This is a genomic window from Pseudoalteromonas sp. MEBiC 03607 (assembly GCF_004792295.1).
In the GTDB taxonomy this organism is placed as follows: domain Bacteria; phylum Pseudomonadota; class Gammaproteobacteria; order Enterobacterales; family Alteromonadaceae; genus Pseudoalteromonas; species Pseudoalteromonas lipolytica_C.
This window is the reverse complement of record NZ_SRRY01000001.1, coordinates 1,326,888-1,442,230: the sequence shown is the minus strand read 5'-3', so window position 1 is coordinate 1,442,230 and position 115,343 is coordinate 1,326,888. Positions and strand designations below refer to the sequence as shown.

At 41.2% G+C, this 115,343-nt stretch carries 101 protein-coding genes, 4 rRNA genes and 1 riboswitch (2 of these 106 cut by a window edge); of the genes, 37 read left to right on the top strand and 68 right to left on the bottom strand.

The window, feature by feature from the left end:
• From fabV to E5N72_RS06550, 3 genes are all read right to left on the bottom strand, one after another.
• A protein-coding gene (gene fabV / locus E5N72_RS06560; protein WP_135923736.1) for an enoyl-ACP reductase FabV crosses the window boundary here: on the bottom strand, nucleotides 1-804 show its 5' portion. Its footprint begins 390 nt before the window's first position; only the first 804 of its 1,194 coding nucleotides appear in the window; it begins with the start codon at nucleotides 802-804; the stop codon falls past the left edge of the window.
• Between the two features lie 167 nt (nucleotides 805-971).
• Complete coding sequence (locus E5N72_RS06555) at nucleotides 972-1,283, bottom strand: BolA/IbaG family iron-sulfur metabolism protein (protein WP_135923735.1); 312 nt, start codon at nucleotides 1,281-1,283, stop codon at nucleotides 972-974.
• Nucleotides 1,284-1,356: 73 nt separating this feature from the next.
• Nucleotides 1,357-1,944 (bottom strand): alpha-ketoglutarate-dependent dioxygenase AlkB, encoded by a 588-nt coding sequence (locus E5N72_RS06550; RefSeq protein ID WP_135923734.1) that lies wholly within the window; start codon nucleotides 1,942-1,944, stop codon nucleotides 1,357-1,359.
• Nucleotides 1,945-1,986: 42 nt separating this feature from the next.
• Here E5N72_RS06550 and E5N72_RS06545 point away from each other — a divergent pair, with 42 nt between their 5' ends.
• Genes E5N72_RS06545 through E5N72_RS06530 form a run of 4 tightly spaced genes read left to right on the top strand, consistent with a single transcriptional unit; the run spans nucleotide 1,987 to nucleotide 5,723 of the window.
• Nucleotides 1,987-3,120 carry a methyltransferase gene (locus E5N72_RS06545; RefSeq protein WP_135926244.1) on the top strand — a complete coding sequence of 378 codons (1,134 nt, stop codon included), beginning with the start codon at nucleotides 1,987-1,989 and terminating at the stop codon, nucleotides 3,118-3,120.
• Nucleotides 3,121-3,133: 13 nt separating this feature from the next.
• Nucleotides 3,134-3,685 carry a YajG family lipoprotein gene (locus E5N72_RS06540; RefSeq protein ID WP_135923733.1) on the top strand — a complete coding sequence of 184 codons (552 nt, stop codon included), beginning with the start codon at nucleotides 3,134-3,136 and terminating at the stop codon, nucleotides 3,683-3,685.
• A gap of 2 nt (nucleotides 3,686-3,687) precedes the next feature.
• Complete coding sequence (locus tag E5N72_RS06535) at nucleotides 3,688-4,305, top strand: peptidylprolyl isomerase (RefSeq protein ID WP_135923732.1); 618 nt, start codon at nucleotides 3,688-3,690, stop codon at nucleotides 4,303-4,305.
• A 38-nt stretch (nucleotides 4,306-4,343) separates the two neighbouring features.
• Nucleotides 4,344-5,723, top strand: a complete 1,380-nt coding sequence (locus E5N72_RS06530) for an MFS transporter (RefSeq protein WP_135923731.1) — start codon at nucleotides 4,344-4,346, stop codon at nucleotides 5,721-5,723.
• 117 nt (nucleotides 5,724-5,840) lie between these two features.
• Here E5N72_RS06530 and E5N72_RS06525 read toward each other — a convergent pair whose 3' ends face one another.
• Together E5N72_RS06525 and erpA are read right to left on the bottom strand one after the other, a co-directional pair.
• Nucleotides 5,841-6,080 carry a helix-turn-helix transcriptional regulator gene (locus E5N72_RS06525; RefSeq protein ID WP_054562310.1) on the bottom strand — a complete coding sequence of 80 codons (240 nt, stop codon included), beginning with the start codon at nucleotides 6,078-6,080 and terminating at the stop codon, nucleotides 5,841-5,843.
• Between the two features lie 887 nt (nucleotides 6,081-6,967).
• Complete coding sequence (gene erpA / locus E5N72_RS06520) at nucleotides 6,968-7,306, bottom strand: iron-sulfur cluster insertion protein ErpA (RefSeq protein WP_135923730.1); 339 nt, start codon at nucleotides 7,304-7,306, stop codon at nucleotides 6,968-6,970.
• Nucleotides 7,307-7,540: 234 nt separating this feature from the next.
• Here erpA and E5N72_RS06515 point away from each other — a divergent pair, with 234 nt between their 5' ends.
• The 6 genes from E5N72_RS06515 (at nucleotide 7,541) to E5N72_RS06490 (ending at nucleotide 17,011) form a co-directional block, all read left to right on the top strand.
• Entirely contained in the window at nucleotides 7,541-8,881 is a 1,341-nt protein-coding gene (locus tag E5N72_RS06515) for a hypothetical protein (protein WP_135923729.1), read from the top strand.
• Between the two features lie 88 nt (nucleotides 8,882-8,969).
• Nucleotides 8,970-10,652, top strand: a complete 1,683-nt coding sequence (locus tag E5N72_RS06510; protein ID WP_135923728.1) for a chloride channel protein — start codon at nucleotides 8,970-8,972, stop codon at nucleotides 10,650-10,652.
• 20 nt (nucleotides 10,653-10,672) lie between these two features.
• Nucleotides 10,673-11,107, top strand: a complete 435-nt coding sequence (locus E5N72_RS06505; protein WP_135923727.1) for a CopD family protein — start codon at nucleotides 10,673-10,675, stop codon at nucleotides 11,105-11,107.
• Nucleotides 11,108-11,211: 104 nt separating this feature from the next.
• A complete protein-coding gene (locus tag E5N72_RS06500) occupies nucleotides 11,212-12,228 on the top strand; it encodes an aspartate carbamoyltransferase (RefSeq protein WP_135923726.1) in 1,017 nt (338 codons plus the stop codon).
• 72 nt (nucleotides 12,229-12,300) lie between these two features.
• Entirely contained in the window at nucleotides 12,301-13,581 is a 1,281-nt protein-coding gene (hemL, locus tag E5N72_RS06495) for a glutamate-1-semialdehyde 2,1-aminomutase (RefSeq protein WP_063706269.1), read from the top strand.
• 502 nt (nucleotides 13,582-14,083) lie between these two features.
• A complete protein-coding gene (locus E5N72_RS06490; RefSeq protein WP_135923725.1) occupies nucleotides 14,084-17,011 on the top strand; it encodes a TonB-dependent receptor in 2,928 nt (975 codons plus the stop codon).
• 413 nt (nucleotides 17,012-17,424) lie between these two features.
• Here E5N72_RS06490 and mrcB read toward each other — a convergent pair whose 3' ends face one another.
• Nucleotides 17,425-19,581 carry a penicillin-binding protein 1B gene (mrcB, locus tag E5N72_RS06485; RefSeq protein WP_240704541.1) on the bottom strand — a complete coding sequence of 719 codons (2,157 nt, stop codon included), beginning with the start codon at nucleotides 19,579-19,581 and terminating at the stop codon, nucleotides 17,425-17,427.
• Nucleotides 19,582-19,585: 4 nt separating this feature from the next.
• Here mrcB and E5N72_RS20710 point away from each other — a divergent pair, with 4 nt between their 5' ends.
• Nucleotides 19,586-19,876: a hypothetical protein gene (locus E5N72_RS20710; RefSeq protein WP_240704553.1), complete on the top strand. Its 291-nt coding sequence runs from the start codon at nucleotides 19,586-19,588 to the stop codon at nucleotides 19,874-19,876.
• On the opposite strand, the gene E5N72_RS06480 is transcribed toward E5N72_RS20710, so the two are convergent.
• The 4 genes from E5N72_RS06480 to E5N72_RS06465 form a co-directional block, all read right to left on the bottom strand.
• Complete coding sequence (locus E5N72_RS06480) at nucleotides 19,833-19,994, bottom strand: YqaE/Pmp3 family membrane protein (RefSeq protein ID WP_135923723.1); 162 nt, start codon at nucleotides 19,992-19,994, stop codon at nucleotides 19,833-19,835. The two genes, E5N72_RS20710 and E5N72_RS06480, sit on opposite strands and share 44 nt — an antisense overlap.
• Nucleotides 19,995-20,154: 160 nt before the next feature.
• Entirely contained in the window at nucleotides 20,155-21,384 is a 1,230-nt protein-coding gene (locus E5N72_RS06475) for an ammonium transporter (protein ID WP_135923722.1), read from the bottom strand.
• A gap of 9 nt (nucleotides 21,385-21,393) precedes the next feature.
• A complete protein-coding gene (locus tag E5N72_RS06470) occupies nucleotides 21,394-21,732 on the bottom strand; it encodes a P-II family nitrogen regulator (RefSeq protein ID WP_054554260.1) in 339 nt (112 codons plus the stop codon).
• Nucleotides 21,733-21,913: 181 nt separating this feature from the next.
• A complete protein-coding gene (locus E5N72_RS06465) occupies nucleotides 21,914-23,143 on the bottom strand; it encodes a response regulator (protein ID WP_135923721.1) in 1,230 nt (409 codons plus the stop codon).
• Nucleotides 23,144-23,387: 244 nt separating this feature from the next.
• Between E5N72_RS06465 and E5N72_RS06460 the strand changes: the two genes are divergently transcribed.
• From E5N72_RS06460 to E5N72_RS06435, 6 genes are all read left to right on the top strand, one after another.
• The gene (locus E5N72_RS06460; RefSeq protein ID WP_135923720.1) at nucleotides 23,388-24,905 is read left to right on the top strand and encodes a carboxypeptidase; all 1,518 of its coding nucleotides are present in this window, start codon (nucleotides 23,388-23,390) and stop codon (nucleotides 24,903-24,905) included.
• Between the two features lie 118 nt (nucleotides 24,906-25,023).
• The gene (locus tag E5N72_RS06455) at nucleotides 25,024-25,575 is read left to right on the top strand and encodes a hypothetical protein (RefSeq protein ID WP_135923719.1); all 552 of its coding nucleotides are present in this window, start codon (nucleotides 25,024-25,026) and stop codon (nucleotides 25,573-25,575) included.
• 13 nt (nucleotides 25,576-25,588) lie between these two features.
• Entirely contained in the window at nucleotides 25,589-26,185 is a 597-nt protein-coding gene (locus tag E5N72_RS06450) for a 5-formyltetrahydrofolate cyclo-ligase (protein ID WP_135923718.1), read from the top strand.
• Between the two features lie 53 nt (nucleotides 26,186-26,238).
• Nucleotides 26,239-26,892 carry a ribose-5-phosphate isomerase RpiA gene (rpiA, locus tag E5N72_RS06445; protein ID WP_135923717.1) on the top strand — a complete coding sequence of 218 codons (654 nt, stop codon included), beginning with the start codon at nucleotides 26,239-26,241 and terminating at the stop codon, nucleotides 26,890-26,892.
• A 14-nt stretch (nucleotides 26,893-26,906) separates the two neighbouring features.
• The gene (serA, locus tag E5N72_RS06440) at nucleotides 26,907-28,136 is read left to right on the top strand and encodes a phosphoglycerate dehydrogenase (RefSeq protein ID WP_135923716.1); all 1,230 of its coding nucleotides are present in this window, start codon (nucleotides 26,907-26,909) and stop codon (nucleotides 28,134-28,136) included.
• A gap of 340 nt (nucleotides 28,137-28,476) precedes the next feature.
• On the top strand, nucleotides 28,477-29,271 hold the full coding sequence (locus E5N72_RS06435; protein WP_135923715.1) for a DUF3800 domain-containing protein: 795 nt from the start codon (nucleotides 28,477-28,479) through the stop codon (nucleotides 29,269-29,271).
• An 87-nt stretch (nucleotides 29,272-29,358) separates the two neighbouring features.
• Here the strand turns inward: E5N72_RS06435 and E5N72_RS06430 are convergent, their stop codons facing one another.
• Nucleotides 29,359-30,294 carry a mechanosensitive ion channel family protein gene (locus E5N72_RS06430; protein WP_135923714.1) on the bottom strand — a complete coding sequence of 312 codons (936 nt, stop codon included), beginning with the start codon at nucleotides 30,292-30,294 and terminating at the stop codon, nucleotides 29,359-29,361.
• Nucleotides 30,295-30,423: 129 nt separating this feature from the next.
• The gene (yaaA, locus tag E5N72_RS06425; RefSeq protein ID WP_135923713.1) at nucleotides 30,424-31,203 is read right to left on the bottom strand and encodes a peroxide stress protein YaaA; all 780 of its coding nucleotides are present in this window, start codon (nucleotides 31,201-31,203) and stop codon (nucleotides 30,424-30,426) included.
• Nucleotides 31,204-31,424: 221 nt separating this feature from the next.
• Here yaaA and tal point away from each other — a divergent pair, with 221 nt between their 5' ends.
• Nucleotides 31,425-32,375, top strand: coding sequence for a transaldolase (gene tal, locus E5N72_RS06420; RefSeq protein ID WP_135923712.1), 951 nt, complete (start codon nucleotides 31,425-31,427; stop codon nucleotides 32,373-32,375).
• A 186-nt stretch (nucleotides 32,376-32,561) separates the two neighbouring features.
• A complete protein-coding gene (locus tag E5N72_RS06415; protein WP_135923711.1) occupies nucleotides 32,562-32,753 on the top strand; it encodes a DUF3545 family protein in 192 nt (63 codons plus the stop codon).
• Nucleotides 32,754-32,789: 36 nt separating this feature from the next.
• Here E5N72_RS06415 and ung read toward each other — a convergent pair whose 3' ends face one another.
• From ung to E5N72_RS06335, 16 genes are all read right to left on the bottom strand, one after another.
• The gene (gene ung / locus E5N72_RS06410; RefSeq protein WP_135923710.1) at nucleotides 32,790-33,464 is read right to left on the bottom strand and encodes a uracil-DNA glycosylase; all 675 of its coding nucleotides are present in this window, start codon (nucleotides 33,462-33,464) and stop codon (nucleotides 32,790-32,792) included.
• Nucleotides 33,461-34,318: a cobalamin-binding protein gene (locus E5N72_RS06405; protein WP_135923709.1), complete on the bottom strand. Its 858-nt coding sequence runs from the start codon at nucleotides 34,316-34,318 to the stop codon at nucleotides 33,461-33,463. Before E5N72_RS06405 ends, ung begins: the two co-directional genes overlap by 4 nt.
• A gap of 1 nt (nucleotide 34,319) precedes the next feature.
• Nucleotides 34,320-34,919, bottom strand: a complete 600-nt coding sequence (gene cobO / locus E5N72_RS06400) for a cob(I)yrinic acid a,c-diamide adenosyltransferase (RefSeq protein ID WP_135923708.1) — start codon at nucleotides 34,917-34,919, stop codon at nucleotides 34,320-34,322.
• Between the two features lie 9 nt (nucleotides 34,920-34,928).
• Entirely contained in the window at nucleotides 34,929-36,413 is a 1,485-nt protein-coding gene (locus tag E5N72_RS06395; protein WP_135926243.1) for a cobyric acid synthase, read from the bottom strand.
• A complete protein-coding gene (gene cobU, locus E5N72_RS06390; RefSeq protein ID WP_135923707.1) occupies nucleotides 36,413-36,940 on the bottom strand; it encodes a bifunctional adenosylcobinamide kinase/adenosylcobinamide-phosphate guanylyltransferase in 528 nt (175 codons plus the stop codon). The genes E5N72_RS06395 and cobU overlap by 1 nt, the downstream gene beginning before the upstream one ends.
• A complete protein-coding gene (locus tag E5N72_RS06385) occupies nucleotides 36,937-37,743 on the bottom strand; it encodes an adenosylcobinamide-GDP ribazoletransferase (protein WP_135923706.1) in 807 nt (268 codons plus the stop codon). Before E5N72_RS06385 ends, cobU begins: the two co-directional genes overlap by 4 nt.
• Before the next feature lies 1 nt (nucleotide 37,744).
• Nucleotides 37,745-38,806 carry a nicotinate-nucleotide--dimethylbenzimidazole phosphoribosyltransferase gene (gene cobT, locus E5N72_RS06380; protein WP_135923705.1) on the bottom strand — a complete coding sequence of 354 codons (1,062 nt, stop codon included), beginning with the start codon at nucleotides 38,804-38,806 and terminating at the stop codon, nucleotides 37,745-37,747.
• A gap of 3 nt (nucleotides 38,807-38,809) precedes the next feature.
• Nucleotides 38,810-39,799 carry an iron ABC transporter permease gene (locus E5N72_RS06375; RefSeq protein WP_240704503.1) on the bottom strand — a complete coding sequence of 330 codons (990 nt, stop codon included), beginning with the start codon at nucleotides 39,797-39,799 and terminating at the stop codon, nucleotides 38,810-38,812.
• On the bottom strand, nucleotides 39,792-40,622 hold the full coding sequence (locus E5N72_RS06370; protein ID WP_135923703.1) for an ABC transporter ATP-binding protein: 831 nt from the start codon (nucleotides 40,620-40,622) through the stop codon (nucleotides 39,792-39,794). The genes E5N72_RS06375 and E5N72_RS06370 overlap by 8 nt, the downstream gene beginning before the upstream one ends.
• 80 nt (nucleotides 40,623-40,702) lie before the next feature.
• Nucleotides 40,703-40,841: riboswitch (cobalamin riboswitch) on the bottom strand.
• Nucleotides 40,842-40,853: 12 nt separating this feature from the next.
• Nucleotides 40,854-41,471 (bottom strand): histidine phosphatase family protein, encoded by a 618-nt coding sequence (locus tag E5N72_RS06365; RefSeq protein ID WP_135923702.1) that lies wholly within the window; start codon nucleotides 41,469-41,471, stop codon nucleotides 40,854-40,856.
• An 83-nt stretch (nucleotides 41,472-41,554) separates the two neighbouring features.
• Nucleotides 41,555-41,983: an FKBP-type peptidyl-prolyl cis-trans isomerase gene (locus tag E5N72_RS06360; protein WP_135923701.1), complete on the bottom strand. Its 429-nt coding sequence runs from the start codon at nucleotides 41,981-41,983 to the stop codon at nucleotides 41,555-41,557.
• A 530-nt stretch (nucleotides 41,984-42,513) separates the two neighbouring features.
• Nucleotides 42,514-42,628 (bottom strand): 5S ribosomal RNA (rrf, locus tag E5N72_RS06355).
• A gap of 58 nt (nucleotides 42,629-42,686) precedes the next feature.
• A 5S ribosomal RNA gene (gene rrf, locus E5N72_RS06350) occupies nucleotides 42,687-42,801 on the bottom strand.
• Nucleotides 42,802-42,925: 124 nt separating this feature from the next.
• Nucleotides 42,926-45,810 (bottom strand): 23S ribosomal RNA (locus tag E5N72_RS06345).
• Nucleotides 45,811-46,090: 280 nt separating this feature from the next.
• Nucleotides 46,091-47,631, bottom strand: a 16S ribosomal RNA gene (locus E5N72_RS06340).
• The 16S, 23S and 5S rRNA genes sit together here, the layout of an rRNA operon.
• Nucleotides 47,632-48,257: 626 nt before the next feature.
• A complete protein-coding gene (locus E5N72_RS06335; RefSeq protein ID WP_135923700.1) occupies nucleotides 48,258-49,115 on the bottom strand; it encodes a tetratricopeptide repeat protein in 858 nt (285 codons plus the stop codon).
• An 83-nt stretch (nucleotides 49,116-49,198) separates the two neighbouring features.
• On the opposite strand from E5N72_RS06335, the gene E5N72_RS06330 reads away from it, so the two are divergent.
• Nucleotides 49,199-50,512: an amidohydrolase gene (locus E5N72_RS06330; protein ID WP_135923699.1), complete on the top strand. Its 1,314-nt coding sequence runs from the start codon at nucleotides 49,199-49,201 to the stop codon at nucleotides 50,510-50,512.
• Between the two features lies 1 nt (nucleotide 50,513).
• Here E5N72_RS06330 and E5N72_RS06325 read toward each other — a convergent pair whose 3' ends face one another.
• The 4 genes from E5N72_RS06325 to pomA form a co-directional block, all read right to left on the bottom strand.
• Entirely contained in the window at nucleotides 50,514-52,424 is a 1,911-nt protein-coding gene (locus tag E5N72_RS06325) for a DNA topoisomerase III (RefSeq protein ID WP_135923698.1), read from the bottom strand.
• Nucleotides 52,425-52,490: 66 nt separating this feature from the next.
• Complete coding sequence (locus E5N72_RS06320; protein WP_135923697.1) at nucleotides 52,491-52,967, bottom strand: hypothetical protein; 477 nt, start codon at nucleotides 52,965-52,967, stop codon at nucleotides 52,491-52,493.
• A gap of 129 nt (nucleotides 52,968-53,096) precedes the next feature.
• Nucleotides 53,097-54,020: a flagellar motor protein MotB gene (locus E5N72_RS06315; protein WP_135923696.1), complete on the bottom strand. Its 924-nt coding sequence runs from the start codon at nucleotides 54,018-54,020 to the stop codon at nucleotides 53,097-53,099.
• A 3-nt stretch (nucleotides 54,021-54,023) separates the two neighbouring features.
• Nucleotides 54,024-54,791, bottom strand: a complete 768-nt coding sequence (gene pomA, locus E5N72_RS06310; RefSeq protein WP_135923695.1) for a flagellar motor protein PomA — start codon at nucleotides 54,789-54,791, stop codon at nucleotides 54,024-54,026.
• Between the two features lie 271 nt (nucleotides 54,792-55,062).
• Here pomA and xseB point away from each other — a divergent pair, with 271 nt between their 5' ends.
• From xseB to dxs, 3 genes are all read left to right on the top strand, one after another.
• On the top strand, nucleotides 55,063-55,305 hold the full coding sequence (gene xseB, locus E5N72_RS06305) for an exodeoxyribonuclease VII small subunit (RefSeq protein ID WP_054552565.1): 243 nt from the start codon (nucleotides 55,063-55,065) through the stop codon (nucleotides 55,303-55,305).
• A gap of 4 nt (nucleotides 55,306-55,309) precedes the next feature.
• Complete coding sequence (gene ispA / locus E5N72_RS06300) at nucleotides 55,310-56,197, top strand: (2E,6E)-farnesyl diphosphate synthase (protein ID WP_135923694.1); 888 nt, start codon at nucleotides 55,310-55,312, stop codon at nucleotides 56,195-56,197.
• Between the two features lie 89 nt (nucleotides 56,198-56,286).
• Nucleotides 56,287-58,149, top strand: coding sequence for a 1-deoxy-D-xylulose-5-phosphate synthase (gene dxs / locus E5N72_RS06295; protein WP_135923693.1), 1,863 nt, complete (start codon nucleotides 56,287-56,289; stop codon nucleotides 58,147-58,149).
• A 59-nt stretch (nucleotides 58,150-58,208) separates the two neighbouring features.
• Here dxs and E5N72_RS06290 read toward each other — a convergent pair whose 3' ends face one another.
• From E5N72_RS06290 to glyA, 10 genes are all read right to left on the bottom strand, one after another.
• On the bottom strand, nucleotides 58,209-61,295 hold the full coding sequence (locus E5N72_RS06290) for a ligand-binding sensor domain-containing diguanylate cyclase (protein WP_135923692.1): 3,087 nt from the start codon (nucleotides 61,293-61,295) through the stop codon (nucleotides 58,209-58,211).
• Nucleotides 61,296-61,328: 33 nt separating this feature from the next.
• Nucleotides 61,329-61,814 (bottom strand): phosphatidylglycerophosphatase A, encoded by a 486-nt coding sequence (locus E5N72_RS06285; protein WP_135923691.1) that lies wholly within the window; start codon nucleotides 61,812-61,814, stop codon nucleotides 61,329-61,331.
• Complete coding sequence (thiL, locus tag E5N72_RS06280) at nucleotides 61,811-62,785, bottom strand: thiamine-phosphate kinase (protein ID WP_135923690.1); 975 nt, start codon at nucleotides 62,783-62,785, stop codon at nucleotides 61,811-61,813. Before thiL ends, E5N72_RS06285 begins: the two co-directional genes overlap by 4 nt.
• A 44-nt stretch (nucleotides 62,786-62,829) precedes the next feature.
• The gene (gene nusB / locus E5N72_RS06275; RefSeq protein WP_054552571.1) at nucleotides 62,830-63,240 is read right to left on the bottom strand and encodes a transcription antitermination factor NusB; all 411 of its coding nucleotides are present in this window, start codon (nucleotides 63,238-63,240) and stop codon (nucleotides 62,830-62,832) included.
• 15 nt (nucleotides 63,241-63,255) lie between these two features.
• Nucleotides 63,256-63,720: a 6,7-dimethyl-8-ribityllumazine synthase gene (gene ribE / locus E5N72_RS06270; protein WP_036966328.1), complete on the bottom strand. Its 465-nt coding sequence runs from the start codon at nucleotides 63,718-63,720 to the stop codon at nucleotides 63,256-63,258.
• A gap of 197 nt (nucleotides 63,721-63,917) precedes the next feature.
• Nucleotides 63,918-65,033, bottom strand: coding sequence for a bifunctional 3,4-dihydroxy-2-butanone-4-phosphate synthase/GTP cyclohydrolase II (gene ribBA / locus E5N72_RS06265; protein ID WP_135923689.1), 1,116 nt, complete (start codon nucleotides 65,031-65,033; stop codon nucleotides 63,918-63,920).
• Between the two features lie 42 nt (nucleotides 65,034-65,075).
• Nucleotides 65,076-65,729: a riboflavin synthase gene (locus E5N72_RS06260; RefSeq protein ID WP_135923688.1), complete on the bottom strand. Its 654-nt coding sequence runs from the start codon at nucleotides 65,727-65,729 to the stop codon at nucleotides 65,076-65,078.
• 4 nt (nucleotides 65,730-65,733) lie between these two features.
• Complete coding sequence (ribD, locus tag E5N72_RS06255; RefSeq protein WP_135923687.1) at nucleotides 65,734-66,873, bottom strand: bifunctional diaminohydroxyphosphoribosylaminopyrimidine deaminase/5-amino-6-(5-phosphoribosylamino)uracil reductase RibD; 1,140 nt, start codon at nucleotides 66,871-66,873, stop codon at nucleotides 65,734-65,736.
• A gap of 2 nt (nucleotides 66,874-66,875) precedes the next feature.
• Nucleotides 66,876-67,325 carry a transcriptional regulator NrdR gene (nrdR, locus tag E5N72_RS06250; protein WP_054552576.1) on the bottom strand — a complete coding sequence of 150 codons (450 nt, stop codon included), beginning with the start codon at nucleotides 67,323-67,325 and terminating at the stop codon, nucleotides 66,876-66,878.
• 107 nt (nucleotides 67,326-67,432) lie between these two features.
• Complete coding sequence (gene glyA / locus E5N72_RS06245) at nucleotides 67,433-68,689, bottom strand: serine hydroxymethyltransferase (protein WP_135923686.1); 1,257 nt, start codon at nucleotides 68,687-68,689, stop codon at nucleotides 67,433-67,435.
• A 291-nt stretch (nucleotides 68,690-68,980) separates the two neighbouring features.
• On the opposite strand from glyA, the gene E5N72_RS06240 reads away from it, so the two are divergent.
• The gene (locus E5N72_RS06240; protein ID WP_135923685.1) at nucleotides 68,981-69,349 is read left to right on the top strand and encodes a hypothetical protein; all 369 of its coding nucleotides are present in this window, start codon (nucleotides 68,981-68,983) and stop codon (nucleotides 69,347-69,349) included.
• 32 nt (nucleotides 69,350-69,381) lie between these two features.
• On the opposite strand, the gene thrC is transcribed toward E5N72_RS06240, so the two are convergent.
• From thrC to E5N72_RS06220, 4 genes are all read right to left on the bottom strand, one after another.
• Nucleotides 69,382-70,665, bottom strand: coding sequence for a threonine synthase (thrC, locus tag E5N72_RS06235; protein WP_135923684.1), 1,284 nt, complete (start codon nucleotides 70,663-70,665; stop codon nucleotides 69,382-69,384).
• Nucleotides 70,666-70,683: 18 nt separating this feature from the next.
• Nucleotides 70,684-71,610 (bottom strand): homoserine kinase, encoded by a 927-nt coding sequence (gene thrB, locus E5N72_RS06230; protein WP_135923683.1) that lies wholly within the window; start codon nucleotides 71,608-71,610, stop codon nucleotides 70,684-70,686.
• A gap of 9 nt (nucleotides 71,611-71,619) precedes the next feature.
• Entirely contained in the window at nucleotides 71,620-74,037 is a 2,418-nt protein-coding gene (thrA, locus tag E5N72_RS06225; RefSeq protein ID WP_135923682.1) for a bifunctional aspartate kinase/homoserine dehydrogenase I, read from the bottom strand.
• Between the two features lie 226 nt (nucleotides 74,038-74,263).
• Nucleotides 74,264-74,638 (bottom strand): response regulator, encoded by a 375-nt coding sequence (locus E5N72_RS06220; protein WP_135923681.1) that lies wholly within the window; start codon nucleotides 74,636-74,638, stop codon nucleotides 74,264-74,266.
• A 235-nt stretch (nucleotides 74,639-74,873) separates the two neighbouring features.
• On the opposite strand from E5N72_RS06220, the gene E5N72_RS06215 reads away from it, so the two are divergent.
• Entirely contained in the window at nucleotides 74,874-76,637 is a 1,764-nt protein-coding gene (locus tag E5N72_RS06215) for a HAMP domain-containing sensor histidine kinase (protein WP_135923680.1), read from the top strand.
• 90 nt (nucleotides 76,638-76,727) lie between these two features.
• Nucleotides 76,728-77,636, top strand: coding sequence for a recombination-associated protein RdgC (gene rdgC / locus E5N72_RS06210; RefSeq protein ID WP_135923679.1), 909 nt, complete (start codon nucleotides 76,728-76,730; stop codon nucleotides 77,634-77,636).
• Between the two features lie 60 nt (nucleotides 77,637-77,696).
• Here rdgC and E5N72_RS06205 read toward each other — a convergent pair whose 3' ends face one another.
• On the bottom strand, nucleotides 77,697-78,539 hold the full coding sequence (locus tag E5N72_RS06205) for an HDOD domain-containing protein (RefSeq protein ID WP_135923678.1): 843 nt from the start codon (nucleotides 78,537-78,539) through the stop codon (nucleotides 77,697-77,699).
• A gap of 270 nt (nucleotides 78,540-78,809) precedes the next feature.
• On the opposite strand from E5N72_RS06205, the gene E5N72_RS06200 reads away from it, so the two are divergent.
• Nucleotides 78,810-80,501 (top strand): Zn-dependent hydrolase, encoded by a 1,692-nt coding sequence (locus E5N72_RS06200; protein WP_135923677.1) that lies wholly within the window; start codon nucleotides 78,810-78,812, stop codon nucleotides 80,499-80,501.
• 75 nt (nucleotides 80,502-80,576) lie between these two features.
• Here the strand turns inward: E5N72_RS06200 and E5N72_RS06195 are convergent, their stop codons facing one another.
• Nucleotides 80,577-81,329 carry a transporter substrate-binding domain-containing protein gene (locus E5N72_RS06195; RefSeq protein ID WP_135923676.1) on the bottom strand — a complete coding sequence of 251 codons (753 nt, stop codon included), beginning with the start codon at nucleotides 81,327-81,329 and terminating at the stop codon, nucleotides 80,577-80,579.
• Nucleotides 81,330-81,392: 63 nt separating this feature from the next.
• Nucleotides 81,393-81,797, bottom strand: coding sequence for an HIT domain-containing protein (locus tag E5N72_RS06190; RefSeq protein WP_135923675.1), 405 nt, complete (start codon nucleotides 81,795-81,797; stop codon nucleotides 81,393-81,395).
• A 112-nt stretch (nucleotides 81,798-81,909) separates the two neighbouring features.
• On the opposite strand from E5N72_RS06190, the gene E5N72_RS06185 reads away from it, so the two are divergent.
• Both E5N72_RS06185 and E5N72_RS06180 read left to right on the top strand, forming a co-directional pair.
• Nucleotides 81,910-84,135, top strand: a complete 2,226-nt coding sequence (locus E5N72_RS06185; RefSeq protein WP_135923674.1) for a S9 family peptidase — start codon at nucleotides 81,910-81,912, stop codon at nucleotides 84,133-84,135.
• 149 nt (nucleotides 84,136-84,284) lie between these two features.
• Nucleotides 84,285-85,919, top strand: a complete 1,635-nt coding sequence (locus E5N72_RS06180; protein ID WP_135923673.1) for a methyl-accepting chemotaxis protein — start codon at nucleotides 84,285-84,287, stop codon at nucleotides 85,917-85,919.
• Nucleotides 85,920-86,003: 84 nt separating this feature from the next.
• Here E5N72_RS06180 and E5N72_RS06175 read toward each other — a convergent pair whose 3' ends face one another.
• From E5N72_RS06175 to E5N72_RS06145, 7 genes are all read right to left on the bottom strand, one after another.
• Nucleotides 86,004-86,585, bottom strand: a complete 582-nt coding sequence (locus tag E5N72_RS06175) for a hypothetical protein (protein WP_135923672.1) — start codon at nucleotides 86,583-86,585, stop codon at nucleotides 86,004-86,006.
• A 150-nt stretch (nucleotides 86,586-86,735) separates the two neighbouring features.
• Nucleotides 86,736-87,128 carry a hypothetical protein gene (locus E5N72_RS06170; protein WP_135923671.1) on the bottom strand — a complete coding sequence of 131 codons (393 nt, stop codon included), beginning with the start codon at nucleotides 87,126-87,128 and terminating at the stop codon, nucleotides 86,736-86,738.
• A gap of 196 nt (nucleotides 87,129-87,324) precedes the next feature.
• On the bottom strand, nucleotides 87,325-88,404 hold the full coding sequence (locus tag E5N72_RS06165) for a hypothetical protein (protein WP_135923670.1): 1,080 nt from the start codon (nucleotides 88,402-88,404) through the stop codon (nucleotides 87,325-87,327).
• Between the two features lie 359 nt (nucleotides 88,405-88,763).
• A complete protein-coding gene (locus tag E5N72_RS06160) occupies nucleotides 88,764-90,287 on the bottom strand; it encodes a leucyl aminopeptidase family protein (protein ID WP_135923669.1) in 1,524 nt (507 codons plus the stop codon).
• 103 nt (nucleotides 90,288-90,390) lie between these two features.
• Nucleotides 90,391-92,073, bottom strand: coding sequence for a carbon starvation protein A (locus E5N72_RS06155; protein ID WP_135923668.1), 1,683 nt, complete (start codon nucleotides 92,071-92,073; stop codon nucleotides 90,391-90,393).
• A gap of 106 nt (nucleotides 92,074-92,179) precedes the next feature.
• Nucleotides 92,180-93,232 carry a DNA polymerase IV gene (gene dinB, locus E5N72_RS06150; protein ID WP_135923667.1) on the bottom strand — a complete coding sequence of 351 codons (1,053 nt, stop codon included), beginning with the start codon at nucleotides 93,230-93,232 and terminating at the stop codon, nucleotides 92,180-92,182.
• Nucleotides 93,233-93,303: 71 nt separating this feature from the next.
• A complete protein-coding gene (locus E5N72_RS06145) occupies nucleotides 93,304-93,513 on the bottom strand; it encodes a hypothetical protein (protein WP_135923666.1) in 210 nt (69 codons plus the stop codon).
• Between the two features lie 153 nt (nucleotides 93,514-93,666).
• Between E5N72_RS06145 and E5N72_RS06140 the strand changes: the two genes are divergently transcribed.
• From E5N72_RS06140 to E5N72_RS06130, 3 genes are all read left to right on the top strand, one after another.
• A complete protein-coding gene (locus E5N72_RS06140) occupies nucleotides 93,667-94,095 on the top strand; it encodes a thioesterase family protein (RefSeq protein ID WP_135923665.1) in 429 nt (142 codons plus the stop codon).
• A gap of 12 nt (nucleotides 94,096-94,107) precedes the next feature.
• Nucleotides 94,108-95,160 (top strand): aldo/keto reductase, encoded by a 1,053-nt coding sequence (locus tag E5N72_RS06135; RefSeq protein ID WP_135923664.1) that lies wholly within the window; start codon nucleotides 94,108-94,110, stop codon nucleotides 95,158-95,160.
• A gap of 136 nt (nucleotides 95,161-95,296) precedes the next feature.
• Entirely contained in the window at nucleotides 95,297-96,235 is a 939-nt protein-coding gene (locus E5N72_RS06130) for an ABC transporter substrate-binding protein (protein WP_135923663.1), read from the top strand.
• On the opposite strand, the gene E5N72_RS06125 is transcribed toward E5N72_RS06130, so the two are convergent.
• The 3 genes from E5N72_RS06125 to E5N72_RS06115 all read right to left on the bottom strand — a co-directional run bounded on the left by E5N72_RS06125 (nucleotide 96,174) and on the right by E5N72_RS06115 (nucleotide 100,696).
• Entirely contained in the window at nucleotides 96,174-96,785 is a 612-nt protein-coding gene (locus E5N72_RS06125) for a fumarylacetoacetate hydrolase family protein (protein ID WP_135923662.1), read from the bottom strand. The genes E5N72_RS06130 and E5N72_RS06125 overlap by 62 nt on opposite strands.
• Before the next feature lie 174 nt (nucleotides 96,786-96,959).
• Nucleotides 96,960-99,476 (bottom strand): exo 1,3/1,4-beta-D-glucan glucohydrolase, encoded by a 2,517-nt coding sequence (locus E5N72_RS06120; protein ID WP_135923661.1) that lies wholly within the window; start codon nucleotides 99,474-99,476, stop codon nucleotides 96,960-96,962.
• A gap of 2 nt (nucleotides 99,477-99,478) precedes the next feature.
• Nucleotides 99,479-100,696: a sugar MFS transporter gene (locus E5N72_RS06115; RefSeq protein WP_235381846.1), complete on the bottom strand. Its 1,218-nt coding sequence runs from the start codon at nucleotides 100,694-100,696 to the stop codon at nucleotides 99,479-99,481.
• Nucleotides 100,697-100,971: 275 nt separating this feature from the next.
• Here E5N72_RS06115 and E5N72_RS06110 point away from each other — a divergent pair, with 275 nt between their 5' ends.
• Genes E5N72_RS06110 through E5N72_RS06100 form a run of 3 tightly spaced genes read left to right on the top strand, consistent with a single transcriptional unit; the run spans nucleotide 100,972 to nucleotide 104,678 of the window.
• Nucleotides 100,972-102,300 (top strand): GH1 family beta-glucosidase, encoded by a 1,329-nt coding sequence (locus E5N72_RS06110; protein WP_135923659.1) that lies wholly within the window; start codon nucleotides 100,972-100,974, stop codon nucleotides 102,298-102,300.
• A 24-nt stretch (nucleotides 102,301-102,324) separates the two neighbouring features.
• Complete coding sequence (locus E5N72_RS06105) at nucleotides 102,325-103,656, top strand: glycoside-pentoside-hexuronide (GPH):cation symporter (protein ID WP_135923658.1); 1,332 nt, start codon at nucleotides 102,325-102,327, stop codon at nucleotides 103,654-103,656.
• Nucleotides 103,657-103,679: 23 nt separating this feature from the next.
• Nucleotides 103,680-104,678: a LacI family DNA-binding transcriptional regulator gene (locus tag E5N72_RS06100; protein WP_135923657.1), complete on the top strand. Its 999-nt coding sequence runs from the start codon at nucleotides 103,680-103,682 to the stop codon at nucleotides 104,676-104,678.
• On the opposite strand, the gene E5N72_RS06095 is transcribed toward E5N72_RS06100, so the two are convergent.
• From E5N72_RS06095 to E5N72_RS06075, 5 genes are read right to left on the bottom strand one after another with little or no spacing between them, the layout of a single operon-like run.
• Nucleotides 104,665-106,632 (bottom strand): response regulator, encoded by a 1,968-nt coding sequence (locus tag E5N72_RS06095; protein ID WP_135923656.1) that lies wholly within the window; start codon nucleotides 106,630-106,632, stop codon nucleotides 104,665-104,667. The two genes, E5N72_RS06100 and E5N72_RS06095, sit on opposite strands and share 14 nt — an antisense overlap.
• Nucleotides 106,633-106,642: 10 nt before the next feature.
• Entirely contained in the window at nucleotides 106,643-107,104 is a 462-nt protein-coding gene (locus E5N72_RS06090; RefSeq protein ID WP_135923655.1) for a response regulator, read from the bottom strand.
• Nucleotides 107,104-108,588 carry a sensor histidine kinase gene (locus E5N72_RS06085; RefSeq protein ID WP_135923654.1) on the bottom strand — a complete coding sequence of 495 codons (1,485 nt, stop codon included), beginning with the start codon at nucleotides 108,586-108,588 and terminating at the stop codon, nucleotides 107,104-107,106. Before E5N72_RS06085 ends, E5N72_RS06090 begins: the two co-directional genes overlap by 1 nt.
• Nucleotides 108,589-108,598: 10 nt before the next feature.
• On the bottom strand, nucleotides 108,599-108,808 hold the full coding sequence (locus tag E5N72_RS06080; RefSeq protein ID WP_135923653.1) for a histidine kinase: 210 nt from the start codon (nucleotides 108,806-108,808) through the stop codon (nucleotides 108,599-108,601).
• Nucleotides 108,809-108,820: 12 nt separating this feature from the next.
• A complete protein-coding gene (locus E5N72_RS06075; protein ID WP_135923652.1) occupies nucleotides 108,821-110,161 on the bottom strand; it encodes a sigma-54 dependent transcriptional regulator in 1,341 nt (446 codons plus the stop codon).
• Nucleotides 110,162-110,379: 218 nt separating this feature from the next.
• Between E5N72_RS06075 and E5N72_RS06070 the strand changes: the two genes are divergently transcribed.
• Nucleotides 110,380-110,892, top strand: coding sequence for an NUDIX domain-containing protein (locus tag E5N72_RS06070; RefSeq protein WP_135923651.1), 513 nt, complete (start codon nucleotides 110,380-110,382; stop codon nucleotides 110,890-110,892).
• Nucleotides 110,893-110,952: 60 nt separating this feature from the next.
• Here E5N72_RS06070 and E5N72_RS06065 read toward each other — a convergent pair whose 3' ends face one another.
• The 3 genes from E5N72_RS06065 to E5N72_RS06055 are packed head-to-tail and all read right to left on the bottom strand — an operon-like array spanning nucleotide 110,953 to nucleotide 113,097.
• Nucleotides 110,953-111,447: a YgjV family protein gene (locus tag E5N72_RS06065; protein ID WP_135923650.1), complete on the bottom strand. Its 495-nt coding sequence runs from the start codon at nucleotides 111,445-111,447 to the stop codon at nucleotides 110,953-110,955.
• A 49-nt stretch (nucleotides 111,448-111,496) separates the two neighbouring features.
• Nucleotides 111,497-112,063, bottom strand: coding sequence for a Crp/Fnr family transcriptional regulator (locus E5N72_RS06060; RefSeq protein ID WP_135923649.1), 567 nt, complete (start codon nucleotides 112,061-112,063; stop codon nucleotides 111,497-111,499).
• Complete coding sequence (locus E5N72_RS06055) at nucleotides 112,060-113,097, bottom strand: nitronate monooxygenase (protein ID WP_135923648.1); 1,038 nt, start codon at nucleotides 113,095-113,097, stop codon at nucleotides 112,060-112,062. Before E5N72_RS06055 ends, E5N72_RS06060 begins: the two co-directional genes overlap by 4 nt.
• 165 nt (nucleotides 113,098-113,262) lie before the next feature.
• Here E5N72_RS06055 and E5N72_RS06050 point away from each other — a divergent pair, with 165 nt between their 5' ends.
• Nucleotides 113,263-114,639 carry an NAD-dependent succinate-semialdehyde dehydrogenase gene (locus tag E5N72_RS06050; protein WP_135923647.1) on the top strand — a complete coding sequence of 459 codons (1,377 nt, stop codon included), beginning with the start codon at nucleotides 113,263-113,265 and terminating at the stop codon, nucleotides 114,637-114,639.
• 46 nt (nucleotides 114,640-114,685) lie between these two features.
• Here the strand turns inward: E5N72_RS06050 and E5N72_RS06045 are convergent, their stop codons facing one another.
• Nucleotides 114,686-115,343, bottom strand: the 3' portion of a protein-coding gene (locus E5N72_RS06045; RefSeq protein WP_135923646.1) for an endonuclease/exonuclease/phosphatase family protein. The gene runs 416 nt beyond the window's last position; the window shows 658 of its 1,074 coding nt (coding positions 417-1,074); the start codon falls outside the window, past its right edge — the gene reads right to left on this strand; its stop codon occupies nucleotides 114,686-114,688.

Below are 115,343 nucleotides of genomic sequence, written 5' to 3'. Positions count from 1 at the left end.
AGACACATACGCTTCACCATTTAAGTCTTTCGTAGACTCTTTGATTGCTTGCGTTGCACGGTCAAGATCTTCTTTGGCTTTACCGATTGTCGCATGACCGTAAATTGGCCAGGTTAATTCTTTACCAATATATGTGTAGGCAGTCGTTTTGAAGTTATCAGCAAGAACATCCGCTTCTTTTAATGCGTCAATCCACATTTCCCAATCTTCACCGCCCATAACTTTAATTGTATTGTCGATGTCTTCTTGGCTTGCTGCTTCAACCGTTACTTCATCAATCACACGCTTTGAAGTGTTTAGATTCTTCGTTGTGATATCAGAACCAATTGGCTTAAGCGTTGACGAGTAAGTTTCGCCCGTATTTGGATCAGTACGACGAGGAGACGCAAGGCTGTAGATAACTAAATCAACTTTACCTAGATCAGCTTTGATAGTATCAATTGCTTTTTGCTTAATTTCGTTAGAAAACGCATCGCCATTGATATTCTTAGACCACAAACCTGCTTCTTCAGCTGCCGCTTGAAATGCTGCAGTATTATACCAACCTGCAGAGCCTGTTTTACGCTCGCTACCTTCTTTTTCAAAGAAAATACCTAACGTTTTCGCACCGCCACCAAACGCAGCAGTAATACGCGAGGCTAGGCCGTACCCAGTAGACGCACCAATAACGAGTACATTCTTTGGTGCGTTGCTCAGTGGTCCTTGCGCTTTCACATAGTTAATTTGTTCTTGTACATGCTCAGCACAGCCTACCGGGTGTGCGTTAGTGCAAATAAATCCACGAATTTTAGGCTTAATGACCATTGATCATCCTATATCTATCACAATAAAAATTAGCGCTAGTTTAAAGGCTAATAGTTAAAATACAGGTCTGATCAGTATAAAACTGTTCAGACCCACTGAAATCTTTCTGGGGTAAGCACCCATTTAGAGTGACTGTCCACTTAACTTTGGGTGACTGTCCTACTAATTTAGTCGAACTTTGAGCCCCCTAAGCATTTAGGTGATTCAGGTGCCTGTCCTTGTTGTTCACTAAACTCTTCAGGAGTAAATGTGTGGATCGCTAATGCATGAATGTGGTTTGCTAATTCATCTTTTAATAGCTCATTAATTTGACGATGTCGGGCAAGTAAGCGTTTACCTGCAAACTCTTCACTCACAACCACCACTTTAAAATGCGATTCGGTTCCACGGCTATGCATATGGCTTTCATTGACAACATTCAGGTGTTTACATTCGATACCCGCAGCGAGCTTTTCCTCAATTTGTTGTTGCATTGACATGTGTCATAGACCTTTAATTGCAAAATAATTGGCCGTTACTATATCAAGGGCGTAGCTCATTTTACCAATAATTTTATCGTATTGAGCGAAAGGTAAGATTAATTCGAGGATGTTTTAACCTTTGTTGTTTGGGCAAGCAATGCTGGTAATCACGCTGACTATGGCCATTCATAATTAAGCAGCTACCACTTTGTAAAATAAGATCGTGTTGCTCATTAGTATGTTTATGCTTTATTTTGAATTTCCGCTCAGCCCCCAGAGATATTGATGCGATAGTCGGCTGCTGGCCGAGCTCTTTTTCATCATCGCTGTGCCAGCCCATACAATCTTGACCATCACGGTATAAATTTACCAATAATGCATTAAAAGGTATCTGCAATTGCGCTGTTAAACGTTTACGCATGGCATCAAGCACCGCTGGCCAAGGTTCAACAATTAGCTGGGACCCTGAATAGCTATAATTAACATTCGGATCAGCAATAAAGCACTGCAAACGGGGGATCACATGACTTTTTCCATAAACTTTAATAGAAGGCTGCTGCCAATTAAGATGCTGCTGTAGGTAATAAAATAAATCGAGACTTTTTTGCGCACTTAAAGCCTTCGCTTGATAAGAAAACCCCTCAGGTAAATGATTAGGGTTGGCGTTTGGCTGTTGCATGTTAGAATTTACCTATACTTAAATACTTATCGTAAAATCATGATGACCACCCAAGCACAGCTCGGTGATAACACCTATACCCTAGAACGTTTTCCTTTAGATCAAAAAAATCGCAGTCTTCAAGCCTGGGATTCTGGTGATGAATACCTTGTCAATTATGTACAAGAACATCATCCTGACGCAAATTCAGTGCTCATTTTGAATGACAGCTTTGGCGCACTTGCTTGCGCATTCAGTTCATTAACAGTTTATTCAGTTAACGATTCGTATATTGGTCATCAAGCAACACGTTACAATTTAAAAGCCAATGAGTTAACGATTGATTCAGTTAAGCAGCTTCATTCATTACAAGCTTTACCAAGCCAGGTTGATTTAGTGATCTTAAAAGTGCCCCGCAATTTAGGCTATTTACAGCATCAGCTTGCAGCTATTAGCGCAGCTCTTCCTAAAGACATTGCAGTTATTGCCGCAGGTAAGACCAAAGATATCCATAATTCAACAATTAAAGCCTTTAATCAGTATATTGGTGATACCTCAACCAGCTTAGCAGTTAAAAAGTCTCGCTTAGTAATCAGTAAAACCAGTGGCTTTGATAAAAAAGCCCCCTTCCCTGTAAGTTGGCCACTTGAAGGCAGTGAATTTGAAATTCAAAACCATGCGAATGTATTTTCTAGAGATTCGTTAGACATTGGCGCACGTTTTTTCTTTAACTATTTACCACAAACTAGCAAAGCTCGTCGTATTATTGATTTAGGCTGTGGCAACGGCGTAGTTGGCTTGATGACTTTAAAACGCTGCCCTAAAGCCCATGTCACTTTTGTTGACGAATCGTATATGGCCGTTGAATCAGCAAAACTAAATGTTACCCACAATCTACCTGAACAACTTGAGCAATGTGAGTTTATACAAAACGATTGCTTAACCGGTTTTGAACCTGACAGTGCTGACCTTGTTTTATGTAACCCACCGTTTCACCAAGCACAAGCTGTGACTGATCACATCGCTTGGCAAATGTTTAAACAAGCCAAACATACTCTTAAACAAGGTGGTGAATTAAGGATTATCGGTAATCGCCACCTCGACTACCATGAAAAACTAAAGCGCATGTTCGGCAATTGCAAACTATTAGGTTCTAACAAAAAGTTTGTCGTACTTAGTGCAACTAAAAATCATTGATGGAGCAATCTAGATGAGAAAGTTACTTTCTTTATGTGCATTATTAGCGCTTGCTGGGTGTAGTAATCAGCCTAATCAGCTAATTTTAAACCCTGTTTATCAAAGTGGTAAAATCACCCATATAGATAGCAACGTAAGTACCAGTGTTATTGATTTAAGAGGTGATAATGTCACTCTAAAAATCATTGAATCCGGTAAAGTGAAGACTTTAGCCAGCCCAGGAATAGCAGATTCGCTCAAGAGTACCCTCGATAGCGCATTGAGTAGAAATGGAGCCAATATTTCTAACCTTGCAACAACTCGCTTTGAAGTTGACATTCATAAACTACAAGCCGTCGTAACTGAAAAACTGATAACACACACAAGTGTTGCCAGTATTGAGTTAGGTGTTCGTGTGATCAGAAATAACAGCAACTTTAGTAAGGTGTATCGAGGTGGTGCTAATTTAGAAGGGCCTTTAAGTCATGACCGTGCGAAAATTGAAAGTCAGCTTAATAAGTTGACTGAACAATTAATTACCCGCATTGTATCTGACCCAGAATTAATCGCTTATTTAGAGGGGTAACTATGAAGCGCATTCTCTTACTCAGTTTTATTTTATTATTTGCTCACAGTTCATTTGCAGCAACTGAAGGTAAGTTTATTCAAAAAGACAATATGTTTCCACGTGTTGAAATTGTCACGACACTTGGCAGCATCGTGGTTGAAATGGACCGCTCTCGTGCGCCGATTACCGTGAATAACTTTTTAACCTACGTTGCTGATGGCAGTTACCAAGGCAGTGTTTTTCACCGTGTAGAACGCGACGACGATAACGAACGCGATTTTGTGATCCAAGGCGGGGGTTATGACAAAGACTACGATGGCTTGCACGAATACGACCCTATTTTTAACGAAAGTGGTAATGGCTTAAAAAATGATATGTACAGTATCGCTATGGCGTACCAAGACCGTAAGCCGCACTCAGGCACTCGCCAATTCTTTTTTAACATGGACGACAATGACCATTTAAACCCGGGCCGCGATTGGGGCTTTGCCGTATTTGGTATGGTTATGGATGGCTATGAAACACTTGATAAAATTATGCGTACAGAAACCGCATACAACGAAAAAATTGGTTACAGCTTTGTACCAAAAACACCTATCGTTATTTTAAACGTTAAAGTGCTTGACGCTAATCAATAATAATTAGGGGCTTCTTAGCCCCATCAATTGGCAATACTATGACAAACCCGCTTTCAATTTCAGAGTACTTTTCGTATTTCAAAGACAAACGTTTAATCAACATTTTTATCTTTGGTATCAGCAGTGGCTTTCCATGGGTGTTGATTGGCTCTGTTTTGTCGGCATGGTTAAAAGATGAGGGCCTAAGCCGAAGCATGATCGGCTTATTTGGTATAGTTTTCGGTGCTTACAGTATTAACTTTTTATGGTCTCCATTAGTTGACCGCGTCAAGTTACCATTCTTATTCAATTGGCTTGGTCAGCGCCGCAGCTGGATTTTATTGTGCCAGTCAGTCATTTTTATTGGCACCTTTGCACTAGCAGGTTTAGATATTAAAGCTAACCTCTGGTTTGCAGCGGCAATTTGTTTAGTCATTGCTATTGCATCTGCGACCCAAGATATTGCTATTGATGCATTTCGTATTGATACCTTAGCCGAGAATGAAAGCCATAAAGCTACCGCTGCAGCAGCGATGGCAACATCAGGTTGGTGGAGTGGCTATGCTTTACTTGGTGCCTTGCCTTTTTATTTAGCTGACATTCCATCAATTGACTGGCCTGAAGTTTATTTTTTCTTATCTGTTGTCATGTTATTACTGATGAGCAGTGTTTTTTGGGCAAAAGAGCCTGATTCTAACCGCGAACTTGTGCAAGCTGAACTTGAACGCACTTACCAACAAAAGTTAGCTGGTGCCAAACAAAGCAAACTGACAAAAATAATCGCATGGCTTGCTGTAACTGTTATTGATCCATTCAAAACCTTCTTTGCGCGTAATGGTGTTAAAACAGCACTCGCATTATTAGCTTTTATCTTCTTATTTAAAATTGGTGAAGCCTTTTTAGGGCGAATGTCTATTGTGTTCTATAAAGAAGTAGGCTTTACGAATAGTGACATTGCCACCTTCTCGAAAGTGGGCACTGCAGTGCTTACCATCGCGTTCACATTCTTAGGGAGTCTATTTAATCAACGCTATGGCATTGTAAAGGGCTTGTTTATTAGTGGTATTGCGATGGCTGCTTCAAACTTAGCTTTTGCTTGGATTGCTATTGCGGGCCCTAAATTGAGTCTGTATGCCTTTGCCATTATCGTTGATGGCTTTACCCAAGCATGGTCTCTCGTTGCTATGGTGGCATTTATATCTATGCTCTGCGACAGAGCATTTAGTGCAACGCATTACGCGCTTCTTGCCTCATTAGGTAATTTAGGTAGAACTTTGCTTTCAAGTTACAGCGGCGTTGTAATTGATGATTGGTTAGATGGTAACTGGGCCATGTTTTTTGTGCTAACAGCACTTATGGTTATTCCATCATTGGTATTTTTGTTCTTAATTCGCCATAAGCTTTATGCGTTAGAAAACAACTACCACAAAAACAATTAACAAAATAAAAACATATGTAAATAAAGTATAGGGATTACAATAGCAGGGCTTAAATAGTGCATCCATGCACTATTCATACTATATGCTAGAAGTTAAAAACTTCTGGGTAGTCAACAATTATGCGTCTTTTAATAAGTTAAGACCTTCGTATGGGTCAACTTCTAGCGCATCACAATAACGCATAAACTCAATAACATCTAAACGACGCTCTTGGTTTTCAATTTTACCAATAAAAGAGTGAGGCGTACCTAACACTTGTGCAAGACTGCGCATTGTGTGACCTTTCTCATGGCGCTTCGTCTTAAGCCATTTCGTTAATTTTGAGTTTTCTTCAGAAGAAACTGTTTTACCCATCATAAAATACATCTCCTACTAGATGATTTAAATTAAAAATTTAGAGTGAAATTTTGCCCGTCTCACTCCTGAACACATTATATACTAATAACTTATGCTTTGGATGAATAATTATACAAATGTCCTTCTTTTAGGAATGGACCGCATAGTTAAACAAACTTAATTGTAGCTAAAATTAAAGCATGTGCTCTATTGCCAGTTGTTAACTGTACCAAAAAATTAATCAATTGAAACCTTATCACACTTAAATTATCGCTTTATAAACTGTAAATTTATGCTTAAAGTGTATGTAAATACTGAAAAAGGTTAAGAAATGTTTCGTATATTATTTTTGTTGCCAATTGTACTCTGTGTAGCGTGGTACCTGTTTCTTAGACACAATCGTGTACCAATTAAGCAGGGGAAAAAAGGATTTGTATATATATTAATCGCCTCTGTATTCGTTTTGGGCTTTTTTTTACTGATGATTAAAGTGACTCAACACTAGAGTCACTTATTATTAATCAAGGCGCAACGAAGTTACCTAAACGAGCTAACGATTTCGTTTTCTTAGCACTAATAAGCAAGGAGAACTGTGTCGTATGGTCTCGAATACCAATCTGCCAATTACTGCAATAACCTATTGCAGCAACGACGTTTACTGACTGAACCACAACACAATACCCTTATATAGATGCATGCCTAGAACCTCAAAATGAACCTATTCCTTTTATAAGTTCTTACTCAACAACCAAGCTTTCAAACTCAGCCCTTAACTTTGGCAATGCGATCTGAACAGGTTGATTGATGTGTATTTTCAGCTAGCTGCTGATGCGTGAGTGCATTAATGAAGGGATTAAGAGAGTATGAACAATAAAAAAGCCACATCAAGTGGCTTTTTCAAAAAAATTTTAAACGCTAAAGCTAGCTCCGCAACCACAAGTTGTTGTTGCGTTAGGGTTGTTAACGAAGAAACGTGCGCCCTCTAACCCTTCAGTATAATCTACCGTACCATCGACTAAGTATTGAATACTCATCGGGTCGACCACTAAGGTAACACCGTTTTTTTCAATCTCTAAATCGCCAGGGTTGGCTTTTTCATCAAAAGTAAAACCGTACTGAAACCCAGAACAACCACCACCTGTTACATAAACACGTAGCTTTAGATCCGGATTCTCTTCTTCTTCGATTAACTGTTTAACACGAACAGCTGCTGCATCGCTGAACTTAATTGGCAACTCATCAGACATACCAAGACCCTCAAAACCTATAATGTGGCGATTATCTAATACCCGAGTGTTTTAATCAAGTATCTCAAGGGAGCAATATCCGTACTTAATAACAGCACGGGTAGGCTATACACTTTAAACTCATCATCTTAGATAATAGGATTGCCCGCGTTTTAGCTAAAAAGACCAATAAAAATACAAAAAGGTTATAATTTAGGCGTATAATTACTGAACGATCAATGATGATATTGTTTTATGCGAACCTATTTGTTGCCACTCATCCTATTAATGCTGGGTTTGTCGGGTAGTGTCACTGCTGCTGATAATGAAACATGGAAAATTACATCTTTAGAAGTTCCTCCCTATGCCAGCAGTAAAATGGCAAATGGCGGTAATGCGATTGCTTCATTGAGAAACACACTTGCAAAACAAGGAATTGAGCTTAATGTTGAATACTTACCATGGCAAGATGCAATCGAAAAGGCCGAACAACCGGGGTATCTAGGTTACTACCCAGCTTGGCTCTCGGAAATAAAACCAGGCTTTATCGCTTCGCCTACTATTTTTAACTCACAACTTGCTGTGTTAACAAATCAACAGAATGAACAAGCATTTGATAATTTAGAAAAGCTCTTTAGTGATAATAAAGTGGCTGTAGTCGACTCTTATGTCTATCCTGGATATATTGAGAACATAATTCAAGCTTATGATGACAGCATCATTCGAGTCGCCACCGATGAGCAGTTATTCATCTTATTAACGACTAATCAGGTTAAGTTTGTCATTTCTGCTCCTGAGATTTTAGGTTATTTTGCTATTGAAAAGGGGTTACCTCAACCGAAAATAGTCAGACAATTTACAGATTTCCCACTCGTTATTGGTATTAAAAACACACTAGAGAATCAAAGCAAACTAGCTCAACTACAGAGCTTTTTTGATGACAATTCACAATCGACAACACACTATATAAAACCCAAAAAGTTATTATTTACCTATATAGATATCCCTCATATAGCGCCATTCAAACAGTTTATGGAAACTGTTTATGATGAATTAAATATCAAAACTCAACTTCAGGCCGTGCCCTCTCGCAGAGGAGTGCTATTACTTAATGCTGGGATAGTCGATGGGGATATAGTTCGTTCAAAAAGCAACCTAAGTAAGTTCGATGATATTATCGTCGTTGAACCAAGCTTAGGTACCGTAAATATTGTCTTAATATGTCGTAAATCTGAAACATGTAACCGTACTAACTTAGACGATAAAAACATTAGTATTATGAGCTCGATGGGAGACCTTGAATTGCTCAAGGAGTTTAATATTCAAGCGCGTGTAATTCTAAATGAAGATTTAAACCATATATTAAGAATGCTAAAGAAAGGCCGAGTTGACAATGTGCTCTACCCTGCACTTGAAATTGATATTCATAACTTGCGAAAAGAATTTGAAGTTGTTGTACTAAGACAAATGACAGTCAATACTGTTGTACATAAAAAACATGCTGGGCTTGTCCCCGAACTATCTCATGCAATTAAAGCACATTTGCCTTCTCTAACGGATCAGCTGAATAGTAACCGTACCGATAACATTCATTGAGTAAATTACTTATTAATTTCAAAATCACAAGGACTTAGTGAATTTGATTTGCTAAACTGCGGCTCAAAAGTGCTGTGAGGAAATATGCATGTGGCTTGAAAGACTAAGACGTCGTTTAGCAAAGCCTAAAACATCTGTGCAGTTGTGCTTACTTGGTGTAAGTGCAGGGTTAATTGCGGCAGTTTTAATCATTCTTTTTCGCCTCACTATCATGTTTTTCCAGAGTTTATTTCTTGAGAAGCCTGATGACTTCTCAACACTACCCACTCTTGAACGAGTTCTTCTTCCGGTCAGTGCCGCCTTATTAATTGCTCTATTCGCAGCTCTAACTGGCTTTAAGCATTATCGCCTTGGCATTCCATTTGTAATACACCGCATTAAAAAACACTATGGTCATATGCCGCTTTACAACACGGTGAACCAATTTGTCGGTGGTGCATTAGCCCTGATAAGTGGTTTTTCGGTAGGTCGAGAAGGCCCTTCGGTACATATGGGTGCAACGGGCGCCAGCTTACTGGCCGATAAATTACACCTTCCACACAATGCAATGCGTACCCTAACAGGGTGTGGTGTTGCAGCCGGTATCGCCGCCTCATTTAACACCCCGCTTGCAGCCGTTATTTTCGTAATGGAGGTGGTGCTTAGAGAATATAAAGTGCATATTTTCGTGCCCATCATGCTCGCTGCGGTAACCGGCGCATTAGCGACTCAATTTGTATTTGGTGACGCTTCTGAGCTTGCACTTATTACTATGAATCCATTGAGTGGTTGGCATTACCCATTTTTAATCATCTTTGGTATGGCACTTGGTGCTGTTGCTTATGCATTTAACCAAAACTTGATGCTTATAATCCGCACCTTTAAACCGTTAAGCATGTTCCCTCGCCTATTACTGGCAGGTTTAATCGCAAGCTTAATTGCTTATATGGTTCCCCATGCAATGGGCTCAGGTATGAGTGCAATCACTATTGCCATTGAGTCACCAGATGATGTGCAGTTTTTAACTACCATCTTGATTGCCAAATTACTCGCCACCTTATTTGCTATTGGCTTGGGTATTCCTGGCGGGATCATCGGTCCTGTAATTGGGCTTGGGGTATTAATGGGCACTTTAATGGCTTTTTTTGCTCAGTTTATTAGCCCGGGAGTTGATATTACTGGTACCTACAGCATGCTTGGCATGGCAGGATTATTGGCAGCTACATTGCACGCACCACTTGCTGCACTCACTACGGTTATGGAGTTAACCTCAAGTCCAGAGATTATTGTGCCAGCCATGCTGGTGATCTCAACGGCTTATGTCACGGCACTGCAGTTTTTTGGTAACCGCTCTATTTTTATGCAGCAACTTGATTTCCAAGGGCTTGAGTATCAAATATCGCCAGCCACCGAAGCGTTACAAAAAGTCGGAGTCATGGCTGAAATGGATGAACAATTCAAGTTACTCTACAGTGATGACAAACAGCAAATCAAAGAATCGCTTGATGCCCTTGATAGCCAAACGCCGCTTATTGTGCATGATGAAGAAAACGGCTATCGTCTTGCTGAATATGATTTAAGTCTAATGTCTGACCAAAACAGTAATATCAAATACGTCAACCTTACTGGGCTAAGTAGCCAAGCAACGTTAGCCGATGCCTTTGATTTACTGAAAGATAAACGCAGCGGTGCGGTGTATATATACAACCTACTTGATAACCAACAAATTATGGGTCTTTTGCGTTGGGATCAAATCAGGCATATCCTTACCATACGCAACAGTTTGTTATAACAATTAAAATGGATACTTAAATGACTGCGCTATTAGTTTATAAAACGTTTCATGTGTTCTTTATGATCGCTTGGTTTGCCGGTATTTTTTACCTGCCTCGGCTATTCGTTTACCACGCAATGAGTGAAGAAAAAGCCTGTAACTCAATGCTAAAAGTCATGGAGCGACGTTTACTTTATTTCGTTACGCCGTTTGCCGTATTAACACTCGTGTTTGGCGTATTAACGATTTTTGAATATGGTCGTGATTGGTTTAGATACAGCATGTGGCTGCACTACAAACTGGTATTAGTGATTATTCTTTATATCTATCATGGCTACTGCTTTAAATTACTGGCTGATTTTAAGCATGATCGCAATAAACGTAGCGATCGCTTTTACCGTATTTTTAATGAAGTTCCGGTACTCATCCTTTTAGCTATAGTGGCACTGGCAATTATTAAACCTAACTTATAATTTGCTGCTGTGTCCGCTAAAAATTTGCTATAGTATTGCGCAAATTTATGCGGCCTCCCATACCGAGTGCCAGCGCCCTATAAATGTGATTAGGAACAAACCCCATGCTAAGTTTCCAAGGTGAAAATATCCTGTCGGTCAATCAGCTTGATCGAGATTGTATTGAACGTATTTTTGCAGTTGCTAAGAAAATGGAGCCTTATGCTAAAAAGCAAAAGCGCACCAATGTTTTAGAGGGCGCAATTTTAGCGAACTTGTTCTTTGAACCAAGCACACGTACTCGCGTAAGTTTTGGTACCGCATTTAACTTACTAGGTGGCTTAGTCCGCGAAACAACAGGCATGCAAAGCTCTGCGCTAGCAAAAGGTGAATCGTTATATGACACCGCTCGTGTTATCTCTGCGTATGCAGATGCAGTCGCAATGCGCCACCCTGATGCAGGCTCCGTTGCTGAGTTTGCCACTGGGTGTGATGTACCAGTAATCAATGGCGGTGACGGCCCAAATGAGCACCCAACTCAAGCCCTACTTGACTTACTAACGATTGAACGTGAACTTGGCCGTTTTAACCAAAGTATCGACGGTATGCACATTGCCCTAGTGGGTGATTTAAAATACGGCCGTACTGTGCACTCTTTATCTAAGTTACTGTGTCATTATAAAGACGTTAAGTTCTCTATGGTGGCACCTGATGGCTTACAAATGCCAGACTACATTTTAGATGCTGTTGATAAGGCCGGTCATAAAATTCAACTAGTAGATAAAATGGAAGGCAACTTGGCGGCTGATATTGTATATCAAACCCGCATTCAAGAAGAGCGCTTCCCTTCACAAGAAGAAGCGAACAAATACCGTGGTGGTTTTCGTATCAGCCAAGCAATTTACAATGCACACTGTAAGCCAAACTCAGTACTGATGCACCCACTGCCTCGTGACAGCCGTTTAGAAGCAAACGAGCTTGATAACGATTTAAATAGCAACGACAACCTAGCAATTTTCCGCCAAGTTCAAAATGGCGTGTTAATCCGCATGGCGTTGTTTGCTCTAACCTTAGATGTTGCCGACAAAGTTGAGCAATATGAAGTCGACGTGCCTTGGTTTAGCCGTAAACGTAATAGTTAACTCGCTTCGTTTTGGGCTCTCTGAGCCCTTACAAACCAACTCATTTAACGTGACAACCCAATAGGACTATTCATGACAATTAGCCAAGATCTTTTTAATCGCGCGCAAGAATCAATCCCAGGCGGTGTAAACTCACCAGTTCGTGCCTTCAATGGCGTTGGCGGTACTCCTTTATTCATCACTAAAGCAGAAGGTCCTTTTACCTTTGATGCTGATGGTAACCGTTATATCGATTACGTTGGTTCATGGGGACCAATGATCATGGGTCATAACCACCCTGCTATTAAACAAGCGGTATTAGAAGCCGTTGAAAATGGCTTAAGCTATGGTGCGCCAACCGAAACTGAAATCTTAATGGCCGAGAAAGTAAAAGAGCTGGTACCATCAATCGAAAAAGTACGCATGGTAAGCTCAGGTACTGAAGCAACCATGAGTGCAATTCGCTTAGCGCGTGGCTTCACTGGCCGTGACAAAATCTTAAAGTTTGAAGGCTGTTACCATGGTCATGCTGACTCACTACTTGTAAAAGCAGGCTCAGGCGCGCTGACTATGGGTGTACCTAACTCACCAGGTATTCCTGAAGACTTCGCTAAGCACACATTAACGGTGTCGTTTAACAACCTTGATGAAGTAAAAGCCATTTTCGCAAAATACGCTGACGAAATCGCTTGTATCATCGTTGAGCCAGTTGCTGGCAACATGAACTGTATTCCACCTGTACCAGGCTTCTTAGAAGGTCTGCGTGAGGTGTGTGATGAATACAAATCTGTGCTTATTTTTGATGAAGTAATGACAGGTTTCCGTGTTGCTTTAGGTGGCGCACAAGCTTACTACAACATCAAACCAGACCTTACTTGTTTAGGTAAAGTGATCGGTGGCGGTATGCCAGTGGGTGCATTTGGCGGTAAAAAAGAAATCATGGATTTCATCGCACCTGTTGGCCCTGTTTATCAAGCGGGTACATTATCAGGCAACCCAATTGCCATGGCAGCAGGCTTAAAGTCACTTGAGCTATTATGTGCTGAAGGCCTACACGATGAACTAGAAGCTAAAAGTAAAGCTATTTGTGAAGGCTTTGAAGCCGCTGCGAAAAAAGCAGGCATTGCACTTACAACAAACTATGCAGGTGGTATGTACGGCTTCTTCTTTACTGATAAAGAAAAAGTAACTAGCTACCAACAAGCGACTGAGTGTGATTTAGAGCGTTTTAAGAAGTTCTTCCACTTAATGCTTGAAGAAGGCGTTTACCTAGCTCCTTCTGCTTTCGAAGCTGGCTTTGTGTGTGCTGAACACTCAGAAAAAGAAATCAACGATACTATTGCAGCCGCAGAGCGTGCATTCGCGAAGCTTTAAACCGAAAATAATATAGGTCACTTTTAATCGGTGGCCTATACTTCCAAACATTCCCCCCCTCAGAAAATAATAGATAAGATTATTTTCGAAAATTAAAAACCAAAAAATATTATAATTAAAACATCATTTATACAAACCAAATGATTTTTTCCTGCATTTATATTTTAAAATGTAACGAAAACGACATAAAATTCCCAACAAACTGTTTTATAAGAATTAAAAATAGAATTAAAATTTACTTAACGCAATTACATCAAATTACATCTGTGTATTTTTTGTATAAAAAAGCAAAAAATATCAACTTTAGATCGTTCCAAGGCGTTTTTTTGTAAGTTTATCGTATTTGTAATATAAAAAATTGATCTGTATGTCCCTAATATGTTACCAATTTGTTTCACGCTTTATTTAATGGTTAAAACCCCAAATAAATAAAAAACAAAGCGTGATAGTTATTAACAAACAATAACAAATCAAAAATCTAAAATTTCACAGGGAAAGCTCAATGAAAAACAACTTTTCAAAAACATTTAAGCGTTCATTCACAGCTGCAGCTGTTGCTATGACCTTAAGTGCAGCAATGCCTGCTATGGCTGACAATGTTAATGGTGCAATCAAAGGTAACATCATTACTCAGTCTGGTGTTTCTTTAGCTGGTGCAACAATCACCATTACCGATAAGTCAAAAGGTTATGAAAAAACTCTCATTGCAGATGCAAATGGCCAGTTTAATCTTAACCAAGTACCTGTTGGTAAATATAATGTAACAGTGTCACAAGCTGGTTTTGAAAAAGCACAGATTAACGATGTAATTATCGGTGTTGGTAAAACTGCACTACTCGAGATTCCATTGGTTGAAGGTAATATAGAACGTATTGCAGTTGTTGGTGGCGCAGTTCGTGCTGTTGACGTTTCGGTTACGGAATCATCATTGAACATTAGTTCAGAAGAACTTGAATTATTACCGGTTGCTCGTTCATTAACATCAGTTGCTTTACTAGCCCCTGGTGCAACTGAAGGTGATAGTCGCTTTGGTGATCAAGCATCATTCGGTGGCTCATCTGTCGCAGAAAACGCATATTACGTAAATGGTCTTAATATGACTAACTTCCGTAACGGTTTAGGTGGCGCAACCATTCCATTCTCAGCATATGATAGCTTCCAAATTAAGACTGGTGGTTATTCGTCTGAGTTTGGTCGAACAACTGGTGGCCTAATCTCTGCAGTAACAAAATCAGGTACGAATGACTTTCACTTTGGTGTTGAGTCAATTTACTCTCCTGATTCATTAAGAGAACAAGCACCAAATTCAGTTTACTTACAAAATGATCGTTGTGAGGCTGCTGATGGTCACTGTATTGGTGATTTATTTGTTAACAACCAAGATGACTATGTAAACTCATTTGAAACAAATATTTATGCTTCAGGTGCACTAATTGAAGATACGCTTTTCTTCTACGGAATTTATACATTCCGTGATATCGAAGAAGAGTACGGTAACGCTTCTCAAACCTCTCTAACAAAAGAAAAAGATGATGACCCTTACTATCTAGCACGTATTGACTGGAACATTAATGATGATCATCAATTAATGCTTTGGGGTTTTAGCGATGAACGCACATACTCAGAAAGCACAATCGAAGATCCTAATGGCGTTGGTAACTACACAGTAGATGGCGGTACAGCTTATCACAAACGCGGTGGTGAAAGTTTTGCAGTACGTTATACAGGTAACCTAACTGATGACTTAAGCATGTCAGCTATGTATGGTGAAGTTAAATTCTCAGAAACTGATTATTCTGACTTTGATGACTGCCCTACTGGCTATGACGCAGACTTAGGTGTTGATACTACCTGTTATGTAAACTTCACTGTAGGCGCCAATGAAGATAAGCGCGAGCAATTGCGCGTTGACTTTGATTGGTACTTAAATGATGAGCATACATTAAGATTTGGTTATGACTCAGAAACCAATACATCAGATGCAACTACGATTAACTCTGGTGGTATTTACTACTACTACAGAACATACGAAGAAGGTGCTCGCCTTCCAAACGGTTATATTCTTCCAGAAGAAATGAAAACAACTCGCGTACGTAACTATAAGAATGGTGGTGCATTTGAAGTTGAAAACTGGGCGATTTATATCGAAGATCAATGGGCTGTTACAGATAACTTAACGTTAACTTTAGGTCTACGTAATGACAGTTTCACAAACTACAATGCTGATGGTGATGAATTTGTATCTATTGATAACCAAATTGCGCCAAGATTAGGTGCATCTTGGGATATCAATGGTGACGGTGACAGTAAATTATTTATTACCGCAGGTCGATATTACTTACCTGTTGCTGCAAATACGAACATTCGCCTTGCAGGTGCCGAAACTTATATCCACACTTGGTATGAGTATGAGGGTCTTAATGCTGACGGTACTCCTGTAGGTTTGAGCAATCAATTAGGTGATATCGCAATTTCAAATGGTGGTGACGGAACTGCAAAACCTTCAAACACCCTAGCAGATAAAGACCTTGAGCCTATGTATAATGATGAAATCATTGTAGGTTATCAAGCAGCGATTAATGATGACTGGTCTTGGAGCATCAAAGGTACATACCGCACACTAGGCAATCAAATAGATGATGGCTCATACATCTTTAGAGATGAAAATGGTGAATATCTTGGTGAAAACTGGTTCTTATTCAACCCAGGTAATGGCGCAACATTTAATTTTGACTTAGATGGTGACGGTGTAACTGAAGAGTATAGTTTCACAGCTGAAGAGCTAGGTTATCCTGAAGCTAAACGTCGTTACGCTGCCGTTGACCTTTCAATTGAGAAAAGTTGGGATGAGGTTTGGTCTTTAAAAGCACTATACACTTGGTCACATAACTACGGTAACACAGAAGGTTTTGTTAAATCTGATAATGGTCAAGATGATGCTGGTTTAACACAAGACTGGGATTACCCTTATCTTATGGATGGTGCTAACGGTAACTTACCAGCAGACCGTCGTCACAATATTAAAGTTTACGGTGCATACGCAGTTACTGAAAACTTCTTAGTAGGCGCAAATCTAAATGTTGCTTCTGGTCGTCCTTGGACAGCATTAGGTGCGGGCTATACACCAAACCCAGACTTATATGATTATGGCGATACTTATTATGTTGGTGATAAACGCTACCCTCGCGGCAGCATGGGAACAACTCCCTGGACAGCGCGATTAGATCTTAACTTTACGTACAACCTGCATTTTAATGACCAAAAAGTACGCTTCGCATTAGATATTTTCAATGTATTTGATGCAGCTACAGCAACTCGTTATGACGAAGTTGCTGAAATAGCGGCTGGTGATGACAGTGCAACATTTGGTTTAGCGGAAAGTTATCAATCTCCTCGTCGAGTCCAACTATCTGCTTCTTATGACTTTTAATTTCGATTAAATTAGTAAGATAAGCAACGATTCTAAAAGCCTCATTATGAGGCTTTTATTTTTTAATATTTACAATTAATAGTGCTGCAATAATTAGTCGATATTTATCTGAAGTAAATCGAGTAACAATCAAGCAACCTTATAAAATACAAGTGAAAGCATGAGGAAGGAGCAAGACTTCAAAATAAAATCATACTAATGGTAGGTTAATAGCTTTCACAGCATCAATGTCTGATTTAGGCATACAAGAATAACTAATTATTCTACAAGTCATCCAATAAAGTACTGCAATTCAAACTCAATAAACGTCAGCTTGCTTGCCAGAAGCACTGAAGAAAGTGCATTCATGGCAATCTACAACATACAAAATTTAGCTCAATTATACATTGAGCTAAATAGTTTCAGGGCCAAGTTTAACGCTGACAATTAGGCCTTGGCTCAAACTCGCTGGCACGAATTGGAAGCTGTACAACCTTGCCGCATCCAGGAGGCGCTTGCAGGCCGGTTTCTTCGTTAATAAAGGCCCAACGAATAGAAGCTGGGCGTGTATCTGCTATAGCTTCAGGATTGAGTGGTTTAAGGTAGCGAATATAGGCTTCTAGTGCACCAACACTGCCTGTTAAACCAGTGCTCTTGTTATCGTCGCGACCAATCCATGCAACAGTAACTGTGTTTTGGTCAAAACCTGCAAACCAGCTATCGCGCAAGTCATTACTGGTACCTGTTTTACCAGCAAGCTGAATTGATGGAAAGTGGGCATTTAAACGCTTTGCTGTACCGTCTTTGGTCACTCGTTTCATTGCATATTTGGTCATGTAGATTGATGCATCGTCAAAGCGTTTTTGTGAGGTGACATCATGTTTATAAAGCACTTTACCTACTGAGTCTGTCAGTGCTGAAATAGACGTTAACTCGCGGTACTGACCATCTGCAGCAAGCGTTGTATAAAGCTGCGCGACTTCAAAGCTAGAAAGCTCAAGTGCACCTAAAAGTAATGATGGATATTGATCAATACGCCCTTCTACACCTAAACGCTTCAAGGTATCAGCCACTTTATCTACACCAACATCAAGACCCGTGTTAACCGCAGGAATATTTATACTGTTACTAAATGCTTTGTATAGTGGCATTGGTCCGCGGAACTGCTTATCGAAGTTCTCTGGTTGCCATACTTTGCCCTGTTCGTTAGTCACTTGCAGTGGTGAGTCATCCACTAAAGTGGCAACATTAAACTGACCACTTTCAAATGCCGTTAAATATACTGCTGGCTTAACTAATGAGCCAATATTACGTTTGGTATCTAGTACACGGTTAAAGCCAAAATAACGTACGTCACGGCCTGCAACTAGCGCCGACACTCCACCTTTTTCAACATTAACAGAGATCATCGCTGCCTCAAGATCTTCTGTTTTAGGGCGTCTTTCAAGATACGGCAAGCTTGCTTCAATCGACTCTTCCATAGCCGTTTGCTTTTGTAAGTCAAAATAGGTAAAGACACGTACTCCGGCATCTAACACTTGCTGATCTGGTAGTAGGCGCTTTAATTCTCGGTTAACTAATTCTAAGTAACCCGGATACGACTTTTGCAGGCTGTCTTTCATTGGTGCAATATCAATAGGACGTTTTAATGCCGCGCGATATTCACGTGTATCAATAAGCTTGTTTTCAACCATTAATCGCAGCACTAAATCACGGCGCTCCATTGCGCGCTCACTATAACGGCGCGGATTGTAATACGATGGCCCTTTTACCATAGCAACTAACAACGCAATTTGGTCGTATTCAAGTTCATCCACAGGTTTTGAGAAATAAAACTCAGCGGCTAGGCCCATACCATGAACACCTTGATTGTAAGACTGACCTAAATACACTTCATTGAGGTAGGCCTCTAAAATTTCATCTTTGCTGTAGCGGTAATCTAGAATTAAGGCAATTAGCGCCTCATTAAATTTACGTACCAAAGAGCGCTCACGAGTTAAGTAGATATTTTTTGCTAACTGCTGAGTTAAAGTACTGCCGCCCTGTACGGTACGCCCTGCTTTGATATTGCTATACAAAGCACGCATAATTGACCACACCGAAACGCCGTGATGGTCATAGAAATTACGGTCTTCAACCACCAGCAAGGTGTCTTTTAGCATTGGCGGAAATTTATCAAGCGGTACAAACTCACGATCTTGCTTTGAGTCATTGCCGATACGTGCAATTTGTACTGGCTCTAACCGTGCGCTATTCAAACGGCGACCAAATTTATCTTTAATGGTTGCTAACTTTTGTCCCGAAAAACGCAGCTCAATAACGTGTGCATCTTCAAGGCCGTCATAAAATTCAAATTCACGGCGATACACTTTAATGCTGTTAGCAGATTTAACATACTGACCTGTACGGCTGAGTTTATTTACTGAAGAGTAATTTAAGCGGTTTAACTCCCAAATAACTTCTTGCTGGGATAAATATTGTCCAGGATAAAAACTCATTGCACGCGCATAGACTTGGGCTGGTAACTGCCACTTATTCCCCTCAAATTGGCGGGTAATTTTGGCATCAAGGTAAATAAGGTACAGTGTCATAGCAATGACAACTGCTAAAGAAAGCTTCCAAAATATTGACCAAAGCTTTCTTAAAATCCCCGCTTTAGTAGCATTTTTAGGTGAATTTTTACGCTTAGAAGAAGAGCGTGAAGATGCCGCTTTAGTTTTTGATGACGACTTTTTTGCAGGTGTTTTTTTATCAGCCATTGAGTTCGCTATTGATCAGTTAATTTTACAGGACAAGCTAGGCAATATTAACACCTGTAAAATTAACAGTCACTTAAACTCGGTTAGCGTGTGCACAACCATAGCGAATGAATTACGGCAGGAATAAAAAAGATAAAACATAAAATAATGTTAATGATTAAATCTTTACCTGCTCCCGCTTTTAAAAATACCGCAACAGGCGGTAAAAATAGCGAGATAATAATAAGCAACAGTTTGTTATCCATAATTTTTCCTTGTTAGATTGGAACCTAAAGCATAGCTAATAATTGACTAAATCGCCTATCAGAAAAGACTTATTTAATTGCAAAAAAGCCCTACCTAAGTAGAGCTTTGATTTGAACACACAATGATTTGTTTTTGTGCGTGTAAAAACACGCACAAAGATTAGTTACTGCGAACTGATACAAACTCAGGGTACGCATCAATACCACAGTCATGTTGATCCATACCGTTTAGTTCTTCTTCTTCGGTAACGCGGATACCCATAGTATTTTTTAGAATTGCCCATACGATTGATGACGCGATGAACACAAATCCTAAGATACATACTAAGCCAATCAACTGATTAACGAAGGTTGCATCTGAGTTTGAAAGTGGTACTAACATAATACCTAAAGCACCACATACACCGTGTACAGAGATAGCACCTACAGGGTCATCGATTTTAGCTTTATCAAGTGCAACGATGCTAAATACAACCAAAGAACCACCAAGTAGACCCAGTAAACAAGCAAGTAATGGAGTTGGTGATGCAGGCTCAGCTGTAATAGTTACCAGACCAGCTAATGCACCATTAAGCACCATAGTTAGATCGGCTTTGCCCCAAAGTACTTTACACACCATAAGTGCAGCAATTGCACCACACGCAGCGGCAGCGTTAGTATTAACGAAGATTTTACCTACTGCTGTTGCATTTTCAGCGTCAGAGATAAGCAGTTGTGAACCACCGTTGAAGCCAAACCAACCCATCCAAAGGATTAATGTACCTAGTGTTGCTAACGGTAGGTTAGAACCAGGAATTGGGTAGATTTCACCGTTTTTGCCATATTTACCTTTACGAGCACCTAGGAAAAGCACACCTGCAAGAGCGGCTGCTGCACCTGCGCCATGAACAATTGCAGAACCAGCAAAGTCAACAAAGCCCATTTCAGATAAGAAGCCTGCGCCCCAAGTCCAGTAACCTTCGATTGGGTAAATGAAACCAGTTAAAACAACAGTGAAAATTAAGAATGCCCATAACTTCATACGCTCAGCAACCGCACCAGATACGATTGACATAGCCGTTGCTACGAACACAACTTGGAAGAAGAAATCAGACTCTAAAGAGTGATCTGCATCAGCAGCTTGAGTGCCAATTAATGCACCAAATGAAGGGATAAAACCACCTTCTGCGTTATCAACATACATGATGTTGTAACCCACTAATAAAAACATAGTGCAGGCAATAGAGAATAGTGCTACGTTTTTGGTTAGTATTTCTGTTGTATTTTTTGCACGCACTAAACCTGCTTCTAGCATAGCGAAACCAGCCGCCATCCACATTACTAAAACACCCGACATCAAAAAGTAAAATGTGTCGAGCGAGAACTTCAACTCTACAATCGTGTTTTCCATAATTCCCCCTTAAATTGCTTCTTCATCAAGTTCGCCTGTACGAATACGGACGATTTGGTCTAGGTCGTAAACAAAAATTTTGCCGTCACCAATTTTGCCTGTTGAAGCAATTTTTGTGATGGTTTCAACAACGCGTTGACAATTTTCGCTACGAGTTGCAATTTCAAGTTTGATTTTTGGAATAAAATCGACTTGGTATTCAGCTCCACGATATAGTTCAGTGTGACCACGTTGACGGCCAAAGCCTTTAACGTCGACAACTGTCATCCCCTCAATGCCTAAATCAGCCAGTGCTTCACGCACATCATCAAGTTTGAATGGCTTTATTATTGCACTAATCATTTTCATAGTGGCCCCCTTCGGACGCTTATTGTTATCCTGTTGGTGTATGTAATCCAACCTTTGTGCCACTATTTTTTATTATTAATATTCAATGATTTATATTTTAACATTGGTTTTTGAACAAAAAAAATGCACCCATATGGTGCATTTTATTAACAATTAACCTGAGCTGGTGCAATTTACTCAATTATTGAATAACTAAGCAATTTCGCTGGTGTTGCTTGGCTTGATATAGCGCTTTATCTGCAATACGCATAGCAGCTGTTAACGACACTTTTTGAAATGGAGTCATACCAATACTCATGGTCAATGAATAAGGCTCGCCATTAATAGAAAAGGCATGGCTGGCTAACTGCTCTCTAAATGTATTTAATCGCTGCTCAGCCTTTTTTAGATCCATATTATTGAGCACAACTGCAAATTCTTCACCACCAATACGTGCCACGGTAAAATCATCAAACTTTGCTTTTAAGAATGATGCGACTTGCTTAAGCGCCTGATCACCCGCTTCGTGACCAAATTGATCATTAACATTCTTGAAGTAATCAATATCAAGCAAGGCTAAAACATTCTCTTGTTCAACATTCTTTAATATTTTTTCGGCGTATTGATAAAAATAGCGTCTATTGTGTAAGCCTGTTAAATGGTCGCGATATGCACTTTCTTTAATATCGGCTATTAGAGCGAGTTGTTCCATGGTTTGCATAACACGGCAATGAAACTCTTCATTCATAAATGGCTTTGTTAAAAAGTCATTAGCGCCGTATTTAATAAAGCGCGCCGATAAACCATGCTTACCAGCCCCCGACAAACCAATAATGGCTAAGTCATCGCGGCCGCGGAAATTACGCACCGCTTTAACCAACTCAAAACCATCCATTGTTGGCATTGCATAGTCAGTAAGTAACAATTTAATTTCTGGGTCGTCTTTGAGCATTTGCAACGCTTGCTCACCGTCTTGGGCATCACTCACTGCAAATAATTGCTTTTCGAGCATTTGCTTCATTAAAGTGCGGCTCAATACTGAGTCATCGGCCACCAGCGCTTTACTACCATCGTTTCTGAGTAATTGTGCAACTAACTTTATTGCGTAATGGTACGAATCACGATTATCTTTAACGACATAATCAACCACACCAAGCTCTAACATTTGTTGGCGGATGTACTCATCAATTTTAGAGGTCAAGACAACGGTCGGAATATTCTTTGAAAGCGTGTACTTAGCCACTTCACCATTCATTGCATCTGGCAAGGTTAAATCGACCAATGCTAAAGTATAATCGTGTTCAGCAATTAAATTTATCCCTTCTTTTAGGGACCACGCAAAGTCGACAGCGACATCGAGATAGTGAGCAGCCAAGTGACGTAACACTTGCTGCACGACCTTACTGTCTTCAACAACTAACACTCTTTGCATTATAACTTCTCTTTTCTAAGCGCACGTGCACAGATTATAAACACGCTAAATATACGCCATTTTTCAATCTAGCTAAATAATTAAGCAAATTATCTTTAGTAAAAAAAAGGATTTTTTTGTTATTTGCTCATGATTTTCGGTTAATTTCCACTTCAACAGCGAATATTGGTTACTAGTCTCATTAGTTTGTCATCGAGTTAGCTTTAATTTTTAATAGCTATAAATCGAATAATAAGGAATCAACATGAAACTAGTTAGTTTTATTGGCTTATCGGTAACAGCACTGACACTGACCTTTAGCACTCCTAGCTTTGCAGATAACGCACGTCGCATTGATGTCGACAGCAAAGTAGTGACAGAGCATAAAGCACGCATTAACGGCGAGCGCTTTTCATATACCGCCGCCACTGGTACGCAACCCGTTTGGGATGAGCAAGGCAATGCCGTTGCAACGTTGCAATATACTTATTATACCCGTGACAAAGTAGACGATAGAACAAAACGCCCTCTGGTATTTTCGTTCAACGGTGGCCCAGGTTCTGCATCAGTGTGGATGCATCTTGCTTATACTGGACCACGTGTATTAAAAATTGATGACGAAGGCTACCCTGTTCAACCTTATGGCGTAAAAGATAACCCTTATTCAATTTTAGACGTAGCAGATATTGTTTATATCAACCCGGTTAATACCGGCTATTCACGTGTACTTGAAAACGAAAAGGGTGAGCTGCCTAGTAAATCAGATCAGCAAAAAATGTTTTTTGGTGTTAACGCTGACATCAAATACTTAGCAGAGTGGCTAAATACCTTTGTTTCTCGCAACGAGCGCTGGCGCTCACCTAAGTTTTTAATTGGTGAGAGCTATGGTACAACACGTGTATCAGGTCTTGCGCACGAATTACAAAACCGCCAATGGATGTATATCAACGGCGTTATTTTAGTTTCACCAACTGAGATTGGTATTAAACGTGAAGGCCCCGTAGAAGCAGCTAACCGCCTACCTTACTTTGCAGCAACAGCTTGGTACCACAAAGCCCTCAGCGCAGATTTACAAGCAAAAGACTTAGACGAGTTACTTCCTGAAGTAGAACAGTTCACCGTAAATAAGTTCTTACCTGCAATTGCTAAAGGAGGCTTTTTACCTGCAGATGAAAAGCGTGCAATTATCAAACAAGCAGCAAAATACGCAGGCTTATCTGAGAAGTTTGTTGAGCAAAACAACCTTGATATTCCAACTAATTTCTTTTGGAAAGAATTATTACGTGACCGCGGTCAAACTGTTGGTCGTTTAGACTCTCGTTATCTAGGTATTGATAAACGTGATGCTGGTGAGTCACCAGATTACTGGGCTGAGCTTACCTCATGGTTACACTCATTCACGCCAGCAATTAACTATTACCTACGTGAAGAGCTTAACTACAAAACAGATATCAAATATAACCTATTTGGTAATGTTCACCCGTGGGATCGCAGCGGCAACAATACCGGCGAAAACTTACGTTTAGCAATGGCGCAAAACCCTTACTTAAATGTAATGATTCAATCAGGTTACTATGATGGTGCAACTAACTACTTTGATGCTAAGTACACAATGTGGCAATTAGACCCAAGTGGTAAAATGAAAGATCGCCTAAGCTTTAAGGGTTATCGCAGCGGACACATGATGTATTTACGTCATGCAGATCTTGAGTCTTCAAATAATGATCTACGCGAGTTTATCCTTAACTCGTTGCCAGCTGAAGGCAAAGCAGCAAAATACTAAATAAATATTTTGTTCATTTATAAAGAAAAAGCCCGTTTTGTACGGGCTTTTGTTTATCCATTGATCTATTTAGGTTTATACTTTTGTTATCTACATTAAGGATTAGGATAACTAAAAGATGGCAGACAAATTTCGTGTGATGTTTGCAGGACTTGAGGCTGGTATTGATCAAACACATGCCACAGAGCAACTAGCTAGCAAGCTTAAAACCAGCACAAACAAAGTAGCTGGATTTTTCGAGCATAAGCCAATATTCGCTCCTTGCGAGCAAGAAAAGGCTCTTAAGCAAGCGAAGCTATTAGCCAGTGTAGGTATAAAAGCAAAGCTACAACCTCTTAGCCAATCGCAATCCACTAGCAGCCTAGATGCAAAGCAACGTGATGAACGTATATTTGATGCGCTTGATTACATCACTAGTAGTTTGATCCGCCTAGAAGAAAAGCTCGATGACTTAGAACAACGTTTACCTGATGTTGAAAAGAGCAGTAATAGCGATCAAGATGAAAGCTGGCAAGATGATGAGCTTCTACTTGATGAAGAACTCGCTGAACCTGTAAAAAAACGCTCAAATACCCTACTCTACTCTTTGATTGCGATGGTGATTGTTTTATTGATCATTCTTGGTATTGTGGAGTTATTCCCTGAGCTTTTCTCTTTCTTAGAAAGTTGATGTATATATTGACATGAGCAACACACGAACAGAAATTAGACAATCTATCCGAAAAAAGCGTAATTCACTGACCGAAGAGCAGCAAAAAAATTCAGCAATTACGCTTAAAATGAAATTTACTCAACACATAAAATCATTAGAAACTCCTCAAAAAGCGCGTATAGGCATCTATTTTAGCAATGATGGAGAGCTTGACACATCATTGTTAATTAAAGATTTATGGCAAAAAAAACACTCTTTATACCTACCTATTATTCATCCCTTCAACGGTACAACTTTATACTTTCAGAGGTATGAAGAAAATTCACCCATGACTGTTAATCGCTATGGTATCTTGGAGCCCAAGTTGAATTGCAGTCAAATATGTCCTTTAGACAAGCTTGATATTTTACTTATGCCATTAGTGGCATTTGACGATCAAGGTAACCGTTTAGGAATGGGCGGTGGGTTTTATGACAAAACGTTGGCTCGGTATTACCAAGAAAATTGGCAAAAACCGATATTAATCGGTCTTGCGCATCAATGTCAGCATGTAGCTGCATTACCTATTGAATCGTGGGATGTACCGTTAAAACACATTATAACCCCAGAGAAAATCTACCAATGGTAAGCAAACTCTTTGTATACTATAGACCTCTCTGATAGCTAACTGAGCACATAATTATGACGCAAGATGAATTAAAAAAAGCCGCTGCCTGGGCAGCACTCGAGTTTGTAAATGAAAACACCATTGTTGGTGTAGGTACAGGCTCTACAGTGAATCATTTTATTGATGCACTTGGTACAGTAAAAGACACCATTGTTGGTGCAGTTTCAAGCTCTGAAGCTTCTACTGAAAAGTTAAAAGCACTCGGTATTGAAGTGTTTGAGTTAAACGACGTATCAAGCCTTGATGTGTATGTTGATGGCGCAGACGAAATCAACCCACATAACGAAATGATCAAAGGCGGTGGTGCTGCGCTAACACGCGAGAAAATCGTTTCAGCGGTAGCAAAACAATTTGTTTGTATTGTTGATGAATCAAAAGAAGTTGCAACATTAGGCGCATTTCCACTTCCAGTTGAAGTGATCCCAATGGCACGCAGTTATGTAGCTCGCGAGCTTGTAAAACTAGGTGGAGATCCAGTTTACCGTGAAGGTGTTGTAACTGATAACGGCAACGTCATTTTAGATGTGCACAATTTAGACATCAGCAATGCCAAAGAATTAGAGCTAACAATCAACCAGATTGTTGGTGTAGTAACAAACGGCTTATTTGCCCATCGCGGTGCAGATAAAGTCATTATCGGCACCAAAAATGGGCCGCAAATAAAGTAAATAGGAATGAGGATATGAGTAAGGTATCGTTAGCAAAAGACAAAATTAAAATTCTCTTGCTGGAAGGCGTGCACCAAAGTGCTGTAGAAACGCTTAAACGTAATGGCTACAGTAATATTGATTACGTAAAAACTTCCTTACCTGAAGACGAGCTCATCGAGCGCATTAAAGATGTGCACTTTGTAGGCCTTCGTTCTCGCACTCATATTAGTGAAGCGGTATTAGAAGCAGCTGAAAAGCTAGTCGCTATCGGCTGCTTCTGTATCGGTACTAACCAAGTCGACCTGCAAGGTGCCCGTGAGCGTGGTATTGCGGTATTTAACGCACCATTCTCAAACACTCGTTCTGTTGCAGAATTAGTACTTGGTGAAATCTTATTATTACTTCGTGGTATTCCACAGCGTAATGCCCTAGCACACCGTGGCGGTTGGTTAAAATCAGCCAACGGTTCATTTGAAGCGCGTGGTAAAACCTTAGGTATTATTGGTTACGGCCACATTGGTACACAGCTAGGTATCATGGCAGAAAATATCGGTATGAACGTTGAGTTTTACGATATTGAAGACAAACTAACACTCGGTAACGCAACGCAAGTTCATAACCTAACTCAGTTATTACAGCGTGCTGATGTTATTAGCTTACACGTACCAGAAACACCGCAAACGAAGAATCTAATTGGTATGGCAGAGCTTGAAGTAATGAAGCAAGGCGCTATTCTAATTAACGCTTCTCGCGGAACAGTTGTTGATATTGATGCACTGGCTGAATCACTTCGTGAAAACAAGCTAAGCGGTGCTGCAATCGATGTATTCCCTGTAGAACCTAAGTCAAATGATGAAGAGTTTGTATCACCGTTACGCGAGTTCGATAACGTGATTTTGACGCCACATATTGGTGGTTCAACACAAGAAGCACAAGAAAATATCGGTATTGAAGTAGCGGGCAAACTTGCTAAATACTCAGATAATGGTTCAACCATTACTGCAGTTAACTTCCCTGAAGTATCACTGCCTGAACTTGCAAACCGCAGCCGTTTGTTACACGTACACCACAACCGCCCAGGTGTTCTAACGCAAATTAACCAAGCGTTCGCACAGCACGGTATCAACATTGCAGCCCAGTACTTACAAACTGACGAAGCGATTGGTTACGTTGTAATTGATGTCGATACAGACCAATCAGAAGTCGCTCTTAAAGAGCTAAGTGCTGTTGAAGGTACAATCAGAGCACGTATCCTTCACTAATCATTGGCATATCGAAAAAAAGCGCAAACAGTTAAACTGCTTGCGCTTTTTTTGTAGGACAAAACTTTAACAAAGGAGCTCGTAGGCTGGTTTGAACGCAGCGAAAACCAGCACAATGTTGGAGCTGTAAGCCTTGAGCTTTCAGCTATAAGCCGATTGTATACCCTTTGTTGTGGTGAAATGCTTTAGAGTAGGCGTGAAATTTATTTCGCGCGAACATTAGCTACTGAAGATAACTATCTGGTAGTAATTCCTTAGTTAATTTGTTAAAAGTGTTTTATTATTTATTTGTGCAATTTATAAACAACCAAATTATTGAGAGTCAAAAGGAATTTGAGTCATGGATGAAATATTTGCATTTGCCGATGAAAGTGGCACCTCAAAAGGCTGCCCCTGCTACACGATAGGTATAATTGCCATTCCCAAGAACTACTTCGCAGAATTCAATCAAAAGATTTCTGACATTTACGATAAAAGCGGCCTGCAAGGTGAAATAAAATGGGAAAAAGTTAGGAAAAGTGCGGGTCAGATAAATTTATGTATAGATATATTGAGATTCATATTAATTAGTCCTGTCTCATTTCATGCTATAGCAGTATTTAAACAACCTTATAGAAAGTGGCATAGCAATGAGGAGGCAGCTTTTTACACGACTTATGATTTCCTCATCCGTGAGAGTAGCCGTTCAAAAAATGCAAAAATAACTGTCTTTGCAGATCAAAAATCTAGTTCTTATTCAAAACAAAATGAAGTAATGCAGATAGTAACAAATCACATGTTAGCGAAGCTGCCAACATCTTCAAAAGTACATCATGTTGCAATGGAAGATTCTAAATATCACTGGGGCTTACAAACAGTAGACATATTAACTGGCGCAGTTAACAGCAGTTATCAATTGTTTTTTAATCCTTCGGCACAGATGCAGCTAGCTAAGAAAATAGCTATAAGTAAAATGGCGAGTCTTCTAGGTTGGGATTCTCTAGCCTACGATACAATGCCGAACAATGACTTTAATATTTGGCACTTCCCTTTGGAAACGAGAGCTATTCCAGCAACAAAGCAAGTTATACCGAACTTTTCAATAGCTAATATAAGTAGAGAGGAGTTTGAGTATTATATGAGAATTAACAAATGACTTTACTTTATTACTATCACTTTCTTTGTGAATAAGCCCCCTCAACCACACTTCCCTGTGTAAATCACGCCGATGAGTCAGTAAATTTTACTCACCAGCCGCTTGTGCTTCTGCGTCTTTATCTTGATGTTTTTCGCTTATCATGGCATTTAATTTCTCGCCGCCTTTGATACCAAAATCTAACGTGCGAATTGGGAATGGGATAGTCATGTCAGCTTCGCTTAGGGCGTTTCTAACTGCCACAACAGCCTTGTGGCGTACTGTCATGAAATCCGCTTCGCCGGGGTATTTAATCCAAAACCAAACTAGTAAGTTAACGCTACTATCACCAAAGCTTTCGGCGTAAACAGCGGTTTCTTCTTGCTTAATTACAAAATCAAACTCATTGATTTTTTTAACAATCACCTCTGCGGCTTGCTCGGGGTCATCGGCATAGGAAATACCAACAGGCACTTCGATACGACGCACACCTAAGGTACTGTAGTTACTTAGTATATTTCTAAATAAAATCTTGTTAGGGACTAAGATAAGTTGCCCATAAAAGTTCTCAATGAGGGTGTTTCTAAGGTTAATCGCCCGTACAGTACCAAACACGCTTTCGGTGCGAATAACATCGCCAGTTTTAAATGGTTTGCGAATACCCATAGCAATACCCGCTATCAGGTTCTCTGTCATGTCCTGAAAGGCAAAACCAATCGCAAGACCAACAATACCTGCACCAGCAAGTAAAGAGGTGACTGTGCCTCTAAGCCCCAAGAAATCAAGGGCTACAAATAAGCCTACACATAGCACAATAACCTTTGCTATTGATGACATTAAGTCCGCTATTTGCGAAGACTCTAATGAGCGACGTAATAGCTTTCTGAGCATTGAACCAACAAGACGCGCCAGCAATGAAAATACAATGGTTATAACTACTGCGACAATAAAGTTTGGAATATGGCTTATGATGATATCAATCCAACCACCGAGTTTTTCTTCTATTAGCTTTTCAGCTTCACTTACTGTCGGAATTTTTAACATTTTTATACCTTGATGAATTAATTACTCAACAGGTTTTTTTGCAAGATAAGCGCCATTTCTAATTGGGTGTATTAAAACCATAAAAAAAGCCGTGCTAAGCACGGCTTCTCTAATTCATTTTGCTAAAAATTAGTTCTGCTCTTCGCGTAAGAAAACAGGCTCTAATTCTTTTGCTGTTGCATCGCTACTAAAGTAATAACCTGCAACGGTGAAATCTTTTAAATCACTCAATTGGGTAATTTTATTTTCAATGATGTAACGCGCCATCATGCCGCGGGCTTTTTTCGCATAAAAGCTGATCACTTTATATTGGCCGTTTTTACAGTCTTTAAAATGCGGCGTAATGATTTGCGCATTTAACGCTTTTTTATCAACTGCTTTAAAATACTCGTTCGAAGCAAGGTTTACTAAATACTTACTACCTTGCTCAGCAAGTACCGTATTAAGCTTTTCGGCGATGACACTGCCCCAAAACTGATACAAGTTTTTACCACGTGGGTTTTCAAGTTTAGTACCCATCTCAAGACGGTAAGGCTGCATTAAATCTAACGGCTTCAGCACCCCGTAAAGGCCAGACAAGATACGTAAGTGTGACTGCGCGTAATCGAGGTCTGAACTGGTTAATGATTGTGCATCTAAACCACCGTACACATCGCCATTAAAAGCCAACACGGCTTGTTTTGCGTTATCTTGCGTAAATGGCTGCGACCACTCGGCGAATCGTGCTGCGTTTAAACCAGCTAATTTATCACTGATTTTCATTAGGCTACCAATTTGCGCTGGTGTTAAATCACGGCAAACTGACATTAACTCTTCGCTATGCTCGAGTAATTCAGGTTGAGTGAATTTATCGGTCGTGGCTGGGGTTTCGTAATCTAAATTCTTTGCAGGTGAAATAACAGTGATCATACTTAGCTATTGACTTGTAATTTATTTGATGTCAATTTCAACATTAATTGAATCAAAATGCACGTTTTGTTTCGTCCTACCTTTATCCGCTGCTCTTTCATACATAATGTTCTAGTTTTCTATATTAAGGACATTTGACCTATTAAACACTGTCATAGTGTTGCAGCATAAAGGCGGCTATAATGGATATTCTTTTAACTTGCTTGGAATGAGGAAAGCAAATGACTTCAGCACTACAAAGGCTTAAACAGCATTCATCTATTGTTGCAGATACAGGTGATATCGAAGCTATCAAAAAGCACCAACCAGAAGATGCGACAACTAATCCGTCTTTACTTTTAAAAGCCAGTGAAATTGAAGCGTACAAGCCTTATTTAGATAAAGCGTGGCAATATGCCAAAGAAACCGAGCAAGATGCAGCTAAACAACTTGAGCTAGCTTGTGATTACTTTGCTGTTTTAATTGGTAAAGAAATCAGTGAAATTGTTCCAGGTTATATCTCAACAGAAGTAGATGCGCGTTTATCATTTGATACGCAAGCGACAATCGATAAAGCCCACACTTTATTGAGCCTGTACGAAAAAGAAGGTGTGAGCAAAGATAAAATCCTGATCAAAGTTGCATCAACGTGGGAAGGCATCAAAGCCGCTGAGCAATTAGAGAAAGAAGGCACTAAGTGTAACTTAACGCTGTTATTCTCTGAAGCACAAGCTCGCGCATGTGCCGATGCTAACGTATTTTTAATTTCACCATTCGTTGGCCGTATCCTAGACTGGCATGTTGCTAACGGTATGGAAAAACCAACTGATCCACTGAACGATCCTGGTGTGCAATCGGTTCGTAGTATCTACGAATTCTACAAACGTCACGATTACAAAACAGTGGTAATGGGCGCAAGCTTCCGTAATACAGGCGAAATCATCGCGCTTACAGGTTGTGATAAGTTAACCATTAGCCCTGCACTTTTAGAAGAGCTAGGCCAACTAACTGATGCACAAGAATACCTGCTAGATAACGACTTTACTGTTGAAGAAAAACCAGCACCACTGACTGAAAGCCAGTTCCGTTGGTTACATAACCAAGATGCAATGGCAACAGAAAAGCTCGCTGAAGGTATTCGCTCGTTCGCAGAAGCACAAATTGAATTAGAAGCTCGTTTTAAAGCAATGTAATTCAAATTACAGCATTTTTTAAAACGCCACCGCCCGGTGGCGTTTTTGTTTCTGAAATAACTAATTCCTTGATCTATTCATCTATCAATCACAGTTCTGTAACATTATCGTCACTTTTTTGTTCTATTTTTACCTTGCCTATGGTATACGTATTTCCGAGGTTCAAAAAATAAATGGGAGAAGTTCATGGATAGCCTAGACGATATTTTAGAAATATTAGAAGGTCCTGGTAAAACAAAAAAGACCTCCACAAAAAATAAAAAAAGAAAATGGCGCGAAATCGAAGCGTTAAAAGATAAACACAGATTACGTAAAGAACTAAAGGAGCTTGATTACTTTACTGACAGTATTGACATAGACGAATTAGATTTTTTGTAAAATAAAGGCCCTTATTATGGGCCTTTTACGTTTCTGTTATAAAATTTGTGGTAATGACCAATTGATCGGTTTTTTGTTTTGATCAATAAGTATTTGGTTTGTCTTAGAAAAGTGCTGACAACCAAAAAAACCTCGATGAGCAGAAAGCGGTGACGGATGCGGACCTTGGATCACATGATGACGCGAGGTATCAATATGTTTACCTTTTTTCTGTGCATGCGCGCCCCATAAAATAAACACCACACCTTCACAGTGTTGATTAATAAGCGCAATCACTGCATCGGTAAATTGCTCCCAGCCAAGCTGCTTATGAGAATGAGCCTGCCCTTGTTCAACAGTAAGTACGGTATTAAGTAAAAACACTCCTTGCTCTGCCCAACTTTGCAAGTAACCATGGTGGGGTATTTCAAACCCATCAATATCTGTGGCTAGTTCCTTGTATATATTCTTTAATGATGACGGTAGTTTTTTAACCTGCGGCAATACCGAAAAACACAAACCATGGGCTTGGCCTTCTCCGTGATAAGGGTCTTGCCCTAAAATAACCACTTTGACTTCGCTCAGTGGTGTGGCATCAAAAGCTGAGAATACCTGCTCATCTTTTGGATAAACGGTCACACCTGCTGCGCGTCTATCAGCTACATATTGCAAGGTTTCTTGCATGTAGGGTTTAGCAAGCTCGGTATCTAGAAATGTTTGCCAATCGATCATTTTGAAGCCTGTATTTGCTGACGAGAAATGTCTATTTTACCACACATATCGCTTAAACCATCTAGCATACGGGTTGTAAAACGATGCAATAGATCTGCGTTCACACTAATAAACTGGTTATGCTGCACTGCCGGCAGTTCAGGCCATTGACGCCAGTCTATCTTCGGTTGCGGCTTTTTAGATTTTTCGTCTGGAATAATAATCGCCTCAGGTTTAGCAACCAATACATTTTCAATACTAATGCGCGGGTAATCAGTATCGCTATTAGCAAACACATTCTCAGCATGACAAATAGTTAAAAGCTGATTGATCCAGGTATTTCCACCAATTGTCATCATCGGCTCTGGCCATAATTGATAAAAAACAGGCACGGCTTTTTTACCTTGCTGAGAGGCACGAATTGCATTGAGTTTAGCTGCAAACTCATTGGCCACCTTATCTGCCTTAGTTTGTAAATGCGTAAGCGTGCCGAGCTTACGTAATTCATCAGCAACATTATCAACTTGATCCGGATTACTATAAGCAACAGGAATGCCTAGCTTTTCGATATAAGCGAGGTCATCAGCTTTATTTCCTGTCTTCCACGCTAAAACAAGATCTGGCTTAAGTGACAGTAACTTTTCCATATTGACGCCGTAATATCCACCAACACGTTCAATATCATTCGCTTGTGCAGGGTAATCAGCAAAATCAACCGTACCAACGATACGATCGCCAGCACCTATCGCAAACAGGTTTTCAACAATGTGCGGTGCTAAAGCAACAATACGCTGTGGCTCTTTAATTTCATGAGCGTGTGCAAGTGCGGGTAAATTTAATAAAAAACCTAAGAGTGCAAACTTGATGGTTTTCATGTTAATAATCGAACCCTTTTTGCGCTTTAATGCCAGCATCAAAAGCATGTTTTACGTTTCTAACTTCACTGACTGTGTCAGCCAAGTCGGTCAATTTACGGTGTGCACCACGTCCTGTAATAATCACCGATTGCATGGCTGGTCGAGAGCTTACTGCCTCTAGCACTTCGTCTAAGTCAATATAGCCGTAAGTGATCATATAGGTTATTTCGTCTAGCATAACGAGGTTAATCGACTCATCCTTGAGCATTCTTTTCGCTTCTTGCCATGTCACTTGGGCAGCTGCGGTGTCTGACTCTTTGTTTTGTGTCTCCCAGGTAAAACCGGTGTTCATAATAACAAATTCAACCCCTGCTTTTTCGAGTAGGTTACGCTCACCGCACTCCCAAGTCCCTTTAATAAACTGACACACAGCTGCTTTCATTCCGTGACCAACAGCGCGTGCGACAGTACCAAATCCAGAGGTAGATTTGCCCTTACCATTACCAGTTATGACCTGAAAAATACCTTGCTCTTTTTGCGCAGCAGCAATACGTTCATCGACTTTTTCTTTTACTTTTTGCTGGCGCTGTTGGTGCTTATCTTGATTCTGTTCGCTCATTGTTGTTCCTTATGACTCTAAGTTGAAGTTCTCATAAATATTGATGATTTGTTCAATATCGAGATTCTCTGCTACCACATTGGCTAAACGGCTTAACTGCTGTTCACGGTTTAAGTTAATATCAATCGGCTTAATTTGGCTATTTGGTGCAAGCCAAGTTATTAGCTCAGATACGCCTTCAGGGGTATCGAACAAGCCATGTAAGTAAGTACCTGCTACTTGGTTATCATCACTAATAAAACCATCTACTTTGAATCCACTTGGGTGTTCATTAAAACTCAAAAATGGCTTATCAAGTGCCGGCCCTTGACTAATCCCGGCGTGAATTTCATAACCTGAAATTGCTTTATCGCGATTGTTTAAGTGAAGAATGCCAGAGACTTGGCTTAATACTTTTTGTTGCCCTAATTGCGTTTCAAAGTCAGCAAGTCCGAGTCCTTCAGCGCTGCCTAAATTAGATTCCACAGCATGTGGATCAGCAAGATAGTTGCCTAACATTTGCAGCCCACCACATACTCCGAGCACTTTACCGCCATAGCGTAAATGACGTTTTATTTGTGTGTGCCAACCTTCATTTTTTAAAAACGCTAAGTCGCTAAGGACATTTTTACTGCCCGGAATAATAATCAGATCAACACTTGGAATAGCCTGGGTATGACGTACATACTGTAAATCAATTTCTGGTTGTAATCGCAGTGCATCAAAGTCAGTGTGATTACTAATATGAGGTAGCAATAGCACTGCTATGCGCAATTGTGGTTTATCTACCTGATTGCTTATAGCAACGGCATCTTCAGCATCTAGTGCTAAGTCATGTAAATAAGGTAACACCCCAAGCACAGGCTTATTGGTGTATTGCTCTAACCAATCAAGGCCGCCTTGTAATAGCGCAATATCGCCCCGAAAACGGTTAATCACAAAGCCTTTAACGCGCGCTTGCTCTGAGTCAGACAGTAACGCTAATGTTCCGACTAAATGAGCAAACACGCCGCCTTTGTCGATATCGGCGATAATGATCACCGGACAATCTACCGCCTCAGCGTAACCCATATTGGCAATGTCGTTTTCGCGCAGGTTTATTTCTGCAGGGCTCCCAGCACCTTCAACAACCAGTAATTCAAAACGTTCACTTAAACGCTGCTGCGAAGTAAGAACCGCATCCATCGCCACTTTTTTGTAGTCGTGATAACTGTCCGCTTCCATATTCGAAAGCGCTTTACCATGAACGATTACCTGCGCCCCAGTATCACTGTTAGGTTTTAATAAGATAGGGTTAAAATCGACTTCTGCGGGCACTTTTGCCGCTACAGCTTGCAAAGCTTGTGCTCGGCCTATCTCGCCACCATCTGCTGTTACGGCGCTATTTAACGCCATATTTTGTGGCTTAAAAGGTGCAACCTTTATGCCTCGCTCTGCAAAGATCCGACAAAGTGCTGCAACAAGGGTACTTTTGCCTGCATCTGAAGTTGTGCCTTGCACCATTATTGTTTTCATCATTGTTCTCTTTTTAAGGTTTGTGCAAGACCTGCAATCACAAACTCAACACGCGCAACTTGCTGTGCTAAGGCTTGATGCAACCAACCTGAATGATCAACAAACTGACGGCTTAATTCACCGAGCGGAACAATGCCATGACCCACTTCATTGCTGACAAAAATCACCTCACCCGGCAATTGCGATAGCACATCGAGTAAGGCCGCTTTTTGCTCAAGCCAAAATGCTTCACCCTGCTGGCATAAGCAATTACTCAACCACAAGGTTAAACAGTCCACTAAAATACAGTTTTCAGCTTGGCTATGTAGTTGTAGTGCTTTAGCCAAATACAAAGGCTCTTCGACAAGTTGCCAATGCTTAGCGCGCTCTGCTTGATGCCTATTAATTCGGGCTGTCATTTCTTCATCACCCGCATTTGCTGTGGCAATGTAGATAAGCGGCTTGTCTGAATTTATTGCCAGCTGCTCAGCAAAACGGCTTTTACCGCTGCGAGCACCGCCTAAAATTAAGGTGTGTGATTGGCTCATAACATACTCACTAGACATAAGTAGGTAACAAGCTCAGATACTTGTTGGGCAGCACCTAAGCAATCACCGGTGTAGCCAGATAACTGCTTTTCAAACCAGCGCTTCAATAGTAAACGAGTAACAAAAAGCACACTGACGAGTATTAATAATTGCCCTAGAGTGAAGCCAAAAAACAACCATGCTATTGCTAACACAGCAAAGCCAGTTGCTAGCAGTATTTGATAACTTTGCGTGCTTAAATACATCGCAATTGGTTTTACTTTAGATGTGGCGTCCTGACTTACATAGTCCATATCTGCAATTAAACTTGTTGCCACAACCCGGCTTAAGCTTTGTCCTAAAACAAGTGCAATAATCAGAGCACTGGTTACTTCGCTAAGTGCGACAAGTGTTTGGTACTTAACTAATAAAGCCATCACAAGCGCCGCAGCACCATAGGTGCCTAAGCGACTATCTTTCATAATGTTGAGCTTATCTGCAACTTGCCAACCGCCACCAAAGCCATCCCAGACATCAGCAAGCCCATCTTCATGAAATGCCCCTGTGATTATCAAGCTAAACGCCATAACTAACGCGACTGCAATGGCTGCGGTGAATAACCAACTTAGCAGCAAAAAGTTTAACGCTAAAATTGCGCCTAATAATACTCCGACCAATGCAAAATAACGGCTGGCCTGATTGAGCGCCTTATTCGATACTGCAAAGTTTAATTTAACGGGTATACGCGTTAAAAAGCTGAGCGCCAGTAAAAATAACTGAAGCTGACTTGGGGTCGTGTTTGAAGTGTGTTGTTCCGTGCTCATATCAAACTACTTGCTCAACATTGGCATCGGCAAAACTTGCCATGTCATTGTAAAACGCCAAAGATGCTTGCAGTAAAGGTAAGGCAAGCGCAGCACCTGTGCCTTCTCCTAAACGTAAATCTAGCTGTAATAAAGGTGATGCGTGCATGGCATTAAGCATTGTTTTGTGCCCTTGCTCATCAGAGGCATGGGCAAATAACATGTAATCGCGAGCGTTTGCATTAATGCGAGTTGCAACAAGCGCTGCTGCAGTACAAATAAAGCCATCCACGATCACCGCCATGCCGAGCTCCGCAGCAGCTAAAATGGCACCGGTGATCTGAACAATTTCAAAACCACCTAATGCAGCGAGTGTCATTAGTGGGTCGCTAAAATGAGCTTGATGCAATTGGAGGGCTTGCTCCACAACCTTGATTTTTTTAGCTATAACCTCATCACTCACACCTGTGCCTTTACCAACACATTGGTTGGCAGGTAAGGACAACAAAGCAGCCATTAATGCCGCAGCACTTGTAGTATTACCAATACCCATCTCTCCAAACGCAATAGTATTGCTGCCTTGCTCATAGAGTGAATGAACTCGCTGCTTTGCTAATTCAAACCCTTTTTCAACGTGACTACGAGACATGGCCATTTCAGTATTCAGTGGGGCAGTGATTTCACCTAAACGCTGGTTATGCACACTTTTATCATGTGCTGTAGTGAGTGTTCCGGCATCGACAACTTCGAGCTGCCAACCAAGCTGGCGACAAAATACATTGATTGCAGCGCCTCCAGCTGCAAAGTTTGCCACCATTTGTGATGTAACAGTGCTAGGAGCAATTGACACACCTTGACTTGCCACACCATGATCGCCTGCAAATACAACCAGAGAAGGCTTTGAAATAACTGGTTTAAAGGCAAGTAGCGCCTGCTCACTATCAAGCTGCTTTGAAAAAATAAGCGTTAATTGTTTAGCACAACTCTCAAGCTGACCTAAAGCACCAAGCGGCTTCGTTTTAAGGTCTATCTTTTGTTGTATTACAGCTGAAAACTGCTGGTTAATTGGCATGATATTAAACATTAGCTACCTGCTCTGTTTACGAAAATAAAGTAAGAATAAAAAGAACACGCTGCCGATAGCTGCAGTGATCACACCAACGGGTAATTCTTGGTTATTCAATAAGGTTCGGCATAACACATCTACCCACACCATAAAAATGCCACCGACCAAGGATGTCATGACTAAGTTATGACTGCTGCCTTGCGGCGAAAAGTAGCGCACAATATGCGGGATCATCAGACCTACAAAACCAACGCCTCCACATAGAGCAACAAGCACCGCTGTAATTAATGAACTTAGCAGCAGCATCATGATCCGAAAGCGTTGGACATGAATCCCCAAAGTCGCAGCACTTTCATCGCCAAGTAGCATTGCATTAAGCTGACGACGAAATGCAATCATCAAAGTCATACAGGCAATAATAACGGTAAACGGCAGCCAAAGAGTGCCCCACTGCGCCCGAGAAAAACTGCCCATTGTCCAAAATAAAATAGCTGTAATTGCTTGAGGATCACTAAAATAAAGCAGCAGGCTAGTCAGAGCGCTAAATAAGAAGGATAAAGCAACGCCGGCAAGTAACATGGCTTCAACTTGACCAACATGTCGACGCCCAGCAATAGCAATGAGCAACAGCATTGAGAGTAAGCTTCCGGCAAATGCAGCAACTGACATACTAAAGCCAAAACTCACACCAGTAAGGGCTATAAAGCACACCACACCAAATGAAGCCCCTGAAGAGATACCAAACAAGTAAGGATCAGCAAGCGGGTTTCGGGTTACGGTTTGCAAAATTAATCCCGCAAGAGCCAGTCCAGATCCTGCTAAAAATGCCAGCACCGTTCTTGGCATGCGTAACTGCCAAATAATCCGCTGCACGAATTCATCACCACCTTGGCTAAACAGGCCATTTAGTACCTCACTCAATGGTGTGTTTGCAGCACCAAAGCTCAGAGCGAAAAAACAACTAATAAGCCCAACAACAGCACAGATACTTAAACGCATTGCATCAGTCATTTTGATGCTCCTGTGTCTGATAGCCATAAAAATAAGTTATATGCGGGATAAACTTATCGGTGTTTGATTGCGGATGAGCAGACACCGCAGCGCAGACACCAAATACATCGCTCAACAGCTGCTCAGTAAGCACCGCTTTTGGTTGCCCCTGACAAACCAATTGCCCTTCGTCAATTACCAGTAATTCATCACACAAACTCGCTGCAAGATTTAAGTCATGAAAAGAGGCAAGCACAGTCACATCGAGGGACTTTGCTAATTCCATTATTTGAATTTGGTATTTAACATCAAGATGACTGGTAGGCTCATCCATGATCAAAAGCTTAGGTTGCTGTACGATAGAACGTGCAATGAGTGCTCTTTGCTTTTCACCACCAGAGAGCGAGTCGAATGCTTGCTCACTATGATGAGACAAACCAACCTGCTCAATCGCTTGATATATTCGCTGCTTATCGTTAATAGACGTGCCGCTGAAAAGTCGCTTATGAGGTGTTAGCCCTAAACTCACCACGTCGAACAGAGACAAATTAAACTGCGATGGAGACTCTTGTAAAACTACAGCAACCTGCTTTGCAAACTCATCAGCACTGATTTGCCAGATATCTTCACCGTTTAGCAACACAGCCCCTTGCTGAGGTTTCAAGTAACGATAAAGACAACGCAGTAAGCTTGATTTACCTGCACCATTAGGGCCAAGTAAACCTATAAACTGCCCAGCTTTTAACTCAAGGCTAATTGATTTAAGTATTGTTTTATTCGCAATACCCCAACTTAAATCAGAGACTGATATTAATGGCGCAGAGCCGTGGCTAGTTTGTTGCAAGCTTGTTCTCTCTTGGCGAGCAACCACAACGCACAAGAAAGCACTGATAAGTACCAGAAAATGACGTGAGTTTACCCGCTCGATGATTAATTGTTAGTGCTAAGTATCTGGCTGACCATACTTATGATGGATTACAGTTGCGGGAACAGCTGGAGAATTTCACTCCATTCCATAGCATATGTGTATTATGGCGGGCTAAGTAAATAATTCAATGAATATCACTCTAGATGGCTAAAAAACAATTTTTGGCCAAGTTTTTCCTTGTTCATCTATATATACATCGAGTGTAACAAGTCCCGCATAAGGGAGGTGAAAAACATTTAAATGCGTGGCTGACTGTTTTGGCATCTGGCAAACAATAGCAAGAATTTGTTTAATTACACCAGCGTGGCTGATTACCAATGACTGAGTATGTTTAGTTTCACTCAATGAGTTTAAAAACGTTTGCCACCAAGCTTCTACCCTTGCGTAAAAGTCAGCCATTGATTCACCATTGGGTACTTTTACCTGCCAAGGATGCTGCCAAAAATCACCGATATGAGGTTTACTGGTTTGCTGCCAAAGCTGCTGATAGTCTTGGCCATCCCAATCACCAAAATTAAACTCTTTCAGCGCATTGAAATACTGAACATTCAATGTGTGTTGATTTGCTAAAAAATCAGCATAGACTGAGCAACGCTTTAGCGGTGAGCTATATATAGCATTTAAATTCAACAGTTCAGCAGAGGCTTGGCGCATTTGTTCAAGACCATGCTTTGATAAATCAACATCGATTTGCCCAGAAAGAATACCCGGTGTGGCAATTTCGCCATGGCGAAGAAAATAAACTCGTGAAGTAAATGCGTCCATAATGTTCCTCAGTAACCAGTAGTGAACGTTAACGCGTTTCAAATACTCTGTCGAGTTATGCTAAAGGACTTATGCGAGAAGAATTAAGCTAAACGCATCAACCGAACGTCAAAATGCAGCACTGCGTTCGCACCAATTTTTCCGCCGTTACCTTTTTTACCCCAAGCAAGCTCTGGGGGGATCACAAATTCATAGCGAGAGCCGATATTCATTAATAACAAACCTTCTCGTAACCCTTCTATAGCTTCTGATAAAGCAAACACCTCTGGCATACCCGCTTTATAACTGTCGGCAATGACACTGCCATCAGCAAGCATAATACGTTGATTAATGACCACTGTATCGAACTCTGTCACGCGATCCCCTGCAACATCATCAATCACTTTATACATTAAACCCGATGGGCATAGATGCGTATCAGGATGAGATGAGAACTTAGCGATGAATGCTTCACTATTTTTACGATTTAACCCTGAAGAACCTTTTGACTTGGTTGTTTTCTTACGAGACACAGTAAACCCTAATTGTATTACAAATATAAACGCTTTATCGCATAACAACGTTAGGGAAGCAAGGGGCACTGTGGTTTGTAGTGAGTTAGCGAGAGTAAAGTTAGAAAGAGGAAAGTTTTAAAGCTCTGGCGTAGGTTGGGTAGAGCGCAGCGAAACCCAACACAGAGAGCTATCAGCTTTCAGCCGTCAGCGATCAGTCGCGCGGTGGGGTTGTTTGGTGCTGCGTCTCCCTCTGCCGGAGGCTCTAGGCTCTAGGCTCTAGGTTCTAGGTTCTAGGTTCTAGGTTCTAGGTAAAGTGTACTTGTAGGAATGGCTTTAGCCATGAATGTGTTTGTTATGGTCTGATTCGGCACTGAAGTGCCTCCTACGGGGTTTTGTTGCTGTTGGTGACTCAGTTACATAACAACTCTGACATCTAATCTCTAACCACTGATGTCTCTGTGTTTCAGCTGACGTCTGACGGCTGAAAGCTGACAGCTCCAGACGCAAAAAAGCCCGACTCTCTCGAATCGGGCTTTCTTTAATTAGGATCCTGGCGATGTCCTACTTTCACATGGCAAATGCCACACTATCATCGGCGCTGTTTCGTTTCACTACTGAGTTCGGCATGGGGTCAGGTGGGTCCAAAACGCTATTGTCACCAAGAAAATTCTGTTCAATTTTCTTATTATTTTTAATTTAAAGTCTTGCGACTGAATTAGGAGCCTGGCGATGTCCTACTTTCACATGGCAAATGCCACACTATCATCGGCGCTGTTTCGTTTCACTACTGAGTTCGGCATGGGGTCAGGTGGGTCCAAAACGCTATTGTCACCAAGCAAATTTGGTTTGTTAATCGCTTTTGCAATTAACTAAAATCTGGAATTCTGATATCAAGTAAATGTCTACTTTAGTGTCTTAACTTCTGTCTGTTACGCTGTCATAAAACGCGTTTGGCGTTGTATGGTTAAGCCTCACGGGTAATTAGTACAGGTTAGCTTAATGGCTCGCACCACTTCCACACCCTGCCTATCAACGTTGTAGTCTTCAACGGCCCTTCAGAGACTTTAAAAGTCTAGTGAGAACTCATCTCGAGGCCTGCTTCGCGCTTAGATGCTTTCAGCGCTTATCAGTTCCGAACGTAGCTACCGGGCAGTGCCATTGGCATGACAACCCGAACACCAGCGGTTCGTTCACTCCGGTCCTCTCGTACTAGGAGCAACCCCTCTCAATTCTCAAACGCCCACGGCAGATAGGGACCGAACTGTCTCACGACGTTCTAAACCCAGCTCGCGTACCACTTTAAATGGCGAACAGCCATACCCTTGGGACCGACTTCAGCCCCAGGATGTGATGAGCCGACATCGAGGTGCCAAACACCGCCGTCGATATGAACTCTTGGGCGGTATCAGCCTGTTATCCCCGGAGTACCTTTTATCCGTTGAGCGATGGCCCTTCCATTCAGAACCACCGGATCACTATGACCTACTTTCGTACCTGCTCGACGTGTCTGTCTCGCAGTTAAGCTGGCTTCTACCATTACACTAACCGTACGATGTCCGACCGTACTTAGCCAACCTTCGTGCTCCTCCGTTACTCTTTGGGAGGAGACCGCCCCAGTCAAACTACCCACCAGGCACTGTCCGTAACCCCGATTAGGGGCCAACGTTAGAACATCAACACTACAAGGGTGGTATTTCAAGGACGGCTCCACAAAGACTAGCGTCTCTGCTTCAAAGCCTCCCACCTATCCTACACATGTAGGGTCAATGTTCAGTGCCAAGCTGTAGTAAAGGTTCACGGGGTCTTTCCGTCTAGCCGCGGGTACACAGCATCTTCACTGCGATTTCAATTTCACTGAGTCTCGGGTGGAGACAGCGTGGCCATGGTTACACCATTCGTGCAGGTCGGAACTTACCCGACAAGGAATTTCGCTACCTTAGGACCGTTATAGTTACGGCCGCCGTTTACCGGGGCTTCGATCAAGAGCTTCGTCCGAAAACTAACCCCATCAATTAACCTTCCGGCACCGGGCAGGTGTCACACCGTATACGTCATCTTGCGATTTTGCACAGTGCTGTGTTTTTAATAAACAGTCCCAGCCACCTGGTCACTGCGGCTCCCGTCCGCTTAGAGAGCAAGTCTCATCACAGATAGGAGCGTACCTTCTCCCGAAGTTACGGTACGATTTTGCCTAGTTCCTTCACCCGAGTTCTCTCAAGCGCCTTAGTATTCTCTACCTGACCACCTGTGTCGGTTTGGGGTACGATTCGGTATAATCTGAAGCTTAGAGGCTTTTCCTGGAAGTATGGCATCAACAACTTCACCACCTTAGTGGCTCGTCTCGTGTCTCAGTCTTAGCAACCCGGATTTTCCTAAGTCACCAACCTACTCACTTTCACATGGACAACCAACGCCATGCTTGTTTAGCCTGCTCCGTCCCCCCATCGCAATTATACCAAGTACGGGAATATTAACCCGTTTCCCATCGACTACGCCTTTCGGCCTCGCCTTAGGGGTCGACTTACCCTACCCTGATTAACATGGGATAGGAACCCTTGGTCTTCCGGCGTGCGGGTTTTTCACCCGCATTATCGTTACTCATGTCAGCATTCGCACTTCTGATACCTCCAGCAACCCTCCCGGGTCACCTTCAACGGCTTACAGAACGCTCCCCTACCACTCATACATAGTATGAATCCGCAGCTTCGGTGCATAGTTTAGCCCCGTTACATCTTCCGCGCAGACCGACTCGACCAGTGAGCTATTACGCTTTCTTTAAAGGGTGGCTGCTTCTAAGCCAACCTCCTGGCTGTCTGGGCCTTTCCACATCGTTTCCCACTTAACTATGACTTTGGGACCTTAGCTGGCGGTCTGGGTTGTTTCCCTCTTCACGACGGACGTTAGCACCCGCCGTGTGTCTCCCGGATAGTACTTTACGGTATTCGGAGTTTGCAAAGGGTTGGTAAGTCGGGATGACCCCCTAGCCTTAACAGTGCTCTACCCCCGTAAGTATTCGTCCGAGGCTCTACCTAAATAGATTTCGGGGAGAACCAGCTATCTCCCGGTTTGATTAGCCTTTCACTCCTAGCCACAGGTCATCCCCTAACTTTTCAACGTTAGTGGGTTCGGTCCTCCAGTTGATGTTACTCAACCTTCAACCTGCCCATGGCTAGATCACCGGGTTTCGGGTCTATACCTTGCAACTATACGCCCAGTTAAGACTCGGTTTCCCTACGGCTACCCTAATCGGTTAACCTCGCTACAAAATATAAGTCGCTGACCCATTATACAAAAGGTACGCAGTCACCCAACAAGTGGGCTCCTACTGCTTGTACGTACACGGTTTCAGGTTCTATTTCACTCCCCTCACAGGGGTTCTTTTCGCCTTTCCCTCACGGTACTGGTTCACTATCGGTCAGTTGGGAGTATTTAGCCTTAGATGATGGTCCACCTATATTCAGTCAAAGTTTCACGTGCTCCGACCTACTCGATTTCACTTAAGATGCATTTTCGTGTACGGGACTATCACCCTGTATCGTCAAACTTTCCAGAATGTTCCACTAACACATAATAAGCTTAAGGGCTGGTCCGGTTTCGCTCGCCGCTACTTCCGGAATCTCGGTTGATTTCTGTTCCTACGGGTACTTAGATGTTTCAGTTCTCCGCGTTCGCCTCTTACACCTATGTATTCAGTGTAAGATACCTGCAAGCAGGTGGGTTTCCCCATTCGGAAATCCTAGTCTCAAGCGCTTTTTACTAGCTTGACTAGGCTTATCGCAAGTTAATACGTCCTTCATCGCCTCCAACTGCCAAGGCATCCACCGTGTACGCTTAGTCACTTAACCATACAACCCAAACGGGTCTTTGTTAGTGACAGCTGTTAACTTCGCCAGAAGTTAATTCATCAAATAATGATGAGAATACTAAAGTAGATACCGATTAATCATTGCTGATTAACTGGCATATTTTTACTTTTGAAAACTCTTTATAGATACAAGTATCTATAAGAATTTTAATATCAGCTTTCCAAATTTTTAAAGAGCATATTAATTAGTTAAACCAAAGGGTTTAGCTAACTAACAATCATCTGTGTGGACACTACGAACAAATAAGTTCTAAATCGTATAAGGAGGTGATCCAGCCCCAGGTTCCCCTAGGGCTACCTTGTTACGACTTCACCCCAGTCATGAATCACTCCGTGGTGAACGTCCTCCCGAAGGTTAGACTATCCACTTCTGGAGCAACCCACTCCCATGGTGTGACGGGCGGTGTGTACAAGGCCCGGGAACGTATTCACCGCATCATTCTGATATGCGATTACTAGCGATTCCGACTTCATGGAGTCGAGTTGCAGACTCCAATCCGGACTACGACGCACTTTAAGTGATTCGCTTACCCTCGCAGGTTCGCAGCACTCTGTATGCGCCATTGTAGCACGTGTGTAGCCCTACACGTAAGGGCCATGATGACTTGACGTCGTCCCCACCTTCCTCCGGTTTATCACCGGCAGTCTCCTTAGAGTTCCCGACCGAATCGCTGGCAACTAAGGATAGGGGTTGCGCTCGTTGCGGGACTTAACCCAACATCTCACAACACGAGCTGACGACAGCCATGCAGCACCTGTATCAGAGCTCCCGAAGGCACCAAACCATCTCTGGTAAGTTCTCTGTATGTCAAGTGTAGGTAAGGTTCTTCGCGTTGCATCGAATTAAACCACATGCTCCACCGCTTGTGCGGGCCCCCGTCAATTCATTTGAGTTTTAACCTTGCGGCCGTACTCCCCAGGCGGTCTACTTAATGCGTTAGCTTTGAAAAACAACTCCGAAGAGTCGAGCTTCTAGTAGACATCGTTTACGGCGTGGACTACCAGGGTATCTAATCCTGTTTGCTCCCCACGCTTTCGTACATGAGCGTCAGTGTTGACCCAGGTGGCTGCCTTCGCCATCGGTATTCCTTCAGATCTCTACGCATTTCACCGCTACACCTGAAATTCTACCACCCTCTATCACACTCTAGTTTGCCAGTTCGAAATGCAGTTCCCAGGTTGAGCCCGGGGCTTTCACATCTCGCTTAACAAACCGCCTGCGTACGCTTTACGCCCAGTAATTCCGATTAACGCTCGCACCCTCCGTATTACCGCGGCTGCTGGCACGGAGTTAGCCGGTGCTTCTTCTGTAAGTAACGTCACAGCTAAGTGCTATTAACACTTAACCTTTCCTCCTTACTGAAAGTGCTTTACAACCCGAAGGCCTTCTTCACACACGCGGCATGGCTGCATCAGGCTTGCGCCCATTGTGCAATATTCCCCACTGCTGCCTCCCGTAGGAGTCTGGGCCGTGTCTCAGTCCCAGTGTGGCTGATCATCCTCTCAAACCAGCTAGGGATCGTCGCCTTGGTGAGCCATTACCTCACCAACTAGCTAATCCCACTTGGGCTAATCTTATGGCGTGAGGCCCGAAGGTCCCCCACTTTGGTCCAAAGACATCATGCGGTATTAGCAGTCGTTTCCAACTGTTGTCCCCCACCATAAGGCATATTCCCAAGCATTACTCACCCGTCCGCCGCTCGTCAGCAAAGTAGCAAGCTACTCTCTGTTACCGCTCGACTTGCATGTGTTAGGCCTGCCGCCAGCGTTCAATCTGAGCCATGATCAAACTCTTCAATTAAAAGTTTTTTCTGTCCCGAAGGACATGCTCAATGAATTCTGAATTTTGATATCTTTCGATATCGAATTGACTGTGCTGAAACAAGTAAACTTGTTTCCGTTGGTCACTCAGTTCAATTGAGACTCTAAATTTGTTTGCGTCATCTAGCGAACTAGAATCTGCTGTTAGAACTCAACCTGTACGAGTGCCCACACAGATGATTGCTTTATATTGTTAAAGAACGTTTTGAGATACTTTTGCGTCTCGAGGGATGCGTATAATACATCCTTAGATTTTTGAGTCAACACTTAATTTTAAACTTTCTTTTTAGACCGTTTTAAACCGAAGTTTTACTTGACTCTCTGTCAGTTTGTTCAGCGCTTTTCATTGCTGCCCGCCGTGTCAGTGGATGCGCATTATAGGGATGCGAAGAATTAACGCAAGCACTTTTTGTAGAAAACTACTAAAAACTTACCTTTCGCGCAAAAAACAAGCTAAAGGCAGTAAAAAACATAGTTTACTGTATAAAATACAGCCAACTTTTCTCGAGAGGATCTTAAGTATTATCGAAATTAGGTAATACGCAAGTTTTTTTAAATAAAAAAGCGCCTGTATTTAAGTGGCGCTTTTATCAATCAACACTAGATTTAGTACAAGATACTATATAATTTACGGCGATACTTAGAAGCAAGTGCATCACCATCAGGTAAGGAGGCAATGATTTCTAGGTATGTTGGTTTTGCATCCGCGTAATTTAGATCTTTTTTAAGCACAGTAAATAACATCTCAAGTGCTTCTTCTTTGCGACCTGCAATGTTTAAGGCATTGCTTAGCTCTAGTTTTATCTCAAGATCATTTGGATATTTTTCTACTTTCGCTTGTAGTGCTTTTATTTCTGGTGAATCTGTTGCTGCTAACGCTTGTTCACATTTAGCTTGGATATTTGTGAAATACGCATCACGTTCATTTTCTGCAACCGAATCTAATAATGCTTGCGCATCATCTAGCTTATGAATTTGAATACAGATATCAGCTAACACTAACTTTACACGAGTATGGTTTGGATCTAGCTCGTATGCCTGCTTTGCATAACTAAATGCATTATTTAAATCCTGATTAATTAACGCTTGTTTAGCTTGCTCAAGTAATAATTCATGTTGTGCGGGTAAATGCTTTGCTAACGCATCACGAATTTGCTGTTCAGTTTGAGCACCAGGTAACATATCAACAGGCGCTGAGTCTTTTAACATCACAAGAGTGGGTAGTGCTTGCAAACCTATTTGCTGTGCAAGTTGACTTGCAAGTGCCTGCTCAACATCACAATCTAACGTTGCTACTAATAAATGCTCACCATATTCGTGTGCGATCTTCTCTAAAATAGCAGCTTGTTGATAACACTCTGGATTTTGTGCAGAGTAAAAAGTAAGTAACACTAATTTTTCAGCGGACGTTTCACCCAGTGCTTGCTGCAAACTTTGCGGGGTAAGATTTATCATATTATTCATTTGATTGATTGCACTATATAAGTATTTAAGTTTTGATATAGTGGCAAACATAACAATTACAAGTCCTACGGGTCGAGGTCATTATGAAATTATCTGCTATTTCTGCAGCTTTATTACTTCTTAGTCCATTCGCGCAAGCAACAACGCTCGATTTAAATCTTCAAAAAACCATGCCTGAGATTGAAGATCTCTATTTAGATTTGCATCAATCTCCTGAGTTGTCATACCACGAAAAGAAAACGGGCCAAAAGTTAGCAAAGCAATTAAAACAACTGGGCTTTACTGTTACAGATAATGTGGGTGGTTACGGCGTTGTTGGGATATATAAGAACGGTGATGGCCCTACGGTCATGATCCGCACTGATACTGACGGCTTACCAATTGTTGAACAAACTGGTAAGCCATACGCCTCTAAAGTAACTGTTACTAATGATGCTGGTGCAACCGTTGGCGTAATGCATGGCTGTGGTCATGATATTCACATGAGTTCATTTATTGGCACAGCCCAACAGTTAATGACACACAAAGATCAGTGGCAAGGCACTTTAATGATGGTGGCACAACCAGCAGAAGAAGTAGGAGGCGGTGCAAAAGCCATGCTGAAAGAGGGGCTATTTACTAAGTACCCTACTCCAGACCATGTTATTGGTTTACATGTTAGTGCCAGTGTTCCTGCTGGCAAAGTTAGCATGAAAACAGAATATACGATGGCAAGCGTTGACTCTGTTGATATTACAGTAAAAGGTAAAGGCGGTCACGGTGCCTACCCACACACAACAATAGACCCTGTTGTAATTGCTTCACGTATTGTGTTGGCGCTGCAAACTATTACTAGTCGCGAATTGTCACCACTTGAACCATCGGTTATCACGGTAGGTTCTATTCACGGGGGCTCTAAACACAATGTTATTTCAGATGAAGTAAAACTGCAATTAACACTTCGTAGCTATAACCCTGAAGTACGCTTGCAACAAATCGCTGCGATTAAACGAATTTCTAAAGGCATCGCATTAAGTGCCGGACTTGATGAAAGCTTAGCTCCTGAAGTATTTGTGCATGAAGATGAATCAATTCCCTCTACTTACAATAATCCAGCTCAAACCAACCTAGTGCGTTCAGCAATTGCTAACGCTATTGGTGAAGACAATGTACTTGAAACTGAAGCTGTCATGGCTGGTGAAGACTTTGGTCTTTATGGTCGTACAGAGCAGCACGTGCCTATTACTTTGTTTTGGTTAGGCGGTGTTGAGCCGAGTCAATATGATGAAGCGATGAAATCTGGTGCAACATTACCTTCTTTACACTCAAGTAAGTTTGCACCTGATTACAAAAAGGCGCTTCCTACAGGCATAACAGCTATGAGTAACGCCGCAGTTGCCCTGTTCAATAAAAAATAGTTTAGGCTGACTTAGCTCTAGGCTTAGCTTTTCTTTTAAAACGTCGCTTTTGCGGCGTTTTTGGTAATTGGGAAAATATTTGACTGTCACACTGCTTCGCTTGCTCAACTAAAGCATGCAGCTCTGCCAGTAATGGCGTTAAAAACTGCTGATAACTCATGTGTTGCTCAGCTATGTTCCCTAATGATGCTTCCCACTTAGCTGTTAAATCAGGGCTAGCAAGCTGCTCTGGTAATGTACTAATGAGTGCTTTTCCTGTTGCCGTTGCTAAAATGTTTTTACCCTGACGCTCTAAAAAGCGGCGCTTAAATAAAAGCTCAAGAATACCTGCCCGTGTAGCCTCAGTGCCTAAGCCATCGGTTTCTTTAAGGATCTTTTTAATTTCAGGATCTTTCACATACCGGCTGATGCCTGTCATAGCACTTAATAAGGTAGCATCAGTAAAATGCGCTGGCGGTGTCGTCATTTTGTCTATCACTTCGCCTTGATTGCAATGCAGCAACTGACCTTTTTCAAGAGCAGGTAAGGTTTGCTCATCTTTTAACTCTGTTTTGCCCATCAATGTTTTAAAGCCTAGGCTAACATCTTGCTTAGCAGCTGCTTTAAAAAGCCCACCTGCAATTTCAACCGTTACTTTGGTTTCGTTAAATACATAGTCTGGATAAAACTGGATTAAATAATGACGACAGATCAACCGATAGACTTTTTGTTCATCACTATTTAATGTTGCTGAGCGAAGTTGTTTTTCGGTAGGTACTATCGCGTGGTGAGCTGCAACTTTGCTGTCATTAAAACATTTACTACGCTTGCTCGTATCAGCTTGCTTACAAGCTTCACTTGCTTGCCCTTCATTATTAGCAATAGCAGCAATAATTTTAGCTGCATCTTTATGATGCTCTTTTGGTAAATAGCGATTATCTGATCGAGGATAAGTAATTAACTTATGACGTTCATATAAACTTTGACAGATATCGAGCACCTTTTGCGCAGGCATTGAAAACGCTTTTGCCGCATCGATTTGTAAAGCTGATAAGTTATAAGGTAGCGGCGCTTGTTGCTTTTTTTGCTTCTGCTCAAGCTCAACTACTTTAGCTGGCTGATTAGTTATTCGTGACACAACATTTTCAGCAAGTCCTCTATGTAATACCCGCCCTTCTTCATCTTGATAAGGTTCGCATGCTTTACTTGGCTGCCATTTAGCAGAAAAAGTTTGCTGCTGCTCAGTTTCAAGATGAGCTAATACTTCATAAAAAGGTTTTGCTACAAAGTTCGCTATTTCATTATCACGATTTACAACTAAACCTAAAATAGGTGTTTGTACCCGCCCAACAGATAACACATTACCAAATCCAGCTTTTTGCCCAGCTAGCGTATAAGCTCGCGTTAAATTCATACCAAATAGCCAATCAGCACGCGAGCGAGCTAAAGCAGATACACTTAAGGGAATAAAATCACGATTCGATTTTAAATTATTAAGTGCTTTTTTAACTGCACTTAAGTTTAAATCGCTGATTAAGAGTCGTTGAATTTGCTGTTTTTTAGCTTGGCTTAGTTTGACCTGATCAATTACTTCATCAACCAATAGCTGGCCTTCACGGTCAGGGTCACCTGCATGAACTATGATACTTGCCTGCTTGATCAGCTTTTTTAATACAGTGAGTTGTTTACGGGTTTTGGCTTTAGGTTTTAATTGCCATTGTTCTGGCACGATAGGTAAGTGCTCAAATCGCCACTTTTTAAAACTTGCATCGTAATCATCGGGCTCTGCTTGTTCAAGCAAATGCCCTACACACCAAGAAACACAATCACCATTAGCAAGCTCTATATAACCATCCTGTTTTTTCTGTGGTTTTGGCAGCGCATCTGCAATGGCCCGTGCTAGGGAGGGTTTTTCGGCAATGTAAAGTTTCATAAAGCAACACTAAATACTGTTTTTATAAACAGTAGTCTAGCACAGGATTTTTAACTTAGGAATCGCTTAAGCTTGCTGACTTCGTCGAGTAAAGAGATAGATAAGTGGTAGGTAACAAACGACCACAGTACCAATATTGATTAGCGGTAGCAGGGTCTTATACATGTAGGTACTGTATGATAAATCCCAAAGATGGCGGTCGACCAAACGGAACAGTTGTAAAATTGGCGCCATAATAACAACAAGTTGTCCCAACACACTTTGCCATAAGTAGACTTTGTCTTTAATACCTAAATAAGCAATGATTGCCATCCAAGCAATATCATTAAAAGCCCAGACTACATAGCGCCAGATATAAATGTCATCAAATTCTTTTAAAGCAGAATAAATAAGAGTTCCATAAAGGAAAAAAGCAGCAGTAATAACAGAGAAATAAAAAGCAGGCCAATCTTTACGAAGATAAAAAATAATAATAGCCGGGCTCAAAATGAACACCCAGCTATTGCTTAAGATAACTCTAATTTCTACAAACCAGTCAGGCAAAATGTAGCGCCTTAATCAGTTTTATCGTCATCACCGCCATCACCATTGCCTGGCATATAGCTATATTTATCAACTTTTTTCATTTGTATACTCCATTACATCTGTTAATGAAGTTTCACTTTAATTGATTTATTGCCTCACATCAATAGGCTCAGATTCATGCGCCTTACCTTGCATAATAGAGATCTCGACTCGTCGGTTACGCCTACGATCTTCATCGGTTACATTCGGTACTAGTGGCCTTGTTTCTGCGTGACCTACAACCATCATACGAGATTTATCAAAACCGGGCGCCTTTTCCATTTCGCTAGCAACTGCAACAGCACGTTTTGACGACAAATCCCAATTGTTTGTATAAAGCTCATTCGATACTTGGAAATCATCTGTATGCCCTGACACGGTTATTTCACCCGGCACATCTTTTAACAGCGTAGCAATATCACGAATGATAGGTTTAAACCTAGGCTGTAAGAAAGCACTGCCTGAAGGGAATGAGCCATTCTCACGAATGCGAATAATAATTTGCTGACCTAATGACTCAAGTTCAATCGCGCCATCCATAATTTGCTGCTCAAGCTGTTGGGCAATTTTCTTTACTAGCTCATTCGTTTGCTCTTGATCGGCTGCAGAAATTGACTGCTCCATTGCTTGTTGCTGAGCTGTGCTTTGTGATTCCCCGCCACGCTTATTACCACGCTGTTCTTGACGACCACCTGCAGAGCTTTCATCACCAGCCTGAAACTCGAGCATTTGTTGTGTCATCTCTACGGTTTGTTGTTGAATTGTCTCGATAGGAGTAGGTTCAGGTTTGCCTGGTGTGAACTCCATTGCAATGACCGAGGTCCCTTTTGGAATATCTTTTACTTCAATTTTATTTTGTACACCAAAAGCAAACTTCATTGAACCTGCTATCTGCTTAAACTTAAGAACATCCATTTCCGAGAAAGCAAGCAAGAGTACAAAGAAGCACATTAATAGCGACATTAAATCTGCGAAGGTTCCCATCCAGGCAGGTAACCCCGGAGGTGGACATTTGCACTCTTGATCTGACATGCCCTACTCCTCGGTATCGACTTTACGTTTTGATTCAGCTAAATAGTTTTTCAAGATGCCTTCGATGACTTTCGGGTTTTGACCATCTTGAATACCCAGTACCGCATCAAGAATTAAACGTTGGTTGAGGGCTTCTTCATCTTTACGCAGCTCTAGTTTTACCTGAATTGGAATTGCAACAACGTTTGCCAAAAAAGCACCATAAAGTGTAGTTAAAAGAGCTACAGCCATTGCTGGACCAATTGCTTTTGGGTCATCCATGTTAGATAACATTGCAACCAAGCCAATTAGCGTGCCTATCATCCCCATCGCAGGAGCGATATCGGCAAGCGACTTAAATAAACCTGCACCAAGTTCATGGCGAGTAGCGGTGAGGGAAATATCTTTTTGCAGTGTGGCACGAACTACATCAGCATCATGACCATCCACTAACATATCAACCCCTTTGCGCATAAAGCCGTTAGGGATTTCGGCTTCTTCTAATGCTAAGAAACCACCTTTACGTGCTGAGTCAGCTAATTCTACTGCTTTTTCAATTAATTCTTCTGGCGATTCAATTTTGAACATAAAGGCTTTTGCAGCGACCTTACCAATGCCCAAAAACTGCCCCATAGTGAAGTTCGATAACACGATAAAAATCGAACCACCAAATACAATGACCACCGAAGGCGTGTTATAAAACATTGCAACTTGGCCGTCACTACTTAATACCATCGACATAGCAATTAAGCCTATGGCACCAAGAATACCTATTATGGTTGCTAAATCCACATACCCCTCCAGAGGAACAAATACACGACACCAACGGCATCAAATTTTTATTATTAACTGCTTATCGGCAAGCAATTGAATTACTTAAATCATTAAATGAATTAATTTTATTTTAATGTAAGATTTTTAAGCTACAAGTTGCCGCTACTTCTAAAACCGTAAAAATAGCATATTGATTTCCTTTTATGCGCAAAAAAACACATCATTCTTTGACCTAGTTTAGCATTCCCCCTAAAATTGGCCTCACTTTCTATTAGCTATCGAGGCCACTATGGCAACAAAGAAACCAGAAAACTTGAGTTTTGAAGAAGCACTGGATGAATTATCTCAGATTGTTGCACAAATGGAGCAAGGTGAACTGTCTTTAGAACAATCGCTAAAACAGTTTGAGCGTGGTATAGCGCTTGCGAATGCCTCATCTGGAAAATTACAACAAGCCGAACAAAAAGTGGCCATATTAATGGGTAACGATAGCCAAGCTCCTCTTAGCAACTTTGACTCAAACTTGGACTAATTAAGTGCAATTAAAAGAACAATTACAACGCGCTCGAGAAGACGTTGAAGCACATTTAAACCGCTATTTCGAACTGCCACTAAACACTGAAAAAACCATTAAAGAAGCCACTCATTACGGCGTTTTAAATGGTGGTAAGCGCTTACGTCCTTACCTCGTTTATGCGACGGGCCGCATGATGGGAGCTGACAAAGCTGACCTTGATATTCTTGCCGCTGCTATTGAGTGTATTCATAGCTACTCATTAGTTCATGATGACCTACCAGCTATGGATGATGATGACTTAAGACGTGGCCGCCCGACTTGTCATATTGTTTATGGTGAAGCGCAAGCTATTCTCGCCGGTGATGCTCTTCAAACATTAGCATTTGATTTAATTGCTAACCATCAGTTTGCAGTACCTGCGACACAACAGGTAAGAATGATCGCCTCGTTAAGCAAAGCCTCAGGTATAGAGGGTATGGTAGGTGGTCAGGCACTTGATATTGAAGCCACTGATAAAGCAATTACAGTCGAAGAACTAGAACGTATTCATCAACTTAAAACTGGCGCATTACTCAACTGTGCAATTACCTTGGGGGCTTTGGCCGCGCCGCAATGTGATGAGCAAACGTTAAAGCAGCTTAATTTGTTTGGTCAAGCAATTGGTCTGGCTTTTCAGGTACAGGACGATATTCTCGATGTAGAGGCAGACACCGAAACGTTAGGCAAACCGCAAGGTTCAGATATTGCGGCCAATAAAGCGACCTACCCTGCATTATTAGGTATGGCAGGCGCTAAGCAAAAAGCACAAGACTTATTGGCTCGGGCTCATAAAGCACTTGAGGCTATTGATTACGACACCCGCGAGCTGGCAAGCCTTGCTAGCTATATTGTTGAGCGTAATTATTAACGTCTAAAAAAGAAAGACAAAATAACTAAAAAATCAGAGCAGCAATGGGCTATAATGCACTCTGGTTAGCGAAGGATGTATATAAAATCATGACACTTGATAGTAGCAAGTATCCATTATTAAGTTTGGTTGACGAACCAGCACAACTGCGTGATATTGCGCAAGATAAGTTACCTGCGTTTAGTAAAGAGTTACGCGAATACCTGCTTAATTCAGTTTCGCAAAGTAGTGGTCATTTAGCATCAGGTTTAGGTACTGTTGAGTTAACAGTGGCCCTTCATTATGTCTATAACACCCCTGAAGATCGTTTAGTATGGGATGTGGGTCATCAAGCATACCCGCACAAAATCTTAACGGGTCGCCGTGACCAAATGCATACTATCCGTCAAAAAGACGGTTTACACCCTTTCCCATTCCGTGAAGAAAGCCCTTACGACACCTTCAGTGTTGGTCATTCAAGTACTTCTATTTCTGCAGCGCTCGGCATGGCTATTGCCGCTGAAAAAGAAGGTAAAGATCGTAAAACGGTTGCTGTTATTGGCGATGGCGCGATTACTGCTGGTATGGCATTTGAAGCGATGAACCACATGGGCGATGTAAACCCTAATGTGTTAATTATCTTAAACGATAATGAAATGTCGATTTCAGAAAACGTAGGTGCCCTAAACAACCACTTTGCACGTATTTTGTCTGGTAGCTTCTACACCAATATTCGCGAAGGCAGTAAAAAACTTCTTTCGGGTTTACCGCCAGTGAAAGAACTTGCCAGCCGCATGGAAGAACACCTAAAAGGTATGGTCATTCCGGGCACATTCTTTGAAGAATTAGGCCTAAATTACATCGGCCCAATCGACGGTCACGATGTCAATATGTTGGTCGATACCTTACGTAATATGCGTAACCTTAAAGGCCCGCAGCTACTGCATATTAAAACGCAAAAAGGTAAAGGTTATAAACCTGCTGAAGCGGATCCAATTGGTTACCATGGCGTACCAAAATTTGATCCGAGCATGTCTAAATTACCAAAATCAAAACCTGGCGCTGCGACATTCTCAAATGTGTTCGGTGACTGGCTTTGTGATATGGCAGCCCAAGATGACAAGCTAATGGCGATTACTCCTGCTATGCGTGAAGGCTCAGGCATGGTTCGTTTTTCTAAAGAGTACCCAGCGCAATACTTTGATGTAGCAATTGCTGAGCAACATGCTGTAACGCTTGCAGCTGGTTTTGCTTGTGAAGGACTGAAGCCTGTTGTTGCTATTTATTCAAGCTTTTTACAACGTGCGTACGACCAACTTATTCACGATGTGGCATTACAAAACCTACCGGTTTTATTTGCTATTGACCGTGCCGGGATTGTTGGTGCTGATGGTGAAACTCACCAAGGTGCTTACGATTTAAGCTTTATGCGCTGTATTCCTAATATGATTATCATGGCACCAAGCGACACTAATGAGTGCCGCCAGATGCTGTATACAGGTTACCAATGTAATCAACCTGTTGCCGTACGATACCCACGTGGTAGTGCAGGCAATTGTGATGTTGAATCAACAATGAGTGCGATTGAAATTGGTAAGGCGCGAAGTATCAAACAAGGCAGTAAAGTAGCAATCTTGTCATTTGGTACGCTACTAGAAAACGCCAAATCAGCTGCTGAAGAGCTTAATGCAACAGTGATTGATATGCGCTTCATTAAACCTCTAGATACAGAGACTATTAGCGAGTTGCTGAGTAGCCACGATGTGATTGTTACCCTAGAAGACAACGCCATTGCTGGCGGTGCGGGTTCTGCTGTGAATGAGTACTTAGCTGCAATTAAAGCAAATGTGACTATCTTGAACTTAGGTATTCCAGATGAATTCATTAAGCATGGTACGCAAGACGAAATGCACGCCGAAATGGGCTTAGATGCAAACGGTATCTTAACTAGCATCAAAGAGTTTATGGCCTAAGCCTTACACTATTAAAACTAAAAAGGAGCCTTAAGGCTCCTTTTTTGTCATCGTTTATATTAGCGCATCCAAACCTTAATATCAGCAAGACCTGTTTCTTGAAGAACACCCAGTTGTTTATCAACATTATTATTTTGCTCAAACTCAAAAGCATCTAATTGTTCATCAAAGGTAATATTTGCAACGCCATCACCACCGCGCTTTTTCACTTGGTGTAGCGCGATATCAGCTAAATTAACAGACGTTTCCCAGCCAATCACTTGACCACCCAATAAAGGTAATGGATAGAAAGACCAGCCAATAGACGCAGTGATGGTGGTCGATTCCCCATTTGGTAGCCTAAATGGGTTTGCTGCAATTGCTTCACACAAGTCAGCAACATAATTGTCTATGGCTGTACGTTTAAAATCACGTAATAAGAGTAAAAACTCATCGCCACTCCAGCGTGCGACATAGTCTGAGCCTTGTGTCCGGCTATTCAACAATGTCGCCATTTGCTGTAAACAACTATCGCCTGCAAGTGGTCCATAGGAATCATTGATGCGGCTAAAGTTATCAAGGTTAATTATCAGTAGCACCAACGACTTACCCTGTGCTTGCAATGATTGCGAATTACGTTGGAAATGTTCAATATCTTTAGGGAGCTGATCAAACAAGAAGCGACGACTACGAAGCCCTGTTAGCTCATCTGAGTGACTGACTAACTTAAGCTGAGAGTTTACTTGATTGAGCTTATCGTTGGCTTCACGAAGCTCTACGGTGCGCTCTGTTACTAAGCTTTCAAGTGCTAATTGTTTACGCTTCTCTTGCGCCCTAAACACCCAAAACACGAGGTAGAACAATAGAATAAAACTACTTGTGATCAAGAGTCTAAAGTAAATGGTCTCGTCAAAGCGACGTGGAACAACGAATGTGTACTCGGTACGACGAGCCTTTTGCCAATCTTCACCACCACGTTTGGCTTCAAGCTGAAACAAAAATGCCCCCGGCGGTAAATTTGTATAAATAGCCTCACGGCGGGTGTTTGCATAGCGCCAATCACTGTCTAAACCACTCAGTCGATATCTAAACTCAATACTTGAAGGAGCAAAATAATCAATTGCGGTATATTTGATTGTCACATCGCGCTCATCAATTTGTAGCTCAGGTTTATCACCTAAAGTAGCGGTACTTAAGCTTCGCAGCGGCGTAATAATGCTTTCAATACGCGGCTTAAGCGCTTGCACACCAAAAAGCTCAACACTCTTAGGTATTTCAACGACCCCTTGTAAGCTTGGGTACCAAATAGAGTTACCTGTGTCTGCTACAGCATCATGGCCAAGACCAGCACAGCACTGACTGGCTTTACCATCTAATTGTCGGTCAAATGATGAGATCACTTGCTCTACTTTTAAGCTCTCTATATCAGTACCAAATTGCTCTACCGGCATGCGGTAAACGCCCTTCATGGTACTTACCCAAATACGTTTTAACTGTTTGTCATAAACAAGGCTGAAAATCGAGCCGTACGGTAGGCCGTCTGTTGCATCAAGTTGACGCCACTGACCTTGGGTGCTGCGATAAAATAAACCATCGTTAAGAGAGCCAATTAATATCCCCACCCCTTCAATATTTAAAATACTGGTGACATAAGCGCTTTCTAAACTGGTTTGGTCGCCAATTTTTTCAATACCACGATCAGTAAAGTAATAAGCCCCTTTACTGGTACCTATTAAGCCAAAATTTTGCTCATCCAGAACATAGGTAATAAATTTACTGCTTAAGAATGCATTGTATGCAAAGGGTGTTAAACCACCATAACTTAAGCGATACATACCGCGGCCAGTACCGAGCCAAAAACCGCCTTTACTAGAACGGCTAATTGCGAATACAGGGTTATCACGCAGTGCTCGTCCTGGCACTGTATACAAGGTTTGATTCTCATAGTAAAAAACACCGCGACCTGTAGCAATGTATAAGCGGTCACCATCAAACTGCAAATCGTGTACTGCAGCCCGACCAAACTGATTACTTGGTATTTGATTTACAAAATTCTTATTGTAATCGAAGTAGCCAACACCACTGCGGTTAGCCACCCATAGTTTGCCATCAGGTGCTTGGCTAATCGCCATCACCGCTTCTGTCATATTTGAAATAGCTGAGTGGCGCTCAATACGCCCTTCGTGAGCAAGCCATAACCCCTCACTGAAACTTGCCAGCCAAATATTATTTTGATTATCACGGAAAATATCTGCAAACCAAATACTTTGATCAAGCTGACTTGGCTCAACCCATTGCCAGTCCCCAGAGTTATCTCTAAAGAGTAAACGGCCATAAGTTGAAATCCACAACGCCCCATCTGAGTCGCTCATAAACTTGTAAACGGCAGAGTTACTCGCGTTAGGGAGTGGGAATGGACGCAACTCGTCATCTAAATCAAGAAAGTAGGCACCAAGCTCAGAGGCAAGGTATAAATTACCCTCAAGCCACGCCATATCATGAATGATGGTTTGCGCTAGGCGCTCAGGTAGAGAGACTTTTGCGGTAAGTTCTAAGCGCAGCTTTGCAAAATCAGATGAAGTATTAGTTAAACGCAGTAAGTGGCGCTCGTTAACCAGCCAAATACCTTCTGGCGACAACGCCATTTGGCTCACTGAACCAACTATTTGCGTGATTGCCGTAGCATTTGATACTGGCACGACTAACGCAGAGTTTTGGTTTAGGGTGACTTGATTTCGTGCAACATAATAAAGGCCGTTGGCTGCAATCCAGATACTGCCTTTGGAGTCTTCAAGAATGTCGCGCACTGGGCCTTTAACATTAAAGGTTTGCGACATCATCGTTCTTGGATCGAGGGTTACTATCCCGTTTTTAGTGCCAACCCAAAGTAACCCCGTACTATCAACTAATAGCTTGTTAATACCATTACTTGGCAAGAAATCACTATTTTGTGTGTTGAAGTTGGTGAAAGTATTACCATCAAAGCGACTCAAACCGAACTGAGTACCCAGCCACATGTAGCCTTGCTCGTCTTGAGCGATGCTCTTAAGAGATTGAGATGGCAAGCCGTTTTGGATATTCCATTGTTTGACGACGTAGTCAGTAATAGATGCAAACGCAGGCATACTGCATAACACCAACAAACAGACAACTAAAAATCGCATCATATACTTGCCACCAAGTAACACTGTATTAATCGTTTAAAAGGGTAAATAGCCAGCTTTAAACAAAGCCTGTACACAAATTAATGAAAAAATACCTGCTAAAATATCATCAGCCATGATGCCCAAGCCACCGTGTAAACGCCTATCGAGAATACGAATAGGGCCTGGTTTAGCGATATCAAAAAAGCGGAACAATAAAAAACCAACTAACAATGACTGCCAACTCAGTGCAGCACCAATCATGGTGATATAATAACCAGCAACTTCATCCCAAACAATGGCAGGATGATCATGCACCCCTAAGTCATCTGCTGTTTTACCACAAGCCCAGATACCAAATACGCTGATCACAATTGCAAATACAATCTGTAACCATAGCGGAAAGTACATGGTTGTAAAAATAAATGGTAATGCAGCAAAAGTACCAAAGGTGCCAGGTGCTTTAGGTGCTAGGCCTAAACCAAAACCCAAACCAAATAGTTGATGTGGGCGTTTTAAATTAAATAATCGGTTACTACTCAAACCGGCTCCTTTGCAAAGTGTTGAAATCCTTTACCTTGATAGTTAAATTTTTCACCATCAAGTAGTAATTCAATTTCACTTTCGCCACTTTTTATTTGCCCAACACAGCTGGCTTCGACGCCATATTGACGAAGTTTCATATCAACCATGCTTTTATTGCTTTCAGGCACAGTAAAAAGTAATTCGTAATCGTCGCCGTAATTTAAAATATAGTCAAACTGTTCAGGGCGTGGAATTGATGCGCTGACAGCATCAGACACAGGTACTTTATCAACATGGATCACTGCACCGACTTGCGAAAGCGCCAATACATGACCTAAATCAGCTAATAAACCATCAGAGATATCGATGGCAGCTGAAGCCGCACCTCGTAATACCTGCCCAGCTGCAACTCGCGGAGTCGGGTAATCGAAACGATTGTTTAAATAACTCAAATGCTCAGGCGCGATGTCGAAACCTTGCTTACGTGCTTCGATCGCAACACCGGCGTCGCCCAGTGGCCCGGTCACATAAATCCAATCACCTACCTTTGCGCCGCTGCGACGCAATGCTTTGCCTTCAGGCACAATACCTTTGGCACAAATAGTAATTGTGAGCGGACCTTGTGTAGTGTCTCCACCGATGATTTGCACATTAAAGTATTCCGCAATTTCATGCATACCTTCTGTGAACTGCTCAATCCATTCCATATTCACTTCAGGCAGGGTCAATCCTACTGAAATCCAGGTAGGTTCAGCACCCATTGCAGCCAAATCACTTAAGTTAACAGCTAACGCCCTATGCCCAAGGGCGCGAGGAGAAATGTCATCAAAAAAGTGTACACCTGCAACTAATGTGTCGGTTGTCACAGCTAATTGACAGTTTTCTGGCACAGTGACCAACGCACAATCATCACCTATACCAAGGTTTACATCACGACGGATGATACCGCGACCTTTAAAGTAACGGTTAATTAATTCAAATTCCTTCATTCACAAAAAAGCCGGCCCAAGCCGGCTCTCCTTTACGGGGCTACTTACTTACGCAGCTCTTTAACTGCTTTATCAAGTACACCGTTGACAAACTTATGGCTGTCTTCAGCACCAAACATTTTAGCAAGCTCAATACCTTCATTGATTGCTACTTTGTATGGAACGTCTTCACGGAATTTCAGCTCATAGCCAGACAGACGTAAAATTGCTTTTTCGACCATGTCTAACTCATCTGCTGGGCGTGCTAAATGTGGCGCAACGATTTCATCTAATTGCTTACAGTTAACAACAACACCGCGTGCTAGGTCTTTGAAATATTCGACGTCGATTTTAGTCACATCATTTTCAATTAACATTTGCTGTTCAATATCAGCAATTGGGTTACCGCTTAACTGCCAAGAGTATACGGCTTGAAGTGCTAAGATACGTGCTTTACGTCTTGCTGCTGGTTTCACAGAGATTCCTTAAACTTAAATTTTGTCTAACACATTAACCATTTCAAGCGCACCTAAAGCAGCTTCGCCACCTTTGTTACCCATTTTGGTACCTGCGCGCTCAATTGCTTGCTCAATGCTTTCAGTGGTTAATACGCCAAATGCAACCGGGATATCGTACTCAAGTGATACTTGTGCAAGACCTTTGTTTGATTCGCCTGCGACTAAATCAAAGTGTGGTGTACCACCTCTGATCACAACGCCTAGAGCGATGATTGCATCGTGTTCTTTCTTTGCTGCAACGCGTTTCGCTGCTAAAGGTAATTCAACGGCACCTGGTACGTAAACAACAGTAATGTCGTCGTCAGATACGCCACCTGTGCGCTTAAGCTCATCAACAGCACCTGCTAATAGGCTGCTACCAATAAAGTCATTAAAGCGAGAAATGACAATGGCAAACTTTTTGCCCGGTGCGTATTTGTTACCTTCAATAATTTTCATTTAATAACCCTAAAAAATAAGTTTAAGCGGTTGCGATTGCGCAAAAATTACGGCGCATAATACCACAAAAATATAAAAGTAGCCTAGTTAACCTGAACTCTGGCTAATAAATCTAACTCTAGTGGCCACTCGTAACGCTAACCGCATTGAATTTAAATAAAATTACGAGTAAACCTCTTAATTAAATTACGCGTTAATTAAGATTGCGGCTCAACGTAGTCAACCACTTCTAAGTGGAAACCTGATAGTGCATGGTATTTTTTCGGACGGCTCATTAAGCGCATTTTTTCAATACCTAAATCAGCCAAAATCTGCGAGCCCACACCGACAGTACGCGATGTCCCTTGGAATTTACGATGATTTACATTTTCACCCGCATCTTCGGCAGCAAATGCTTTTACCATTGCTTCAAGGTCTTCAGTTGATTCTTGCTTACCCAAAATCACCAGCACGCCATTGTGTTCTGCAATGTAAGCCATCGCATCCGATAAGCCCCAACTGCGATCAGCACTACGATCAGATAATAAAATATCATTGAAAGTACTTTGTAAGTGAACACGAACAAGCGTTGGTTCTTCTTTCGATACTTCACCTTTTTGTAAAACATAGTGAAGTTGACCATCAATGGTGTCTTTGTAGGTAACTAAATCAAACTCACCGTGATCTGTTGGCAGTTTACATTTAGCAACACGCTCAATGGTGGTTTCGTTTAGGTTTCTGTATTCAATTAAATCTGCAATAGTGCCAATCTTTAAGCCATGCTCTTTTGCAAAAATTTCAAGATCTGGACGACGTGCCATGGTGCCATCGGCATTTAAGATTTCAACGATCACAGATGAAGGCTCAAGACCCGCTAAACGAGCTAAATCACAACCTGCTTCGGTATGACCGGCACGTGTTAACACGCCACCTGGTTGCGCCATAATTGGGAAAATATGCCCAGGTTGTACGATATCGCTCGGCACGGCACCTTTGGCAATAGCTGCTTGAACTGTACGTGCTCGGTCAGCTGCTGAAATACCTGTCGTTACGCCTTTCGCTGCTTCAATCGACATAGTGAAGTTAGTTGAAAAAGCAGCACCGTTATTTTTAACCATTAACGGTAAATCTAACTGCTGGCAACGCTCTTGCGTCATCGTTAAACAAATTAAACCACGGCCGTGTGTTGCCATAAAATTGATAGCATCAGCACTGATATGCTCTGCTGCGATGATTAAATCGCCTTCATTTTCTCTGTCTTCATCGTCCATTAAAATAACCATTTTACCGGCTTTAATGTCATCGATAATTTCTTGCGCGCTGTGTAGATTCATAATGTGCCCATGAGAGTATAATTAATAGTGACGTATCTTTGCTTATTTAATAAAACCAGCTTGTGCTAACAAGCTCATTGATATGTCTGAACGGGAAGGTTGTTCGGCCCCTTTTATTAGGCGCTCTAAATAGCGAGCAATCTGGTCAACTTCTAGGTTCACCTGAGTACCCACTTGAAATTCTGCAATCGTTGTTTGCTCTGCGGTATGCGGAACAATAGTCAACTTAAAGCGGTTTTGCTCGACCTCGTTGACCGTTAAACTAATACCATCAATACATACCGAACCTTTGTAAGGAATGTACTTCATTAAATCATTGTCAGTACTTAGCCAGTACTCTGTTGCACGGGCATTAGGACTGATACTTTCTACAGTCGCAATACCATCAACATGGCCAGATACTAAATGCCCACCTAAGCGAGAAAGTGGTTGCATGGCTTTTTCAAGGTTAACTGTTTGACCTTTTTTATAGTGAGCAAAGCCCGTTAAGCTGATTGTTTCGTTTGATAAGTCAGCACTAAAACCATCGCTATGTTTAGCGACAACAGTCAAACACACACCATTGGTGGCAATACTGTCACCGAGCTTAACGTCTTTCATATCCAAATTAGTGCTTTGAATACGAATAGCTAGGTCACCTTGCTTTTGTGTTAGTTCAACAATTTTACCTGTTGCTTCAATAATTCCAGTAAACATAGTGCTACTCTTTATTTTCAATGTGTGTGGCTTGCTTTGCTTTTGTCGCTGTTAAGCGAATATCGTCGCCAATCATCACTGTATCTGTAAAGGTCAGTTCAGTGATATCACTCATCATGGTAACTTCTGCAAAGTTTAGTAAGCTTTTGCCCATATCACCTATTAACTTAGGGGCAATATAAACAATATATTCATCAATTAAATCTTGCTCAGCAAATGCACCGGCAAGGGTCGCACCTGCTTCGAGCCAAATATGGTTAAATTGCAGCTCAGCAAGACGCTTTAAAACCGCTGATAGATCAACTTTATTATTAACTGCTGGTACAACTTCGTGTTTAACAAAGTGAGGCCATTGATGCTGTTTATCAAGCGATGTAGTGAAAATAATCACCGGACTTTCAATGCTAAATAATGCAAGTTCAGGCGTTAACCTATTTTGTGAATCAATAATCACACGAGTAGGTTGACGCAAAGGCAGTGACGTTGGCATATCAAATGGCAGCTCATCAATGCGTACATTAAGTTTGGCATTATCGGTCATAACCGTATCTGCACCAGTGAGTACCACGCAACTTTGGGCACGAAATGCTTGCACATCTTGGCGCGCTTTAGGCCCTGTAATCCACTTACTTAGGCCATTATTTAGCGCAGTTTTACCGTCTAAACTGCAAGCCATTTTACAAATCACATATGGCAACCCAGTTTCCATGCGCTTTAAAAAGCCTTTGTTTAAATCGCGCGCTTGTTGTTCAAGCAAACCTGATGCTACAGCGATACCTGCATCAGCTAAAATCTGTAGACCGCGACCACTCACCGCTGGGTTTGGGTCGACCATGGCAGCTATAACTTTGCTAACACCCGCAGCTTTTAAACCTTCGGCACAAGGCGGTGTGCGTCCATAATGACTACAAGGTTCTAAAGTCACATATGCGGTGGCACCTTTTGCATTGTCGCCAGCCACTGCCAGAGCATTAACTTCAGCATGGCCCTGCCCTGCTAGTTGATGAAATCCTTCACCGACTATTTCGCCATCTTTAACCAGTACACAGCCAACATTAGGGTTTGGTGTTGTAGTAAAACGACCTTGTTTAGCAAGCTCTATGGCACGTGCCATATAAGCCGTATCAAGTTCTGTGAATGACATAGTTAATCACCTAAACGAGCGATTTCTTCACCAAACTCGCGAATATCTTCAAAAGAACGGTAAACTGATGCAAAGCGAACATAAGCCACTTTATCTAGTTTTTTTAGTGACTCCATAATGCACTCACCAATTAAATGGCTAGAAATTTCACGTTCACCCGTGGCACGAAGCTGAGATTTAATAATGTTGACCACTTCATCGACCTGCTCGGTGCTGACAGGGCGTTTTTCTAGCGCACGGTGCAAGCCATTGAGTAATTTGTCTTCATTAAATGGTTCACGACTACCGTCTTGCTTTATGACTCTTGGCATCACAAGTTCTGCGCCTTCAAAGGTGGTAAAACGTTCGTGACATTCATTACATTCACGTCGACGCCTAACCTGGTGGCCGCCACCAACAAGTCGAGAATCAATTACTTTAGTATCTTTTGCGGTGCAAAAAGGACAATGCATAGAGTTCAGCTTCCGTTTATTAAAAACAAAAAAGGCCGCTTATTAAGCGGCCTTTATAATAGCAAAAAACAACGCTATTGTTATCTTAATTAAGGTTTAACCAATAATTAAGCGTAAACTGGTAATTTTTTACAGATAGCTTTAACTTTCTCTTTTACTTCAGCTTGTACAGACTCATCATTGATGTTGTCTAGTACGTCACAGATCCAGCCAGCAAGCTCTTTTGACTCAGCTTCTTTGAAACCACGGCGAGTAATAGCCGGAGAACCAATACGAAGACCAGACGTTACGAACGGTGAACGTGGGTCGTTAGGAACTGAGTTCTTGTTTACAGTGATGTTAGCGTTACCTAGTGCAGCGTCAGCATCTTTACCTGTGATATCTTTATCGATTAGGTCAAGAAGGAATAAGTGGTTGTCTGTTTTACCAGAAACAACTTTGTAGCCACGCTCTTGAAGAACTTCAACCATAGCTTGAGCGTTCTTTACCACTTGAGCTTGGTACGCTTTAAATTCTGGTTGTAATGCTTCTTTGAAAGCAACTGCTTTAGCAGCGATGATGTGGCATAAAGGACCACCTTGACCGCCAGGGAATACTGCGCTGTTTAGCTTTTTGTAGATTTCTTCATCACCACATGCAGAAACGATTAGACCGCCACGAGGGCCCGCTAATGTTTTGTGAGTTGTCGTAGTAACAACGTGTGCGTGAGGGATTGGGCTTGGGTATACACCCGCTGCGATAAGACCAGCAACGTGAGCCATATCTACGAATAAGTATGCACCAACTTTGTCAGCGATTTCACGGAATTTAGCCCAATCAACGATACCTGAGTATGCTGAGAAACCAGCGATGATCATTTTTGGTTTGTGCTCTAATGCTAGCGCTTCAACTTGAGCGTAATCAATTTCGCCTGTTTCGTCATTTAGGCCGTATTGAATTGCATTATACGTTTTACCAGAAAAGTTAACGTGTGAACCGTGAGTTAAGTGACCACCATGAGCTAAGCTCATACCTAGTACTGTATCATGTGGCTGAAGAAGAGCTTGGAAAACAGCTGCGTTTGCTTGTGAACCCGCATGCGGTTGAACGTTAGCGTAATCAGTACCGAATAATTCATTAGCACGGTCAATTGCTAGCTGCTCAACAACATCAACATGTTCACAACCGCCATAGTAACGTTTGCCTGGGTAACCTTCAGCATATTTGTTGGTAAGCTGAGAACCCTGCGCTTCAAGTACGCGTGGGCTACAGTAATTTTCAGACGCGATCAGTTCGATGTGCTCTTCTTGACGAGCCGTCTCTTTAGTGATGGCTGCAAATAACTCTGGATCGAAATCCGAAATATTCATGCTACGTTCTAACATGGGGTCTCCTAAGGCAACGTGTATGGTATTTTTTGAAGGCTATATTGTACGCTTAAAACGCACTTTTGCCTATCTTGTAAAGATGAACATATTTAAACAGGGATTGAATTTATTTCACAGTGTTTTAATAATGATATTTTTTTATTGATACATAATAAAAATTTATAAATTTAAAACATTACATATATTTTTAAAATATGATTTAACGTAAAAAGTTCATCATGCGTTTGCATATGGGCACAATGAAACTAAGCTTGTAATACAAACCCAGATCAAGGATGTTTTGAGTCAATGTTAGCTAAGCCCATTTATGAACTTGTTCCCTACTGCTATTTGTTTTTAGGTATTGCCTGTATCGTCATACCTCATGAGCTGCTCTATACACTCATTGGTATTGTGTTATTTTTGCTGGGTGCAAACATATGGCGAATGCGCTCAGAAGCGCGAAGACGAGATCAAAAAAGTCAGCGAATTAAACAACGAAGAGCGCGCTATTACTATGAATTTAAACCCTTTATTTTATTCATTAGCGCTCTGACTTTAACACAATGGACGCAAAACGAGATCATCTTATTAAGCTGCGCTTTGCTATGTTTTAGTGCGTTAGTGATAATTGCAATGCGATTATTGAACCGCCACAGCCATTCATTATCACATTAAAAAAGAGCGGCAATGCCGCTCTTTTAATTACCTTAAGCTAGTTTATTTAAAAGCTCTGTTCTCAATAGTTGATAATCATGCTTGATGTCTTCTGCTAAACAAGGCTTAGCAAGGGCATCTGCTAGAGGCTTAGGCATTGCTAACTCAATACCTAAAATATCTTCAACACTTTCTTTAAATTTAGCAGGATGTGCCGTTGCTAAAAATATACCGGCACTGCCATCTGCTAAATTTTCTTTTAAGCCTTGGTAAGCAATTGCTGTATGAGGTTCTGCGATATAACCCGTTTGATGAATTTTTTTCATCACTTCTTTGGTTTCTTCTTCGCCAACACAACTTGAGTAAAAGTCATCATAGCTAAACCAATTATTATCCAACATAAATTGAACACGTGGCCAGTTATTCGGTTTACTCACATCCATTGCGTTTGATAATGACTCAAGCGTTTCGTTAGGTGCCCACTCTTTGCTTTGTAAAAAACGTGGCACAGTGTCATTTTGGTTGGTTGTTGCACTCAATTTTGCGACAGGCATACCAAGAACAGCACCAATCATCGCAGCGCACACATTACCAAAGTTACCACTTGGTACTGAGATATGTGCCTTGCTACGCTTTTCTTTTGGCAACTGGGCTATTGCTTCAAAGTAATAACACACTTGAGCGACCAAGCGACTGATATTGATCGAGTTAGCTGAGTTAAGGCCAAGTTTTTGTTTTACTTCATCGTCTAAAAACGCATTTTTGACCATGCTTTGACAGTCATCAAAACTACCATCAACCGCATAGCAGTGAATGTTATTGCCAAGTGTGGTGAACAGTTTTTGCTGCGCTAATGAAATTTTACCTTTCGGATACAGAATAACTACATCAATATTTGGCTTGTTATAAAACGCATGGGCAACGGCGGCTCCTGTATCACCCGATGTTGCCGTTAAAATCGTTACTTTTTCGCCTTGGTTAAACTGCGCCAAACACTCAGCCATAAAACGACCACCAAAGTCCTTAAAGGCAAGCGTTGGACCATGAAAAAGCTCTAAGCAATACATGTCTTTTTCAACTTCAACCAATTTCACATCAAAGTTAAACGCATTTTGCACCATCTGTGCAACAGTATCGGCAGGCAGCTCATCACCAATCAGGTGTGATAAAATTTTGCTGCTACGGCTAACAAAGTCCAAATCAAGTAGCGCATCAACATCTTTGATAGGCATTAAGCTATCAGGAAAAAAGACACCTTGATTACGCCCTAATCCCGTTTTTACCGCTTCAACAAACGACACCTGTTGTGATTCATCTTTTAAATTATGTAATTGCATGTTGTTTCCTTAAATTCTTTAAAGCTCTCGTGTGCCAAGCTGATCGAGTTGACAGATGTGGCTGAAACCCTGCTCATTAATGTAATTATCGTTCAGCCAAGCTGCGCATTTTTCTGCAGCATCTAAACTTTTACACACGGTAAATAATGTTGGGCCTGCACCCGAAATACTGACGATTTCGGCACCAAGCTCTGGTAATGCTTGTTTCGCTTCGGCAAAACCTTGGATAAGGGGTGCTCGATGCGGCTCGGCTATTTCATCAGTCATGATTGATAGCGCAGCATCAAAGCGTCCCGTTAGCAGTAAACTGCTAAAAGCCGAAAGACGTTGTGCAAATTCAACACTGTCATGCATTGATAATTGTTTTGGCAGTACTGAGCGTGCTTTTGCGGTATTTAGCGAAAAGCCAGGAAAAGCCGCCACGTAATACCATTGATTATCAACAGGTAACGAAATTGATTTATTGGGAATGAGTTCGCCAGTTAATTGCAAGCCACCTAAGTAGCATGGTGTGATGTTATCGTAATGACGGCCGCCACTAACCATAGCTTCAAAATCAGCCATCAATTCGATGAGTTGCTCTTGTGATAAATTGGTTTGTGCAAATTTATCAAGGGCTGCAAAGGCTGCCACCACAGAGCAAGCACTTGAACCTAGCCCAGAGCCAATAGGTAGATTCTTTTTAAGTTCAAGTTTTACCGCTGGCATAGCAGGCGCAACGTGTTCTTTAAAGTGAATTAAACATTGATATGCTAGGTTTTCTTCTGCATTGGCAGGCAGCTTATGGGCATAGTCGCCAGAGCATACAAAAGTGTCTTGCTCAGCAGGACTTACTTCAACAACATCACCCAATAAAGTGCCATCGATGGGCGCTAAAGCAGCGCCTAATGCGTCAAACCCAACTGCAAAATTGCCGATAGAAGCAGGTGCATATACACGGATCATAACCTGCTCCTATCGTGTTAATGTTTTGAGGATGTCAGCAAATACACCTGCTGCTGTTACTTCAGCACCAGCACCATAGCCACGAATCACGAACGGACGTGGTTGATAGTATTGACTTAAAATTGCTAATGCATTTTCACCATCGCGAATATCATAAAGTGCGTGACTGCTATCGACAGCCTCAATACCGACTTTACAATGACCATTTTCAATTGTGCCTACATAACGTAGAACTTTACCTTCACTGGCTGCACTTTGAATGCGGTCGTTAAATTCAGCATCTAGACTAGGTAGCTTCGCCATAAACTCGTCAACAGAGTCGCCTTCTGCAAACCCTTTTGGCAATACAGACTCTACTTCGATATCGCTCAGTTCTAACTCAAGACCCGACTCACGAGCAATGATCAGAAGCTTGCGGGCTACATCTGTGCCCGATAAGTCATCACGCGGGTCTGGCTCAGTAAAACCACTTTCTTTCGCTTTTAATGTTGCTTCGCTAAGTGATAAACCATCCTGAAGCGCACCAAACATATACGATAATGAGCCCGATAGAATACCGCTGAACTTAATTAGTTCGTCACCTGCACCAAATAATGATTTGAGATTATCAAGTACCGGTAAGCCTGCACCTACGTTTGTTTCGTATAAAAACTTACGGTTATTCTTTTGTGTCGCTGCAACTAAATCTTGGTAGTACGCATACGAGCTAGTATTGGCTTTTTTGTTTGCCGCAACCACATGGAAACCTGCATTTAAGAAATCAACATATTGCGCAGCAAGTTTATCGGCTGAGCTGCAATCAACAATTACAGGATTAATAAGGTGGTTTTGTTTTACAAATTGCTCAACTAAATTAAGGTCGAAGCCTTGTTCAGAGGCTGCGAGTTTATCCTGCCAACCATCAAAAGCGATACCTTCACTGTCTAGGTATAACTGTTTTGAATTCGCAACACCGTATAAATTAAGCTTGATATTACGCTTTTCGAGCCACGCTTGTTGACGCTCTAATTGCTGGATAAGCTCTTGCCCAACTAAACCACAACCAAGTAAAAACACGTCGATTGATGGGATGTGAGTAAAGAAGTTCTCGTGACACACTTTTACTGCGTCGTTGCATAGCTCACCGTCAATCACTGCTGAAATAGCGCTTTCAGTTGAATCTTGTGCAATAGCTACAATATTCACTTGTGCTTGAGCTAATGAAGCAAAGAACTTGGCCGCTAAACCTTTGTGAGCACGCATGTTATCACCCACTAAAGTGACAATTGCAAGGTTACGTTGTACTTGTACAGGCTCGATTAAACCAGCTTGCGATTCTAATTCAAAGGCTGTTTGCAGTGCTTCAAGAGCTAACGATAAATCACTCTCATGCACACAAAAGCTGATACTAAATTCACACGAAGATTGAGTAATTAATACGATTGAGACATTGTCATGAGCCAAGGCATTAAATACTTTTGATGCCATCCCCACTTTACCCTTCATACCAGGCCCTGACACCGTCAACATAGCGAGGTTTTGTAAACTTGATAACGCTTTAACTGGCTCGTTAGATACACTGTCGTTACTGATCACAGAACCTTCGGCACGTGGGTTATGAGTATTTTTAATCTCGCACGGCACACCCGCTTTGGCACAAGGTAAAATCGTTTTCGGGTGCAATACTTTCGCACCAAAATAAGAAAGCTCCATCGCTTCTTTATAAGATAGCGAATCAACTTTAGAAGCTTTTTTAATATAACGCGGATCTGCGTTGTAAACACCATCAACGTCAGTCCAGATTTGGCATACATCAGCGTCTAAACACGCCGCAGCTATTGCAGCAGAATAATCAGAGCCATTACGACCAAGAGTAGTCAATTCACCTTGCTCATTCGCAGCAGTAAAGCCCGGCATAATATAAATAGTGCTTGGGGCAGCTTTTAACGCTTCTTGAAAACGTAATTTGCTTACATTAAGGTCAGCCTCTGCATCAATGTAGCCACCCACTGAAGCAATACATTCTGTTGCTTCTAAATAACGTGCATTGCTTTGTTTGAGCATACATTCCATTAGAGCAACACTAATACGCTCACCAAAGCTAATTACATAAGCGCGTACTTGATCTGGACAACATTTTAATAGCGCCACTCCATCAAGCTTATTTTTTAACTCACTTAAGTCTGGCCAGTTTGCTACTTGACCATAGTCTGCTTCTACCGCCGATTTTAGCTGCTCACAGCGATTGATTAAATTCTGCCACTGCTCACTAAAGTCTTGACCTTGTTCAGCTGTACTTGCCAATGCAACCAAAGAGTCTGTCATGCCACCCGGTGCAGATAGCACTAATAACATTTCATCTTTCAGTTCTTCTTTAACTAACTGAGCTACCTGTTGCAAACATGCGTAGTCGGCCAAGGACGACCCACCAAATTTTAATACTCGCATTATTTATGTTTCCTCATTCCATAAACGAAAAAGGCCTGTGTTCTAGTGAACACAGGCCTATAATTTTGTTGCACCGACCTATGCCACTATCCCGTAAGGATGATGGTTGTAATAATAATGGTCGTTGCGTGATTAAATGTTTTCATAGTCTGTAGACTGCCTTAAAAACAGCCAAGATGTCAACCCTTAAAAAAAGATAAATTATGCATTTAAATAATTTTAAAAGTTAACGAATACCAAATTTATGCAAAGTAGCTTTTAAGCGCACAATATCTATCGGTTTATCAATGAAGTCAATTGCACCTAACCTTACTACTCTTTGCTTCATTTCAGCTTGAATATCAGCCGAAATAACGATAACAAAGCATTCTATTTTTTCCGCCTTGATTGATTCGAGCACTTCGATTCCATCGATTTCTGGCATTGTTAAATCTAGGCACAGTAAGTCAAAACTTTGCTTTCTTAACAAGGCAAGCGCTTCTCGACCATTTGAGGCTTGTTGAATATCAGCACTGAGACAATCATCTAAACAGCGCACAACCTGTTTTCTGGCTATTGTAGAGTCATCACAGACCAGCACGGTAAAATTAAGATTATCCATGAAATAAAATCTTCGTTGTCACAATTACAACGTAAAAAAAGTCTAAAATTAAATACGGTACAAATTTATAACACACTTTTATTAGTGCAGTAAGGCTAAGTTTATTAAGAAATTAGTAACAATTAATAAACTTCCAGTAAAAAAGGATATATTTATTTATTTTTAAGCATTTATTAGCTAACTTTAGAACTAGCTGAATGTATTAATCATGTCACCAAGGAGCTATGGATATTCCATGCTACAAAAAAGCCTGTCAAAAGAGTTATTAACAAATGTACTATCGGTCTACTTTCTACTTACTTTTGTAGTGACATGTGGACAGGTTATTGCTGAATACGTTAACACCAAAGATTACATTCGCGATGAACTAACAACACTGCAAAAAACCTTTAGTCGCAGTTTAACCCGCGCTATTTGGGAACTTAATGATAAACAGACTATTACGACCGCTGAAGGTTTATTAGCAATCCCCATGATTGAAGGCATTATTGTTCGTGACGATAGTGGTGAAGTTCTTTCGCAACTTGGCCGTTCTTTAGATATACATGAACTTTACAGCCAACAGTTAGTGCAAGAAGAAGCCATTATTGAGGACACGCCTTCAGGTTTGTTCGGTTATACATTTCCACTGATTTTTGAGTTTTCAGGTAAAACGACTCAAGTTGGTGATGTCACATTGTTCTCAAGTCGAGAAGTCGTTTTTAGTCGAATCATGATTTCTATCTACTTCTTGATTGGTAATGCAATGATCAAAACCACCTTTTTGATCTTTTTATTCTTACTTGCCTTTAGAAAAAGACTCACAGAGCCTCTTTCACAATTTACAGAACAAATCGAAGATTTAGAGCTCAATGACTTAGAAGGTCGTCATATTGAAGTGAAAACCACCGAGCGTAATGAGCTCAAAGTAATGGAAGAGTCATTCAATCGCCTTATCGACAAAGTTGTACTTTATCGTGAAGAGCTCGAGCACACACAAAAAGAGTTATTAATCAGTAATGAAAAACTCGATCAACACAATTTGCAGTTAGAACAAGAAGTAGCTCGTAAAACGTCTAATTTGAGTCAAGCGATGATGGACTTACAAGAACAAAAATACGAGCTTGAAAAGCAAAAGCTTACGCTGACCGAAGAAATCGATTTACGTAAACAGACCGAACAAGAGCTGATCGCTAAACAAAACGAGCTGCAGCGTTACCTTGATGAACTCAACATGGCACAAGAGCGTTTAGTCGGTTCTGAGAAAATGGCTGCACTGGGTGGTCTAGTTGCTGGTATCACCCATGATGTAAACACGCCAATTGGCATTGGCGTGACTGCGACTTCATTTTTACAAGAGCGCCTTGATCAAATAGAGGCTGCTTATAAAGACAAAACACTCTCGCCAAAAGCGTTAGAAGAATTTATTAATGATGCCAAACAAAGCACCAGCCTATTGACGAGTAACTTAGATAGAGCCTCGGAACTGGTTGCGAGTTTTAAACAAATCGCAGTAGACCAAGCTAGTGAAGCTGTGCGCACTATCAATTTTAAAGAGTACTTAGGTGAAGTCATTCGCTCTCTTCACCCTAAACTTAAGAAAACATCCCATCATATCAATTTAGATTGCCCTAGCGATTTGACCTTAAATTTACCAGCCGGTGCGATTAGTCAGATCTTTACGAATTTGATTATGAACTCTCTGATCCATGGTTTTGAAGGCATCGAAAGTGGCGTGATTGACATAATCATCAAAGATGAAGACGACGAAGTAGTTATCGACTTTAAAGACAACGGTAATGGCGTTTCGAAAGATCAGCTCGAAAAACTGTTTGACCCGTTCTTTACCACTAAACGTGACCAAGGCGGGAGTGGCTTGGGCACGCATATTACCTTTAACCTCGTTAAGCAGACGCTCAGTGGCGATATTGAAGTATCAAGCGAAGTAGGCAAAGGCTTGCATTACCATATTAGTTTTCCGAAAAACATGCCAAAACCACTTTCAATGTTTAACTCATAAGCAATTAGAGCTAATGCCGAAATGATTCATTTCGGCATCAGTTTTTTATTGTTATGATTGGGCAAATTTATTGAAAGGATTAGCCTAATTATGTGGTTTAGTAACCTTATCTGTTACCGTTTTAAACAAGACGTTTCATACTCTCAAGAAGACTTCGACAAAGCCCTAGAGCAAGATCTATTCCGCTCATGTACAGGCCAAGAGCTTTCAACTTTCGGTTGGACAAAAGCGTTCGGTAAGCATGGTCAAACTCTGTCTCATTTCTCTCAAGACAGCATTTTAGTATGCGCTAAGCGTGAAGAAAAAGTTCTGCCAGCCGCTGTTATCAATGAAATGGTGGCAGAAAAAGTTGAGCAAATCGAAGCCGAAGAAAACCGCCCAGTAAAGAAAAAAGAAAAAGACGAACTAAAAGAAAATATTCTGCATACTTTACTGCCTCAAGCGTTCAAAAAGTCGAGCCTACAGTTTGCATTTATTGACCAAAAGAATGGCTGGGTTGTGGTTAACAGCGCAAGCTTTAATAAAGCAGAAGAGCTTTTAGCCTTATTACGTAAATCACTTGGCACACTGCCTGTGGTACCCGCATTTGCTAACTACGATTTAGATGTATTTTTAACTGACTGGTTAACTAATTTCAGTACCCCTGAGGGCTTTTCTATCGGTAACGATGCAGAGCTTGAAGAAGCCGATGACAGTGGCGCTCAGGTAAAATTAAAAGGCCATGACCTATCTTGTGATGAAGTTAAATCTCACCTAGAAAATGGTAAGCGCGTAACTAAGCTTGCTCTTGATTGGCAAGAGCGCGTTAAGTTCATGCTGCAAAACGATGGCTCTATTAAGCGCTTAAGCTATTCAGAAACATTAAAAGAAGAAAACGCCGACATTCCAAAAGAAGATATGGCGGTAAAACTTGATGCAGACTTTATCTTAGCATCAGAAGAAATTAAGCAGTTGCTAGAAGATCTGACCCAAGGCTTAGGTGACGCAGAAGATTTATAAAATTAACTCAGATAATGGTTAATATTAAAAGCGCGACTTGGTCGCGCTTTTTTGTTGTAGTTATTCAGTAAAAATTGCTTTTACTTCATTAAGCATGTCGTGATACTCATCTTCGTTGAACATATCAAGAGATTCAATCACGCCTTTGTCCATGTAGGTTTGTAATGCTGCTGACTTATCAGAAACCTGTAAGATCCCTTCTAATATCGCGCCAATACGAATGAAGTCGACATAACATATATGCTCTGGACGATAGTTTGGATTTGCCCAACTTTCAGCAACTTCGACAAACTCATCAGTAAAGCCCCAAGCACGCATAATTGCACCACCTACTTTACCGCCCAACTTTTGGATAGCATGAGCAAGGAAACTTGGGTTTGCGAATACTTCAGGATGCTTTTCAGCTTCAGTTAAAATTGGCAATACACCAATGTTATAAACTAGTGCCGCCAAAGTAATTGTGTCGCGATTAAGCGAGGTTTGCTTATTTCTGCGTAAGAAGAAGTCCATTAAAGTAATTGAGTGACACGCGACTTTAAGGGTTTTTTGCCACGCCTTATCCATATAGCCTTTGATCAACTCATTGTGCGACACAAACAGCTGCTCCATCGCCATTGCTGTGGCGATGTTTTTTATTTGTCGTAAGCCTATTCGTGTTACCGCTTGATGCAAATTGGTCACTTTTACTGAGCGCCCCATAAATGCACTATTAGCTACCTTTATCATTCGCGCAGATAATGCAGGGTCGTGTGAAATAACATCAGCCATGTCCATTAGGTTTACGTTTGGATTATCTGCAGCCTGCCTCACCTTCACTGCAACTTCAGGCAGTGTAGGTAGTACTAATGTATCGTTATTAATTCTATCGACCAATATGGTCAGTAATGCATTTTCTGTTGACATATGTGTGCCATCCTCTTGGGGTAGCTCACTTTACAGGTAAGCTACTGACTGACATTATTAAATTAATTATAGTTTTAGTATTGACTAACTTAGCGCTAAAGTTAAGAAAATCACAGCAATAATCTATTTTTTATTATTAGCTAATAATTTTAGGCTAAATACACCCCTAAATAGAGTAAACTTGTCAGGTACGCATCAGTTTTGCTTTAATGCGTGCACGTTTTGTTTTCTAAACAATCACTCTCACCAAAAAATCGGGAACGGGCAAAAATGACATTAAATAAAATTAGCCAAGCACTTATCTTATCTGGCGCTGTTTTTCTTGGCGCATGTTCTGAACAACCAGCAACATCATCAGAAGCGAAACCTACAACTGAGCAAAGTGCTAAAGAAAATAACCCGCAACTTATTAATATCGATCGCAATCGTTTAGATATTTACACTGACTTTACCCTTACATCAGATTTAAGCCATCTAAGCGACAACCAAAAACAAATGATCGGTAAGTTAATTGATGCATCAAAAATCATGGATGAGCTATTCTGGCGCCAAGCATTTGGCGAGAATAAAGATGCTTTCCTTGCGAAAATTAATGATCAGAAAATACAAAAATTTGCTGATATTAACTATGGTCCTTGGGATCGCTTAAATGGCGATGAAGTCTTTTTATCTGGCTATGAAGAAAAAGCAGCTGGCGCTGAGTTTTATCCTCGTGATATGAGCAAAGAAGAGCTAAACAAAGCAATTTTAGATGATAAAACAGGGCTTTACTCTGTCATTAAGCGTGACGAAAAAGGTTTACTTTATAGCGTTGCTTATTCAGTAGAATACGCACAAGAGCTTGAAAAAGCAGCCAACTTACTGCGCGAAGCAAGCCAGCTTGCTGATGATAAAGAATTTGCAAATTACTTAAGCATGCGTGCAGATGCGCTTGTGACTGATGACTTTAGAGCTTCTGATTTTGCATGGATGGATATGAAAAATAACCCAATCGATGTGGTTATTGGTCCGATTGAAACTTACGAAGATCAGCTATTCGGTTATCGTGCAGCCTATGAGTCGTATGTGCTTGTTAAAGATCTTGCCTGGAGTGAACGACTAGCTAAGTTTGCGGCGTTTCTACCTGAACTGCAAAAAGGCTTACCTGTTGACGACAAGTACAAACAAGAGGTCCCTGGCTCTGATGCAGATTTAAACGCGTATGATGTAGTTTACTATGCTGGTCACTCTAATGCAGGTAGTAAAACAATTGCTATCAACCTACCAAATGATGAGCAAGTTCAACTAGAAAAAGGCACCCGTCGTCTGCAACTTAAAAACGCTATGCGTGCTAAATTCGATAAAATCTTAGTGCCTATCTCTGAGCAGTTGATTGTCCCTGAACAACGTAAACACATTACCTTTGATGCGTTCTTTGCCAACACCATGTTCCATGAAGTAGCGCATGGTTTAGGTATCAAAAACACGATTACCGATAAAGGTACTGTTCGCCAATCATTGCAAGAGCATGCAAGCGCACTTGAAGAAGGTAAAGCTGATATCTTAGGTCTTTACATGGTTGAGCAATTACTTAAGAAAGGCGAAATCACTGACGGTACATTAGAAGATTACTACATCACCTTTATGGCAGGTATCTTCCGCTCTGTACGTTTTGGTGCATCAAGCGCACACGGTAAAGCGAACATGATCCGCTTTAACTTCTTTGCTGAAGAAGGTGCTTTCTCTAAAAATGCTGACGGCCTATACAGCGTTAACATGGAGAAAATGAGCCTTGCAATGGAAAAACTGTCTCGCTTAATTCTTACCATTCAAGGTGACGGTGATTATCAAAAAGTGGATCAATTAATCGCCACTCATGGTGAAATTAAAGCAGAACTTGCAAAAGACTTAGAAAAACTAAGTAAAGCAAATATTCCTGTTGATGTTACCTTTAAACAAGGTAAAGAAGTATTGGGTCTATAAGTTTATTGCAGGCGCTCGCTTGCAGTAATTAATAGCAAAACTCAAATAAAAAACGCTGCCATGATGCAGCGTTTTTTAATAATGAGCGACAAAGCTGAGTTCATACTTTTTGTTCAAACGAACAATATCCCCGTTGATCAACATTTTTTGAAACTCAGCATTAAAAGCATTAATAAATTCATCGAGTTCACGACGCTTACTAAAACCAAAATAGCCTTGATTGACTGTCACGATTGGCGATAGCATAACCACTTTATCTTTAATATTTAAACTATCTATAACAGGTTTCGAAGCACGAGGGTGAGTCAGGATAACATCGACCCTGTCATACATTAATTGCAAAAAGCTAGCCCTGACACTGGCGACCTCAGACAGCGACAAACTCGATGCATTGCGTTTAAACTCATCACCATAGTTCCAACCGCGAATAACCCCAATAGTATCTTTTCGTAAACTGGCAAAATTACCTACCCACGTAACCTCACTATCCGGTTTGGTGTAAAAAACTATCGGGTCTTCGTAAAATGGTAAAGCACTATAATGCATGTACTGTTCACGCAAATGGGATTTGTATGGGCCAATAATGGCATCAGCATGGCCTTGTTCAACCATCTTCAAGGCACGTTTCAACGGCATAATATCTATAACTAGCGTATGCCCCAGCCGACGACATATTTCGTGAGCAATATCAGCACCAAGGCCAATCACCTGGCCTTGTTCATTATGTTCTAAAATCGATGGAAAATGGCTGCCAACAAAATAATAACTTTTCGCAACGCTAGGTGCTGAACTCAAAGCAAAGAGCACGACAAAAATATACATTTTCATTACGAGGTGCTCTTATATTCTTTCATTTATTTATCCTAGTTCATCCTAGCTATTTTACATCAATTAGAAGTGTGCTTTTAGCTGTTTAATTTGCTCATCAGTATAAGGGATGGCTGGTAGCTTGCCCCACACAGGCGCAGGCCATGCTGGGTCAGATTTAAAGCGCGCGATATGGTGAATGTGTAATTGTGGCACCATGTTGCCAAGTGCAGCCACATTCAATTTATCTGGTGTGAATACCTGTTGAATCAACTTACTAAGCTTAGCTGACTCTTGTAAAAAAACGATTTGCAGCTCTTCTGATAGATCAATGATTTCTCTTAACCCTGCCTGCCTAGGAACTAAAATGAACCACGGATACTGGCTGTCATTCATCAATAACACTTTGCATAACGGCCAATCAGCAAGTTCGATACAGTCTCGTGCTAGTTCTGGGGCCAAAGAAAACAGCATATCGGCATTTTTCATCAATAAATCCTTTGATAATGGGTAAACATCTCCTACTTTATAGCATTTTGTTGCAGTTGCCTAAGCTTACCATTACCATCGTGGCAGTTTTTATTCGAGCGAAGGTACCCTTGTGCTAAAAAAAATTAAATCTCTCTCACTTGCTTTACCAGTGGTGGCAACAGCATTCAGTGTGACCGCTGAACCACTCACTCTTGAACGTATTTTTGACGATCCAAGCTTAGCAGGTAAAGCGCCTGTACAACTTAAATTCTCTCCAGATGGAAGTCGTGTCACTTACCTGCAAGGTAAAACCGATGATTACAATCGCTACGACTTATGGGAATACAACTTAAAAGATAACAAAAACCGCCTATTAGTTGACTCTGCTGCGCTATTTTCTGGTCCAGAAAACTTATCTGATGAAGAAAAAGCACGCCGTGAACGCCAGCGTATTTTTGGTAAAGGGATTTTAGAATATAAATGGTCAAAAGACGGTAAAGCGCTTTTATTCCCACTTAATGGCGACCTTTACTATTATGAGCTTGCTTCAGCTAAAAGCCGTAAATTAACCGACACAGAAGCATTCGAAACCGATGCACGATTCTCACCTAAAGGCCACTATGTGTCGTTTATTCGTGAGCAAAACCTATATGCACTTAACTTAAAAACGGGTCAAGAAATCCAATTAAGTAAAGATGGCGGCGGCGTAATTAAAAACGGCATGGCCGAGTTTGTTGCGCAAGAAGAAATGGGCCGTATGACTGGTTACTGGTGGTCTGGTGATGAGTCTAAAATCGCTAATACCCGTGTTGATGAAAGCCCAGTAAAAGAAGCGATCCGTAATGAAATTTACGCGGATGAAGTAAAGCTTTTTAACCAACGCTACCCGTTTACAGGTACCGACAACGTTAAAATTCAGTTAGGTGTTGTGAGCATTAACAACCAAAAAACTGACTGGGTTGATTTAGGCGACGATCAAGACATCTATATCGCTCGTGCAAAATGGTTAAAAGATAACAAAACGCTTTCTTACCAGTGGCAAGATCGTTCGCAACATAACTTAGAGTTACGTTTTTATAATAGCGACACTAAAAAGCAAACAGTTGCCCTAACAGAAACCAGTGATACTTGGATTAACCTGCACTTTGATTTGCAGTTCTTAAACGATAAAAAACATTTCGTTTGGGCATCTGAGCGCGACGGCTTTAAACACCTGTATTTGTATCGCACAAATGGTGAAATGATCCGTCAAATCACTCAAGGCGAATGGGTTGTTGATAGTTTAAAAGGTATCGACGAGAAAAAAGGCATTGTTTATTTTGCAGGTCGCAAAGATACAGCACTTGAGAGCCACCTTTACAGCGTACCGCTATTCAAAAAAGGTGAAATTAAGCGCGTAACTGAGCTAGGTGCTTACCATAATGTGGTAATTGCTAAAGATAACAAAACCTTTATCGATAACAGCTCATCAGTGAATAAGCCTGGCTCTGCAGCATTACGTAAAATTAATGGCGAATTTATCACTTGGCTTGAAGAAAACAAGTTAGATAAATCACACCCATTAACACCTTACCTAGCTGATTTGATCACTCCAGAGTACGGCACACTAACGGCTGAAGACGGACAAATCATGCATTACCGTTTATTCAAGCCAACTAATTACCAAGATGGTAAAAAGCACCCGGTTATTGTTAACGTGTATGGCGGTCCTCATGCCCAGCGCGTAACGAACAGCTGGCGTAGTAAAAACTTGTACTTCCAGTACATGGCACAACAAGGCTATGTTATTTTCCAACTTGATAACCGTGGCTCATACAACCGTGGTAAAAAGTTTGAAGACGTGATTTATAAGCACTTAGGTGTGGCTGAAGTGGCAGACCAAATTAAAGGTGTAGAGTTCTTACGTACCCTTGATTACGTTGACCCAGAGCGTATTGGTATTTATGGCCACAGCTACGGTGGTTACATGGCGCTTATGACTATGTTTAAAGCGGGCGACTACTTCAAAGCCGGTGTTTCTGGTGCGCCAGTAACTGATTGGGCACTTTACGACACTCACTACACTGAGCGTTATGTAGGTCACCCTGCAACCAACGCAAAAGGCTACGAAGCAAGTGCAGTTTTCCCATATGCTGAAGGCTTAAAAGGCCCACTGATGATTTACCACGGGATGGCAGATGATAACGTGTTATTCACTCACGCCACTAAGTTATTCAAACAACTGCAAGATCAAGAAAAGCAGTTCGAAATGATGACTTACCCGGGTTCAAAACACAGTTTACGTGGCAAGAGCGTACAAACGCACTTACACCAAACTATCACCAGTTTCTTCAACCGACACTTTAACGTTGAGTAATCACGTTTTATTTCGGTAACTTAGACTAAAGGCTGATTGTTAAATCAGCCTTTTTTTTGTCTCAATGTATTCTACTATTTAACTAGATTTTCGACCTATTTTGGCTACGCTTAATACATTGCTCTTATGAGCATGACGAAGGAACACACATGAATTTACGCCGTTTTACAATTTTTCAGCGCCTCGCCATGTTAGTGAGTGTGGTCGTGATAGGGCTGATATTTTTAAGCGTCTCGAGTTTAACGCAGCAATACAGCTCGCTAAAACATGAGCAATACATTAAAACCCAAAACCTTGTTGAATCTGCTTACTCTATCATTGAGCATAACTATGCGTTGTTTGAGCAAGGTAAGCTGAGTGAGCAACAAGCAAAACAAGCAGCCCTCGAAACAATTTCAGCACTTCGTTACGACAACAACAATTACTTTTGGATCAACGATTATCAACCCGTTATGGTCATGCACCCGTTTAAGCCCGAATTAAATGGTAAATCGCTAGCGGGCAGTAAAGATCCAGATGGCGTGTTGTTATTTGTCGATATGGTTAATATCGTCAAAAAACAAGGTGAAGGTTTTATTCCTTATAAGTGGCCAAAGCCAGGTAAAGACGAGCCGGTTGATAAAATTGCCTACGTAAAAGGCTTTGATAAATGGCAATGGATTGTTGGTTCTGGTGTCTACATCGATACCATTGAAGAGGCATTCTCTTCGCTACGTAACCATGTGATTATTACCGCAGTGGTGATCATTGCCCTACTGGTTGCGCTAAGCTACCTAATTGCCAATAGCATCTTGCGCCCGACACAACTTGCCGCCGACATGATGAAAGACATCTCGCAAGGTGAAGGCGACTTAACCCAAAAGCTTGATGAAAATGGCAATGATGAAGTGTCTCGTTTATCGCGCTACTTTAATTTGTACACCGCAAAAATGCGTGAGTCACTGAAACATGTTGCCCACAATGCCGAGCAAGTAAATCAGTTTGCCCATAGTGTTGATGATGCCAGTAAAACAAATCACTCTTTTATTGAGCTACAAAACGACAGCTCGACTCAGGTAGCAACCGCAATGGAACAAATGACTCATCAAATTCACGATGTCAGTCAAAATGCCGATCAAGCTGAGCATGCCGCTAATGAAGCCGCACAAAATGCCGAAGCGGGCAAGCAGGTTCTTAACAAGACCATTACCGCCATTGAGACACTGTCGCATAATATTGAACAAGTGAGTAAGGTAACGGCGGATCTTGCTGCAGAGAGTAACAACATTGGCTCAGTACTTGATGTTATCCGCAGCATTGCTGAGCAGACCAACTTACTGGCACTCAATGCTGCCATTGAAGCAGCTCGTGCTGGTGAACAAGGGCGAGGCTTTGCCGTAGTAGCTGACGAAGTACGTACATTAGCAAGTCGTACAGGTAAAAGTACCGACGAAATTCAAGCCATGATCAGTAAATTACAAGCAGGCGCACAAGCTGCTGTTGATGCTGTATCAGCAAGCCAACAGTTATCAACCGAAACAGTTTCACAGGCAGGTGAAGCAAATAGCTCACTGAGTGAGATTGAGCGACTTGTTACTATTATCAAAGATATGAACAGCCAAATCGCCCGCGCTACTGAGCAACAAACCAGCGCCGCAGATGAGGTTAATTTACGGATTAATGAGCTTTCACAATCAACCGAGCAATCACTGTCGAATACCGAAGGACTTTCGAACGCCAGTGAAAACTTAAAGCAAAGCTCACAAGCGTTAAGTGATGTCGTAAACCGCTTCAAGCTCGACTAACGCCACAAAAAAGCCCCGTACAGCTGTGCGGGGCTTTTACAATGAATTAGCTTGCTGCTAATTGAATAAATAGTAGTACCTTAATTAAAAGGCCCTTATAGGATTAGGCTTATATTTATCATGCTCATTTAGAATTTCGTATGGCACATTCAACCGCTCTGAAATCATTTGCACATCACGTTCAATACTCGAATAGTTGCTATGATCCATTAACACATACCCTTTATTTTGTTTACTATAAAACCCAAACTGAAGCGCAGTATAAGACGAACCACTACCACCTGGGCAATAATGAGAAATAACAAAAAACTGGCTAATATCTTCAATACGCACAAGCTCTTTACCATCCTCTTTGTAATAGCCAGAGTTAAAATCAAACTCTTTTTTCACTCGTGATGATTTAAAAATTAAAAAAACTAAAAAACCAAAAACAAAACAAACAAAAAAACAAACAATTAGTAAATAATAACTACCGAGAACTAATGTCACATAAGAAAACATTAAAAAAATCAAAACAAGCGGAACATAAAAGAAATAAGGAAATACACTACCTAGAAAAGTTTTCTTTACATGAACTTTATTATTACCAGCAATCAAATAAGCTGTTTTATGATTAGCTCCGCCACCATTTGTGAAAGTTAACACCTCCTCACCCTCTTTGAACATAGAGCCTCCTAAAATTGTGTTGCATTTAACTTGTTATAAAATTCGCGGCTAGTAAGTACAGAGCTAAATAAAGGTTCATCATATGAATGTTTTAATTTATGGCTTTGCTTGTATTATTCTAAACTTCATTTAAAAGTATAATTTAACTTATTAAAAAGCTCTTATAGGATTAGGCTTATATTTATCATGCTCATTTAGAATTTCGTATGGCACATTCAACCGCTCTGAAATCATTTGCACATCACGTTTAATACTCGAATAGCTACTATGATCCATTAACACATACCCTTTATTTTCCTTGCAATAAAAGCCAAACTGAAAAGCTGTATAAGGCGAACCACTACTACTTGAACAATAGTGAGAAATAACTAAAAACTGGCTGATATCTTCAATACGCACAAGCTTTTTGCCACCCTCTTTGTAATAGCCAGACTCAAAGTCGAACTCTTTTTTTACTCGAGATTTTCTAAAAATAAAAATAAAAAAGCTAGCAAGAAAGGAGTAAAAAACAAAACATACAACAATAAGTTTATATTCCTCCATAATAAAAAATTCATATGATATTTTACAAAAAGCAAGGATAAGTGGAATATAAAAAAATAAGGAAACATACTACCTAGAAAAGTTTTTTTCACATATACCTTCTCATTACAAGCAAGCAAAAAAGCGGCTTTAAAATTAGCTCCCCCCCCCATTCTAAAAGTTAAAACCTCTTCACCTTCTTTGAACATAAATCCCTCTAAAACTTTGCTATACCTAACTTGTTATAAAATTCGTGGCTAGTAAGTACAGAGCTAAATAAAGGTTCATCATATGAATGTTTTAATTTATGGCTTTTTTTATCTACTGCAAACAACATGTAGTTTGAAAATTCAGCATGCTTTACTTTAGCAATATAATAAATTGTTTCTTTTGTTTTTAGTGTCATCACAAATTTTATTTCACTTATATTACCAATAAACTGCATGTACGCTGTCGCTGTATAATATTTAATACTCATATCCTGCTCACCATACATAACAGGTATTAATACTTGTGGATCATAATTGTGCCAAAATTCTGTTGTATCTTTACTATGTTGCCATACTGCTTGAATATATTTGTTTATATTAGCCAAACCCTTATCTTTGTTTACATTAACCTCTGCAGAGCTACCTTTGCTAAAGGTAACTTTAGAAGCTAAAGGAGTTAAATCGAACTTAACAGTAACGGGGTTTACTTTATTAACGCCGTAATCAGGAAAGTAATCCACTGTAAAATCAAAGCTTTTTGTGCTTTTAAAATGTGGTTTATGTTCAGCTAAGGCAATAACACTTGATACCATGCCAGAGTTATCACTTCCCCTTACCATCATATCGCTTACTGCACATCTTCGCTGTTGACTACAATAGACTGCATCGTACCAACTCATTGCTTTACCATTAATTCCCCAATCAAGTGAGAGCACTGCATACTCTCCCCATAGGTAGTTATTATTTAGCTCAAGAGCACTTAGCTTGTTGTAGTTTGAAAATTTATCGGGCCTGCGTTTCAATTCTTTACTAATGTTAGCCCGTGTACCATCTCCCTCAAAAAGAGTGGTCAGTAATTGTTTTGTGTTATCAGCTTTTGCAAAACGATAATACTGCTGCAGTGCTTGCAGCTCTTTACTTGGTGCCTTTTTTGTCAGTAAGCCTTGTCCACTATAATTATCAGTCTGTTGAATACTAGCAATAACAACAATCTCACCATCACCATTGCTGGCAAGTGGTACAGATACCTGCTTAGCATTAGTAGAAAAAACAACCCCTATAATGAATAGAAAAAATAGTTTATTCATAATCACTTCCTTTTATACATCCCTTAAAAAATTAGAGATAATTAATCAAAATTAAAAACTTGAATTTAAAATATAAGTCAATAAAGAACATGAAAACTTAAACTACACAAGAAGTGAAAAAATATAAAAAGAAAATAAAATCTTATTTGAGTGCAAGACCATATCCATATATAAAATTCCATTTACAAATTTAGCGTACAAGACAAAACCAAATAAAACAAAAGATAAAAATTAAAAAGCCATTAAAACAGATTAATTTATTGCATTATATTTACCAAGCAATAGAAAATAACCAAGCACAAAAAAAGCCCCGCACTACTGTGCGGGGCTTTTAAAACTAAAAACTTATAGCTTTTAGCTTATAAACAATAACGAGCGAATAAGCTGCTTACTGTTGCTGCGGTAGGCTTACCATGTTGCCAATCACCACCTTCTACGCCGCTACCTGCGATGTCCATATGAACATACGGTAATGGTTGCGCTGATTCAGTGCCATGTTTATCTAAGCCACCGACAATTGCTAAGAATGCCATTGGGAACTGGTGACCACGAGCAGTCACTGCAGAAGCTGCATTATTACTTGATAATACATCGTCAGCTAACGTGCGAGGACGAATGAAGTCATAATCTTCACGACGGCTACGAGATACTTCGGCGCCATCTGCCCATAAATCGCCTAAATCAGCAATTTGGCGTGAAATTTTCGCTGCGCGAGCTGGACCATTTTCAACATACGCACTGTAAGGCCCCATCGCACGTGCTGCGTGGCCTGTTAATGTTGCAACAGTGAATAACTCTGGATTTACTTCGTTTAAAGCGCGATCTTTCATTTCGCTTAGTAAGTCACCCATTGCTAAACGACCTTCAGCATCTGTGTTACCGATACGAACGCGAACGCCTTCACGGCTGGTAATGATTTCATCAGGAACAAAACAATCAGAACCAATTGAGTTACGAACTACGGCTAAATAAGCAATCACTTTTACGCCTTTTGGTGCAAAGTCAGCCACTGATTTCATAAAGCCAGCAACCGAAGCTGCACCGCCTTTATCGCGGCTCATACCAGCCATAAAGCCACCCACTTTAAGGTCAGCACCACCGGTATCGTAAACTAAACCTTTACCAACAAACATTAGGGTGCGCTCAACGTTGCCTTCAGGAACATACTCTAGTTTTACAACACGCGGATGATGACGCTCAACAGCGTAGGATGCGCGCGCTACTGTGCTCATCATTGGGTAATATTTATCGATAGTGTTGATATCTGAAATCACTTCTACAGACACTTTGCTACCTGCAAATAACTCAACGCAATAATCTGCAAAACGAGGTGGTGCCATACGCTCAGGCTCGGTACCACATAAGTCACGTGCAGCGTATTGACCCGCAGCAATGGCATTCACTGCTTTAACCATCGCTGCATCTGCGCCCACTAGGCTAATTTGGCTAATTGGTTCAATCGCCTGACCGTGGAACTCACGTGCTTCAAGTGGTTGCCACAGCGCTTGGCAAGCACCTAAATACGCCACTTCAAGGGCATGCTTGTAACGGCTGTCTTGATTTATATTAGCAAGTAAAATAGCAGGCTGAGTGCTCCCCGATGCTTTGGCTTCTAGTACACCTTGCTTTGCCGCGTCAAAGTAACGGCGTACATCATCATAATCACGGTTTAGAGGGCCTGTAGGGGCTAAAATCACGCGTTTAGAGTCAATGACAAGTAATGTCACTTGTTTGCCAATACGCGCGTCTACAGCTTGTTGAGCGCTAATAGCTTGGCTTAAGCTTGCGTCTGCTAAAGAAGAAAAATCATCACCGATAATAATCAATGCATCGTGATTTGCATCCGCTAATTGAGGGGCTGCAACTGCATGAGGGTATGCCATAAAAAAGGTCCTGCTGTTAGAAACATAGGACCTTATTATCATTGATTTAGAGCGCTATTGCTAGCCAAGTAAGACAGCTTACGATATGGCTGGCAAGCTAAGTTTACTGCTCTGTAATGTGTGCTGAGTCTTTACGATGCTTAACAATCACAGACCAAGCTTCAAGCATAACCAGTACACTCACAACCAGTACCAACAAATCAAGTGTCACCAGTAACCAGTTACCTTGTTGGTAGTATTCGCCAAGTTTGATAACCCCAGCAAAGAACGCCATAACTAATACGAAACTCATCGGGATCAAGGTGTATTTTGCCGGGCGATTCGCTTTAATAAGCATTACCGATATAACCAGTAAGGTTAAGCTTGCAAGGATTTGGTTAGTCGAACCGAATAATGGCCAAATGATCATACCGCCGCTACCGTCAGCGCCACCAGCACCAAAGGCAAGCAATAAACAGCTAAGTACTGCAATGAGTGTAGCTACAATACCATTACGAATGATGCTGATATTATAAATATCGCCCCATTCTTGGATGATATAACGCTGCAGGCGCACGCCAGAGTCCATCGTAGTGCCCGCAAACAATACCACCATTACGGCAAGTAATGTCGAGGCAACTTCTTGCGAAATACCCCAGCCGTTTTCTATTAGATTAGCGCCACCATTAATGAAGGCGCTCACACTACCAGCACCTAAGTGGCTATAAATTTCGTGCCATTCTTCTGGTGATACCGCAAGTGCAACACCACTTACTGCAACCAATGTAATAAGCGCAAGCATACCTTCGCCTACCGCACCTAAGTAACCAACAAAGCGGCCATCAGTTTCTTTGTTAAGCTGCTTAGAGCTAGTACCTGAAGAGACAATACCGTGGAAGCCAGATACCGCACCACAGGCTATGGTCACAAATAGCAATGGAATAATACTTGGTGTATCAACCGCCGTTTGAGTATTGAAAGCAGGCGCTGTGATATCAGGCATTGAAATAAATACCGCACCATAAAGCAGCACTAATCCCACTAATAGCTGCATACCGTTGATGAAGTCACGTGGCTGTAACAGCATCCATACAGGGAGTAATGAAGCAATTGCCGCATAAATAAATAAGATGATGATCCAGTTCGCATTAGCACTTAAGCCAAACATTTCATCAGGTAATGCAATTGGCATGCTACTACCAAGGTAAATAGTGTAATAAAGGATCCCCACACCAATTAAACAAAGTGGAATTAACGACACTTTACGGCGTAGCAACTGACCAATGACTAACGCCACGACAATCGCTGACCAAGCAGGAAAAACAGCGTTAGGTTGAGATACAAATGATTTGGCAATTACCACACCAAATACCGCATTCACCATCAGCAGTACTAAAAACACCACAATCATAAATAACGCACGGGTGCGTTTACCAATTACGCTTTCAGATAAAGCGCCCATTGATTTGCCTTTGTTACGCGCACTGGCCCATAGAGCCCCCATGTCGTGAACACCAGCAAAAAAGATAGTACCAAATACCACCCAAAGTACCGCAGGCACCCAGCCCCAATATACGGCAATCGCAGGGCCAACAATTGGCGCTGCACCTGCAACAGAAGTGAAATGGTGACCCCATAACACAACTTTGTTGGTTGGCACATAATCCACACCATCCTCAAGTTCATGAGCAGGTGTGACAAAATTATCATCCATTTTAAATATTTTTTCGGCGATGAATTTCGAATAAAAGAACCATCCGAACAACATACCGACTATTCCGAGCAGCACGATTACGACCGATTGCATAGTCATCTCTCTTATTAAGTTATAATGTTGTCTAAGGTGTTGAACTAGATAGGCCTAGCACCCCAACTAGACACTAACAAACTTTCAAGCACCAAGGTGTTAACCTTTAGTCTAATATACTCAGCTGAAAATGCTCGTGAGCTTGACTCTTTATTCCGACACCTATCCCTAACAGGCGTACTGGCTGGTTGTTGCCTCGCTCATAGGCTTTACTCATTAACTCAGAAAAAATGCGTTCGTCTAATTGGTGATGGCTTTGATCGGCACTGGTAACAACAAAGTTGGCAAACTTTACTTTTACCGATAATTTATTGATGCGGTTACTTAATTGCTGTTTATCAAGGCGGCGAGTTAATTCCTCCATTAAACGGGGTAACTGGCTTAAACATTCGTCTAAATTATTTTTGTTGTATTCATAGGTATGCTCAACACTAAGTGACTTACGTACTCGCTCTGTTGACACCTTGCCAACGTATTCACCTGCACATTTTTGGTATAAAGACACGCCAAAATTACCAATGTGTTGCTGCATCCAATTAACCCCTTTCGCGCGCACATCAGCCCCAGTGTAAAGCCCTTTCAGTTGCAACTTTTCTAATGTCACCTTACCTACACCAGGAATTTTACCAAGCGGTAAACTCGCCAAAAAGTCATCAACCTCCTCTGGCAATACAACAAACTGTCCATTTGGCTTGTTTTCATCACTGGCAATTTTGGCAATAAATTTAATCGGAGCAACACCTGCGGAGGCTGTCAGCCCGGTGGTGTTATAGATTTCTTGGCGAATTTGCTGCGCCATCAGTGTTGCACTGCCTTTGCATGCGGTACTGTCGGTTACATCTAGGTAGGCTTCATCTAACGATAACGGCTCAATAAGGTCAGTGTAGTTTGCAAAAATAGCGCGAATTTGTGTAGAAATTTCTTTATAGACCTGCATTCGTCCCGGCACGATAACCAGATCGGGGCACAATTGTTTGGCGTGGTAGTTCGACATCGCCGAACGCACACCATATTTACGGGCAATATAATTGGCTGTAGAAAGAACCCCGCGACGACTATTTCCGCCTATAGCCAGTGGCACATTGGCAAGGGCTGGGTTATCACGCATTTCAACGGCCGCATAAAAGCAATCCATATCAATATGAATGAATTTTTTCATCTAACATACAACAACTGTTTATTTATACAGTTATTATTATTTAAACGACCCGAATGTGCAAGCTAGGTAATTTAACTTGTTTGCTCGTTTGTTTGCTGTGATGATTTTTTCCGGCTAACAAGCCGTGCTCCAAACAGCCAGAATGCCGCCTCAAGTAGCAACCCTACACCAATTAAGACGATGAATCCTGACATTGTGCCCATGCTGTAACACAGCAGAGCGAGCGCAAGGAGGATGAAAAGAGCGATCCACTTAGCCGCTTTCAAAGTGAGTTGCTGCATAATTAAGATCCTTCAATGTGTGTTAAACCAGTGCACACTTTACGTAAGCGTGAACTTATAAATCTAGCACAATATACTGAGCTTTCTAATTACCTTGAGCTAAAAGCTGCATATTGCTAACCTAAGTTATCTCACAATCAATGAAGATTTACTATGCAATCGTTTATAGAACAACACCCTATCAGAACAAAAATCAATGTTGCATGGGGTGAAATGGATGCCCTGCAACACGTCAACAATGTAGTGTATTTTCGCTACTTCGAAACAGCCCGTATCGATTTTTTTACTCAATTAGGTTTTCTTAAAGATTTACAAGTAACAGGTGTTGGCCCGGTGATCAGCGAAAACAATGCTCGCTATAAACGCCCGGTAACATTTCCTGATACGGTGCATGTTGGTGTTAAGATTAGTGACATTGAACAAGATCGTTTTATGATGCATTACACTGTATTTAGTGAAAGCCAAGATGCTGTAACAACCATTGGCTCATCACAAGTGGTAATGTTTAATTTTAAAACGGGTAAAAAAGCGCAGTTAAATGATGAGTTATTAGCTGCACTTAAAGCCCATTCTAGCGATTAACAAGGATCTATTATGCTTTATAGCCCACTTGGTCGAAGTGGTATTGATGTATCTCGTGTTTGCTTAGGTAGCATGACATGGGGTATGCAAAACAACCAAGCCGATGCCGATGAACAAATCGCCTATGCATTAGATAAAGGCGTTAACTTTATCGATACTGCAGAAATGTATGCAGTGCCACCTTCTCCTGACACCTATGGTAAAACAGAACAGATCATCGGTAACTGGTTAGCTCGTAACAAAGACAAACGCGATAACCTTGTTATTGCCACTAAAATTGCAGGTAACGGCTTGCCTTGGGTACGCGATGCGGGCGACATTACTCGCCAGGCAGTAGTTGAAGCTGTTGATGCTTCACTCAAACGCTTACAAACTGATGTTATCGATTTATACCAGTTACATTGGCCTAATCGTACTTCGCCACACTTTGGTAAACAGTGGCCAGGTAAAGTGCGCTTCTCGGAGGCTGACACCGAGCAAAATATCGCTGGCATGTTAGATATCCTCGAAGGTCTGAATGATTGTGTAAAAGCAGGTAAAATTAAACACTGTGGTTTATCTGATGATACTCCGTGGGGCATTAGCCAGTACCTGCGTTTAAGCGAACAACATAACCTTCCGCGTATGGTATCAATTCAAAACGAGTTTAGTTTGTTGCATGCCAAAGATTGGCCGTATTTGATTGAGCAATGTATTCATGAAGATATTGCTTACCTACCATGGTCACCGCTGGGTGGTGGCATGTTAAGTGGTAAGTACTTAAATGGTGCGCGCCCAGAAGGTAGCCGCTGGACGCTAGTACAACGTAATGGCCTATTTAGAGACACAGCACAATCGCAAGCTGCAATTGCTGAATATGTTGAAATTGCTAACGCCTTTAATTTAACGCCTTCACAGCTCGCGCTTGCTTGGTGTAATCAAGTAGATGGTGTGAGTTCAACGATTATTGGTGCAACATCGATGGCGCAGTTAAAAGAAAATATCGATGCTTTCTCGGTGCAATTAAGCGATGAAGCTAACGATAAAATCGCTGACGTATTTAACCGCTATCCGATGCCATTCTAAGCTATCTTCTAAAACATTAGTGAGTCTACCTTCAGTAGACTCACTAGCACTTATTTATCATTTTAAAGTTTTATCTACAAATTTATCCATACTTTAGTGTATAGTTGTTAACAGTACTCTAGTATTTGGGTTATCGATGAGTAAATACGTAAAACAAGTATTATGCATTGTTACTGGTATATTGCTTACCCCAATCACTTGTGCCTCAGAACAACTTTCAATTACTTGGCTTGAAAATGATGGTAAACCATTCTATATAGAGAAAAGCCAAGCTAACCCGTATGGCGGCTTGTGCAACGAAATCACCGATATGTTGATTGAAGCCTTACCAGAGATTAAACACACCAAGGTGATGTTGCCGCAAAAAAGAGGCAGTAAATACCTCGATGAAGGCCATATGGCGTGTTATGCCTGTATGATCCACCGTGAGGAAAAGACCAATCGCGCAACCTACTCGATTCCAACGACGGTCTATCCTCCATTTAGTGTTTTAAGTACCCCTGACACCGCAGTAAAGATTACGCAAAAACACGGCAACCCAGTCTCATTAATTTCTTTACTGACCGATGCCAACTTCATTTATGGTCAAAATGATGCTCGTAAGTTCGGTAACCTGATAGACACTATTGCAATTAATACAAAGCTATACGAGAGTGCTGCACTAAGTAGTACTGGTAGTAATGCTAATTACGCACTGCTTTCCCAGCTTGAACATGGCTATATTGATTACACCATTGAATACCCTTTTGTTGCTGATTACTACAATCAGAAAAACCAAAAGAATATTCAAAAATTGGCCGTAAATATTCCTGAAAAAAATAAGATATTCGGTGCAATAGGTTGCTCATCTAGTGCACCAAACAATTACGCCGAAAAAGTTTTAGCAAAAATAAACACTGTACTAAAAAATAAGATTTTGGCTGATGAAAAATATCAACTTAGCCAACGCATTTGGCTAGAGCAAAGCTTTCCTGAGTTTTCGTCACATTATCAGCGTTATATTTTAGAGCCACTTAACGTGATTGCCACTGATGGCTCAAAAGAGTCTGCTCAGCCGCCTGCAAAGTCACCTTAAATATAGCGCCTGAGGTTACCTTACCTACACCTTTAGGGGTGCCGGTCATGATGATGTCACCATCTTCTAAATCCATGAACTCACTAATTTCGGATAAAATTTGCTGTGCATCATGCAGCATTAGCTGAGTATCACCAAACTGCACTTCCTTACCATCTATTTGCAAATTAAATTGATACGCCAAAGCTTCATCACAACTAACAAACTCAGTAAATAGTGCTGCGCCATTAAAGGCTTTTGCACGCTCCCAAGGTAATCCCTTTTCTTTTAATGCGCTTTGTAACGAGCGCTTAGTTAAATCGAGACCTAATCCAACTCCAGCCAACTGTTTATTTTTTATCAGAAAGCAAAGCTCAGTTTCATAATGTAGAGCTTCACCATTATGCTCGGCATGGAGCTGTTGCGAAATTGCACTATTAGGTTTCACAAACAATACCATGCTGGTAGGAGTTTCATTATTTAGCTCGGCAATATGCTCGGCGTAATTGCGTCCAACGCAGACAATCTTACTCGGTGTAAATTCTTCAGAGGCTAATTTTACTGAATGCATAACCAGATCCTTTTAAGTAAAACTTAGGCAAACACGTATATCATTGAGTAATTCTAACTGAAGATGAAAGACAACAGTACTAAACTATGTAGTAGAGTAAAGCTCTTGATAAAGAGAAAGTGGTTAACAGGCAGTATGTTACCTGTTAACCAAAAGGACGTAAGGGAGGAGTTGTTACTTACAAGTATTCGTCAATTCTTGGTTATCGGTCACACCAACGCTTAAATGAGCAATCGACACCTGCCATGCTCCGTCGGTTGCCAACTGCCAAGGCGAAAATACCTGCGCTAGATTGACACCTTTATCTGCAAAACAAGCTAAGTTTACAGAGATAGTTTGCCATTCGGCCGTGTCTGCTAGTCGCTCGCGAATATCAAACTGGCCTTCACAGTTTTCACCACATTGCATACCTAACATTAAAGGAGCATCAGCCGCTTTATCAACTTTAATTAACATCTCAAGTTGACCATTTTTCTCAACGTACGAGCGTAAATCTGACGGAAACGCAGCCACTAAACGCACTGATGCAGGCTCTTTACCGTTAAAACTAATGGCACGAGCATCTTCTTGTACGTCTTTATCAAAGGTTTTTACACTTACTGCATTTACAGCAGCTCGACTACTCGTCATTGCTTGCAATTCACTGCCACTTTGCAACTGAAGTGACCAAGGCGACTTAATTGCTCGCTCAAACATTACTAGATCTTCAAGTTCACTTGTCACCTGAGAAGTTTCATCAAGATTGTCAGCTAGGGTATTCTCATCTTCATATGTTAAACCAAAGCCGTATGGCAGAAGTGGTGCGTAATCTTTATCGCCACGGTTTTGATTGCCGATTGGATCATTTGGCCATGAGAATGACAGCTTACCTTTAAAGTCATGATTGATTGAACCATCTGCATTTTTAAAAAGCACATCGCTTATGGCGTCACCTTCACTACCTGGCAGCCAAGTTGCAACAAACGCATCACTGGCATTTAGCTCTGCATTCACCCACATTGGGCGACCACTAATAAATAGCGATACCACGGGAATACCCGCTTCTTTTAGCTTTTTAAGTAGGGCTAGATCTGTTTTATTACCACGTTGGTATTCAAGGTTGTCTAAATCACCATTACCTTCAGCATATGGCTGCTCACCAAACACGACAATCGCTACATCTGGCTTAGTTTCAAATTCGCCATTTAGATCATACTGAACTTGCCCACCGGCTTGCTCAACGGTCTTTTTAATACCATCAAAAATTGAAGTACCACCAGGGAAGTCACTATTTTCATTGCCTGTACCCTGCCATGTGATAGTCCAACCACCTGACTGCATACCAATATTATCAGCACCTAAACCAGCAACTAGTACATTGGCTTTTGGTGATAATGGTAACAGCTGCTGTTTATTTTTCAGAAGAACCAGTGATTCACGTACCGCTTGTTTTGCAACTGCGCGATGCTCTGCACTGCCAATGATCTCTGTTTTACCAGAAAGCGGGCGCTTAGCAGGACTTGGCTTATCAAATAAGCCTGCACGCATTTTTACACGAAGAATACGGGTAACCGCATCATCAATACGACTTTGCGCAATTTCGCCGTTCTTAACCTGCTTAATTAAGTTTTCATATAATGGTTTCCATGCATCTGTTGGAACCATATACACATCAAGGCCTGCATTTGCAGCTTGCGCACAATCTGCATTGTTACAACCAGGAATTTGACCGTGACCATTCCAATCGCCGACGACAAAGCCATCAAAGCCCATTTTACCTTTTAGTACATCAGTAAGTAGGTATTTACTACCGTGAATTTTCTCGCCATTCCAGCTGTTAAATGACGCCATCACGGTTTGTGCACCTGCACCTAAACCACCAACATAACCTTGTGCATGAATTTCGAATAACTCTTGTTCAGACGAGGTGTTATTACCTTGATCATCGCCCCCTTCTGTACCGCCATCACCTAAAAAGTGTTTAACAGTACTGATCACGCGTTTATCAGACAGAAAATCTTTATCAACAGCTCCTTGTAAGCCTTTTACGATGGCTGCCGAATATGCTTTAACGATTTCAGGGTCTTCAGAGTAGCCTTCGTAAGTACGGCCCCAACGATCGTCACGAACAACGGCGACTGTTGGTGCAAACACCCAATCAATGCCCGTCACCATTACTTCTTGTGCTGTAGCGGCTGCAATTTTCTCAATTAGCTCAGGGTTATTTGTTGCCCCTAAACCAATGTTATGAGGGAATAATGTAGCGCCAATCACATTGTTGTGACCATGTACTGCATCGGTGCCCCACATAGTTGGAATTTTGCTGCCATCTAATGAGTCATCAATTGAGGCTTGATACATTTTTTCAGCAAGATCAATCCAATCAGAAGCCTTGGCATGTTTGTCGTTATTAGGAAATGCACCACCACCATTAAGGTAAGAACCAAACCCGTATTTACGCATATCTTCAACGGTAATATCACGAATTTCAGGTTGGATCATTTGTGCAATTTTTTGCTCAAGCGTCATACCGGCTAACATCTTAGCAATCTTAGCTTCAAGCTCAGGGTCTTCAGCGATCCCGGTTTCAATATGTGGCCAGATTTCTTGCTTCACTTTTTCTTTAACTGTTACTTCTTGCTCAGCACAACCTAACAGCCCCATACTTGCAATCATTAAAGAGCCGAGGGTGAATGTATTTTTCAATTTCATATTTACACCTTTGAAGTCTGAGTTGATACTTTTGAGCCAACTAGCGCAAAATAAGTAATGTATAAGTAGCACGCGATAGGTAGAAAGAGCGCCAGTTGCACGCCAATAGCATCAGCCATAACACCTTGCAATAATGGAATAATTGCGCCACCAACAATCGCTAAGCACAAAATACCAGAACCTTTTGAGGTGTATTTACCTAGGCCATGAAGCGCAAGGCTAAAAATAGTTGGGAACATAATTGAGTTACAAAGCCCAACTAAAAGAATCGCCCACATAGCCAGGCTGCCTTCACCTGTCATTGCGATCACAATTAACACCACAGCAAGTAAGCCATGACACGCAAGCACTTTGCCCGCATCAAATTTTTGCATCACAGCAGCGCCAATAAAACGGCCAACCATCGCACCGGCAAAATAATAACTAATATAGTGAGCGGCTTCTTTTTCAGCTAAACCAGCAATATTATCTAAAGTTAAAAAACCAACTAAAAAACTACCAATAGCAACTTCAGCACCCACATAAACAAAAATACCTACTGCGCCTAAAATTAAATGGCGGTATTTCCACACACTGCCTAAGTCAACAAAATCTTCTAAGTCTTGATGTGCAGCTTCATTATCACTTTCTCTACCTAGTTTAGGCAGCTTTAAAAAAGCAAAAATAACGGCAAGAACTAATAAGCTTAATGACAGTAACAAATAAGGTAACTTTACTTGCTCTGCGGTTGCATGACTGACTTCAGATAAAATTAGCCAACCACCAAAGATAGGAGCGACGGTAGTACCAAGTGAGTTGAAAGCTTGTGTCATCGTTAATCGAGATGACGCGGTTTTTTGTGGACCAAGGACACTCACGTAAGGGTTTGCAGATACTTGTAAAATAGTAATACCCGATGCAAGCACGAATAATGCTAGTAAAAATAATTCGTAAACATGTGCTACTGCAGCAGGATAAAACAAGGCACAACCAATGGCGGCAACCACCAAGCCCACAACAATACCAAACTGGTAACCAATACGGCTGACCAATTTACCCGCGGGGATAGACATCACAAAATAAGCACCAAAAAAGCAAAACTGCACCAACATGGCTTGCGTGTAGTTAAGCGAAAACATACCTTTTAAGTAAGGGATTAAAATATCATTCAAACACGTTATGAACCCCCACATGAAAAATAACGTGGTCAATGATGCCAGTGCAAAGTGTTGCTTAGGCATATCAGCTTGGCTAGCTGAAGCCGCAACAGGCGTTGATACATGAGCCATAATTTTATCTCTAGTTAATTATATTTATCAGTTTGTTACAGCATATCCAGAACTAAACTACTAACAACAAATAGCGAAAAATGTTGCAACATCAAATGTAAGCGCTTACATTTATATCATATTAAATATAATTAGCAATTTATTTACAATAAAAATGTAAGCGCTTACAGATAGACTGTATATGCCTTTGGCAGCCTTACATTATCAATGCGAAGGATGACTCTTCAGTGTATAAATCTATTTCTCTTTTGCCTGATTCGTTTTTGCTTAAACCAGAATTCACTTTTGGTGTAGCGACAGCGTCATTTCAAATCGAAGGCGCCCGCGACACTCGACTTGATTGTATTTGGGACACATTTTGTGAAAAACCAGGGGCTATTGCAGATCAAAGTAATGGCGACAACGCTTGTGAACACATAGCTCACTGGCAAAAAGACGTCGAAATGATTGCCGATTTAGCCGTCGATGCTTACCGTTTATCAATTTCTTGGCCAAGAGTCATGAATCAAGATGGGACTGCAAACAAACAAGGTATGGCTTTTTATCTTGAGTTGCTAACGGCATTAAAAGCGCGCAACATCAAAACCTACGTCACTTTATATCACTGGGATTTACCTCAGTATCTTGAAGATCAAGGTGGTTGGTTAAACCGTGATACAGCTTACAAATTTAGAGAATATACTGAGCTAGTTACTGAACATCTCGGTCATCTTGTAGACTCATTTGCAACTTTAAACGAGCCATTCTGTAGTGCTTATTTAGGTTACGAAGTAGGTGTGCATGCACCAGGTGTAAAATCACAACAGGCAGGCCGACAAGCAGCTCATCACCTATTACTTGCCCATGGCCTAGCTATGCAGGTTTTACGTGAAAACTGCCCAAATACAGAAGCCGGTATCGTGCTAAACTTCAGCCCTACTTATCCGCTAACTGCTGCCGATAGCAAAGCCGCAGAGCTTGCTGATCAGTATCATAATCAATGGTATATAAAAGCCGTACTAGACGGATGCTATCCTCCGCTATTTGATCAGTTAGCAGATGAAGTTAAACCAACAATACTTGCTGACGACATGGCGATTATTAGCCAAGCCGTCGACTTTATTGGTGTTAATTATTATACCCGCATACACTACAAAAATACTCCAGATGGCTGGTTTGAAGAAGCAAGTTTAGCCAATGTACGTGTAACCGATATGGGCTGGGAAGTTTATCCGCAAGGCTTAACTGAACTGCTTGTATCACTGCACCAGCAATACGATTTGCCTAAAATGTACATAACTGAGAATGGTGCAGCTATGGCTGATACACTCAACAATGGTGAAGTGTATGATGTTGAGCGAGTCGATTATTATCACACTCATTTAAATGCAGTTTGTGCAGCAATTCGTCAAGGCGTTAATATTCAAGGTTACTTTGCTTGGAGCTTAATGGACAACTTTGAGTGGGCGTATGGCTACGAGAAACGCTTTGGGTTAGTGTATATTGACTATGATAGCCAGCAGCGTATTTTGAAAGAAAGCGCAAAACAATATCGTGAATTATTAAGACAACGATAAAAATAACAACACACGAGAGCACACATGCTGACAAAAAAAGAAAAGATAGCCTACGGATTAGGCGATACAGCAAGTAACATTATCTTTCAAACAGTGATGTTATTCTTAACGTTTTTCTATACAGATATTTTTGGTATATCGCCTGCTGTTGTCGGCACCTTATTTTTGGTGGTGAGAGTTGTCGATGCTATTACCGATCCATTAATGGGGGCTCTAACCGATGCGACCCGCACTAAGTGGGGAAGCTACCGCCCTTACTTGCTTTGGCTTGCCTTACCATTTGGGGTGATCAGTATGATCACCTTTACCACCCCTGACCTACCTGAATCAGGTAAAGTAGTTTATGCGTTTGTTACTTACACTTTGTTGATGCTGGTCTACACCGCTATTAATATTCCCTATTCAGCGTTAGGTGGCGTGTTAAGTAGCGATCCGAAAGAGCGAGTATCAATTCAATCATACCGTTTTGTCTTTGGTATGCTGGGCGGGTTAATTGTGAGTGCATGTACTTTGCCCCTAGTTAACTGGCTAGGTAAAGGTGATAACGCGACGGGCTATCAGCTAACAATGGCACTGATGAGCGGCTTAGGTGTGGTGCTATTTTTAATTTGTTTTCGCTACACTAAAGAACGAGTTACAGCACACAACAATGCGTCGCTTAGTTGGAAAACTCGTTTCAATACATTATGGCAAAATAGTCCTTTTAAAGTACTGTGTTTTGCCGCTGTAATGCTACTTACCAGTATGGTTTTGCGTACTACCTTAGCAATTTACTATGTTAAGTATGTGCTTGGCGAGGCTGATTTGGTGACCTACTTTGTAACCATTGGCATGATAGGCAATATCCTTGGATGTGCATGTGCTAACCCTCTAAGCAAGCGAGTAGACAAGAAAACTGCATACATACGCTTACAATATATTTCTGCTGTTATCAGCTGTATTGCATTTTGGTTGCCTAGCGAGCAGATTGTGTTGGCATTTGTTATCTATTTCTTTTGGTGCTTTTTCACCCAAATGGCAACCCCGCTACTTTGGGCCAAAATGGCTGATACCATCGATTACGGGCAATGGAAAACTGGCGAGCGCTTAACAGGATTAGTGTATGCTAGTGTGGTGTTTTTCATTAAGTTAGGGTTGGCGCTAGGTGGAGCAATTGCGGGCTGGCTATTGGCTTTTTATGGCTATGAGGCTAACGCAGAGCTTAGCGAGACAACATTATCAGGTATTTTGATTTCATTTACCCTTTACCCAGCAATAGGTAGTATGCTTGTCGCATTTATCATGAAAATGTATATTCTTGATAATCAAACTGTTGAGCAGATTAGTGCAGACTTATCATCGCAACATAAACAATAACTTGGTTTTTTAAAAGGACAAACATGGCCACCATTTACGAGGTGTCGAAACTTGCAGGAGTCTCACTTGCTACAGTTTCAAGAGTAATGAATAACAATGCCAATGTCAGTGACGCTACTCGTAAAAAAGTGACAGCTGCAATGAGTGAGTTAGGCTATCGCCCCAACTCAATTGCACAGTCGTTGGCATCAAATTGCTCAAACAGTGTTGGCTTACTGGTCTCTGAATTACAAGGTCCATTTTATGGCCCAATGATGAGTGGTATTGAAAACATTTTTCGAAATCAAGGCAAACACCTCATTATTGCAGCTGGCCATAGTGATGAAGAACGCGAAAAACAAGGTATTGAGTTTTTAATAAGCCGCAATTGTGATGGGCTTATTTTACACGTAGAAGCTGTTAGTGATGAGTACCTAATTAAACTTAGTAAAGGCCGTATTCCATTTGTTCTGATCAACCGCTACATTAGTCAGCTAAGTGATCGTTGTATACTACTTAACAATATAAAAGGCGGTTACCTTGCTGCCAAATATGTATTAGAAAAAGGCCACAAGCAGATAGCATATATTAGTGGCCCATTATGGAAGCAAGACGCCAAAGACCGTTTAGAAGGTCACAAGCAAGCGCTTGCTGAGTTTGGTGTTCCTTTTGATGAAGAGTTGCTATATCAAGGTGACTTCATGGAATCGAGTGGCTTTGAAGGGCTTGCGGCATTGCATCAACATGGCAAACCATTTAGTGCTTTAATTTGTGCCAACGATGAAATGGCTGTTGGCGCTATGGCAAGTGCAAGAAAATTAGGGCTTACACTCCCTAAACAGTTATCTATTATGGGATACGATAATGTGTTTTTTACTCGCCATGTTTACCCTCAACTGAGTACCATAAACTACCCGATTGAAGAAATGGGCAGAATGGCGGCTAACTGGATCCTGAATCAGGTTTACCAAAAGCAAACCCCGTCATTACAGACTTTATTTGAACCAGAGCTTATAGTTAGGCACTCTATCAGTGCGCTATAAGCTCGCTGAGTATCCCTAAATTAATAGGTTTTAATAGCACTTGTTCAATATCAAGCTGTTTCATTTTTTCAGGATCAGGCTCGGCACCACTCACTACCACTAAAGCTAACCCCGCATACTCTTGGTTAATTTTAGCAGCTAAATCAAGACCTTCACCGTCTGGCAAGTGCATGTCTAACAGCACTTTATCAAAGCGTTGATCATCGTGAAGAATATCCAGACAAGCAGCACAACTATCGGCGATGACGGTTTCAACCCCCAAACTTTCAAGTAATAGCTGGGTTATTTGTGCGGCATCACCATCATCTTCAACCAATAAATAGCGTGTACTTTGCTGAGTCAATGCGAGGGAATCCTCCCGAGCAACAACAGGTTCTGTTTTACCTTGGCAAATATAATGATTGAGCACTTGATAAAGTAATCCAGTATCAACAGGTTTGGCTATCATGTCATTAAAACCAAGCGCACTAAGCTCACTTTTTACACCTTTCATTGTTGCGGCAGTAAGCGCGATGATAGGCCCCTGATAGTCCATTTTCCTAAGCTCAATGGTGGCTTCTTTGCCACCCATAACCGGCATATGTAAATCAATAAACACAATATCGAAAGGTTTGCCTGCTTGCTCTGCACTGGCCACTTTCTCGATAGCCTGCTTACCATTTTCAGCAAACTCTACATCTGCCCCAGTGCTAGTGATCATGTGTCCAACGAGAACTCGTAGGTCTTTTAAATCATCAACAACCAACACTCTCCCTGAAGTTGAAAGTGTACTTAACTTTTGCTGACAATCAGGGCTTGAATCGAAACTCAATACCTGTCGTTCAACCTCACGAATATTGCCAGGGTATATAGATAAGATAAATTCAGACCCTTCCCCTAAGGTTGATTCAAGCTCAATTGAGCCTTGCATACGAGCTAATAATTCGGCGCAAATCGCAAGACCAAGGCCTGCACCACCTACATCCCTCGACTCAACATCGGCAATCTGTTCAAAGGGTTTAAAAATCAGTGCCTGCTTTTCATGAGGAATACCAAGGCCTGTGTCCTTGATACTGAAAAATAGCATTTCTCGCTCATTGACCCAAGCAGTCCATGCGCGCACGACTATCTCGCCTTGATTGGTAAACTTAATCGCATTATTGATAATATTGATTAAAATTTGTCTTAGCCGTGTGGCATCTGTATTTATAATCAATGGCAAGGCTTGCTGTGACTCAAATTTGAGTTTTAAGCCTTTATCCAAGGCTGAGACGCGCATTAAGGTATACACATCAGCCATAAGGCTATCAAAATTAACATCACTGCAATTTAGTTCAAGTTTATCGGCGGCAATTTTCGATAAGTCGAGCACATCATTAAGTAAACTTAGCAAGTGTTTGCCATTTCTATAAATGACCCCAAGTTCATTATTTAAATGCCGATTCTTTTCGCTCTGCATTAGCAGCTCGGTGTAACCCAAAATGGATGAAAGCGGTGTACGTAACTCATGGCTCAAATGTGCCAAGAAGCGGTCTTTAGAACGATTTTCTGCTTCCGCTTTTAATCGTTCAACTCGCTCATCTTCAACATCTCGGCGAGCTAAGGCGTAACGAATAGCACGGGCAAAGCGGCTTGAATTCATCTCGCTTTTTACGAGGTAATCAACCGCACCAGCATCAAGTGCCGCAGAATCAAGGGCTTCATCTGATTGCCCCGTAAGCATGATAATCGGCCCACGAAAACCGTTTGCAACAGCCCGTTTGAGCACTTCTAAGCCATCAGAGGCACCTAAACGATAATCTAACAAACAAATATCATGTTTGTTTTCGCTCAGTACACTAATGGCTTGTTCGGGGCAGCTTAACCATTCTACATCAAAGGTATGGGAACCCAATTGCTCCAAGTAATCACAAGTGAGAATATAATCATCTTCATCGTCTTCAACCAAGAGTAAGCGGGTTACCTTATCTAACATGTATTATCCTTTAATCATTGAGTGGTGTTGGCAGCTCTACAAATTCAACCCAATACTTACCAAGCGTCTTCATCAGCTCAACTAATCCCTCAAAAGTGACCGGTTTTGTAATGTAAGAAGCCGCCCCTAAATCGTAACCTTTAACCATATCTTCTTCTTGCTTTGATGTAGTTAAAATCACAACCGGAATGCCTTTTAAATTAGGGTTTGTCTTGATTGCTTGTAACGCCTCACGGCCATCCATTCGTGGCATATTTAAATCTAGTAAGATCAAGCCAGGCCTTGGTGAACTTTCTTTTTCGCTAAACTTACCTTTGCGTTCAAGGTACTCAAGTAGTTCCACGCCATCTTCAACAAAATATAACTCGTTTAAAACACGGCTCTCAGCTAGAGCATCTTGTGTTAATAAACGATCATCTTCATCATCATCGGCCATTAAAATGGTAATTGGTTTAACTTTATTAAATGGCATTATGCCTCTCCTTGTAATGTGAAAAGGGATGTTTCCACAGGTAATTTAATAGTAAAGCTTGCACCTTCACCTACGCGACTACTCGCAAAAATTTCGCCACCGTGACGCTCTACAATTCGTCGACAAACCGATAGGCCAATACCTGTGCCTTTATATTGTGAACGCCCGTGTAAACGCTGAAACGGAACAAATATTTTTTCTAGGTACTCTTCAGAAAAACCAATACCGTTATCCGAAATAGTAATGATCTCCCACTCGACCTCGCTATTATGAGCTTGGCTAAACTCTTGAGTTCGCTGGTAATTAATGTTTATGACTGGCGGCACATTCTCGCGTCTAAATTTAATGGCATTCGAAAGAATATTTAAAAATAGCTGCAACATTTGGCTCGGATCAGCCTGAATATGAGGAAGTGGCTCTAAATTAACAGTTGATTCTGACTCTTTAATAGCGATCTCAAGGTCATCTAATACCTCATTTACAACGTTATTTAAATCGGTATCTACAAAGTCTTTGCCACGCGTAGTAACTCGAGAAAACTCAAGTAAGTCATTAATAAGGTTAGACATACGCTGCGCCGCATTTTTCATACGGTTAATATAATCAATGCCTTTTTCGCCGAGATCATCCTTAAACATTTTTTCTAGACGGTCGCTAAATGCTTGAATTTTTCTCAGCGGCTCTTGTAAGTCGTGGCTTGCTACAAAGGCAAACTCTTCCAACTCTCTGTTAGAACGACTTAATTCATCTGAATAGATGGTTAGCTCTTGAGTACGCTCTGCTACTTTTACAGCTAAATTTTCATTCTGTTCTTCTAGATCAGCTCTATATTTTGCTGCATTACGAGCGTTAATGCGTGTTAAAACAAACATACCGATCAGCAATAAGGTACTTGTAACAGCAGTAATTGCAAAAGTTAATTTTGCTTCGTTCTTAATTTCTAAAAGCTCGGAAAATAACTCTATTTTAAAATTAAGCTCCCGCATCTGGATTTCATCAACAGCTGTGCGTATCTCTTTGTATAAATCGCGTCCTTTATCTGTAAGTAACAATTGACGGGCTTTTAAATCTTTATTAGCCAATGCAAGATCTGTGGTTTTGGTCATCACAGCAACTTTATCATTGACTAAATAAATCATCCTTGCGATACGATCAGCTTGTCCCGGTATTTCTGAATGAAGACTTTTCACCAGCATTATTTGTGCTTGCATTGAGGCAATTGCATCATTGTATGGCATTAAGTAATCTTCACGATCAGTAAGCAAATAGCCACGCTGCCCTGACTCAGCTTGAACAACAGACAAGTGTAATCGTTCAATAGCTGTATTTAGAGAGTTGGTATTATCTAGACTGTTCTGGATCTCTGTTAGTGAGCGAATACTATTAATAGCTAATATAGCGTTTGCAACCACAATACACAGCACGACAGCGATAAAGCTCGCCCAGCTAATGGTGATTTTTCCCTTCTGTTTTTTTCTTTGCATTTGCTTTCCGTTACTCACTAGCGTGGGTATCACTAATTAATTGTAATTGCTCACTACACTGTTGGCAGTTAGCAATTATTTTATCAAGTGCATCAAGTGCTTTTTGCTTTGGCATATCATTTTCTAATACAAGCTTAACTAGCTCTGCATTCATTGAAATACGATTCAATGGTGCGCGTGCATCATGGACTAACTTACGTAAAGACTCGTCATTATTCATAGCTATCCTTTATTATTTGTATTCGCCAATGCCTCCGTAAGCATTTAAACGGTTGTAGAGTGTTTTTGTGCTGATCCCTAACATCTGGGCAGCAATTGTTTTATTTCCTTGTACTTTATCCAATGTCGCGTGGATCAGTTCTTTTTCCACCTCTTCAATGGTTTGTCCTGCCATTACTTGGTTGTTTTGTGTTTCTTTATTTACTTTCGAGAATGGAGACTCTAATGACTCAGGTAAAACAATTGCCGTACCTTTAGGATCGCTCATAATAAAAGCGCGATGTATTGCATGGCGAAGCTCACGCACGTTACCAGGCCAATCATGAGCCTCAAGCTCTTTTAACTGGCTTGCTTGCCACTTAAAGTCAGTGCCATTTTCTTCATTGAGTTGTTCTAAAAAGGCATTCGCAAGCAGTGGAATATCTTCTTTGCGCTCACGTAGCGGTGGAATATCAATAGGGAATACCGCTAAACGAAAGTAAATATCTTCACGAATAACATTGTTTTGCGCAAGGTCTGTTAAGGTACGGTTGGTCGCAGAAATAACCCTACAATTCACCGCTTGCTCTTTTGTACCGCCCACTCGGGTTACTTTTTTGCTCTCAAGCACACGTAATAAGTTTGGCTGCATATCAATCGGCATTTCGGTGACTTCATCTAAAAACAACGTACCACCAGCAGCTTGTTCAAACACACCCTCTTTACGCGCAATCGCACCTGTAAACGCGCCTTTTTCATGACCGAAAAGTTCGCTACCAATCAGCTCTTTTGAAAATGCGCCGCAGTTGGTAGCCACGAGTGGACCATCGCACTCGGTTGCGTTATGAATAGCCTGCGCAACAACCTCTTTACCGGCACCACTTTCGCCCATTAACATCACATTGGCTGATGTTGCTGCCACACGCTCAATCATAGTATAGAGTTTTTTCATCACTTCTGACTCACCGATTAAGGTGCCAAAATGACGCTTAATTGAAGGAGCTGACTTTTTCTTATCAGACGCTTTTTTAGGGTTTAAAACACGCTCAATGTCTTCGCGTTGTAGCGGCTTTACCAAATGCCCCACATTAGCTTCACACATCTCGGCTAATTTACCTTTTACTGATGGGTGACCAGAAATAAGCGTAACTCGCGGAGATTGACCTATTTTTTTTAGGTGTTCGAGTAAGTGTAAACCACTGCCGTCTGGTAACATAAAATCTAAAAAGACGTGGTCAAACGTATTATTTTCAAACCATTGCTCAGCTTCGGCAAGATTGGCAGCAGTATTAATGTTATGCCCAAGGAATTCAACGATGTGACAAACAACATCACTAAATTCACTGTCATCATCAACCAAAAGTACATTCAACATATTAATTCCCTAAGCTTTTTTCACCATTCTACGCAAAGTTTTTCTGAAAAGAAAATACTACACATAGAGTGCATATGCAGTTATTTATTCCGACATTTTACCCCAGCAAGTTCCATTTTGGGGTAAAAAAATAAATTTAATATCATTTACACGCTATAGTAACAACTCAAATATTAAATTAAGCTGTATTTGATTAAATACAAAAAGTTTTATGGCACATGAAGTTATTAAAAAAAGTACTCCACCCAAGTTTAAGTGAACAGTATGGTAGTGTGTTTATTCGTAATACAGCACGAGCCATTGTATTGAAAGGTGAACAAGTACTACTTTTATATACCGCCCGTTATGATGACTACAGCTTACCTGGCGGTGGTATCGATGATGGTGAATCTATCGAGCAAGGGTTACTCAGAGAGCTTCATGAAGAAACTGGCGCGCAACAAATAAAGATTAAACATCCCCTTGGTTTATACGAAGAGATCAGGCCTTGGTACAAAGACGATTTTGATTGTGTGCATATAAAATCTTACTGTTATTTTTGTGAAATAAGTGATGAATTTGCAGATCCAAAAATGGAACACTACGAAGTTCAAAACGGTATGCAACCCAAATGGGTAAACATATTTGATGCCATAGCACACAATGAAACAACTATGGCAATGAGTGATAAGCAGGGATTATCAATACAGCGCGAAACTTATTTACTCAAGCTGATTGCCAACACGCTTTAAGCTTATTTTGCTATAAAAGCACGGTATATTTTACTATACCGTGCTAACACCTTTTAATACTTATACAGCCTTAGGTGAAGCGTAGTAGCGCCATATTCCTAATAAATTACTCAATAGAAATACCGTTTCCATTACCACTGCGACTGGGGAAAACATGATCGCATTATGTGTTATCCAACACAGTGTACCAATAACCATCATAAGCCTTAATGATAGGTCTTTGCCTTGGAACGACGCGTAGGTTTGAATTAAAGTTGCAACTAAGGCAATAAAACTTACCCAGTTATACCAAGTTAGGCTCACAGCGGTAATACTTACCAACATAAAAGTAACCATCACCCAGGTTTTACGAGCAAAAATACAATATGCATAGCGCACTGCCGCTATTAGCATTAAGCTTGCGGCACTTAAATTATCAAGTAACAAAAAGTGAACTGATGTGAGTAATACCGAACTAAACAAACAGGCTAAAATAACGTGCCTTTGCCTAAATTGAAAAGATGCTAAATCGAGTAATGTAGCGATTGCAACTAAGCACTGGGATAAAATAAACATAACGACTCCTGAAAAACCAGCAGTGTAATGTTCACCGTTTTGCCACACCTTAACTTAAGTTAAGACGCCCTCTAATTCGTGATAAAGAAATAGCTGAGATCCCTAAATACATAGCAACCTCACTTAAACTCAATTGCGAAAGCCAATGCGGTTTATTATCCAGCAAATACTGATACCTTTGCTCTGGCGTATTGAGTAGTAAAAAGGCTTCTTTTGCCTCCTTAAATAATAACTGCTGAGTAATTAACCTATGTTTTAATTCTTGCCAATCAGGGCCATCAAGTAAAGCCAAAGGTACTTTAATAAGCTCAGCATCTCGTATCACTTTAAGCTGGTAAAACGCATTAGTTTTGGTCAACCAGTTGCCATAGAGCAGTGCAAACTCATCTTGAAAATAAAACTCTTTGCACTTTTCTGAGCCCTGCTCTGATGCATGTATTGCCGCAAGTACGCCAGAAACAATCAAATAACCCACATCTTGTTGATTGCCTTGTTGCAATAGAACATCACCTTTAGCATAACGCTTAATTATGCATTGCCCAGCAAGCTTATGACGAAACTCACTGGCAAGCTGATGATAACTATCACCTAGTGGAAGTAATTGGGTATCACTCAAGATTGCCAACCTTGCATTAGTAATTCAGTAATTTGCTTAGCGTTAATACCTTCTCTGGCAATAAAGCGCTCACCACACCAAAGCGGTGTAAAGCCACTGTCGCCATTTGCTTCCGATTTTGAGCGCAATGCCGTCATCGCAATTGACGCATAAGGAAAAGGTGGCGCTTGCTCTGGCATCGCACCTAACTGTTGCATCACTCGATTACGTATTCCTCGCGCCGGACGACCAGAAAACAAAGTCGTCAATTCAGTTGAATCTGGCGAAACTTTTTTTAATGCTTCACGATGTAATGTGCTTGTCGTAGCTTCTTCACACAGTAAGTAAGCGCTCCCAACCTGAACCGCAGTAACGCCTAATGCTTGGTACTGGGCTACATCTTCAGCTGTGCAAATTCCACCCGCAGCAATAACGGGTATATCAAGCTCTACACACTCTCGCACCAATTGTACTGTGGTTGGTTGCAGCGATAAATCCATTGATAAAAAATGGCCGCGGTGGCCGCCCGCCTCAATCCCTTGTGCAATAACTGCATCGGCACCGTTTGCTTGTAACCAATGTGCTTCATCAAGGGTTGTGGCGGATGAAAGAACGACCCCGCCCCACGCTTTAATTTGAGAAAGAATATCTTTACTTGGCAAACCAAAATGAAAGCTCACAACTGGCGGCTTATAAGGCGCAATTACATCAATAACCTGCTGATTAATAGGCTGGCGTGAAGCGTTACGGGTAAATTGTGAGGCATCAACAGCAAACTCCTCAAAATAAGGTGCAAGCACATTATGCCAAGTAGTCTGCTGCTCCAGTGTATAGTCAGGTGTATGATGACAAAAGAAATTAAGATTATAGGGTTTGTCTGTATGCTGACTAATATAATCAAGCTCTGACTTTAATTGCTCAGTCGAAAGCATAGCGCAAGGTAACGAACCAAGCCCCCCAGCTTCACATACAGCCACTGTCAATTTGGCATTTTGCACACCCGCCATCGGCGCTTGAATAATTGCCAGCTCGGTATTTAACACAGAATTTATCATTACGTATTCCTTGTAAGTTTTGCAGCCTATTGCAGTTTTTACATATCAAAGCAAATAAAACACTAAAGAAAAAACAACTAAAACATTAAAAAACAATAAGATAAAAACAAATGCAAGTCGGTATTACCTTTGCAGGTTACACATTACATTTTAAAGGAGGTAATAATGACTGATACTGTAACTACAATCAATCCAACCAATGAACAACCCCTAGAAACCTATAGTTTAATGTCATTGCAAGAAGCCAATGCAGAAGTCGACAAGTGTCATCAGGCATTTTTATCATGGCGTGATACCACACTCGAACAACGTGCAACACTCCTCAATCAACTTGCTGAGGTTATTGAGTCTAATAAACAAGAATTAGCTCAATTGATGACCGATGAAATGGGCAAGTTATATCAACAAGGCCTTCAAGAAGTTGAGCTGTGTGCTGCAATTTGTCGCTACACTGCTGAACAAGGACCTACAGTTCTTGCTGATGAAAGCCGCGATATGCAAAATGGCCGCGCAATTATCAGCTATCAGCCAATTGGTGTTATTTTAGGTATTCAACCTTGGAATTTCCCACTTTACCAAGTCATTCGCTATGCTTGCGCTAACATTATGGCGGGCAATACCACGGTTCTTAAACACGCAGGTAATGTATTTGGCATGGCCGAAAAGATTGAGCAACTGTTTTCGCAAGCAGGTTTTCCAGACTATTGCTTTAAGAACCTACTTATCGGTGGCAGTACAGCAAGTGAATTGATTGAGCATAAAGCTATTCGCGGTGTCACATTTACTGGCAGTGACGAAACCGGTAAAAAGGTCGCTGAGCGTGCGGGTAAACAGGTCAAGAAAACCGTATTGGAACTTGGCAGTAATGATGCCTACGTCGTGCTTGATGATGCAGACTTAAACACAGCGATCACGGCATGTACTCAAGGACGTTTAATTAATAACGGCCAAACCTGTGTTGCCGCAAAACGCTTTATTGTGGTTGATGCCTTATACAATGATTTTAAAGCTTTAATTAAAGAGCAATTTGAGCAAGTCGTTCTTGGCGATCCGAATGATGAAAAAACCACGCTTGGTCCAATGGCTCGTAAAGATCTACGCGATAAACTACATCAACAAGTAACTGAGTCGGTAGAAGCCGGCGCAAAAGTGCTTACTGGTGGCTATATTCCAGAACACTCGGGGTGCTATTACAGCCCAACGCTACTTGAGAATATCAAACCGGGCATGCCCGCCTATGATGATGAATTATTTGGCCCTGTAGCATCGCTTATCAGAGCAAAAGATAATGATGAGGCAATGCAAATTGCTAATGACTCGCGCTATGGTCTTGGCGGCGGTATTTTCTCAAAAGACGAGCAAGCTGCCATTGAGCTTGCAAAGCACCACTTTGATACCGGTATGGTGAATATCAACGGCTATGGGCTAGCCCAGCCAAACCTGCCATTTGGTGGTGTAAAAGACAGTGGCTATGGCCGTGAACATGGCGGCTTTGGGCTACGAGAATTTGTTAATATCAAAACCATTATGGTCAACGACTAAACACAAAAAAGGGCTCTACGGAGCCCTTTTAAATACCTAATCATTATCATTCTTCAAACATTGGCACCTGTTGCTTTGACACTGTTGGCATTTTTAACTCATCCACCGCTTTTTCTTTATCTATTTGCTCTTGCTGTTTTTGATTGTCAGAATCTGGGTTATAAACAAGCTCAGTAAGAAGCGCAAAATGATCAGAACCATATTTTGCCAACCGCTCAATGCGTTTCACACTAAACTCATTACTATGAAAAAGGTGATCTAGTGGCCAGCGCATAAAGAAATAACTGGCATGAAACGTATTAAAAAAACCTCTCCCTTTACGTGGGTCTAACAAACCACTGATACGCATAAACAAGCGGGTACTACGCGACCATGCAACATCATTTAGATCACCGGCAACGATACAAGGTCGCTGCCTGTTTTTAAGTGCTTTCGCTAAAATAATCAGCTCAGTATCACGGGGTCGTGAACTGTCTTCTTCTGTGGGGCTCGGAGGAGCAGGATGAATAAAGTGCCCTTGTACTTCTACGCCATCTGCATCTTCAAACAAAATATGAATTGAGGGGATATCCCTTTCTATAAGCTCACACACTTGTTGTTGTTTGATTTTAAACTTGCTGTACAAGTGCATGCCATAGCGATTATCTTTTGGGCAGTAGACACGATACGGATAATCTGGCTCTAAACTACTCAGTTTATTTTGC

Bases quoted from the DNA above. Each gene is read 5' to 3' on its own strand.
- mrcB (WP_240704541.1), bottom strand. From the start codon at position 19,581: ATGACACTGTACCTTATTTACCTTGATGCCAAAATTACCCGCCAATTT.
- E5N72_RS06505 (WP_135923727.1), top strand. From the start codon at position 10,673: ATGACTGCGCTATTAGTTTATAAAACGTTTCATGTGTTCTTTATGATC.
- cobT (WP_135923705.1), bottom strand. From the start codon at position 38,806: ATGTTTAATATCATGCCAATTAACCAGCAGTTTTCAGCTGTAATACAA.
- E5N72_RS06220 (WP_135923681.1), bottom strand. From the start codon at position 74,638: ATGGATAATCTTAATTTTACCGTGCTGGTCTGTGATGACTCTACAATA.
- E5N72_RS06365 (WP_135923702.1), bottom strand. From the start codon at position 41,471: ATGGACGCATTTACTTCACGAGTTTATTTTCTTCGCCATGGCGAAATT.
- E5N72_RS06460 (WP_135923720.1), top strand. From the start codon at position 23,388: ATGAAACTAGTTAGTTTTATTGGCTTATCGGTAACAGCACTGACACTG.
- E5N72_RS06130 (WP_135923663.1), top strand. From the start codon at position 95,297: ATGAGTAAATACGTAAAACAAGTATTATGCATTGTTACTGGTATATTG.
- E5N72_RS06330 (WP_135923699.1), top strand. From the start codon at position 49,199: ATGAAATTATCTGCTATTTCTGCAGCTTTATTACTTCTTAGTCCATTC.
- cobU (WP_135923707.1), bottom strand. From the start codon at position 36,940: ATGAGCCAATCACACACCTTAATTTTAGGCGGTGCTCGCAGCGGTAAA.
- thrB (WP_135923683.1), bottom strand. From the start codon at position 71,610: ATGATCCGTGTATATGCACCTGCTTCTATCGGCAATTTTGCAGTTGGG.
- hemL (WP_063706269.1), top strand. From the start codon at position 12,301: ATGACAATTAGCCAAGATCTTTTTAATCGCGCGCAAGAATCAATCCCA.
- E5N72_RS06115 (WP_235381846.1), bottom strand. From the start codon at position 100,696: ATGCCTAAGCAACACTTTGCACTGGCATCATTGACCACGTTATTTTTC.
- E5N72_RS06180 (WP_135923673.1), top strand. From the start codon at position 84,285: ATGAATTTACGCCGTTTTACAATTTTTCAGCGCCTCGCCATGTTAGTG.
- E5N72_RS06075 (WP_135923652.1), bottom strand. From the start codon at position 110,161: ATGTTGAATGTACTTTTGGTTGATGATGACAGTGAATTTAGTGATGTT.
- E5N72_RS06545 (WP_135926244.1), top strand. From the start codon at position 1,987: ATGACCACCCAAGCACAGCTCGGTGATAACACCTATACCCTAGAACGT.
- E5N72_RS06125 (WP_135923662.1), bottom strand. From the start codon at position 96,785: ATGCATTCAGTAAAATTAGCCTCTGAAGAATTTACACCGAGTAAGATT.
- E5N72_RS06215 (WP_135923680.1), top strand. From the start codon at position 74,874: ATGCTACAAAAAAGCCTGTCAAAAGAGTTATTAACAAATGTACTATCG.
- E5N72_RS06165 (WP_135923670.1), bottom strand. From the start codon at position 88,404: ATGAATAAACTATTTTTTCTATTCATTATAGGGGTTGTTTTTTCTACT.
- E5N72_RS06290 (WP_135923692.1), bottom strand. From the start codon at position 61,295: ATGATGCGATTTTTAGTTGTCTGTTTGTTGGTGTTATGCAGTATGCCT.
- E5N72_RS06135 (WP_135923664.1), top strand. From the start codon at position 94,108: ATGCTTTATAGCCCACTTGGTCGAAGTGGTATTGATGTATCTCGTGTT.
- E5N72_RS06465 (WP_135923721.1), bottom strand. From the start codon at position 23,143: ATGCAAAGAGTGTTAGTTGTTGAAGACAGTAAGGTCGTGCAGCAAGTG.
- E5N72_RS06335 (WP_135923700.1), bottom strand. From the start codon at position 49,115: ATGAATAATATGATAAATCTTACCCCGCAAAGTTTGCAGCAAGCACTG.
- ribBA (WP_135923689.1), bottom strand. From the start codon at position 65,033: ATGAATCTACACAGCGCGCAAGAAATTATCGATGACATTAAAGCCGGT.
- glyA (WP_135923686.1), bottom strand. From the start codon at position 68,689: ATGTTAGAACGTAGCATGAATATTTCGGATTTCGATCCAGAGTTATTT.
- xseB (WP_054552565.1), top strand. From the start codon at position 55,063: ATGGCAACAAAGAAACCAGAAAACTTGAGTTTTGAAGAAGCACTGGAT.
- E5N72_RS06450 (WP_135923718.1), top strand. From the start codon at position 25,589: ATGAGCAACACACGAACAGAAATTAGACAATCTATCCGAAAAAAGCGT.
- E5N72_RS06515 (WP_135923729.1), top strand. From the start codon at position 7,541: ATGCGAACCTATTTGTTGCCACTCATCCTATTAATGCTGGGTTTGTCG.
- E5N72_RS06070 (WP_135923651.1), top strand. From the start codon at position 110,380: ATGAAGTTATTAAAAAAAGTACTCCACCCAAGTTTAAGTGAACAGTAT.
- E5N72_RS06405 (WP_135923709.1), bottom strand. From the start codon at position 34,318: ATGAAAACCATCAAGTTTGCACTCTTAGGTTTTTTATTAAATTTACCC.
- E5N72_RS06095 (WP_135923656.1), bottom strand. From the start codon at position 106,632: ATGTTAGATAAGGTAACCCGCTTACTCTTGGTTGAAGACGATGAAGAT.
- E5N72_RS06535 (WP_135923732.1), top strand. From the start codon at position 3,688: ATGAAGCGCATTCTCTTACTCAGTTTTATTTTATTATTTGCTCACAGT.
- E5N72_RS06315 (WP_135923696.1), bottom strand. From the start codon at position 54,020: ATGTCAGATCAAGAGTGCAAATGTCCACCTCCGGGGTTACCTGCCTGG.
- ribD (WP_135923687.1), bottom strand. From the start codon at position 66,873: ATGTCATTCACAGAACTTGATACGGCTTATATGGCACGTGCCATAGAG.
- E5N72_RS06475 (WP_135923722.1), bottom strand. From the start codon at position 21,384: ATGGAAAACACGATTGTAGAGTTGAAGTTCTCGCTCGACACATTTTAC.
- E5N72_RS06500 (WP_135923726.1), top strand. From the start codon at position 11,212: ATGCTAAGTTTCCAAGGTGAAAATATCCTGTCGGTCAATCAGCTTGAT.
- E5N72_RS06395 (WP_135926243.1), bottom strand. From the start codon at position 36,413: ATGAAAACAATAATGGTGCAAGGCACAACTTCAGATGCAGGCAAAAGT.
- E5N72_RS06550 (WP_135923734.1), bottom strand. From the start codon at position 1,944: ATGCAACAGCCAAACGCCAACCCTAATCATTTACCTGAGGGGTTTTCT.
- E5N72_RS06240 (WP_135923685.1), top strand. From the start codon at position 68,981: ATGTTAGCTAAGCCCATTTATGAACTTGTTCCCTACTGCTATTTGTTT.
- E5N72_RS06190 (WP_135923675.1), bottom strand. From the start codon at position 81,797: ATGAAAAATGCCGATATGCTGTTTTCTTTGGCCCCAGAACTAGCACGA.
- E5N72_RS06145 (WP_135923666.1), bottom strand. From the start codon at position 93,513: ATGCAGCAACTCACTTTGAAAGCGGCTAAGTGGATCGCTCTTTTCATC.
- E5N72_RS06100 (WP_135923657.1), top strand. From the start codon at position 103,680: ATGGCCACCATTTACGAGGTGTCGAAACTTGCAGGAGTCTCACTTGCT.
- E5N72_RS06470 (WP_054554260.1), bottom strand. From the start codon at position 21,732: ATGAAAATGATTAGTGCAATAATAAAGCCATTCAAACTTGATGATGTG.
- E5N72_RS06415 (WP_135923711.1), top strand. From the start codon at position 32,562: ATGGATAGCCTAGACGATATTTTAGAAATATTAGAAGGTCCTGGTAAA.
- E5N72_RS06120 (WP_135923661.1), bottom strand. From the start codon at position 99,476: ATGAAATTGAAAAATACATTCACCCTCGGCTCTTTAATGATTGCAAGT.
- E5N72_RS06260 (WP_135923688.1), bottom strand. From the start codon at position 65,729: ATGTTTACTGGAATTATTGAAGCAACAGGTAAAATTGTTGAACTAACA.
- thrA (WP_135923682.1), bottom strand. From the start codon at position 74,037: ATGCGAGTATTAAAATTTGGTGGGTCGTCCTTGGCCGACTACGCATGT.
- E5N72_RS06555 (WP_135923735.1), bottom strand. From the start codon at position 1,283: ATGTCAATGCAACAACAAATTGAGGAAAAGCTCGCTGCGGGTATCGAA.
- E5N72_RS06490 (WP_135923725.1), top strand. From the start codon at position 14,084: ATGAAAAACAACTTTTCAAAAACATTTAAGCGTTCATTCACAGCTGCA.
- E5N72_RS06170 (WP_135923671.1), bottom strand. From the start codon at position 87,128: ATGGAGGAATATAAACTTATTGTTGTATGTTTTGTTTTTTACTCCTTT.
- E5N72_RS20710 (WP_240704553.1), top strand. From the start codon at position 19,586: ATGACAACTGCTAAAGAAAGCTTCCAAAATATTGACCAAAGCTTTCTT.
- ribE (WP_036966328.1), bottom strand. From the start codon at position 63,720: ATGAAAATTATTGAAGGTAACAAATACGCACCGGGCAAAAAGTTTGCC.
- serA (WP_135923716.1), top strand. From the start codon at position 26,907: ATGAGTAAGGTATCGTTAGCAAAAGACAAAATTAAAATTCTCTTGCTG.
- E5N72_RS06065 (WP_135923650.1), bottom strand. From the start codon at position 111,447: ATGTTTATTTTATCCCAGTGCTTAGTTGCAATCGCTACATTACTCGAT.
- E5N72_RS06375 (WP_240704503.1), bottom strand. From the start codon at position 39,799: ATGACTGATGCAATGCGTTTAAGTATCTGTGCTGTTGTTGGGCTTATT.
- E5N72_RS06200 (WP_135923677.1), top strand. From the start codon at position 78,810: ATGACATTAAATAAAATTAGCCAAGCACTTATCTTATCTGGCGCTGTT.
- E5N72_RS06480 (WP_135923723.1), bottom strand. From the start codon at position 19,994: ATGGATAACAAACTGTTGCTTATTATTATCTCGCTATTTTTACCGCCT.
- E5N72_RS06435 (WP_135923715.1), top strand. From the start codon at position 28,477: ATGGATGAAATATTTGCATTTGCCGATGAAAGTGGCACCTCAAAAGGC.
- E5N72_RS06510 (WP_135923728.1), top strand. From the start codon at position 8,970: ATGTGGCTTGAAAGACTAAGACGTCGTTTAGCAAAGCCTAAAACATCT.
- E5N72_RS06385 (WP_135923706.1), bottom strand. From the start codon at position 37,743: ATGAGCACGGAACAACACACTTCAAACACGACCCCAAGTCAGCTTCAG.
- E5N72_RS06160 (WP_135923669.1), bottom strand. From the start codon at position 90,287: ATGGCATACCCTCATGCAGTTGCAGCCCCTCAATTAGCGGATGCAAAT.
- E5N72_RS06530 (WP_135923731.1), top strand. From the start codon at position 4,344: ATGACAAACCCGCTTTCAATTTCAGAGTACTTTTCGTATTTCAAAGAC.
- E5N72_RS06050 (WP_135923647.1), top strand. From the start codon at position 113,263: ATGACTGATACTGTAACTACAATCAATCCAACCAATGAACAACCCCTA.
- E5N72_RS06455 (WP_135923719.1), top strand. From the start codon at position 25,024: ATGGCAGACAAATTTCGTGTGATGTTTGCAGGACTTGAGGCTGGTATT.
- dxs (WP_135923693.1), top strand. From the start codon at position 56,287: ATGACACTTGATAGTAGCAAGTATCCATTATTAAGTTTGGTTGACGAA.
- E5N72_RS06155 (WP_135923668.1), bottom strand. From the start codon at position 92,073: ATGCAATCGGTCGTAATCGTGCTGCTCGGAATAGTCGGTATGTTGTTC.
- cobO (WP_135923708.1), bottom strand. From the start codon at position 34,919: ATGAGCGAACAGAATCAAGATAAGCACCAACAGCGCCAGCAAAAAGTA.
- thiL (WP_135923690.1), bottom strand. From the start codon at position 62,785: ATGAAGGAATTTGAATTAATTAACCGTTACTTTAAAGGTCGCGGTATC.
- E5N72_RS06195 (WP_135923676.1), bottom strand. From the start codon at position 81,329: ATGAAAATGTATATTTTTGTCGTGCTCTTTGCTTTGAGTTCAGCACCT.
- E5N72_RS06325 (WP_135923698.1), bottom strand. From the start codon at position 52,424: ATGAAACTTTACATTGCCGAAAAACCCTCCCTAGCACGGGCCATTGCA.
- E5N72_RS06140 (WP_135923665.1), top strand. From the start codon at position 93,667: ATGCAATCGTTTATAGAACAACACCCTATCAGAACAAAAATCAATGTT.
- yaaA (WP_135923713.1), bottom strand. From the start codon at position 31,203: ATGATCACTGTTATTTCACCTGCAAAGAATTTAGATTACGAAACCCCA.
- rpiA (WP_135923717.1), top strand. From the start codon at position 26,239: ATGACGCAAGATGAATTAAAAAAAGCCGCTGCCTGGGCAGCACTCGAG.
- nrdR (WP_054552576.1), bottom strand. From the start codon at position 67,325: ATGCATTGTCCTTTTTGCACCGCAAAAGATACTAAAGTAATTGATTCT.
- E5N72_RS06090 (WP_135923655.1), bottom strand. From the start codon at position 107,104: ATGCCATTTAATAAAGTTAAACCAATTACCATTTTAATGGCCGATGAT.
- E5N72_RS06430 (WP_135923714.1), bottom strand. From the start codon at position 30,294: ATGTTAAAAATTCCGACAGTAAGTGAAGCTGAAAAGCTAATAGAAGAA.
- E5N72_RS06205 (WP_135923678.1), bottom strand. From the start codon at position 78,539: ATGTCAACAGAAAATGCATTACTGACCATATTGGTCGATAGAATTAAT.
- ung (WP_135923710.1), bottom strand. From the start codon at position 33,464: ATGATCGATTGGCAAACATTTCTAGATACCGAGCTTGCTAAACCCTAC.
- E5N72_RS06540 (WP_135923733.1), top strand. From the start codon at position 3,134: ATGAGAAAGTTACTTTCTTTATGTGCATTATTAGCGCTTGCTGGGTGT.
- E5N72_RS06085 (WP_135923654.1), bottom strand. From the start codon at position 108,588: ATGCAAAGAAAAAAACAGAAGGGAAAAATCACCATTAGCTGGGCGAGC.
- tal (WP_135923712.1), top strand. From the start codon at position 31,425: ATGACTTCAGCACTACAAAGGCTTAAACAGCATTCATCTATTGTTGCA.
- dinB (WP_135923667.1), bottom strand. From the start codon at position 93,232: ATGAAAAAATTCATTCATATTGATATGGATTGCTTTTATGCGGCCGTT.
- E5N72_RS06080 (WP_135923653.1), bottom strand. From the start codon at position 108,808: ATGAATAATGACGAGTCTTTACGTAAGTTAGTCCATGATGCACGCGCA.
- erpA (WP_135923730.1), bottom strand. From the start codon at position 7,306: ATGTCTGATGAGTTGCCAATTAAGTTCAGCGATGCAGCAGCTGTTCGT.
- thrC (WP_135923684.1), bottom strand. From the start codon at position 70,665: ATGCAATTACATAATTTAAAAGATGAATCACAACAGGTGTCGTTTGTT.
- rdgC (WP_135923679.1), top strand. From the start codon at position 76,728: ATGTGGTTTAGTAACCTTATCTGTTACCGTTTTAAACAAGACGTTTCA.
- E5N72_RS06055 (WP_135923648.1), bottom strand. From the start codon at position 113,097: ATGATAAATTCTGTGTTAAATACCGAGCTGGCAATTATTCAAGCGCCG.
- E5N72_RS06175 (WP_135923672.1), bottom strand. From the start codon at position 86,585: ATGTTCAAAGAGGGTGAGGAGGTGTTAACTTTCACAAATGGTGGCGGA.
- E5N72_RS06105 (WP_135923658.1), top strand. From the start codon at position 102,325: ATGCTGACAAAAAAAGAAAAGATAGCCTACGGATTAGGCGATACAGCA.
- E5N72_RS06525 (WP_054562310.1), bottom strand. From the start codon at position 6,080: ATGATGGGTAAAACAGTTTCTTCTGAAGAAAACTCAAAATTAACGAAA.